Source organism: Actinophytocola oryzae, assembly GCF_004364325.1.
GTDB classification, from domain to species: Bacteria; Actinomycetota; Actinomycetes; order Mycobacteriales; family Pseudonocardiaceae; genus Actinophytocola; species Actinophytocola oryzae.
In genome coordinates, this window is the sequence record NZ_SOCP01000002.1 from 519045 (window position 1) to 631297 (window position 112253).

Below are 112253 nucleotides of genomic sequence, written 5' to 3' on the forward strand. Positions count from 1 at the left end.
AACCCGGTGCACTGAAGGACGCCTTCCTAACGCCCAGCGTTACGAAGGCGTCCTTCAGTGCACCGGGGTCGGGGGCCGAGCGCGTCTGCCGCACCCGATGACCGGGACTTCGTCACAGTGTGGGGCCCTTCTCCTGAAGCCTCTAAAGTTATAATATAGCGTCTACGATAGCCGCTGCGATGCCGTGGGTTCGAGTCGACGGCAGGCGTACGGGCGCATGGTGACAGGGAGGTCTGATGAGCGACGACGCGAACCCGGAGTACGGCAAGATCACTGATGAGGCGGTGGCCAGGCTCAGGGCGCGACTCGGCAAGCGGTACCCGATCCAGCAGCCATACCTGCGTTTCGTGAACCAGGACAGCATCACCCACGTGGCCCGCAGTGTCGGCGACGACAACCCGCTCTACGTGGACCCGAAGTACGCCACCACCACGCGGTTCGGCCGCCTCGTCGCACCGCCGGCGATCTACTACGCCGCCGCGTGGGGCAGCTGGGACCTCCGCCGAGGGCAGGGCCTGCCCGGCGTGCACGGCCTGCACTCCGGCGACCAGTGGCGTTACTTCCAGCCGCTGTACGAGGGCGACGAGATCCACGCCACCAAGGAGCTGGTCCGCGCCGACCCGATGGAAGGCCGCCTCGCGGGCAAGAAGATGTACATCCAGGCCGACGAGATCCGCTTCTACAACCAGAAGGACGAGCTGGTCGCCGTCCAGATCATGCCGGTCATCCGCGCCGAGCGCGAGGAATCCAAGAAGCGCGGCAAGTACACCAAGATCGAGCGGCCCACCTACTCCGACGAGGACATCGCCCAGATCGACGCCGAGCTGGAGGCCGAGGTACCGCGCGGCGGGACCCCGAGGTACTGGGAGGACACCGAGATCGGCGAGGACACGAGCCCGGTCGTGAAGGGCCCGCTGACCCTGCCCGACATGGTCACCTGGCTGCAGGCCATCGGCTCGCCGCACGTGCGCAGCGGCAAGTACTGGCAGCAGTACCGCAAGTCCTCGCCGAAGGTCGCCGTCAAGGACCCGGAGACCGGCGTGCCCCAGGCCGTCGAGCGCGTGCACTGGGACAACTTCATGGCCGCCGAGATCGGCATGCCCGCCGCCTACGACTACGGCTCCCAGCGCGGCGGCTACGCCACCTACTACGCCACCAACTGGGTCGGCGACGACGGCTGGGTGGCCGAGCTGGACTTCCAGTACCGGGGCATGTTCTTCAACGGCGACGTCTTCCGCATCAACGGCAAGGTCGTCGACAAGTGGCGGGGCGCCAAGACCGGCACCGGCTACGTGAAGGTCGAGTTCCACACCATCAACAACCGCGGCGACGACATCATGCCGGGCACGGGAACCTTCGCGCTGCCGTCGCAGAAGAACGGGCCCGTCGAGTTCCCCGTCGACGTCCGCGAGGACGGCCGGGCCGAGTAGGAGAAACCCTATGACACTGCACGTGTTCCGGCCGGTCCCGCCGGACGACCAGCAGCTGCTCCAGTTCGCACCCCGGCTGGACACGTTGCGTGGCAAGCGGATCGGGTTCATCGGCAACCTGAAGCCCAACTGCGACGTCCTGCTGCACACCACCGAGGACCTCCTCGGCGAGCGGCAGGCGATCGCGGGCACGGTCTACCGGGAGAAGGCGAGCTGCAGCAGCGGCGCGCCCGTGCCGATGCTCGACGAGATCGGGCGGACCTGCGACGCGGCCGTCGTCGCCCTGGGCGATTGAGGCTCCTGCACGTCGTGGAGTGTCCATGACGCCGTGGAGTTGGAGAAGCGCAACCTGCCGACGGTCACCATCGTCGGCGAGACGTTCCGGACGATCGCCGACTACGAGAGCGAAGGCCTCGGCCTGCCAGGACTGCCGCTCGCGATCGTCGAGTACCCGATGGGTGGCGTGCCCACCGAGGAGGCCGTCGCACGTGCTCACCGCGCGTTCGACCAGATCCTCGCCGGCCTGACCGTGCCCGTCGAGCGGAGGTCATGATGTCCTCGACGGACAAGGAGATCACCGGCGACCCCATCGCCTTCGACGACGTCGAGGCGATGGGGGAGTCGTTCTACGACGAGAAGTGGACCGACGGCCTGCCCGTCCTCGCACCGACCGCCGAGCGGGTCGAGGCCATGCTCGGCGGTCGCGACGGCGGCGAGCTGCTCGGCACCATGCCGCCGCGCTGGCGTCGGGCGCACGTGCACCACGTCGCGGTCAACGCCGTGCTCGCGGGCTGCCGACCGGAGTACTTCCCGGTGGTACTGGCGGGGGTTCGGGCGATCCTCGACCCCGCGCTGAACCTGTACGGGGTGCAGGGCACGACCAACCCGGCAGGCGTGATGCTCGTCGTCAACGGTCCGGCACGCACGGAGCTGGACGTCAACAGCGGGCACAACCTGTTCGGCCAGGGCTGGCGCGCCAACGCGACGATCGGGCGCGCCATCCGCCTGTGCATGATCAACATCGGCGGCGGCCTGCCGGTCTACGGCGACATGTCCACGTTGGGCAACCCCAACAAGTACGGGTCGTGCATCGCCGAGAACGAAGAGCTGAGCCCGTGGGAGCCCTTCCACGTCGAACGCGGGTTCGCCGCCGACCAGTCGGTGGTCACCGCGGCCGGTGTGACGGCGCCGCAGAACATCGCGATCCTGTCCCAGGACCCGATCGCGATCCTCGACGGCATCGCGGGCGCGTTGATGAGCAGCGGGTCCAACCTGGTGCTGTTCACCGCGCAGCCGCTCGTGGTGATCGGGCCCGTGCACGCGACCCACCTGGCACGCAACGGCTACGACAAGAAGTCGATCCGGGAGTACCTGTGGGAGAAGGGCACGATCGACATCACCGGTGTCGGCGGCACCGACGGCAAGGCGATGCGTGAGTGGAAGGCACGGTGCTACCACGTCGACGGTGACCGGGAGATCATGCGGCCCACCGTCACGCCCGAGGACATCGGGCTCGTGATCGCGGGCGGCAAGAGCGGCCCGCACAGTGCCGTGCTGCAACCGTTCAACATCACGCAGCTGGTGAGCAAACCGGTGGAGTGACAGGGAAAGGGCCGCGAGGGGCGGCCCTTTCTCATGTCCTGGAAGCCTCGGCCACCGACGCGAAGTGGCACGCCGAGGGATGCCCACCGTGATCGACCAGCTCCGGCACCTCCTCGGCGCACCTGTCCGCCGCCTTCCAGCACCGGGTGCGGAACGCACAGCCCGACGGCAGGTTGGACGGACTCGGCAGGTCCCCTTCGAGAAGGATGCGCCGCGACGCGTCCCGCTTGGTCGGGTCCGGGATCGGCACGGCCGAGAGCAGTGCCTGGGTGTACGGGTGGGTGGGGCGCTCGTAGATCTCCGACTCGTCGCCGATCTCCACCATCCGCCCCAGGTACATCACGGCGACGCGGTCGGAGATGTGGCGCACCACCGAGAGGTCGTGCGCGATGAACACGAACGCGAGCCCCAGGTCGGCCTGGATGTCGGCCAGCAGGTTGATGACCTGGGCCTGCACGGACACGTCCAGTGCCGACACCGGCTCGTCGCAGACGATCACCTCGGGGTCCAGCGCCAGTGCACGCGCGATGCCGATGCGTTGGCGCTGGCCGCCGGAGAACTGGTGCGGGTACCTGTCCACGAAGGACGGATCGAGACCGACGCGCTCCAGCAGCTCGCCCGCCTTCACCTTGTGCTTGGCACGCGGGACGATGCCGCGGTGGATGGCCCACCCCTCGGACACGAGGTCGCCGACGGTCATCCTCGGGTTCAGCGACGCGTACGGGTCCTGGAAGATGATCTGGATCTTCCTGCGGACCTCGCGCAGCTCGCGCCGCGACATCGTGAACACGTCCCTGCCGCGGTAGAACACCTCACCCGAGGTCGGCTCGTCGAGCCGCAGCAGCGTCCGGCCCAGGGTGGTCTTGCCGCAACCCGACTCACCGACCAGACCGAGCGTCTCACCCTCGTGCAGCTCGAAGCTGACCCCGTTGACCGCCTTCACGTGCCCGGTCGTCCGCCGCACGCCCTTCCCCTCGCGAACGGGAAACCACTTCACGACGTTCTCGACCCTCAAAATGGGCTCAGCGCTCATGGTTCGCTGCGCTCCTTCGCTACCTGCCGTCTTCCCTCGTCATGTGCTCGGCGTTGGCGCGCCTGCGTGCGCTCGTCAGTCCAGGCGGCGGATGCTTCGTCGTTCCGCTCTGTGTTCATGGTTCGCTGCGCTCCTCCGGCACCCGCCGTCTTCCCTCGTCACGTGCTCGGCGCTGGCGCGCCTGCGCGCGCTCGTCAGTCCAGGCGGCGGATGCTTCGTCGTTCCGCTCTGTGTTCATGGTTCGCTGCGCTCCTCCGCTACCCGCCGTCTTCCCTCGTCACGTGCTCGGCGCTGGCGCGCCTGCGCGCGCTCGTCAGTCCAGGCGGCGGATGCTTCGTCGTTCCGCTCTGTGTTCATGGTTCGCTGCGCTCCTCCGCTACCCGCCGTCTTCCCTCGTCACGTGCTCGGCGCTGGCGCGCCTGCGCGCGCTCCTCAGTCCAGACGGCGGACGCTCCGTCGCTCCGCTCAGCGCTCACCCTTGACCACCTCCTCGCCGTAGTGGCACGCCGTCCGGCGACCAGGGGCGACCTCGACGACCTCCGGCCGATCGGTCACGCACAGCTGTGTCGCGAGTGGACACCGCGGATGGAACTCGCACCCGGACGGGATGTTCGACAGGTTCGGCGGCGCACCGTCGATGGCCTCCAGGCGCCCGCCCTTCTGGTCCGCCCGGGGGATCGACCGCATCAGTGCCCGCGTGTAGGGGTGCGCCGGGCTCTCGAAGATCCTCTCGATCGACCCGTACTCGATGCCCCGCCCCGCGTACATCACGACCGCGTGGTCCGCGACCTCCGCCACGACTCCGAGGTCGTGGGTGATGAGCACCAACCCCATCCCGAGGTCGCGACGCAGCTCCGCCAAGAGCGCCATGATCTGCGCCTGCACGGTGACGTCGAGCGCGGTCGTCGGCTCGTCGGCGATCAGCAGGTCCGGCTCCAGCGCGATGGCCATCGCGATCATGACTCGCTGGCGCATCCCGCCGGAGAACTCGTGCGGGTAGTCGTGAACCCGGTTGCGTGCGTTGGGAATCCGCACCCGGTCGAGCAGCTCGACCGCCTTCGCGGTCGCGTCGGACTTGGACAGGCCCCGATGCACCCGGAACAGCTCCGCGATCTGGAACCCGACCGTGAACACCGGGTTCAGCGCGGTGAGCGCGTCCTGGAACACGATCGCCATCCGCTCGCCCCGCACCCGCCGCATCTGCTTGCGGGACAACCGGAGCAGGTCCACCTCGTCGAACAGCACCTCGCCGCCCGTGACGTACCCGGGCGGCGACTCGATGATGCCGAGCACCGCCCGCGCGGCCACCGACTTGCCCGACCCGGACTCGCCGAGGATCGCGAGCGTCTCGCCGCGGTCCACCGCGTAGGACAGGCCGTTGACCGCGTTCGTCAGGCCGTAGGAGGTCCGGTACTCGACCCGCAGGTCGCGGACCTCCAGCAGCGGCGCGGCCCGGCCCGTGTCGTCGGGGCTGCTCACGGCGTCGTCCCGGCGTGCGGTGCCCGCGGGGGAACTCGTCACTTCCAGCCGAGCCACTCGCGTACCCCGCGACCCATGATCCACTCCAGGTCTTCCTCGGCCAGGAAGTCCAGCTCCTCGGTGAACAGCCTGCGCACCTCGTCGTAGGTCCCGCGCAGCCGGGTGAGGTCGCTGCCCCAGAACACCCGTCGGGGCCCGAACGCGTCGACGACCCGGTGGATCCGGTCGTGCAGTGACGGATAGGGGAAGTCCTCGGTGACGTTGCTCGGCAGGCACGTCGCCTTCACCGCGACGTTGTCGTGCCTGGCGAGCTTCACGAGGTCGGCGATCACGGGGTCCATCGCGTCGTCGATCACGTTGGTGCGCATGCCGAGGTGGTCGACGACCAGCCGCAGCCCGGGGTGCCGCTCGGCGACCTCGTCGAGCAGGTGCAGCTTGTCCGGCGCGAACACCATGATCGGCACACCCGCCGCCTCGGCCTCGGGCCACGCCCAGTCGGCGGTGCCGTCGGACATCCAGTTGTCGGAAGGGCCGCGGCTGAAGGCCAGCCGGATGCCCAGCATCCCCGGCTGGTCCCGCCAGTTCGCGAGCAGGCCCCGGCTCTTGGGGTCGGTGAGCGTGATGCGGCCCATCACCCGGAACCTGTCGGGGTAGTCGCGGGCCGCGGCGAGGCACACGTCGTTGCGGTCGCCCTCGAACGACGGCGGCACGAGGACCGCCGCGTCCACCTGTGCCGCGTCCATCTCGGACAGCAGCGACTCGACGGTGTAGGAGTCGCCGTGGGCGAAGTCCCGGCCGCCGGGCAGCCACGGGCGCTCGGGTGTCTCGGGTGCCCAGACGTGGGCCTGGGCGTCGGTGATGGTCACGTGGTCACGCTCCCGTTCTGGTCTGTCATGGGACTTCCCTGTCGGACACCGGCTCCGCCCGCCTGCTCACCGGCACGCCCTGACCGTGGTTGCCGATGTAGGCGCGGGACTGGTTGCGGCCGGGGTTGCCCGCGACCACGACGTCCACCCACTCCGGACGCATCAGCCCGCGCACCGGCCTGCCCGTCTCCTCGGCGTCGGCGTACTCGGCGGGTGCCTTGCCGCGTGCGATGAGGTCGGGCCACTCGAACTTCTTGCCGCTCACCCCTCGGCCGTAGCGGGCGACCCACGTGCCGTCGAGCCACACGTTGTCGTAGAGGTAGCGGCGCACGTCGTCCTTGGTCAGGCCCTCCCGCGCGATGATCCGCGCGATGGCCGGGCCGAGCACGATGAGCGAGAACTGCTTCTCGTAGATGAAGTTGTGGTAGCACCACGGGCCGATGGTGTCGGTCAGCAGGCGCGCGATCGTCGCGAGGTGGTCGGTCGCCCTGGCCCCGCCCGAGTAGATCGGCGCGCTCGACGCGTAGACACTGCGGACCGTGACCACGGTGTCCTCGTCGGTGAAGCCGCGATCCACCCGGTAGGGGTCCCAGCCGAGGTCGGTGATCGTGTCCTCGTGCTCGGCGAGCGCCACGTTGAAGGTGCTGCCGATGGCGCCCTTGTCGGTCTCGTCCGGGACCGACCGCAGCCCGGCGACGTTGCGCATGTAGAGGCGCAGGAACCGGCCGACGGACGTGTTGGCTCTCGGCCCGACCCGCAGCGCGCCGACGCCGGAGTTGAAGTCCAGCTCCCGCGCGAGTGGGCCGCTGACGACGACCATCGGCTCCCAGCCCGGCGTGCTGCCCGCGTCCTCCAGCCGGAACACCGGATCGGCGATGGCCTCGACCGCCGCGACGAGCAGCGGCATGTACTCCGGGCGGCAGCCCGCCATCACACCGTTGACGGCGACGGAGTGCACCGTGGCTTCGCGGCTCGCGGGGAGCAACAGGCCGAGCACCTGGTCGGGGTCACGCGGCGTGTGGCGCAGGAACGCGGCCACCCGCTCGGGTGTCGGCGGGACGATGGGCAGGCCGTCGGTCCAGTGACGCTCGGTGAAGCCGTCGAGGATCTCGTCGTAGGTTCCGGTGAGGACGATCTCGTCCCGCGCGGGCTCACGCTCCTCGTCGTCGGCCTGCTGGGTCTGCCTGGGGACCACCAGGCCGTCGAACAGGGCGGGCACGACGTGCTCGTCCACCTTGGACTCGAAGGTCTCGGCCGAGTCGGTGAGCATCACCCCCGGATACACCGCGACCGGGATGTCGGCGACGCCGAGCGCGTCGGCGATCATGCCCGCCATGACCGCGAACTCGGTCGAGACGATCGCGACGGTCGGCACACCGGCACGCTCGATGGCAACGCAGGCCCGCAACACGGCGGGCGTGCAGCTGCCTCAAGCCCCGACACCGACGACCGCCGCGTCTATCTGGTGCCGCAGCAGGCGTTCCGGCAGTCGCTCGACGGCGTCGTGCTCCTCGGCGGTCGTGCCGTGAATGTTGCCGAACTCCGGGTGGTCGACGAAGTCCATGTCGGCGTACCGAGCCGCGGCGGCACCGGTGAAGCGGGCGAACATGAGGTCGCCTTTGAAGACGTGGTCCCACACGAAGGCGACCCGCTTGCCGGTGAGGTCGGTGAGGCGGGGCGCCAGCTCGGTCGGCGCGAGGCCACCACGCCGCCCGAGCGGCCAGAGGACCTCGAAACGGGGCTCGGTCATCGGTGACCTCACTTCAGTCGCGTTACAAAAATATATTCTAGCGAGGTGATGGTACGTCGCGGTTCGCGTGGACGCCACCTCGCCAGCTCGCGAGGACCTCGTCGGGGTCGGTCGAGGCGAACAGCGGGGCTGGGGTGCGCACGCCGACCGGCGAGCGGCGGAAGCGCCACGGGCTGCCGAAGGCCATGCGCTCGCCGAACTCGGGCGACCAGCCGCGCACCATGACCGACCGGTAGAGGTCGCCGAGCGGGCCGGGTGCGGTGCCCTGGAGGTGGGGGAGGGTCACCTCCGGTGGGTCGGGGAGCAGCGCCTGCGGCGGGTCCTCGCCCCGGTAGTGGCTCACGCACGTGTTGACCAGCGCCCGTAGCTGCGAGAGCAGCAGGTGGCTCCCGCCCGCGTCCGCGGCGAGGGCCGACACGACCGCGAACGTCGCCCACGCGCCGGCGTTCGGGTCGGCGACGCCCCAGTTGAGCAGTCCGAGCGGCTCGCCGGACGACGAGGTCACCGCCGCCTCGAGCCCGGCGAGGGCGGTGAGCATGGGGGCGTAGCTGCGGGCGAGGTAGTCCCCGTCGATCGTGCGGCCACCCATCGACAGGAGCACGAGTGCCGGATTGGCCTCGAACAGCCGTTCCGGGGCGAGGTCCAGCCGTTCGAGGACACCGGTCGCGAAGCTCTCGACGACGACGTCCGCGGAGGCGACCAGCTCGAGGAACCGCGCATGGTCGGCGGGGTCCTTCAGCTCGAGGCGGATGCCGCGCTTGTTGCGGTTGGCCGCGTTGTAGAGCCAGGCACGCTCGTAGCCGGGGAGCGTGGCCCGTGCGGACGGCAGACCCGCGGGGAAGTCGAGGCCGCGCCGCCGTCCGACGTCGAGGCGGTCGAGGCTCTCGACCTTGACGACGTCCGCCCCGAGGTCCGCGAGCCACGCGCTCGCGACCGGCGCCGCCCACACCCACCCGAGGTCGAGCACGCGGAGCCCGGCGAGCGGGCCACCGGGGTCCGGCCGCCAGCCGGTCTTCGTGGGCCGTGGCCGTTCGACGGTGACCGCGGGCACCGGGTCCGTGCCGTCGAGCAACTGGGGGTCGGCGAGCGCCTCGGCGGCCGTGCGCAGCGGGGCGATGGGCACGCGGAACTCCCGCCCTGCCGCGACGACGTCGTCGACGGTCCGCGTGGACAGGATGTCGGTGATCAGCGCCGAGACCTCGTCGGCGTGCTCGGCGGCGATCACGATCTGGTCGGCGAACTCGGGGCGCTTCGCCCAGGGCGGGTCGCCGAGCAGTGCGAGGAAGGCGTCCCACTCGATCCTGGCGCGGCAGATCACGGCGATCCAGCCGTCGGCGCAGCGGAACACGCGGAACGGGTAGGGGCCGCCCGATCCGGACGCGCTGGGGCCGGACCGGCGCCACGGCCTGCCGTAGTTGAGGAACTGGATGGCGTTGACGCCCGACATCCCGGCGAGACAGGCGACGGGATCGACGACGACGTGCTCGCCGAGGCCGTCGCGTCGCGCGGCGAGCCAGCCCGCGAGTGCGGCGGTGGCCGCCTGCAGTCCGGCGAGGGCCTCGAGCATCCGTCCGGGCGGGGCGATCCCGGGCCCGTCGGCCTCGCCGATCACCGCGCCGATGCCGGACAGCTCCGCGATGCGGGCGTTCGCGTCGGGGAGGGCCGCGGGCCAGGCCAGCTCGACGAGCGTGAGGCTCCGCAGGTCCGATGGCCACGGTTCGTCGCCACCGACCTGGTCGGCGATCGTGGCGAGGTCGTCGGTGAGGCAGATGTCGGCGTCGGCCGGGTCGCCGCCGTCGGTGACGGGGAAGCCGGCCCGCCGGAGGGTCTCCGCGGCGAAGCGGCAGGCGTATCCGTGGCCGAGCGAGATGATCCGAGGCTGCACGAAAATATACGATAGATTAGACCGCTGTGGACGTCGAGCGACTCGAGGAGGAGGCCGCGCGGATCCTGCCGGCCGAGGTCCGTGACTTCGTCGCGGGCGGCGCGGACGACGAGGTCTCGTTGGCCGCCAACGTCACCGCGTTCCGCCGCCGCACGCTGGCGCCCCGGGTGCTGACCGGCGCGTCGGTACCGTCGGCGGCGACGATGGTGCTGGGCTGCCCGCTGGCGGCGCCGGTCCTGGTCGCGCCGATGGGCATGCAGCGGCTGGTGCATCCCGACGGCGAGGCGGCGACGTCGGCCGCTGCGGCGGCGAATGGCCTGGGCTTCGTGCTGGCGACGGGCGCGAGCGTCCCGATCGAGGAAGTCGGCGGACCGGCGCGGTTGTTCCAGCTGTACCTGCTCGACGACCGAGGGGTGAGCGACGACCTCGTGCGCCGCGCGGTCGACGCGGGTTACCGGGCGATCGTGCTGACGGTGGACGCGCCGGTGATCGGCAACCGCCCTCGCGACCGCCGCACGCGGGGCGGCACGGCGTGGCGGAACGCGAACTTCGAGCCGTATCCCGGCATCGACGCAGAGCACCACGCGTACGTGTCGAGGATCCGCGCCGACATCACGTGGGCGGACGTGGACCACGTGGTCGCGACGGCGGGTGTTCCGGTGGTGGTGAAGGGAGTCCTGCGGCCCGACGACGCGGTGCGTGCGGCCGACCACGGTGCGGCGGGGGTGGTGGTGTCGAACCACGGCGGACGCCAGCTGGGTCGTGCGGCGGTGCCGATCGACGTGCTGGAGTCCGTCGTGGACGCCGTTGGCGGCCGGGTCGCGGTGTTGCTCGACGGCGGGGTCCGGCGGCCCGCGGACGTCCTCACGGCCGTCGCATTGGGCGCCGACGCGGTCCTGGTCGGACGGTTGGCGATGTGGGCGTTGGCCGCGGGCGGCGAGGCCGGGGTGACGGAGGTGCTCGGCGACCTCGTCACGGGCATCCACCGCACGATGACCCTGCTGGGCGCCCGCACGCTGAACGACCTGACAGGCGTGGTGACCCCGACCGAACGGTGACCGACCGACCCGCAGGCGCTCGAGTGGCACCTCCCAGCAGCCCACCCCCACCCCGCCCCTACCCCGCCTCCGCCCCCGCCCCTACCCCCACCCCACTTGACCCCCACTCCGCGCCGCACCCCCGCCTCACGCCCCACCCGCGCCCCACCCCAACGCACTGAAGGCGTCCTTCGTAACGCCCAGCGTTATGAAGGCGTCCTTCGTAACGGCCGGTGTTATGAAGGCGTCCTTCAGTACGCCCGGCGTTATGAAGGCGTCCTTCAGTGCAGTCGGCGGGGCGCGGGTCAGGGGAGCCGGGCGGTGACGGTGCGGCTCGTGGACCACGTGGGCATCAGGGTCGCCTTCGTGCCGGGGCCGCCCGCGACCAGGAGGGTGATGTCGTCGGCGGCGAGGGCGGCCGGGAGCATGTCGGTGGTCGTGCGCGAGCGGAGGCCGTAGGCCAGGTTCGCCGTCGGGACTCGGGCCTTCTCGAACAGGTGCTCACGCACGCGCCGCTTGTCCCACCCCGCGTCACGCAGGCGCCCCACCCACTCCGGCGGCACCACCACGACCGGCTCCCCCGAGCCGAGCGTGCGGCCGTCGTGACCCGCGGCCACGGGAAGCAGCAGCGCCGCGGCGAGGGTGTCCAGCAGGTCGGTCACGGCCTGGCTCGCCGCGTCGACGACCTCGACCGTCCCGCAGATGCCCATCACGGTCAGGTCGCCGCCGCGTTCCTCGCCCAGGTGCGGCCAGCCCGGCGACGCGGGTAGCTCACCGAAGCACAGGCCGAACTTCGCGGGCTGACCGGAGATCGCCACGTCGATCTTTCCCGGCACGGCCGCGCCGACCACCCGCACGACCGTTGCGAGCGCACGACCGATCGGTCCGTTCGCGAACGGACCCGGCCCCAGGTGGTTCTGGCCCGCGTTGACCCCGGCCGCCGCCACCGCGTCGCCGTGCAGCACGACCGCGATCGCCGCGTTACCGGTGGTCGTCGTGAGGCCCAGCAGGTTGAACCGGTCCTCCTGGACCGCCCGCACCGCCGCCACCAGCACGGGCATCGCGCTCGGACGGCAGCCCGCCAGCACCGCGCACACCGCGACGTCGCCGACCGTCACCGGCCTGCGCAGGGGCGCGAGGATCCCCAGCTGCTCGTCCGGGTCCCACGCCCCGAGCATCGACTCGACGCGGACGGTCGTCGGCGGGATCACCGGGTGTCCGTCGCCGACACCGAGGTCGGTCAGCCACGCGGAGACCGTCGCCACGTCCTCGTCGGGGTCGGACCGGATCGTGTGGGGCAGCGGCGGAAGCTCCATAAGAGGATATGATATAGCAAATTTGGAAAGGGGAACCCGATGGCGGCACCACTCCACCACGACGCGATCGTCGACCTCGTCAGGTGGGCCCGCGACCTGACCCTGGCCGACATCCCCGACGACGTCCTGGACGGCACCAAGCGACGGGTGCTCGACCTCGTCGCCGCCGCACTGGCCGGCACGCGGGCCGAGGGCGTCCCGCAACTGCTGCGTGCCGTCGACGGCTGGGGCGGCCGCCCGGTCGCGAGCGTCATCGGCAGCACCCTGCGCACGTCCGTGCCCCACGCCGTGCTGCTCAACGCGACGATCGCCCGCGCCCTGGAGCTGGACGACGTCCACGAGAAGGCGCTGCTGCACCCGACCGTCGCCACCGCCCCCATCGCACTCGCGCTGGCCGAACAGGACCCTGCGGTCGACGGCGCGCGCGTGGTCACCGCGCTCGTGGCCGCGCAGGAGGTGATGTGCAGGCTGGGGCTCGCACCCGAGTACCACGTGGCAGGCCCGAAGCACCGCCCGCGCGGCTGGTCGTTCACCTACCAGTGCGGCGCGCTCGGCGGGACGCTCGCGGCGGCGTTGGTGCGCGGGCTCGACGAGTCCCGCACGCTCGACGCGCTCGGCAACGCCTACACCGCGCTCGCGGGCAACCAGCAGGCGATCAAGGAGGCGACGCTCGCGATCCGCGTGCAGCAGGGCATCACCGCGCAGACCGCCGTGCAGTCGGCCGACCTCGCCGCGTCGGGGATCACCGGGCCGCACGAGGTGCTGGAGGGCGAGTACGGCTGGCTGTCCTACTGGCACGGCGGGTCCTACGACCGCGAGGTCGTCGTCGGCGACCTCGGCAAGCGGTGGGAGACGGCCGGGGTGAGCGTGAAGCCGTATCCGGTATGCAGGATCACCCACAACACGATCGGCGCCACGCTGGCCGCGGGGGTCGCCCCCGACGACGTGGAGCGGATCGTCGTGCACGTCAACAGCCAGGAGAGCTGGGACGAGGTCGTGCATCCGCTGGAGCGCAGGCGGCGGCCGACGTCGCCGATGGACGCGCAGTTCAGCCTGCCGTTCATCGTGGGAATCGTGGCCTCGCGCGGCGGGGTGACACTGGCGGACCTGTCCGAGGAGGCGATCAACGACCCGCGCGTGGTCGCGATGGCGGAGCGGGTGGAGCCGGTGCTGGACCCGGGGTTCGAGTCGATGGCGGGCCGGATGATCCCGATGCCGGTGACCGTGGACGTGCACCGTCGCGATGGGACGGTCGTGACCCGCGAGTCGGCGCATCCGTTGGGGCATCCGGGAAACCCGCTCGGCTGGGCCGAGGCGGAGGCGAAGGTGTGGGACGGCGCGGCGTGGGGGACCACCGCGGCGGACCGGTCGGTGGTGGAGTCGCTGGTGTCGGCGGTGCGTTCGCTGGAGACGCATTCCGCGCCCGGCGAGCTTGCGGGCCTGCTGGCGCGGGCGAAGGCGGTGCCGGCGTGAAGGCGGCACGGGTCCACGAGTTCGGCGCGCCGCTGCGGGTCGACGAGGTGGCGGAACCGGTCGCCGGCGACGGCGAGGTGTTGGTGCGCTTGACGTTCGCGGGCGTGAACCCGATCGACGTGCGGTTGCGCGACGGCGGCGCGGGGAGGGTGCCGCTGCCGTTCGTGCCGGGGTGTGACGGGGTGGGGGTCGTCGACTCGCGCCCGGTGGTCGTCTACGGCGAGGGGGTGGGCCTGCGTCGCCCGGGCACGTACGCGGAGTGGGTGGCGGCGCCGGTGTCCGCGGTGGTGCCGGTGCCGTCGGGAGTGGACCCGGCCGCCGCGGCGGGGTTGGGGCTGGCGGGGGTGACGGCGTGGGCGCTGGTCCGGGGGGTGACGGCAGCGGACCGGGTGCTCGTCCTGGGCGCGAGCGGGGGAGTGGGATCGCTGGCGGTGCGGCTCGCGGCGTCGGCGGGGGCGCGGGTGTGTGCGCAGACGACGTCACCGGGGCTCGCGGTCGACGGCGAGGTGGTGGTCTGTGCCGAGGACGGGCTGCGCGAGGCGGTGCGGTCGTTCGCGCCGACGGTGGTGCTGGACGGGCTCGGCGGGGCGTACACGGGCGAGGCGGTGCGCGCGGTCGCGGAGGGTGGGCGGATCACGGTGTTCGGGGTGAGCGCCGGGTCGCGCGGGGAGGTCGACTACGCGACGCTGTACCGGAAGGGCGTGACGATCACCGGGCATGCAAGCCTGTCGATGCCTGCCGCGGACGTGCGTGCGGCGTTGTCCGACTGCCTGGCCCTGGTCGCCGACGGGCGGGTGCGGGTGCTGGTGGACGAGGTGGTGCCGCTGGGCGAGGTGAACACCGCGCACCAGCGGCTCCTCGAACGACGGGCGACCGGGAAGCTGGTCCTGGCCCTCTAGTGGGCTTCGACGTTCTCGAAGCCGACCTTGTCGACGGTGATGGTGCCGACGTTGGGGTCCTGGTCGTGGATGGCCTTGTCCAGGATGGCGTGGAGCACCGGGTCGGGGACCAGGCAGTCCATGCACGCGTCGGGCTTCGCCTCGAGGATGACCCGCACGGAGTTGTCGGCCTCGATCGACCCGATGCGCAGGTCGAACCCGTCCGCGGCGAGCGCGGGACGCAGATTGGCCAATGCCGTCTCGACAGCCTGCTGCATGCTGACCACTCCTCTCGGGCCGATCCTCGGTGGTCGACCACATGCCATAGGATATATCAAATGGGCAGGAGGGGTGATGATGTGCGTGCTGGGAACCAGCCACGTCGGCCTGCCACCGCTCGGGCGGCCAGTTCCGCGACGTGGCCGTCGACCGTGTTCATGGGTGGCGGGTTCGCCCGTTCGTGTTCGACCTCGCCCTGAATGGATAGTCGGGTGACCGTGCATGCCTTCGTCGATGAGTCGGCCAGACCCCCGCAGTATCTGATCGCGGCAGCCATTGTGGAGCCGTCGCGGGTTCGTCTTCTCCGCCAGTCGATGCGCGCGTTGCTCATGCCCGGCCAGCGCGAACTGCATTTCAAGAAAGAGAAGCCGCTCCGTCGCCGCTCGCTGGCCGACGCGGTTGCCCGGCTGCCGGTCGAGGTGTGTGTCTACTCGCGGTCCTGGCGCCAACACGACGAACCGGCCAGACAGGATTGCACGGCTCACCTGGTGCACGACCTTCTCGCACGTCAGGCACAACGGCTGGTCATCGATACTCGCAATATTCGTGACACGCATGACGAGCGCACGCTGCGCGGTGCGCTCGGGCCTCTTCCCAGCGCGAGTCAGCTCGTGTACGAACACGTGGACAGCACGAGTGAGTCACTGTTGTGGATCGCCGACATCGTGGCCTGGAGTTACGGCGCCGGTCGCGAATGGCGCAAACGGATCGATCCGATTCTGCACTCGGTAGTCGACCTCGACTGACCCCAGGCAAGCGCAAAGCCCGCGAGACGACCGTCCGGACGCATCACGGGCTCACTTCCTCGGCCTACTGGGCCTCGGCACCAAAAGCCTAGCACCTCTCCGTACGACCGGCATTCTCTGCCCGTTCGCAGCCTGATAGTTCTCCTCGTCTTCGCGCTGGAGGAGGGCCCAGCGGTTGGACAGGACGTCCGGGTGGCCTACGAAGACCCACGGATGCGCTGGGTCCGGGCCGGCAACCTGGTCCGGCAGCTACACGACTGCACCCTCGTGGAGCTGTGCTCTCAGGGCGTGATCTCCGCCGATCTGGCCTGGCCGTAGTGGCCCGCGGGCAGGAAGCACGAATGGCCGCCGCCCATGCCGCCCGTCACGACCACCAGCAGGTTCGCCGGGTCGTTCGTCAACGGGATCCGGCCGTTGACCAGGTAGTTCTCCTCACCCTCCCCGCGACGCAGCAGGGCCCGCCGGTTCGACAGGGCGTCCGGCGGCAGGGTCGTGTTCGCCAGCAGGTGCTCGCGCAGCCCGGGTTTGTCGAAACCGCCCTCCGCGAGAATCCTCGCGTGCAGCGGGTTCAGTGCGAGCACGGGTGTCGAGAACGGGTCGACCACGTTCGGGGTGCCGATGCTCGGCAGGGCGCCGCACAGGGTGTGGACCACGTCCTTCCAGTCGGCGCTCGAGTCGTGGATGTTGATCGCCGCGTTGACGCCCACCACCGTGACCACGTCCTGGTCCGCCGTGAAGCCCCGGTCGGCCGGCAGTGACGGCCACGGCGAGTCCTCCTCGTTCTCGCCCACGCACAGCGTGTACTTGCCCACGAAGCCCTGCGTGCACTTGTCGACCTCGCCCGGCCTCGCCCCGCCCAGGTTGATCAGCGCCAGCCGCACCGCACGCCCGATCGTCGCGTTCGCCTGCCAGCCGGGGCCCATCACGCCCGTCGACGAGTTCAGGCCGATCCGCTCACGGATCGGTCCGTTCACGATCAGCAGCGGCGTCAAGGGGTTGGTCGTCGGCTGCATGCCCGCCAGCTGGAAGCCCGGCTCCAGCATCAGCTCGAACGCTGTCAGCAGCACCGGCAGGTACTCCGGGCGACACCCCGCCAGCACGGCGTTCACCGCGAGCTTCTCGACCGTCGCCGCGCCGTTGGTCGGTGGCACGGGGCCCAGCGACGACGCCGGGTCGCGGGTCGTGCCGGTCAGCATCCGCTCCACCCGCTCGCGTGTCGGCGGCACCACCGGCAGCCCGTCGGTGTGGCCGCGTTCGTGCAGCCACGCCGACACGACCTCCACGTCGTCCGGCAGGTCCGCCACGGTTGACGTCAGCATGTGAGCCCTTCGACGATCTCCCGGAGCCGTGCCCTTACCGCCGCCCGGATCTCCGGCTCGGGGCGGTCGTTCAGCGGGTGCGGGAACACCACCCTCGGCAGTTCGGCGGTCCCCGCCCCCGTGGCGACCGCCGTCGCCAGGGCCGCGAAGGCCTGCGTGAACAGCGTCACCGACGGCAGCCCACGATGTTCTAGCTCAACGGAATCGTGGATACACCACGATGTGCACGAGCCTCAATTGCCGATGCCGACGACGACCGCGTCGCACTCGGCCACCAGCGCGTCCAGCGCGTCGGGTGGGAGCGTCTGCGTGGCCGGGACGCGCCGCTCCACGACGTCGACCACGCCGAAGTCCGCGCGCAGCACCGTGGCCAGCTCGTCGGCGATCACGTCCATGCACCGCCAGCTGTTGTTCACGATGCCGATCGTGCGGCCGTGCAGCGTGGACAGGCGGGCGGCGCCGACGCCGGTCGCACCTGCCGGCGCCTCCGCGTACGGCATCAGGATGTCCACCATCGGCGCTCTCCGTTCTCCGGTGACAGCTTCGATCTATCGTATATCGTGGCGGTGGGCGCGGGGAACGGAGTTCGGATGGCACGGGAGTTCGGCGTCACCCTCCAGTCGGGGGCCGACCCGGCGTCCTTCGCGCGGCTCGCGGAGGACGCCGGGTTCGACTACCTGGCCTGCGGTGAGCACCTCGCCTTCCACGGTCCGACGACCAACGCGTTCGTCTCGCTCGCGTTCGCCGCCGCGGCCACCAGCCGGATCAAGCTGGTCAGCGCGGTCACGCTCCTGCCGCTCTACCAGCCGGTCGTCGCGGCCAAGCTCGCCGCCTCGCTCGACGTCGTCAGCGGTGAGCGGTTCACGCTCGGTGTCGGCGTCGGCGGGGAGTACCCGGGGGAGTTCGAGGCGGCAGGCGTGCCCGTCGGGCAGCGCGGAGCCCGCACCGACGAGGCACTCGACGTCGTCGACCGGTTGCTCACCGGCGCGGACTCCTACAGCGGGCCGTTCACCACGTTCTCCGGCGTGACGATCGCGCCGCGGCCCTCGCGGCGCACGCCGTTCTGGATCGCGGGGCGGCGGCCTGCCGCGTTGCGTCGCGCCGCGCGGTGGGGTGACGCGTGGCTGCCCTACCTGCGCACGCCGGAGCAGGTCGCCGCCGGCCGAGCGGAGATCGACGCCTACGCCAGGGCTGACGGTGGGCCCCGCTGGTCGGGGCGGACGGCGTTGTTCGCCTTCGCCACCGTCGACCGCGACGGGGACCGGGCCCGCGCCATGGCCGCCGAGCGGGTCGGGCGGACCTACCAGCAGGACTTCGCCGCCTTCGCCGACAAGTACCTCGTCGCGGGCACGCCGGGGGAGTGCGTGGCGCGGCTGCGCGAGTACCTGGCCGTCGGGGTCGACGTCGTCATCTTCCGCATCGCCTGCCCACGCCGCGAGGCCGACACGATGCTGCGCCTCATCGCCGACGAGGTGCTCCCGGAGTTGCGTTAGGACGGATGCCGGTCGGAGGCGGAGGCGCTACGCTTTTTCGTGCCGAGGCCCCGTAGGCCGGGCCCGTGGTGCGTCCGGACGGTCGTGTCACGGGCTTTGCGCTGTCTGGGGGCAGCCGAGGTTGACGACCGAGTTCACGTCGGGGCGCTCGGTGCTGCGCCTCATCGCTGACGAGGTGGTTCCTGAGCTGCGTTGGTCATTCTCGCGATCGTCGAGTTGACGAAGATCGGCGCGCCGTCGTCGGTGACGACGCCGGGTTGGCCGTGCGGCACGACGATGTCCACCCTGTCCGGTTCGAAGACCAGGCACACACTCGACCCGCCGTAGCTGAAGTGTCCGATCTCCTGGCCTCGTTGGACCCGCGTGCCTTTCTCGACCGTGATGGCGACCGACGAGATCTCGGTGATCCCGACGGGAACGACGCCGACCCTGCCGATGGCGGGGCCGGTGCTGTTGACGACCACGATGCCGCGTGTGTTCACGTTGGCCTGGTAGCCCTGTGACAGGGTGCCCGCGCTCGGGTCGACCTGGCTCGAGTACAGCTCGCTGAACATCAGCCCCTCGACGGTCTCGACGTACTCGATCTCACCGTCGACGGGAGCGTGCAGCCGGTGGTAGTTCGCGCCGGAGAGGAACGACTGGAGGACCTCGCCGCCCACGAAACCGGCGGTGCCGCCGTAGCCGCCGAGCAACATCCTCAGCGAGTACCTCTGGTCCTTGATGTCGAGGATGTCGTCGTCCAGCTGGACGTCGGGGTAGAAGTTGGCGACCGAGCCGTCGTTGACCGAGACGACCGCCCGCGGATCCGTCAGTGCGTCGTTGGGACGGAACTCCGGCTTGATCGGCCGGTGGAAGAAGTCGTTGTACGACGTGAACCCACCGTGCTCGTCGTCCCAGTCGACGTCGAACTCGTAGAGCTTGAAGTCCTCGCACGCGGGCCGGCTGAGCCAGCCGTCGCGGTTCCTGTGCAGGACGTGCCTGCTCTCGGGGCTGTCGAGGTACTGGCACCACGCCCTGAGAATGCCGCGCAGTGCGTTGTTGAACCGCTGGTCGCGGAAAAGCGTCCAGCCCTCCTCCACGGCCATCATGTAGCAGAACAGCGTCGACATCGGGAAGTAGATCCGCTGTTTGGGATTCCAGCGGTAGGAGGGCGCGGTCCGGGTGATCTCGTCGAGCGCGAACAGCAGTTGCTCGGTGTTCTCGATCCCGCGGGGGTTCAGCCGCAACGCCTCCTTGATCGTGCGCGTCACCCGGTCCCTGAGGGTCGGGTCGTTCTCGAGTAGGACCTGCAGCGCCCTGACGGACGGGACATGGTCCGCCCGGCCACGTTCGCCTGCCTTCTTGCGCATCATCGCCTGCCAGTCGTCGACCGTTCCGCGGTCGCGCGGCAGGTAGCCGGCGGCGTGACCGAACAGGCTCTGGTAGCGCGCCTCGATCTCCACCTCGGTCATGGGCGTGGTCACTGTGGTCACTGGGATGTCCTTTCGCGGCTACGCGGTCCGGCGGGTTCCGTCATCGGGTGAGCGCCACGCGACGCCATACCCGCGTCCACCGCCACAGGCAGCCAGGTGACCAGTGCTGCCCACAGCCGAGGGAGATCGAGTGCGCAGGCGTCGGCGGTCGCCGAGACCGCCGTGTGCAGGGCGACGCCGGTGGCGCACGTGTGCAGGAACGTGTGTTGCCAGCGGGTGACGACGTGGACCCGGACGCGGTAGTGAGTGCGGGCCACGGCGTAGTAGGTGTCCGCGGGGTCCGGGATGGACGGTCGGTCGCCGTGGTCGGCGGCGGTGAGGGTGTCGAGCAGCGGGAAGTCCAGGCGCAGCAGTCGCAGGGTGGGTGGGGTGCGGATGGTCATGTCCGGTGTGGTCATGACCTCCAGCGGGTCGACGGGCCGCGCGGGATCGGACTCCACGCCGCGTGCGCGTCGGCACTCGGCGCGTGCGCGTTCCAGACGAGCCAGTGCGGTGGGCAGCGCGTCGAGCGAACCGGGAGGCTCGCGGGGGTTGGGGCGGGTCTCGTCGAGGAAGTCGGCGAAGCGTGCGCCGAGGTCGAACATCGAGTGGGACCGTGGCGGGTGCGCCGCGACGTAGCCGTCGGCGAACAGGCCGAACACCTGCTCGCCGACCAGGGCGTGCAGTGCCGGGAACTCGGCCTTCAGGCACTCGCGCAGGCGTGCGCGGTAGCCGAGGGCGTAGATGGTGAGGCGTTCGTCCGCCGTCAGTCGGTCGGAACCTCTCACCACCTCCGAAGCCCGACAGGTGCCCGGGTTGCCGGCGCCCGTGCAGGCGTTCAGCAGCCACTCCTGAAGGGTGGCCAGGTCCGGCTGAACCATGGACTCAGCCTCCCGGCCGGCGCCCGGCCTCGGCCGGTAGCGGCTGCCCTGCGCGGAGGTCCCTTGCCTTGGCCAGCTCGGCGACCAGCTCGGGGAACGGCGGGATGTCGGCGTCCCATTCCAACAGGGTGGCCACCCCGCCGGTTCGTCGCTGTGCCAGCGCGTAGAGCGGCCAGACCTGTTCGGGTACGGGTCCGTCGTGTGTGTCCAGCAGGTAGGTGCCGTGGTCGCTGGGGCCCGCGAGGTGTAGCTGGACGATGTTGTCCTCGGGCAGGTTCTCGATGTAGTTCACGGCGTCGAACCCGTGGTTGGTCGCGCTGACGAAGACGTTGTTCACGTCCAGCAGCAGACCGCAGCCGGTGTCCTCGGCCAGCAGGGCGAGGAACTCCCACTCGGGCAGCTCCGACGCCTGGAACTCCAGGTAGCTGCTCGGGTTCTCCAGGACCAGCGGCCTGCCGAGGTAGTCCTGCACCGCCCGGACACGGCCTGCCACGTGGGCGAGGCTGCGTCTGGTCAGCGGCATCGGCAGCAGGTCGTGGCTGGTGACGCCGTTCACCCCGGTCCAGCACAGGTGATCGGAGATCCACGCCGGACGCACGCGTTCGGCCAGGGTGCTCAGCCTGCCGAGGTAGTCGGTGTCCAGCGGATCGGTGCTGCCGATGGACAGGGACACCCCGTGCATCACCACCGGGCGGTGGGCCACCACCCGGTCCAGCACGTGTGCGGCGTAGCCGTGGTCGTCGAGGAAGTTCTCGGTGATGATCTCGAACCAGTCCACACCCCACTCCTCCTGGGGAGTGTCCAGCAGGTAGGGGAAGTGAACGTCACGCAGCCCGACTCCATAACCCAGGTCCGGCAGTCCCAGACGGCGCTCTGTGCCGCTCACGTCGACGGCGGGAACGCCAGCCGCAGCGGGTTCGGCTCCGGTCGCGGGGGTGGGGTCTTTCCTCGGTGTTCCATCACCTTCTGGTAGGCGCGATAGGCTGCGTCGTAGACCTTCTCACCGCACGTGAACTGCATGGTGCCGATGCACTGGGGTTCGTTGTGCTCGCCCACGAAGTCGAACACCTCCATGGTTCCGGACCGCGGCAGGACCTGTGAGGCCGAGATCGGGACCGCGCAGCCACCGTAGGTCGCGCACCTGTTGTCACCCGGGGCGGAGAAGGGGCCGTCGTCTCTGGCGACGATCTTGGCCTTCACGAGACCGTGACCGCATATTCCCCCGCCGCTGGTCTTCTGCACGAAGCCGCAGCCGCCCTCGGCCTTGCAGGCGTTCGACCCACGGCACGAGTGGAACGTGTCCACCGCCGCACAGTCGTTGCTCGTCCCGGTTTCCCCGATGGTGAGGTCGAGGCCCTGGCAGGAGTGTCCCAGCGTGCTCTCACTGGTGGTGCCGGGGTCGCCGGCCAGGTCGGGTGCCCTGCGGAACAGTGCCCAGCAGATCGCCATCCGGTCACCCGAGCCTGCCATGGACGGATAGGGGAACGTCTTCGTCTTACCCGACCAGTAGTCGTCCAGGACCGTGGTGACACCGGCGATCGAGCCTCTCGCGGCCTGGCTTACCGTGCCGTACATCGAGGTCTGGGCGCCCAGTTCGTTCATGGCCTCGGCGATCGCCTCCGGGGCCGGCAGGCCGTACTTGTTGTGCGGCAGAGGCGCGGTGACCAGGTCCTCGGCCTTCCACGGCTTCGGCTCGCCTGCGCGCCAGTCTGGCCAGATTCGCACGTCGTCGAGCAGTTTCCGCAGGTCGTCGAAGCGTTCGTAGTGGTCGCGACCACCGTTCCTGAAGCGTGCGGCGGCGTCCGCCGAGTCCGCGGGTCTGCCCGTGTCGGTGAAGCTGGGATAGTCGTCCTTCAGCGCGGCTTCCGACGCCTGGTACTTGGGCATGACCGTCCTCGTGAGAGGGGGGAGTTCGCTGCCTTCACCCTGGTCGGTGATGGCGCTCATCATCTCCCACACCTGCTTGAGGGAATTGTCGGAGACAGTCGTCTCGAAGCGCTCGTACTCCCGCTTCGGGTGCCCCGGGTCCTTCACGTAGTTGAACAGGTCGCGCTGCACGGCCCCTGGATCGCAGACGTGCTCCCACAGCGTCGTCTCGACGTCGTTGATGGTGTAGCGCAGCTTCATGTACTCCATGTAGCAGCGGTACATCCAACCGATCGTGCCGAACATCGGCAGGTCCTTGCCGGGGGTCCAGCCCACGAAGGGCACGGTCGGGAAGTACTTCTTCTGCGCTTCCTGCTTGATGTTCTTCCTGGCGTCCGCCTCCGGCTGCTCGATCGCGTCGAACAGGCGCAGCTGTTGCGCGGTCACGGCACCGATGTCCACCTTGACGTTGTCCCAGTGGACGGTGTCCCGCAGGTCGACGATGTGCGGGATGACGGTCTTCTCCTGCCCGTAGCAGGTCCAGCCGTTGTTCTTCGTTTGCAACATCGTGAACTTCGGTGCCACGCCCGCGCAGCTGGCGATGTTCGCCGCCATCTGGAGATGCAGCATCTCCTCGACGAACACCGAGAAGATGATGTTGAAGGCCTTCTCGTTCGCCGTCGCCGGCGCGGCGGTGGTGCTCAGCCCCGGCCACAGCCGCCCCTGGTAGAAGTCCTCGTTCTGGCCGGTGATCTGGTGCATTCCCTGGATCGAGTACATCGCGGTCATGTAGAGCGGGATCGTGAACAGCTCGACGTTCACGGCAGCCTGCGCGATCGCCCGCAACGCGGCCTTGTCCGTCTCCAGGGACTCTTCCGGGCGGAGGGCCGAGTCCTCTGTGGTGACAGCCTGGTTCATGGTCAGCCTTCCCTGGTCGACGCCCGCTTCCCCGACGAGTGTGCGCGCCGGACGACGGGCGACGCGCGGGCTTCGCGCAACGCCACTCCATCAAGCAACCGTCCAGGTGACACGGAACACTCAGAGCGAACAGGACGCTGGGAAAGGGCGGGGAGTTCAGCCGCCGGACTGGACCGCGCCCGAGGAACGCAGGTTCGCTATTTCCTCGGTGGAGAAGCCGAAGTCGGTCAGTACGGACTCCGAGTCGTCGCCCGGGGCCGGGGGCGGACCGGCCACCGCGCCCGGGGTGCGGCTGAAACGGGGGGCCGGTGCCGGTGCCGGGACACCGGCGGTGTCGACGAACGCGGCGCGGGCCACGTGGTGCGGGTGCCCGGCCACCTCCCCGAGCCCGAGCACCGGCGCGAAGCACGAGTCCGTGCCGTCGAGCAGGTCCGTCCACTCCGCACGGGTGCGGGTGCGGAACAACGCGCTCAACCGGTCGCGCAGCACGGGCCAGTCCTCGGGCGTGATGGGGTCCGCCAGGCCCGAGAGGTCCACCCCGATCCGCCGGAACAGCGGGCGGTGGAACTTCGGCTCGATGGCCCCCACTGCCACCCAGCGCCCGTCCGAGGTCTCGTAGACGTCGTAGAACGGCGCCCCCGAGTCGAGGTAGTTCGTGCCGCGCTCGTCGGACCACGTCCCGTTCGCCCGCCTGCCGTGGAACTGCGTCATCAGCAGCGACGCCGCGTCGACCATGGCCGCGTCGACCACCTGGCCCCGTCCCGACACCCGTGCCTCCAGCAGCGCGCACACCACGCCGAACGCGAGCAGCATGCCGCCCGCGTTGTCGCCCACCAGGTTCAGCGGGATCGCGGGCGGGCCACCCGACCGGCCGATCGGCTCCAGGGCACCCGCCAGCGCGATGTAGTTGATGTCGTGGCCCGCCGTCGACGCCAGCGGGCCGTCCTGGCCCCAGCCCGTCGCCCGGCCGTACACCAGCCGGGGGTTGCGGGCCAGGCACACCTCCGGACCCAGGCCGAGGCGCTCCGCCACCCCGGGGCGGAACCCCTCGAAGAACGCGTCCGCCTGGTCGACCAGGCGCAGCACCACCTCGGCCGCCGCCGGTTTCTTCAGGTCCACCAGCACCGAGCGCCGGCCCCGCACCACCAGCTCCAGCCGGGGATCCGGCGCCTGGACCCGCCGGTCACCGCCGGGACGGTCCACGCGCACGACCTCCGCGCCCATGTCGGACAGCATCATCCCCGCGAACGGTCCCGGCCCCCGTCCGGCCAGCTCGACGATCCGCACCCCGCTCAGTGGTCCCACCCGGTACCTCCTGTCCGCCGCCCGCGAGGCGTCGCGAACGGGCGATCTTGTGCCATGGCCCGCTACAATATATTTTAGAGCCCCAATGATGGGAGGTCGTGACGTGGCGACTCAGGTGGTCGATCCCCGTATCCCGGCTCCGGCCAGGCCCGCGTCGCTCGCGCCACGGCGCGCCGACCTCACCGGCGCCCGGATCCTGTTGTTCGACAACGGGAAGCTCGCCCCCGACTACGGCCCCTACGGCGCGATCTTCGACGTCGTCGAGGCCGCCCTCGGCGGGGTCGAGGTCCGCCGCCACACCGACGACCTGCTGCGGGGGACCGGCGAGCGGCTCCGGGAGGTCGCCCGCTGGGTCAGGGACCAGGACGTCGCCGGGGTCGTGTTCGCCCTGGGTGACTGGGGCGTGAGCCAGCCGACCGCCATCGTCGCCAGCGAGCTGGAGCGGCTGGGCGTGCCCGCGTCGGTCGTCACCACCGAGATCGGTGGTCGGCAGGCACTCGCCGCCGCGAAACGACTGGCACCCGGCCTTCCCGTCACCACCCTCACCAGCCTGCGTTCGGCCACCTACGACGAGATCGCCGCCGAGACCAGGACCGTCCTCGACGACATCATCGGCGGCCTCACGGGCGACGCCGACGCGCTGCGCAAGCGGTTCGAGGCCAGGGCGATCGCCGCACCCGCGCCCGCCGACGCCAGCGGCCTGGTCGACCTCCGGGGCGCCGACCCGTCCGCCGAGTTCACCGACCTCATGCGTGAGAGCCTGCTCGGCGACGGCTTCCCGCTCGTGGCCCCCACGCGGGAGAAGGTCGACGCGTTCCTCGCCGCCGCGGGCAAGGGCGCCGACGACGCCGTCTGGCCGGCCATCGCGCCCCGCGACACCGAGGTGACCGCCCGCGAGGTCGCCGCGGTCGCCGTCGCCGCCGGCTGCAGGCCGCGGTGGGCGCCCGTGGTGTTCGCCGCCTACGAGGCCATGGCCGCCCCCGAGTTCCGGCTCTTCCAGGCCGCCATCACCACCCACCCCGGCGGCACGCTCGTGCTCGTCAGCGGCCCCGACCACGAGCGTTACGGGTTCGCCGCCGACCGCGGCTCGCTCGGGCCCGGCTTCGAGGCCAACGCCACCACCGGGCGTGCCGTCGCGCTCGGCTACTCGTTCCTGCTCGGCGCGATCCCGGGTGGCGCCGACCTCACCGCGCAGGGCTCGCCGGCCGAGTTCTCCTACTGCTGTGCGGAGAACCTCGCCGAGAGCCCGTGGCCCGGACTGCACGCCGACCTCGGCCACCCGGACGCCACCACCGTCACCGTCCTCAAGTGCGAGGGCCCCCACAACATCCTGGACCAGCAAAGCTCCGACCCCGGCCTGCTGCTCGGCACCGTCGCCAGCTCGATGGCGACACTGGGCTCCAACGCCGCCTACGTCGCGGGCGCCGAGACCGTCCTCATGCTCAACCCCGAGCACGCCCGCCTGCTCGCCTCGGCGGGCTGGTCGCGGCGCGACGTGCGGGAGTTCCTGTTCGACGCCGCCCGCAACCCGCGCGAGGACCTGCGCGGCCGTGGACTCGCCCCGATCTGGCCCGCGTGGTTCGACGCGGCCGACCGGGTGCCGGTGTTCCCCGACCCCGTGAGCCTGCTCGTGGCCGTGGTCGGCGGCTCCGGCCCGGCCTCGCAGGTCGCCATCCCGTGGGGCTACTCCCGGGCGATCACCCGCACGATCCCGTCCTGACCTGGAGGAGAACGATGAAGTTCGGCAAGGCCAGGCCGCTCGTCCTGCTCGTCGCGACCGCACTGGCGTCGGCCGCGTGCGGTGGCTCCTCGGGCGACGGCGGCCACATCAGGATCGCGATCAGCTCGGAGAGCCTCGCCACCCAGGTCGTGCGCATGGCCGACGACCTCGGCATGTTCAAGGCAGAGGGGCTCGAGGTCGAGCTGGTCACCAGCAACGGCGGCGCGCAGGCCGTCACCGCGATGCTGTCCGGCAACGTCCAGTTCGCGTCGGCGGGCGCGCCGGAGGTGATCACCAGCAACGCCGAGGGGCGCGACGTCAAGGCGATCGCGCGGCTGTACTCGGGGCTCTCCGGCTCGCTCGTGCTGTCGAAGAAGACCGCCGACAAGCTCGGCGTCGACACGAGCGCGTCGCTGGAGACGCGGCTGAAGTCGCCCGACACGCCGATCGAGGAACGGTTCAAGGACCTCGACGGGCTCAACGTGGCGTTCGCCAGCGCGACCTCGTCGCTCAAGTCGCCGGTCATGAGCTCCGCGGAGGCGGTCGGCGCCAAGGTCAACCCGGTCTACATGAAGCAGGAGAGCATGCCCGCCGCGCTCTCCGCGGGGGCGATCGACGCGTTCCAGGCGTCGCCGCCGGTGTCGGAGCTGGGTGTGTCGACCGCGGGCGGGGTCATGTGGGTCGAGGGGCCGACGGGGGAGTTCCCGGAGGACCACACGCCGGTGTCGTCCTCGACGCTCATGACGACCGGCAAGTTCATCGGCTCCGACCCCGACACCGTGAAGAAGGTCTCGCGGGCGATCGCCAGGACCGCGCAGTACGTCGTCGACAACCCGGACAAGGCCGAGGCGAACGTGCGCACGCGCTTCAAGGATGTCGACGAGAAGATCTTCGACGCCGCGTGGCAGGCGAACAAGGGCTCCTACATCCAGCCGAGGGTCACCGCCGACCAGTTCGAGCACGACATCTCCGTGCTGCCCGAGGAACTGCTGACCGACGACGTGAAGAAGCTCGACCCGAAGGACCTGATCGTGTCGGACGAGTTCAACCCGGCCGACCCGAAGACCTGACCTGGGCAAACAGGCCAGGGATAATATATGGTATTCCGGCACGCTCGGGCGGTACGCCACGGCGAACCGCCCGCAGGCCGGCGACGCACGAGGGAGGTGCTGCCGTGTCGATGACGGTGGAGGGCCAGGACGTGGCGCCCGCGGTGAGCGGGGGCGCGAGCGACGAGCTCGAGGACCGGGACACGGCCGGGCGCCGCTCGAGGTGGACGGTCGTGCTGCTGCGCGTCGCGGTGCTGGTCGTGGCGCTCGTGCTCTGGCAGCTCATCGCCGACGGGCTGGACATCGCGTTCTTCATCAGCAGGCCGACCGACGTGTGGGACCAGCTGGTGGACTGGGTCACCAGCGGCTACCTGTTCGGCAACCTCGGGGTGACGCTGCTGGCGACGTTGTACGGGTTCGTCCTCGGCGCCATCGCGGGCATCGTCATCGGGTTCGTGCTGGGGCTGATCACGATCCTCGGCAGGCTGCTCGACCCGTTCGTCACCGCGGTCTACAGCCTGCCCAAGCTCGCGCTCGCGCCGTTGTTCGTGCTGTGGTTCGGCATCGACCTGCAGATGAAGGTCGTGCTCACCGCGGTCATCGTGTTCTTCCTCGTCTTCTGGAACACCTACGCCGGGGTTCGCGAGACCGACAAGGAACTGGTCGACGTGCTGCGGGTGATGGGTGCCAAGCGCCGCGACATGATCCGCAAGGTCGTGCTGCCCGGCTCGCTCACCTACATCTACGTCGGGCTCAAGCTGGCCATCCCCTACGCGCTCACCGGCGCCGTGGTCGGCGAGCTGATCGCGTCGAACAGGGGCATCGGCTACATGCTCATGTCGGCCGCCGGTGCGTTCAACACCGCGGGTGTCATGGCCGCGCTCGTGGTGCTGATGGTGATCGCGACGTTGATGAACGCGCTGCTCAACATCACCGAGACCTATGTCATGCGCTGGAAGCGCGCGGGGAACTGAGCGACTCGGGGCGCCAGCGCAGCAGCCGGGCCTCCAGGCGGACCATCGCCTCGTTGAGCACGGTCGCGGTGGCGGCGAGCAGCACGACGATCGCGAACATCCGGTCGGTCTCGAACACCTGGGCCGCCTGGTTGAGCAGGTAGCCGACACCCGCGCCCGCGGAGAAGACCTCGCCGACCACCACGCCGGTGAGGCCGTGCGCGATCGACTGCCGCACGCCCGTGAGCGCGTGGGGGAGCGCGCCGGGCAGCACGACCGTCCGCAGGATCGTCCCGGGTGGCGCGCCGAACGACCGGGACATCCGCACCAGGCCTCGGTCGGCGGCGGCCACCCCGGCGAGCGTGTTCAGCACCACGGGGAACAGGGCCGCCAGGAACACGACGACGAGCTTGTACTCCAGCCCGAAACCGAACCACACCACGAAAAGCGGCACCAGGGCGATCCTCGGGGTGGCGTAGAAGGCCATCAGCAGCGGCTCGAACAGGTCGCGGACCGGCCCGTACCAGCCCATGAACAGGCCGAGCGGGAGACCTACGCCGACCGCGAGCCCCCAGCCCGCCAGGAACCCGGTGACGGTCGCCGAGACGTGCACCGACCAGAAGTCCGGTTCGGACACCAGGTCGCCCAGCGCGACGACCACCCCCGACGGCGAGCCGGTGAACACCGGGTTCACCCCGCCGGACCGGGCCAGCAGCTCCCACGCCACGAGGACGAGCACCAGGAACCCGCCGCCGCGCAGCACCCGTGTCACACCGGCTCCTTCCACCGGGTCAGTCGGCGTTCGAGCACGCCGAGCAGCTCGTTCAGCACCGCCCCGGCCACCGCGACGAGCACGACCGCCGCGATGATCCTTTCCACCTGGACGGTCTGCGCGGCGTCGGCGATCACCCAGCCGATCCCCGCCGCCGACGCCCAGATCTCCGCGCCGACCACCCCGGTGATCGCGTGGCTGAGCGCCTGCCGCACGCCTGCCATCACCAGCGGCACCGATCCCGGCAGCGCCACGGTCACCAGGACCTGGCCGGGTGAGGCACCGAACACGCGTGCCATCCGCACGAGTGACGCCTTCGCGTCCCGCACGCCCGCGATGGTGTCGAGCAGCACCGGGAACACGCTCCACAACGCCACGACCGTGACCTGGTAGGCGAACCCGTAGCCGAGCCACACCACCAGCAGCGGGATCAGCGCGACCCTCGGCACCGCGTTGAGCACGAACACGAACGGCTCCAACGTCTCGCGGATCGCACGGCTCCAGCCCATCAGCACCCCGAGGCCGATGCCCGCGACGACCGCGATGGCCCAGCCCGCCGCGAAGCCGCGCGCGGTCGTGAGCACGTGGAGCGACCAGAACGTCCCGTCCCCGGTGAGCGTCCCGAGCGTCGCGACGACGTCGGTCGGTGAGCTGAGGTAGAACCGCGTCCTGGGCGCCGCCAGTGCCGCGATCTCCCAGACCGCCAGCAGCGCGAGGATGAGGCCGCCGCCGAGTACCAGCCGGTGCCGCCGTCGCCTCGGCGCCGGCGGGACGGCGGGGTCCGCCTGGACGGGCCTGCGGAGGACGGCCGTCATCGCGTCGCCACGGGGGAGTGGAGCCGACCCCAGAGCCGTTCCTCCAGTGCGGTGAAGGCGGGGGACCGCTTCACCGACGGGTCACGTGGGCGCGGCAGGTCCACGTCGAACACCGAGGAGACCGTGCCGGGGCGGCCGGTCATCGTCACGACCCGGTCGGACAGGAACACCGCCTCCTCGATGTCGTGGGTGACGAACAGGACCGTCACCCGACCCGCCAGCCGGATCCGTTCCAGCTCCACCTGCAGCTGCTCGCGGGTCAGCGCGTCGAGCGCCCCGAACGGCTCGTCCATCAGCAGCAGCTCCGGCTCGGTGGCGAGCGCGCGGGCGAGGTTCACCCGCTGCCGCATGCCGCCGGACAGCTCGCCCGGGTAGTGCCGCTCGAAACCCGTGAGTCCCACCAGTTCGACCAGTTCCGCGGTCTTGCGCGCGCGGTCGGCGGCGGTTCCCTTGCGGCGCAGGGTCATCCCGTAGGCGATGTTGTCGGCGGTCGACCGCCACGGCAGCAGCGACGGGTCCTGGAACACGACCGCCGTCCTCGGGTCGGGCCCGGTGATCGGGCGGCCGTCCAGGAGCAGCTCGCCGGTGTCGTAGGGCTCCAGACCCGCGACACAGTCGAGGAACGTGGACTTCCCGCAGCCACTGGGCCCGACGAGCGAGACGAACGCACCGTCCTCGACGGACAGTGACAGGTCCGTGAGTGCCACGGTCGTCCCGCCACGCCCGGAGCGGTAGGACTTGCCGACGCCCCGGGCCTCCAGTCGGCCGGGGGTCATGACGTCTTGTATCCCTTCGCGCGCTCGGCGACCACCTGGTCGAGGAGGGAGAAGTCCCAGACGCGGTCCAGCGGGATGTCGTCCTTCTTGCCCTGCGCTGCCTTGGTCACGTCGAGCACGACCTGCAGCGACTTGTCGTCGGACTTGCCGCCCTTGATCATGTCGTGCTGGACCACGTCCCAGCAGCCCCTGGCCAGCTCGTCGTCGAAACCCCACTCGTCGTGGAAGAACGCCAGCACCTCGTCCTCGTGCGCCAGCATGTGGTCGAGGGTCTCGAGCGTGCCGGCGAGGAAACGCTTGACCAGCAACGGGTTGTCGGAGATCAGCTGGTCCGGGGTGCCCACGATGGACACCGGCGAGCCGGGGAACTTCGCAGACACCGACGTGATCTCACGCATCCCGGCGTCCTCGGCGAGGAGCTTGGCGGGCGGGTAGCCGGTGAAGCCGTCGGCCTGCCCGTTCTGCACCAGCTGGATGATCTGCTTGGTGTTGGCCTGGGTCTGCACCCACGTGACGCCCTTGTCGGGGTCGACCCCCGCCCGGCGCAGGATCTCCTTGATCATGTCGTTGGGGCCGAAGACACGCTTGCCCGCCAGGTCACGCAGCGAGGAGATGCCCTTGGTGGTGTAGAGGCCGAGGTTGTCGCGGAAGGTCAGCATGACCGCGCGGACCGGGGCGCCGCGCACGGCACCGCTGTGGGTCTGCACGCCCGCCGCGGAGAACTGCAGCTGCCCCGAGGCCATGGCGGCGACCGCGTCCGCGATGCCGTCGACGGCCTCGACGTCGAGGCCGAACTTCTTGTAGATGCCGTGGGTGATCCCCCAGCGGGCCCACATGTGGTTGACGCTCGTCGAACCTGCCGAGACGGTCGCCTTGGTCAGCGGCTCGCCCTTCGCGGCGAGCAGTGACGGGCTCGCGTCCCTGGTCGACGCGGCACCGGTGGGCTCGGTGCCGCCGCATGCGGACGCGACCGCGACGGTGGTGAGCGCGCCCGCGAGGCGAAGGATGTCGCGCCGCGAGAGACTCCCGCGGGGGTGGATAGTCATCTGTGTCCTCCTGTTGGTGCTGGGACGGGCACGACCTCGTAGGTGGTCGTGATGTCGGCGACGTGGGACAACGTCGCGTGGACCGAGCAGTCGCCGTGGCACGCCTGTGCCGCGGCGGTGAGCGACTCCTCGTCGAGGTCGTCGCCGGAGACCGACAGGTGCAGCGCGATCGCGCGGAACACCGCAGGACGCGTGGTCGCCAGCTCGCCGGTGACCGCGATGTCCAGGGAGTGCGGGACCTTGCCGCGTCGGTGCAGCTCGGCGAGGAAGCTCGACCCCGAGCAGCCCGCGAGTGCCATCAGCAGCAGGTCGCGGGCGGCGGTGGCTCGGCCGTTCTGCTTGCCGAGCTTGCCGCCGAGGTCCATGTGGACGTGGTGGCCGTGCTCGTCGGCGGCGTCGAACAACGCCTCGGCCGGGTCGACGGCCACGGTGACGGCACGCTGAACTGGTTGGGACATGGCGATGTCCTTTCCCACAGGGGTACTCAGGGGAGCGGCTCGATCCGGCACGGGTAGTCCTTGACCGGCACCGAGCCGGAGATCGGGTCGCGGACGGCGTTGGAGATGATCAGGTTGACGTTGGCGCCGTCGGCCGAGAACGGGTCGTGGCCGGGCAGGCCCAACTCCTCGCAGGCCTCCCACCACCCGGTCTGGGTGGCGACCACGCCCGCGGCGACCGACGTGGACACCTTGGCCCGCAACCGGATCGCGCCCGAGGCGGTGGCGAGGCGGACCATCGCGCCGTCGTGGACGCCATAGGTGTCGGCGTCGTCGGGGTGGACCTCGAGGAACGGCTCGGGTGCCTGCGTTCGCAGTGACGGGATGCTCCGGCCGGTGCTGTGGGTGTACTGGCGGAGCTTGGCCGAGGTGAGCGTCAGCGGGAACTCGGGGGTGAACGCGGCGGACCGGTCGTTGTGGACGGGCAACGGGTCGTGGCCGGCGTCGAGGAACGCCTCGGAGTACAGCTCCACCTTACGTGTCGGGGTCGCGAAGCCGGTGACCGTCCCGTCGCCGCGCACGCGGGTGTGGCGGTGGTAGGTGAGTGTCCTGCCGGGACGGCGCAGGCCGCCCGGACTGGCACGCAGCTCGTCGAGCGTGAGGCCGGTGCCTTCGAGCTGTGCGGCGTAGGCGGCGTGCACGTCGCCGTCCCAGAACTGGTCGCCGAGGCCCAACCGGACGGCCAGGTCGAAGAGGATCTCCACGTCCGGGCGCGACTCGTGCTGGGGTGGGACCACGGGCGCGCGGTACTGGGCCCACGTCTGCGTGTCCGGGCCGCCGCCGAAGCCGGTGACCAGGCCGGGTGACTCCCACGGCGTCGATGCGGGCAGCAGCAGGTCGGCGAAGCGGGCGGTCGGGTTCTCCCGCATGTCGACGTGGACGTGCAGGTCCAGTGACCGCAGCGCCTCGGCGCCCCGGCGGGTGTCGCCGTTCTGCAGCAGCGCGTTGCCCCCGAACGCGACCAGAGCGTGCACGGGGTAGGGGTGTCCGGTCAGGGCGGCGTCGTAGACGTCGTAGGCGGCGACCCCGTTCCTGGGCGCGCCCAGTGGGCGGTCCGCGAGCCCGAGCCGCCGCGACGAGTCGGTCCGCAGCTTCGGCAGGCCGCCCGGCGACGAGAACGTGACGTTGCCGCCGGGTGACTCCAGCCAGCCGGTCAACGCGTAGAGCACCCCGAGGGCCCGGCTGGTCTGGGCGGTGTCGGTGTGTTGCTCGACGCCGTTGTAGGTGTCGTAGCAGACGGGTCCGTTCGCGAGGAGGTCCGCGAGCCTGCCGAGGTCCACTTCGGACACGCCGGTGAGCCTCGCGACCGTCTCGGGGTCGTAGCGTGCCGCCCGCTCGGCCAGCAGGGAGAACGCGCTGCGTGCACCCGGCCGGTCGACCCGCAGCCGGGGTCGCACCCCCCACGTCGACGGGTCCGCCTCGACGTCGACCGCGTGCTCGTCGCTGCCGTCGGACACGACGAACCGCCCGTCGCGGCGCAGAAGGCGACCCGTCTCGGTGTCCACGAGGAACGGACCGTTCGTCCACCACGTGACGAACTCGGGGTCGTAGTAGCCGCGGGCGAGGAGAAGGTGCGTGACTCCGAGGGCGAGGGCCGCGTCGGTGCCGGGGCGGGGTCGCAGCCACAGGTCGGCCCGCCTGGTCGTCCCCGTGGCGCGTGGGTCGACGACCACGAGCCGCGCGCCGCGCCGGGTGGCCCGCTGGATCCGCCGCCACGTCTGGACGTTCGACACCGCGGGGTTGTGGCCCCACACCAGGATCGTGGCCGCGTCCTCGTAGTGCGCCGTGGGGAGCCCGCCGCCGAACGTGTGCGCGGCGCCACCGCTGCGGCCCCAGCTGCAGATGTGGCCGGTGGTCATGACGTTGGGGGTGCCGAACGCGGCGGCGAGGCGGTCGAGGAACGGCGACCAGTCACCGGCGTGGCTCCCGCCCGGTGCCGGCCGGGTGAACACGACCGACTCCGGTCCGTGCGCGGCGGCGATCTCCCGCATCCGCCGCGCCACGAACGTCAGCGCCTCGTCCCAGCCGATCCGTTCCCAGCCCGGGTCGGCGGCCGTCTTCGGGTTGGTGCGGCGCATCGGGTGCCGCAGCCGGGTCGGGTCGTGCACGAACCGTGGCGCCGCGGCACCCTTCACGCAGAACGAGTGGTTGGGGTGGTCCGGGTCGGCCCGGACGGACAGCAGGACGTCCTCTTCGGACACCACGGCCACCGAACCGCACCGGGCCTTGCACTGCGCGCAGTACCCGTGAACCGTCCGTCCGTTCATCCCCGCTCAGCCGATGGCCTGCTTGACGACGTCGGCCGCGACCGCCTTCGAGTAGTCGACGTCGACCGGCTTGCCGCTGGCCTTGGCGAAGTCCGTCAGGGCCTTGAACGCGTCCTCGGTGATGAGCGGCGACGCGGGCAGGCTCTTGACCGTGTACTCGTAGGACGCGTCGAAGGTCTTCTGGTCGACGTCGGGGAACTCCTTCTGCAGACAGGGCTTCGGCTTGTCCGGAGTGGTCCGCATCAGGTTCATCGCGTCGGCGAAACCCGCGACGAGCGCCTTGTACCGGTCCGGGTTCTCCTTGAGCTGGCGCGTGTTGGCGAGACCGATGAGGTACGGGTACTTCTTCAGCTCCTTGAACTCGTCGCCGGAGAACAGGATCTTGCCGATTCCCTGCGCCTCGGCCTGGTCGCCGTTGGGCGGTGAGCCCGCCAGCACGCCGATGCTGCCCTGCCGCATGGCGGAGAACATGTTGGCGTAGGTGTTGAGCGGCTGCATCTTGATGTCCTTGTCGGGGTCCAGCCCGTACTTCGGCATCACGAACCGCAGCAGCTGGTCGATCGAGTCGCCGGGGGTGAGGATGGCGACGGTCTCGCCCTTCAGGGCCTTCACGCGGTCCTCGAGCGAGGAGTTCGCCGTGAGGCCCTTGTCCTTCATCATCTTGTTGCTCGCCACCACCTGGACGCTGTAGCCGACGCTCGCGCCGAACAGCAGCTGGACGGGTGCGCCCTCACGGATGGGGCTGATGGCGGCGGGCGCGCCGGTCATGGCCGACAGCGCGTCGCCCGAGACCATCCCGGCGATGGCCGACGTGGTGCCCTGCTGCGACGCCGTCAGCGTCACGTCCAGGCCGTGCTTCTTGAAGTAGCCCTCGCACACCGCCACGTACGCGGGCGCCCAGGAGATGACCTTGCTGCCCAGCACGATCGTCGCCGAGCCGAGGTCCTTCGTGCCGCCCGAACTCGGGCTGCCGCCGCTGGCACCGCTGTCGTCACCGCAGGCGGTGAGTGAGAGGGAGAGAGTCAGAGCCGCGGCTGCCGCGACGATGCGGCGAGATGTGCGAGACATGTCACGACCTCCGTAGATGATATATCATCCTAGGAGGTATATTTGGCGGTGTCAACGAACCGGCATCACGTTGGGTGACCAAGCCCGCGGTTCGGAGGCCATTTCCCAACCACGCGGGTACTGGCTATATCGTTTAGTTCACCCTGCGTACACTGACGGGTACTGCGGCGCCAAGGAGAGGTGATGGCGGGTATATCGATCATGAGCAGTGAGGGCCGGCCGGACGGTCTGCAGGACTTCGTCGCGCGCCAGCTCGCCAAGGCGATCGCCTCCGGCGAACTGCCCCCCGGCACACGCCTGTCACCCGCGAAGCTCGCCGAGGAGCTCGGCGTCTCCCACATCCCGGTGCGCGAGGCACTCGCCGCCCTGGAGGCCGTCGGACAGGTCCGGCGCATCCCCAGGGTCGGGTTCTTCGTGGCGGAGCTGTCCACCGACGACATCGAGGACATCTACCACTGGCGGCAGGTGCTCGAGGACGAGGCGCACCGGCTCGGCGTGCCCAAGCTCGAGGAGGCCGACCTGGTGCGGATGCGCCAGCTCAACGCCGACATGCTGACCTCGATCCACAACCGCAACACGCCCTCGTTCGTCGAGCTGAACCGCACGTTCCACTTCGTGCCGTTCCAGCGGGCAGGCAGCGACCACCTGATCCGGTTCATCACGCACCTGTGGGACGCCGCGGCGCGCTACCAGAACACGATGGCCTACGTCCGCGTCCCCAAGGACCTGCTCCAGGAGCACCACGACGCGCTGATGACCGCGTTCGAGAACCGCGACGTCGGCGCCGTGAACGGCTGGATGGCCAAGCACCGGGGCGTCACGCTGGGCGCGATCCGCAAGATCCACGCCGCCGCGGCCGAGGCCGAGAAGGCGGAGAAGGCGGAAGTCGACGGCGTCGACGGCCAAACACCCGCGAGGGCCAGGGCGAAGGCACCCGCGAAGGCGTCCGGCGGCAAGGGAGCGTGAGAAAGCCCCGGCGTCGACGGCCACCGCGACACCTCACATCTCGCCACCCTCCATCATGTCGTCCTGGAGGATCGCCCACAGCTCCTGCTGGAGCTCGCGGAAACGGTCGTTGAAGCGCACGTCGAACACCGCACGCGGCCGCGGGATGTCGATCGTCTTGATCGTGCGCATCGTGCCCGGCCGCGACGAGACCACGACCACCCGGTCGGACAGCGTCACCGCCTCGGCCAGGTCGTGGGTGACGAACATGATCGTCGTGCCCGCCTCGGCCCACAGCCGCAGCAGCTCCTGCTGGAGCACGAGCTTGAGCTGGGCGTCCAGCGCCCCGAACGGCTCGTCCATCAGCAGCGTCTCCGGCTGGTAGATCAGCGTGCGGGCGAGCAGGACCCGCTTGCGCATGCCGCCCGACAGCTCGGCGGGGTAGTGGTTGCCGAACTCCTTCAACCCGACCTTCTCGACCATCTCGTCGATCCGGTCGCCCCGCTCCGCACGCGGGCTGTGCCGGATCTCCAGCGGCACGGCGATGTTCTGCCGGACCGTCCGCCACGGCAGCAGCGTGTCGGCCTGGGTCATGTAACCGACGTCGGTGTTCACCTCGGTGACCGGCTCGCCCTTGTACCGCACGTCACCGCTCGACGGCTTCATGAGCCCGGCGGTGATGTTGAGCAGGGTCGACTTCCCGCACCCGCTCGGCCCCACGATGCTCAGGAACTCGCCGGGCTGCACGTCGAAGTGCGCGTCGCCGAGCGCCTGGAACGGCTTGCCCTTCTTGAAGAACCGCTTGCCAACGTGGTTGAAGGAGATGTCCGGCGTCGTGCCGGCGCCCGTCTCCTCCGCCGCGGCACCGTCGTGCACCGTCGTCTCCTGCCGCATCGACATCCTCCTTCAGCTGCCGTTCTTCAGGGCCCTGCGCCGCAGCGACCACATCTGGGAGCCGCGTTCCAGCTCCAGGGCGGCGGGCCACGGCACGCCCGGCGGGTCCAGCTCGGACCGCATCGACTTCAGCACCCGCCGCGACAGCTCCGGGTCACGCGCGCAGGACGCGGCCAGCTCCCTGGCCCGCGCGTCGACGTCGGCGGCGTCGACCGCCTCCCACGCGAGACCCAGCGCCGCCGCCCGCTCACCGGTCACCTCGGCCCCGAACAGGCCGATCGCCGCGGCCGCCTCCCGCCCGACGAGCCGGCCGAGCAGCGTGAAGTGCCCGCCGCCGGGATGGATGCCGATGCGCGTGAACCCGGCGATGATGCGGGTGTCCTTCGCGACGATCCGCAGGTCGGTGGCCAGCAGCAGGTTCACCCCCGCGCCGACCGCGGCCCCCTGCACGGCGCCGATCGTGGGCACCGGCAGCGTGCCGACCCGCACGAACGCGTCGTAGACGGCGCCGAGGTCGTCGTACCGCTCCGGGTCCGCCGGATCCTCGCCCGCACGGGACAGGACATCACGCTCGGCGCCGGAGCAGAACGTCCCGCCGCCGCCCCTGACGATCACCGCGCCGACCGACCTGTCCGCCTCGACCTGGTCACACGCCTCGGCGAGCTGCCGGGACGACGCGGGGTTCAACGCGTTGCGGGTCTTCGGCGAGTCGATCGTGATCGTGGCGATCCCGTCGGCGATGTCGACATCGATGGTGGTCATCGGTTTGGTGGCGGCCTTCCTAGTAGCGGAACTCGTTGACGCTCTTGACCGGCGTCCCGTCCTTGAGCGTGATCTGGTTGACGGGCACCATGGTCGCCTCGCCGAAGCTCGGCGCGACCACGGAGTGCGGCCCGGCACCGCCCGCCACGACGAGGTTGATCTCCCCGGGGCTGTCGGCGAGCGGCACCGCCGAGTCGGGGTTCTCCGACCGGTAGCGCCGCGGCCTGCGGTGGCGGACCATGCCGTTGAGCGTCTCCGGCGGGAACTCGGAGATCTTGACTCGGCAGTTCTCGTAGAGGAACTCCCGCACGTCCTGCTTGGTGTAGCCGTCGTCGGCGAGGATCTGGGCGTGCTCGGGGCAGAAGATGATCAGTGGTCCGCCGCCGAGCTGCACGTTCTGGTGGCCGACAGTCGCGGCGGCGGAGCAGAACGTCCGCAGGATGCCCTCGGCGCTGCGGCTGGCGAGGTCGAGCACGTTCTGCGTGCCGGTCACGGAGAACACGGAAACGGCGCTGGTCTCGCGGTCGTAGCCGCGCTCGACGTGGAAGGGCTCCCAGGGCGACTCATCCTCGTTCTCGGCGATGCACATGCCGTACTTGCCGGGCTGGCCCTGGGTGGCCTTGTCCATGGTCTGGGGGGCGCCGCCGCCGATGTTCATCATGCAGAGCCGGACCGCGCGGCCGACGGTGGCGTTGGCGCGGAACCCCTGGCCGAGGCAGTTGCCCTTGCCGTTGAAGCCGAGTTCGTCGGCGATAGGGCCGTTGACCACGACGAGCACGGCCACGGGGTTGGTGGTGGCCTGGATGCCGTAGGTGTTGAATTCGGGGTGGGCGAGCCCGCGGATGGCGGAGATGACCACGGGCAGGTACTCGGGCTTGCAGCCGGCCATGACCGCGTTGACGGCCACGTTGTGCACGGTGGCCTCGGCACGGGTGGCCGGGATGCGCCCGAGGGAGGAGTGCGGATCGAGGTCGGTGTACTCGAGCGCGGCGGCGACCCGCTCCTCGGTGGGCAGGACGATCGGCAGCCCGTCGGTCCAGCCGTTGTCCTCGTAGTGGGCGACGACCTCGTCGATGTCGCCCTCGATGGTGAGCAGCTCAGGCATCAGATGACCCCGTCCTGGCGCAGTGCGGTGATCGTCGCGGCGGAGAGCCCGAACTCGGCGAAGACCGAGTCGTTGTCGGCGCCACGGGCGGGTCCGGCGCGGCGGACGGTGTGCTCGCGGCTGGGGAACTTGGGGACGACGCCCTGCATGAGCACCGGGCCGAGGACGTCGTCGGGCACCTCGATGAGGTCGCCTCGAGCCTGGAACTGCTCGTCGGCGACGATGTCGTCGGCGGAGAACACCTGCTGGTGCACGGCGTCGGCCTCGACGAGCCGCTTCTCGAGCGTGGCCCAGTCCCACTTGGCGGCCCAGACGTGCAGGAGGGCGTCGCACTCGTCGAGGAACTCGACCACCCCGGTCGGGTCGCTGGTCATCACGCCCTCGTCGATCCGGGCCATCTGCGCGTCACACTCGGCGGCGGCGAGAATGCGACGGATCGCGACGGGCCCGACCGCGCTGACGACGAACCACTTGCCGTCGGCGGAGCGGAACAGGTTACGCAGCACGCCGTGGCTCGTGAGCTTGTTGCCGGGCCGCAGCGGGGCGACGCCGAACTGCTGGTAGGCCGCGATCTGCGTGGGGATGATCCGGAACAGGCCCTCGAACAACGCCATGTCGACGACCTCGATGCCCGTGGGCGGCCCGTTGTTGGCGCGACCCCAGAGCGCGGCCATGATGCCGAACGCGCCGAAGGTGGCCGCCACGCCGTCGGCGAGGGTGCTCGACGGGAACGTCGGGGGACCGTCGGGCTCGCCGTTGAGGTGGGCGAACCCACTGATGGCCTCGGCGATCGTGCCGAAGCCGGGTCGGGTGCGCAGGGGCCCGGTCTGGCCGAACCCGGAGATCCGCAGCATGACCGCGTTGACCCCCGCCTCGGTCAGGTCGGCCGGCCCGAGGTGCCACCTCTCCAGCGTGCCGGGGCGGAAGTTCTCGCAGATGACGTCCGCCTCGCGGGCCATCTGGATCGCGATCTCCCGGCCGCGTTCGCTGTTGATGTCCAGCGTGACGACCCGCTTGCCGCGCTGGATGACCGACCACCACATCGACTGCTCGCCCTTGCGGGGGAGCATCGTGCGGATCGACGTCTTCGTGGGGTGCTCCACGGCGATGACGCTCGCCCCCAGGTCGGCCAGCAGGCTCGCCGACAGCGCCGCGGAGTACTGGTGCGACAGGTCGAGCACGCGCAGGCCCTCGAGGATGGGGCCCTGGCCGGTCACGCCTCGGTCGGTCACGCCCTGGTCGGTCACGCCTTGCTTGGTCACGCCCTGGTCGGTCACGCCCTGGTCGGTCACGCCTCGGTCGGTCACGACGCCCACCGCCCCGCCCTGCCCGACGCTACCTCACTGGCAACGAACGAATCGTCCACATTGCTCCCTGGACCTGCACGAAAGTCCCACTCGTGCACCCAGGTTCTGTGAACTCTCCATTCGTGCGTCCAGGTTTCGCGCGCTCTGCTCATCCTGCCGCCTCCACCCTGGCCTCGCGGCCGGCCCGTGCGACGACGCCGGCTTCCACCAGCGCGTCGATGCGTTCCTCGGCCAGCCCGAGCAGGCCGCCGAGCACCTCGTCGGTGTGCTCACCCATCACCGGGGGCACCGTCGCGGGGCCCGGCCGCCACCGGTCGGACTCCACGGGCAGCTTGATCACGTCCAGGTCGGCCCCGTCGATCTTCTGCACGATGCCGTTGTGCATGGCCTGCTCGGACACGATCGCGTCGTTCAGCTCGAGCACCGGGCTGTTGGGCACGTCCGCGAGCTCCAGCACGGCCAGCCACTCCTCCCGCGTCCGGCCGAGGAAGATCTGCTCCAGGGTGGACATCAGGACGTCGCGGTTGGCGAGCCGGTCCGCGTTGGACGTGAACCGGGGGTCGTCCTTCCACTCCGGACGCCCGACCGCGTCGCACAGCCGCCGCCAGAACCCGTTGGTGAACGCGCCGACCATCACGTACTGGCCGTCCGAGCACAGGAACGCCTGGTACGGCACGATCTGCGCGTGCCCGCGACCCAGGCGCGGGATGGTCTTGCCGAGCGTGGCCACCGACGGGATGTAGTTGGCCATCATCGCCATCGACGCGTCGAGCATGGCGATCTCGACGTGCTGGCCCTCGGGCTGCGCCTCCCGACTGTGCAGTGCGGCCAGGATGCCGGCGAGCGCGAACAGGCCGGTGGCGTAGTCGGAGATCGGCGCGCCGATGCGCACCGGCCCGCCGCCGACCTCCCCGGTGATGCCCATCAGGCCGGACACCGACTGCATGATGATGTCGTTGGCGGGCCGGTTGCGCCACGGCCCGCTCGACCCGAAAGCCGAGATCGAGCAGTAGACGAGCCCTTCCCGCACCTTGCGCAGGTCCTCGTAACCCAGGCCGTGGCGGTCGAGCACGCCGGGCCGGAAGTTCTGCACGACGACGTCGCACGTGCGGGCCAGGTCCTTCGCGAGCACCCGACCGTCCTCCGTGGACAGGTCGAGCAGCACGGACTTCTTGTTGCGGTTGAGCGCGAGGTAGTAGTCGGACTCGATGGGGCCGAGCATCGGTTCGCCCATGTACCGCGCGCCGTCGCCCCGTCCCGGCTTCTCGACCTTGATCACCTCGGCGCCGAGGTCGGCCATGAACATCGTCGCGAAGGGGCCGGCCGCCGCGTGCGAGAAGTCGAGTACCCGCAGGCCCGTCAGCGGTAGGGCGGCGGTCTGCGCGGATGTAGCTGCCACGGTGGTGTGGTTCCCTCTCTGGTCGGTCGGGCCCGTCAGCGCGAGTAGGACGAACGCGGTGTCGCCGACTCGTGGTACGCCTCCGCCACCTCCTGAGCGGAGTGGGTCAGTGCGAAGACGACCTCGTCGAAGGCCTCGTCGGTGACGGCACGCATCTCCGCGTCGGAGATCTGTCCGATGGGGTGCGGCAGGACCTGGATCGCCAGGTCACCGAGGCCGAGAGCGGTCACCTCCATCCTGGCCTTGAACCCGAACGGCTCGGTGATGACCGCGAGCGCCGGGATGCCGAGCTTCTCGAGCGTGACTCCGTCGTGGACACTCCACGAGCTGCAGGAGCCTCAATCGCCGAACGCGGTGACGACGAGATCGCACGTGCGCATCTCGTCGAGCACCTCGGGCTCCATCGGCTTGCTGGCCGTCGGCTTCGCGGCGTGGACGAACTCGAGTCCCCTGTACTGGGTCGAGAGCAGTTCCTCGAGGCGGTGAAGGTAGATGTCCGCGTTCACCTTCGCGTTCCAGAGCAGGCCGATGCGCTTGCCGTCGAGTGACTCCGGTCGCCTGGAGAGCCCGCCCTCGCCGCGTGGGGCGGCGTCCGGGTCGGGCGTGGGTCGGAAGACACGGAACGTGGTCACTTGAGCTGACCTCCCCACCATTGGGAAATACTATATATTCGATCCTAGGTCGTTGGCCGATCGGAGTCAATGCGCTCGCTGACGAGGAAAGCCCCTGGTCAGCGGATGCTTGACGGCTCGCAGGCCGCAGGACGGCCATGGGCACGAACGCGCAGTGACTGCATGACGATCAGCGGTGCGCGGGGGGCCCGCGCATGACGGCTCTGCCGTGCCCCACGGCAGGGCGCGGGTCCACGGTCGGAGCACGTTGGCCGGGTGGCATGCGGACGGCCGGTGGTGCGTTCGGGTCGGGTACGGCCCCGGAGGCGAGGTAGACGACGCGTGGGCTGGGACGCCCCGGCGGGCGGCGACGACACCACGGCTGCGACCGGTGGTGCACGGTGGCTGGGCCGCGGCACGGTGATCGGGCTCGTGCACGGTGGTGGGCCTGTGTGCTGATGGGCCGTGTGTGCGATGGCTGGGCGGGCGCGCGGTGATCCGCCGTGTGCTGTGGCCGACGCATGACCGTCGGCTGTGCGGTGTCGAGCCCGTGCGCCACGGTCAGCGGTGGACGATCGTCCAGCGTTCCGTGCGGCGGGGGCCGTCGGTGGCGCGGTACTCGGTGGCGGTCGTGACGAGGAGCATTGGGCCGTCGCGGCCCTGCTTCTCGACGACCGACTCGAACGTGGCTACCGCCTCGATGGTGTCGCCCGCCCGGATCGGTGCGTGGAAGTCCACCGAGCAGCCACCCATCAGCCTGCGGCGCAACGCCGGGTGGTCGATGACGACCTCGTCGGGTCGCCTGCGTCGCCCGTCGGCGCCGACCTCCCCGCCGACCGCGAACGGCGGTAGGAACAGCGGTGGCGCCACCGTCGGGTCGGCCGGCCTCGGCAGCCCGACGGCCTCGCAGTAGCGCAGGATGTCGGCCTCGTGGACCTCCACCACGACCGGTGCCCACGCCTGCCTGCCGATCAACGCCTCCACGGTCCTGCGTGCGTCCTCCCAGCCCGACATCAGCCGCCCACCTCCTGAAGCGCCTTCCGGTAGACCTCGATCACGCGGTCCTCGCGGTCGTAGTCGAAGCAGTGGTCGCCCAGGGACCGCTCCTCGGGTGACCCGCGGCCGATCGGGTGCTCCGCCATCCACCGCGCGGTGCGGCGGGTGGCCTCGCGGACGTCCACGACATCGCGGTAACCCAGCGCACGCAGGGCACCGAGGTCGAACATCGTGTGCTGGCGCAGCGCGAACGGGTTCCCGCACGGGCTCGCCGCCAGCGGCACCGGCACCACGTCGAACTCGTGGCCAAGCGCCTCGGCCACCGTCGCGGCGATCGCGGCCACGCTCAGTACGTGCTCGTCGCCCACGTTGAACGTGTGGCCCGCCGCGCCGGGATGGGTCAGCGTGAGCAGCACCGCCTCGGCCAGGTTCTCCGCGTACCCGCGCTGGGGCAGCATCAGCCCGTCGCCCTCCAGCGCCAGCTCGCGCCGCCCGTCCAGCACCCGGCGCACGAAGTACCACTCGAACGGCACGTACGCATACGGCCCGTAAACCATGGTGTAGCGCAGGATCGCCGCCGTGAACGCGCCGCGTGCCTCCGCCTCGGCCACCAGCGCCTCGCCGCGCTGCACCCCGGCCGAGAGCCTGTCGCCCGGCAGGTCGCCCAGTGGTCGTGGGGGTTTGGCGTCCTCCCTCAGCGGCATCGGCTGACCCGGGTCGCCCACCGGCACCTTCCACGCCGTGTAGCCGGGAAGCCCCGTGACCGCCACCAGGCGACCGATCCGTCCCGACAGGACGGTGACCACGTGCCGCAACCGTCCCGACGTCGACACCGCCGAATCGAAGGAACGGCCGTGCAGTGCGGACTTCAGCTCCGCGAGCGACGTCGGGTCGGTGTGGACGTGCTCCACGTCCTCGCCGCCCGTGCCGAAGTCGACCTCGTGGGCTCCCGTGTGGAGGATCGTGACCTTGTCGCCCTCGGCCACCAGCCGTCGCACGATCGCGTAGCCCGTGGGGCCGGTGCCGCCCACCACGAGCACGGTGCTCACGACCGCACCCGCGCCGAGCCCGTGACGACGGTCGTGCCATCGCCGTTGCGGATCCACACGTCCGCCGCGCCCGTCTCGGGGTCGACGGTGCCGCCGCACACCAGGTCCGTGCCGACCGGCACGACCGCGTGGTTGCGCCACTCCAGGTGCTCGACCTCCCCGGCGGGCGCGAGCACCCGCGCGAGGTAGGTGCCCAGCAGCGGGCCCTGCACGATCGAACGCTCCAGCCCTTCCACCCGGGCGCGTTCGTGGTCGAAGTGCAGCAGTTGGAACTCCCACATGGCCGCCGCGTACCGCACGGTGTCGAGCAGGTCCGGCCGCAGGCGCAGCTCCGGCAGGTTCTCCACGCGTTCTCCTTACTTGAGGTAGGGGTCCCAGTGGTCCTGCAGGCCGTCGCCGAGCATGTTGGCGCCCAGCACGAGCGCGACGAGCGCGATGCCGGGGAACGCCGGGTACCACCAGGCGAGGGCGAGGTAGTTGCGGGAATCCGACAGCATCTGGCCCCACGACGGGGTGTTCGGGTCGACCCCGAGTCCCAGGAAGGACAGGGACGCCTCGGCGATGATGAACCACGCGAAGTTGAACGTGGTGATCACGATGATCGACGAGCGCACGTTGGGCAGCACGTAGCGCAGGATGATCCGCGCGTGGCTCGCCCCCAGCGCCCGCGCGCCGTCGACGAACGGACGTCTGGACACCGACATCGCCTCGCCGCGGACCACCCTGGCGAACATGATCCAGCCGCCGATGACCAGCACCGCGACGATGTTGCCCACACCCCGCCCGATCGCGGCCACCACGACGATCGCGAGCGCGAGGAACGGGAACGACTGCTGGATCTCGGCGATCATCATGACGATCGCGTCGAACGCGCCGCGGAAGTACCCGGCCAGCAGACCGATGGCCACGCCGATGATCCCGGCGCCGAGCACGGCGAAACCGCCGACGAGCAGCGAGATGCGTGCGCCGTAGATGACCCTGCTGAGCATGTCCCGGCCCAGGTGGTCGGTGCCCAGCACGTGGTCGCTCGTCCCGCCCGACTGCCACGCGGGCGGCGTGAGGCGGTGGATCAGGTCGATGGCGTTCGGGTCGTGCGGTGCGAGCAGCGGCGCGAGGATCGCGACGAGCACGACCGGCACCACCAGCACCAGGCCGACGATGATCTGCGCACGCCCGGGTTTGCGGACCCGGTGGGCCCGCGTTGCCGACGCGGGCACCCGGATCGCGATCTCCGCCATCAGGACCTCCGCAGCCGTGGGTCGAGGAAGGTGTAGGCGAGGTCGAGCAGCAGGTAGGTGACGACCACGATCAGTGCCACCACGAACACCGCGCCCTGCACGACCGGGAAGTCGCGCTTCAGCACGCCGTCCACCATCAGCCTGCCCACGCCGGGCCACGCGAACACGACCTCGGTCACGAGCGCGCCGCCCATCAGCGTGGAGAAGGTGTAGGCGGTGAGCGTGAGGATCGAGATGCCGCTGTTCTTCAGCGCGTGCACGCCGACCACGCGCATCGTGCCCAGACCCTTGGCGTGCGCGGTCTGCGTGTACTCCGCGGACAGCGACTCGATCATGCTCGCCCGTGCGATGCGGGTCGTGTTGGCGAGTGAGAACGCGCCGAGCGTCACCGCGGGGAGCACCAGGTTGGACAGCCCGCCGCTGCCCGAGGACGGGAACCACCGCAGCGTCACCGAGAAGACCAGGATCGCGACGATGCCCAGCCAGAACGTCGGCACCGACTGGCCGATGAGCGCGCCGCCGACCACGGCCTTGTCGGGCCAGCGGCGGCGCATCCGCGCGGCGAACGCCCCGAGCAGGGTGCCGCCGACCGTCGCGATGAGGACGGCGGCACCGGCCAGCTCGAGGGTGTAGGGCAGGCGTTCGAACACGATGTCGGCCACGGGTCGGTGCTGCAGGTAGGACTGGCCGAAGTCCAGCCGGGCGAACCGGCCGATGAACAGCAGGTACTGCACCAGGACCGGCTTGTCGAGGCCGAGGTCGGCCCGCACCGCGTCCAGCTGGTCCTGAGAGGCGGTGTCCGGCAGCATGAGGTGCACCGGGTCGCCACTCAGGCGCTGCAGCAGGAAGATCACGGTCACCGCGCCCCAGACGACCACGATCACCCGGGGGATGCGGCGCAACAGGTAGCCGGCCATCGGGTCAGACCCGCTTCGCGTCGAACAGGTTGATGTAGGTCGACGGCAGGAACTGCACCCCCTGCACGCTCGGGTCCATCGCGTAGAGCCCCGGGTCGGCGTGGAACGGCACGAAGTAGGCCTGGTCCTGCGCGTACTTCGACAGCTGCGCCAGGTACTCGCCGCGCTGCTTGGTGTCGGTGATCGTGAAGCTCTTGTCGAGCATCTGGTCCAGCTTCGGGTCCGCGTCGATCTTGCGGATGTTGTTGCTGCGGAAGATCTCCAGCGTCCACGACACGTCGTAGGCCGGCGCGTCCTGGATGGACCAGTAGTTGATCGGACCCCAGCTGCCCGAGTAGAGCCGGTCGAGCCAGGCGCCACCCTCCATCGGGTTCTGCTTGACCGTGATGCCGACCGCCTGGAGGTAGCCAGAGACCGCCTGTCCGACCTCCTTGTCCCGGAAATACCGGCCGAGGGAGTAGTCGAAGGCCAGTGTCAGCCCGTTCCCGTAGCCGGCTTCCTTGAGCAGCTGCTTGGCCTTGTCCGGGTCGTAGGGCCGGTCCTTCAGGTCGGCGTTGTAGCCGACCGACTTCTTGCCGACGAGCTGGCCCGCGAGATCCGTGCCGTAGCTCTGCGTGATCGACTTGCGCAGGGCGTTCTTGTCGATGGCGTAGTCGATCGCCTGCCGCACCCGTTTGTCCTTGAGTGGGGTGTCGGTCGTCGTCTGGAAGAAGATGTTCGCGCTCTGTCCCGACGGGACGGAGACGAGCTTCTTCCCGCCGCTCTTCACCTGGTCGGCGAAGTCGGGCAGCACGCGGTAGGCCACGTCGACGTCACCGGCGAGCAGTGCCGAGATCCGGGTGGAGTCCTCGGGGATCGAGCGCAGCTCCACCGACGTCAGCTTGGGGACCGTGCCCCAGAAGTCCTTGTTGGGGGAGAGCTTGACGTCCTCGCCGGGGGAGAAGCTGTCGACCTTGAACGGACCGGTGCCGATGGGCTTCGTGACGAGGGCGTTCGCGTTCTCCTGGGTGTACTTCGGCGGCACGAGCCACACGACCGAGGTGCGGGTGGGCCAGTTGCCGACCGGGGTCGACAGGTAGAAGTCGATCGTCAGGGGGTCGACGATCTCCATCCGCTGCAGGGCCTCGATGCGCACCCGCCACGGCGTCTTCTTGTCGTCGAGCGCGCGCTGGAACGTGTAGCGCACGGCCTCGGCGTCGAGCGGCTCGCCGTTGGTGAACTTGATGCCCTTGCGCAGCTTGAAGCGCCAGTGCTGTGCGTCGATCGCCGTGAACGACTCGGCGGCCCACGGCTTGGGTGTGCCGTCGTCGGTGCTGACGAGCGTGTCGTAGACGAAACGCCAGTAGGTGTAGTCGGCGGTGGCCGTGGCGCTGATCGGGTCGTAGTTCTGGGTGACGTAGTCCATGCCGATGGTCAGCGACTGGTCCTTCGCGCTGCCGCCGCCACTGCCGCCACCTCCGCCCGAACTGTCGGGTCCCGCGCCACACGCGGCCGCGACAAGCGCGACAACGGTGGCGAGCACGGCCAGGACCGGACGGGTCTTCGGCCGCCGCACATGTGGAAGATGCACCGCTGCCTCCTTTGCCAGCGAAGGGTTCGGCATCGCGTGCCCCTGCGCGCTACCCGATGTCAGGAGACTATATATCGTCTATCATAGTGTCCAGTCCTCTCCTGGAAGGGAGACGCGCGTATGGCGCACACCGTGGTGCACGTTCCCGGCGACGGCATCGGTCCCGAGGTCACGTGGGCAGCCCGCAGGGTGATCGACGCGGCTGGTGTCGAGGTCGACTGGGTGCTCGCCGAGGCGGGCGAGGTCCCGTTCGAGCGGACCGGCGCGACCGTGCCACCCGAGACGGTCGCCGCGATCCGCGAGGTCGGCGTCGTGCTCAAGGGGCCGATGGCCAACCCCGTCGGGCACGGTTACAAGAGCCCCAACATCGCGCTGCGGCAGGCCGCGGGCGTCCACACCAACGTGCGGCTCGCGTGGGCGCTGCCCGGTGCGCGCACCCACTTCCCCGGCGCGGACCTCGTGGTCGTGCGGGAGGTGACCGAGGACGTGTTCACCGGGGCGACCCAGTACGTCGGCCCGGACGCCGCGATCACCGTGAAATGGGTGACCCGCGCGGCCACCCACCGCGTGGCGCGGTTCGCCCTCGAGTACGCGCGCACGCACGGGCGCAAGAAGGTCACGGTGGCGCACAAGGCGGCCACGCTCAAGGAGACCGACGGGCTGTTCCTCGCCGCGGCGCGGGAGGTCGCGCCCGAGTACCCCGACATCGAGCTGGACGACTGTCTCGTGGACGCGCTCACCATGCACCTGGTGCGTGACCCGTTCGCCTACGACGTGCTGCTCGCGCCCTTCCAGTACGGCGACATCCTGGCCGACCTGTCCGCCGGGCTGATCGGTGGGCTGGGGCTCGTGCCCGGGGCGTCCTTCGGTCCGGACGCCGCGTTGTTCGAGGCGGCGCACGGCAGCGCGCCCAGGTACGCGGGCCAGGACAAGGTGAACCCGACGGCGCTCGTGCTGTCGGGTGCGCTGCTGCTCGACCACCTCGGCGAGACCGAGGCGGCGACGCGGGTGCGCGCGGCCGTCGCGGCGACGGTTGCCGGCCCGATCACCACCTACGACCTGGGCGGCACGGCCACCACGACGGAGATGACGGACGCGATCATCGCGGCGTTGCCCGGTGGTGCGTGAGTGGACCGAAGTCCTGCGCGGCCACGTGCTTGTGGCTGGTTCACGTCACGGCGCAATCAACGCAGTGAATCTCGGAGAGGCGGAAGAGTATGACGAAGTTCGGTTTCGGCGTCAGTCTTGTCTGTGACGACCTCGAGGCGTTTCCCGGCTGGGTCCGGACGGTCGACGAGTGCGGGTTCGACGTCATCGGGCTCACCGACTCGCCCGCCCTGTACCCGGAGACGTACGTGACCGGGGTGATCGCCGCGCAGAACACCAGCAGGGTCCGCTTCGGACCGAGGGTGACCAACCCGCTGACCCGTCACCCGATCGTGGCGGCGCAGGCGATCGGCTCACTCGACGTGCTCTCCGGTGGGCGCGCGTTGTTCGGCATCGGTGCGGGGGACAGCGCCGCGCACACGGCAGCCGCGCGGCCCGCGAAGGTGGCCGACATCGAGGAGTACCTGCTTACGGTCCGTGGCCTGCTGCGTGGCGAGCCGGTGACCTACCGGGGGTCCGAGCTGCGGATGTTCTCCGAGCCGCGCAACGTGCCCATCTACGTGGCGGCCGCCGGGCCGAAGATGCTGCGGATGGCGGGCCGGGTCGCCGATGGCGTGATCATCGGGTCGGGGGTGATCCCGGAGGTCATCGAGCACACGCTCGGGTTCATCCGGGAGGGTGCCGAGTCGGTCGGCCGGTCACTCTCCGATCTGGACCTGTGGTGGCTGTGCGGGGCGCGGGTGGCCGACAGCCGGGCCGAGGCCGAGGAGCAGATGCTGAGCCTGTCGGCCGCGTTGATCAACGCGCACGGGCAGATCACGCTGGGTGGCAAGCTCATCCCGACGGACGTCCTGGAGGAGGCGCAGTACCTCGTCGACCACTACGACTTCGACGCGCACATCAAGCACGGGACCGCGCCGAACGTCGAGTTGTTGCGGTCGCTGCCGAAGCTGCGGGAACACGCGTCGCGGCGGTACGTTGTGGGTGGGACGCCCGACGAGTGTGTCGAGCAGCTGAAGACGGCCGCGGAGGCAGGCGCGAACCAGTTCTGGTGGACAGTGTCCTTTCCGGACAAGATGGAGTTCGTGAAGAAGTTCTCCTCGGAGGTGATCTCCCGCCTCAACCCCGTGGCCACGGGGAGTTGATGAAAGATGAGGACCACGCGTTCCTCGGCACGCAAGCCGTTGCGGAACGTCGGCGTCGTCGCGGCGGTCCTCGCCGCGGGCGTGCTGGCCGCCACCGGCATGGAGGCGTTGCTCTCCGTGCTGGGGCTGCGACGGGCGTTCAACAAGCGGACCCGGTTCGGGCAGCCCGCGCACTGAAGGACGCCTTCCTAACGCTGGGCGTACTGAAGGACGCCTTCGTTACGCTGGGCGTACTGAAGGACGCCTTCGTTACGCTGGGCGTACTGAAGGCGTCCTTCAGTGCGTCGGGAGTGGCGCGTGGTGGGGGCCGAGTGTACTGAAGGCGTCCTTCGTGTCGCTGGGCGTTAGGAAGGCGTCCTTCAGTACGGAGCCAGTACGGGGCCGGTACCGGGACCAGTACGGGGCGGCGGGCTTCAGCAGGCTGTGACCGCATCGACTATGCGGGTGTCGGCGGTCGGCGGGACCGCGAGCAGGTCCACTAGGCACGCGCCGTTCGTCACTCTCGTCATCACCGGGTGGGGTGCGTGGCGCAGGCGTTCGGCGTAGGACTCGGGGAGCCGGACCGCGGCGCTCGCGATCGGCACTCCCGGTGCACCCCCGCCACCCACCGTGGCCTCGCTGTCGACCGCCTGTGCCTCGACGCCCTGTGCACGCAGTGTCGCGGCGAGCGCCTCGGCGCGAGCACGCAGCTCCGCCCGGCCCGTCGCCAGTGCACGGGCGGTCGGGGTGGGCGGCACACGCAGGGTCGCCTCCAGCGCGGCGATCGTGAGCTTGCCGACCCGCAGCGCACGGGCCAGCGGGTGCCGCCGCAGCCGGTGCACGAGGTCCGCCCGCCCCGCGATGATGCCGCACTGCGGGCCCCCCAACAGCTTGTCGCCGCTCGCGATGACGAGGTCCGCGCCCGCGCGCAGCGTGCCGGCCGCGTCCGGTTCGTCCGGTAGGAGCGGGTGTGGGGTGAGCAGGCCGGAGCCGATGTCAGCCACCACCGGCGCCTGCAGCGTCGCCAGCTCCTCGATCGGCACGTCGGCCGTGAAGCCCGTGACCACGAAGTTCGACGGGTGCACCTTCAGCACGAAACCCGTCTCCGGCCCGACTGCCGCCGTGTAGTCCGCGAGCGCCGTCCGGTTGGTGGTGCCGACCTCACGCAGCGTGGCGCCGGTGCTCGTCAGCAGGTCCGGCAGGCGGAACCCGTCACCGATCTCCACCAGCTCGCCCCGGCTGATGACGATCTCCCTGCCCATCGCCAACGCGGTCGCGGCCAGGACCAGCGCCGCGGCGCCGTTGTTCACGACGTGCACCGCCTCGGCGTCCGGCACCGCCGCGGCCAGTGCCTCGACCATCCCCAGGCCTCGTCCCGTGCGCCTGCCCGACGTCAGGTCCAGCTCGACATCCGTGGGCCCCGCCGCCGCCACCACCGCCTCGACCGCCGCAGCCGACAGCGGCGCTCGGCCCAGGTTCGTGTGCAGGAGGACACCCGTGGCGTTGACTACCGGGTTCAGCGACGACCCGCGGGCCGGCAGTGCGGCTACGGCCGTGTCGGCCACCGCTTCCGGGGCGATCTCGCCTGCCCGCGCCCGCTGCTGGGCCGCCGCTACCGCCGCCTTGACCGCGGGCCGTCCCACCCGCGTGACCGCCTCGACGAGCCTGGGGTCGGCCAGCACCTCGTCGGTCCTGGGCACCAGCCGCCTGCGATCCACACTGGACGAACGACCGGACGCACTCACCACAGGAGCCTAACCCGCCGGGGACTCCAGCGTCGCCGCGGTGTTGGCGCACCACCGCAGCGTCCGCCGGTCCGACTCCTGGTACAGGCGCCCGATCGCGGAGAAGTCGAGGTCGCCGTAGCCGGCGTCGGCGGCGAAGTCCAGCAGGCGGCGGAAGACGCGGGTGCTCACCAGCGGGAAGTCGTGGCTGTCCGCCAGGCGGAGCACCATGTCCATCTCCTCCTTCATCCACTCGACCGGGAAGCCGCGCCAGTCGTTGCTCGCGGGGGAGTCCGGCACCACGCCCGTGACCGGCACCCGCTGGCGCACGGCGGTACAGTCGCCGGTCGAGCCGAGCACGACCTCGTGCAGTGCACGCGGATCGAGGCCGGCACGTGCCGCCAGGCCGAACGCCTCGGCGACGGCGAGGTTCTGCGCGGCGTGGACGAGGTTGTTGCACAGCCTCATCGTCTGCCCCGAACCCGTCGGTCCGGTGTGGACGACCCGGGCCGAGTACGCCGCGAGCACCTCGTGGACCGCCTCGATGTCGGCCACCTCGCCGCCCGCGTAGATCGCCAGTGCGCCTGCCCGCGCGGCGGCCGGCCCACCGGACACCGGGGCCTCCACGTACCGGCCGCCCGCGGCGACGACCAGGTCGCGGTGGCCCGGCTCGGCGGCCGCGTCGATGGTCGAGTGGTCGACGACCACGGTTCCGGACCGCAGACCGGGAGCGAGGTCGGTCAGCACCCGGGTCACGTCGGGGGTGAACGGCACACACAGCAGCACGATCTCGCTGTGTGCCGCCACGAACGCCGGGTCGCCGTCGTCGATCGCACCCGCGGCCAGGGCGGCGTCGATCGGGCCGCGTCCGCGGGAGCCGACGTGCAGCCGGTGCCCCGCGCTGATCAGGTGTCGTGTCATGGGCAGGCGGTGTCGGTGGTCGCCCGGTGTGGTGCGTCCGCACCGTCGACGTCGGCGAGCCACACCTCCGTGTCGAGGCGGTCGCCAGCCCGGCTGGTGGGCGCCAGTACGTAGCTGAGCAGCCGCCCGTTCGGGGCGAGGACCGGCGTCCGTGGTTCGCGGCCATCGACCACGAGTTCCGCGGTCAGACCCGTCGTCCGCCTGGTTCCCGAGCCGGTCGTGATCGTGCTCCACCACCCTTCCTGGTTGCGTGCCGTAGTACTGCGACTACTTCCAGTGTCCATCTTTATGTCAACTGGACGCCGTCGTGCACCGGTGTTCGCCTGCGGGACGCCACGGTGAACATGGCTCCGCCCAGTGCGGACACCACCGCGCAGAGGAGCAGCGTCGTGCCGTAGCCGAAGTGCTCGATCACGAGGCCGGACAGGATGCCGGACACCAACAGGCCCGCCGTGGTCGCGTTGGCGAAGAGGGTGGTGGCGCGGCCGGTCGCCGGGGCGAGGAGGTCCTGGAAGTACCGGATGCCGGCGCCCGCGACGATCGCGATCCCCACCCCGCGGAAGACCTGCCCGATCACCAGCATCAGCATGTCCGACGCCACGACCGTCAGGGCGTAGTACACGACGAAGGAGCCGAAGCCGCCGAGGATCAGGGCCCGCTGGCTGACCCGGGCCGGAACGGCGGCCAACCCGAGCGTGGCCACGACCTCGACCGCGGCGCAGACGCTGAAGAGCACGCCGACCGACGCGGGCTGCTGGTGCAGTGCGCGGGTGACGAACAGGGGCACCGCGAGGCTGCCCGCGAACATCGCGGCGAAGAACAGCGTGACGCTCACCGTCAGCAGTACAGGGGTGCCGCCGGGGGAGGCGTCCGCGACCTCGACGGCCCGTGGCGGGCGCGGCACGACGAGAACTGTCAGTGCGGACGCGAGGAAGACCCCGGCGGCCGTCCACATCAGCCAGGTGTAGCCGCCCCTGGACAGCACGAGCGCCCCCAGCAACGGCCCGACGGCCCACGCCAGTGACCACGCCGCACGCAGCAGCGGCGCGGACCGCTGCCCGGCGGCGCCCTCGCCGAGCACCGAGCGGGCCAGGGCGAACAGCTGCGGAAAGGCCGCTCCCATGGCCCCGAGCACCGTCGCCGCCATCAGCAGCAGCACCAGGAAGCTCGACACCCGGGGCAGCAGCACGTAACCCGCCGAGCCGAGGAGGATCACGACGATCGCGTACGTCCGCGTGGGCCTGCGGTCGAACCGTCGTCCCAGCCACCAGCCGATCGTGATCCCCGCGACGGCGAACACCGAGGACCACACGCCGATCTGCAGCGGCGTCAGCCCGACCGCGTCGGCGCCGAAGAGGACGATGTAGGAGTTGACCATCGAGTCCGCGATGCCGAGCAGCAGGACGGCAGCGAAGAGCACAAGGAACGGCACGTGATGTTAGTACCGGGCCGATCTCTCCGGCGACACCGATTAAAGTCGGCCCTGTGGGGCGGTGATCGCGATCCCGTGTTGGCTCGCGGTCGCGATGACGCTGGTGGCGACCGGTGGCAGGCAGAGCACGGCCGACGAGACCAGCCCCGGTGACAGCACGGTCGACTTCCAGCGCCCCCGACAACCGATCCGCCAGGGCACCTGGGCGTGCTCGCGGTGTTCACGCAGCGCCGTCCGCAGCATCCCGGTGACGAGGTCGCTGACGGCGTCCACGATGCGGGACGTGACCGCGCGGGTCGCGAAGCCCGCGCCGGGAATCGGTACCAGGCGGGCGATCTGGCCGGCGAGGTCCTCCGTCAGCGCGGCGGCGATCTCCCCGACCGGGCGCGTGTGGACCTCCGTCACCTGAGTCCACGGCACGGCGCGTGCGTTGTCGATGCCGATCGTCGACGGGGCCAGTCGGACGGCGCCGAAGCGGTCGAGCAGGCCCGGTAGTCTCCTGAGCTTCGCGGGTAGCAGCGGGTTGACCAGCGCGGCGGCGGAGAAGTCCCACGGCTCGGTGACCGGCGCACCCGGCATCCTCCGCTGCCACCACGGCAGTACCTCGTGCACCGGTTCACCACCGTCCGGCATGGGCCTGCCTTTCCCACAGCGGGTTCTTCACGGCCTCGTACCACTGCAGGGCGGCGAGGACTCCCGCGAGGACGTCGAGCGGCTCGAACGTCAGCGAGAGCCCGGAGAAGCCGATCGAGACCACGGCCTCCAGCAGACAGGCGATCCCCGCGACGGCGGCGAGCCAGCGACGCCTCACGACGAGAGCGACCAGGCACAGCAAGGCCACGATCGTGCTGTCGACGGCGAACATCGCCATCGCCGCCATCCACAGCCGGACCAGCAGCACGCGGTACATGGCGCACTGGTCTCGCACCTCGGCGGGCAGCGTCCGGTTCCTCGCGTCCGGTGGGTAGGCCGAGAGCTGGAACCGCTCGTCGAGCTTGTCCAGCATGGTCGGGTACGCGGTCACCCAGATCAGGAAGACCAGGAACCCGACCAGCACCAGGCCGCCGGGTGTCTCCTCCGACGCCTGGTAGCGGCCGAGGAAGAACGCGGGCACGAACGACATCACCGCGGCGAAGGCGAGCAGCAGCGGGTGGACCCTGCCGAGCCCTTGGTGGCGGGTCGCCGCGAGCAGCAGCAGCGGACCACCCATCACCAGCGTCCCGTAGACCAGGCCGCTCATGAGGAACCACAGGCTCAGCACACCGGTGACCGTCCAGAAGGTCACGTACAACGCGCCTCGCGAGAGCCTCTTCTCGATCACCGACGGCAGGACGTTCTCGATGATTTTGCGGAAGGTGTCCGACACTGAATTACCCCCCGAATGCGCTTGCCGCAGTATGCACGCACCGTACTTCAGGGTCGATGGCTCCGCAAATCATCAAGCGACGCAAGGGAAGTGCCGTTGCCGCGTAGTAGCGGGAGCCGGAATGTCCACCGATTTCGAACTGCGTCACCCTATTGAGTGATGCCGTATTGATGACGTGAACTGTGAAGGACCGGAATTCAGGCATCCGGGTCCGCGGGACCGAGTCGGGTGTCGGCCGACGTCGGGAGCGACGGGTGTGCTAATCACCTCACCGTGACCGCTCGCATCCTCGACCCCGCCGTCCTGGCCGAGTCGTTCCGCACGCAGATCCGTGCGGACGTGGCCGCCGTCCCGGAACCGCTGACGCTCGCCGGCTTCCTCGCCGAGGATGCCGACCGGGCTTCGCGGACCTACGCCGAGTACACGCGGCGCGCCTGCGACTCCGTCGGTGTCCACTTCGACCTGCGGGTCGTGCCGCCGGGCGACGTCGAGCGGGCGGTGCGCGACGCGGGTGGCGACGACCGCGTGCACGGCATGCTGGTCTACTACCCGGTGCGGGGCGGGGAGCCGGACCGGTGGCTGCGTGAGCTGGTCGACCCGCGCAAGGACGTCGAGGGGCTGCATTCGTTCTGGAGCCGCAGCCTCTACGAGAACCGGCGGTTCGTCGACGCCGCGCGGACGAAGCGGACCGTGCTGCCGTGCACGCCGCTCGCGATCCTGAAGCTACTGGACAGCGCGGGTGTCACCCGCCCCGGCACGCCGGCACCGCTCGCCGGTCTGCGGGCCTGTGTGTTCAACCGCAGCGAGATCGTCGGCAGACCGCTCGCCGCGATGATGGCCAACGACGGCGCGGAGGTGACCTCGTTCGACGTGGACGGGCCGCTGCGGTTCGTGCCGGACCCCGACAACGAGTCCTACCGCGTCCGGCCGGTGGCGGTCGACCGGGCCACCGCCCTTGCCGGCGCCGACGTCGTCGTCACCGGGGTGCCGACACGGGAGTTCGAACTGGTCCGCGCGGAGGAGGTCAGGCCGGGTGCCGTGTGCGTGAACTTCTCGATGCTGAGGAACTTCACCGACGACGTCGTCGACACAGCAGGGGTGTTCGTCCCCCGCATCGGCCCGATGACTGTCACCATGGCCCTGCGCAACGCCGTCCGCCTCTACCGGAACACGCACGCCTGACCGTGGCCCGTGCCGCACAGCAAGGAGAACCCCGTGTACTTCCGGATCACCGGTGACTCGGTCGACCTGGTCGACCCGCAGGACGTGACGGCCTTCCACGTGCTCTGCCCGCCCGGCCTCGACGGCGACGAGCTTGCCGGCCGCCTACGCGACGCTGGGCTCGGCGAGCTGCTGGCGGACGGCCACGTCATGGTGCCGGTGGACGCGGTGCGCCGCCACGCCGCCGGTCGCGTCGGCCCGACGTGGGAGCAGGATCTCGCGGGCATGATCGCCTACGCGACCCGCGAGGGCTGGACCGACGAGACCGGCACCCGGCTCCGCGCGCACCTCGAGCGTGCCACGGACTGAACGGCGTCGGCCTGCGGCAGAGCCGTGCGGACCAGTCGACACCGGCCCGCACGGCCCGCTGCTGCACGGTCGAGTCAGCCCGCGCCACAGCGTGCGCCACTCGCCGGGAGCTTCAGGTCGACGAGGTAGTCGGCGACGATGTCGTTGACACACGGTGACTTCCCGGACAGGGCCACGGTGTGCTGTTCACCCTCCACGGTGAGCAGCACACCCCCGAGGGTGTCGGCGAGGCTCTGTCCCGCCTCGAACGGGGTGCTGGGGTCGCCGGTGACGGAGATCGTCAGCGTCCCGGGCAGGTTCTCGACCCCGGTGGCGTAGGGGTAGTCGAGGGTCGGGCGGGCCGGCCAGAACTCGCAGCCGTCGCGGGCGCCCTTCAGCTCCTGCCCAGGGTCGCCGAACGGCGCGGTCTCGTGGAGACGGCGCTGCAGGTCGGCCTCCTGCCCCGGCGTGCGGCGCTGCTCGTCCATGCAGTTGATCGCGAAGTTGGCCTCGAGGTAGTTGCTCCACCGCCCGTCGGCCGCGCGCCCGCCGAAGCTGTCGTCGAGGGCGGTGAGGATGTCGCCGCGTCCTGCCAGCACCTCCGTGAGCCCCTGGGTGATCGTCTGCCACGCGCTCGAGTCGTAGAGGCCCGCGGTGACCGCGTTGATGGCGCCGCTGTAGGTGAGCTCCCTCCCGTCGCTCACCGGGACCGGCTTGTCGATCAGCGGCCGGACGATGCCCTGGAAGGTCCCGGTCGCGCCCGCCGGATCGGTGCCGAGTGGACAGCCGGGCCGGGTGGCGCAGTCGGCGGCCATCTTGTCGAAGGCACGCTGGAACCCCTCGAACTGGGTGAGCCGCCGCTCCACCGTCCCCAGCTTCGGGTCGACCGCGCCGTCGAGCACCATGGCACGCACCTTCTCCGGGAACTCCTCGGCGTAGACCGCGCCGAGGCGCGTGCCGTAGCTCTGGCCCAGGAAGGACACCTTCTCGTCACCGAGGACCGCACGCAGGACGTCCATGTCCCGCACGGCGTCGCGGGTACCGACATGGGCGAGCACGTCGGCGCCGCCGGAACGCTCGGCACACGTCCGCACCAGCTCGCGGCCGTCCTCCGCGCTCCACTCCCCGACAGCGGGGACGAGTGCGTCACCCCGGTCCCGTTCGTCGTCGGTGGCGCAGTCCAGCGCCGGGGTGGACGCCCCGACGCCCCGGGGGTCGAACCCGACCAGGTCGAACCGTTCGGTGACCGCGCTCGTCGCGAGCGTCCGGGACATCGCGACCGCCATGGCCAGCCCCGGCCCACCCGGCCCGCCGGGGTTGAGCAGCAGGGACCCGATCGGCTCGCCGCGTGCGGGCACCCGCAGCACGGCGATGCGTGCGGTCCTGCCGCCCGGGTCGTCGTAGTCCAGGGGAACTTCCAGCCGCGCGCACTGGAACGCGTCACTCGCGTACGCCTTCTCCTCGGCGACGTTGGTGGCGTAGTCCGCGCACGGCCCGAAGGACAGCTCCTGGTCGTAGAAGCGGGCCAGGTCGGCGCCGGGCTCCTCTCGCTGAGCCGGCTGGCCGCAGGCCCCGAGCACCGCCAGGGGCAGTATCGACGCCGTCATGCGGACGAGGGCGGAGCGGAACGGCATGGGTCTCCTCGGGTTGCCATCATGGGTGGGTGCTCGTGCAGCAGACACCCGGCCGTCGCGGCACACTCAAGTCACGACGCTGTGATCCACCGCATAGCCACCGAGGAGACGAGCATTGACGTGGAGTACTCGGGAGATCGCGGAGCTCGCGGGCACGAGCCTGCGGGCCGTGCGGTATTACCACGAGGTGGGGCTGCTCGACGAACCCGCGCGGGGAGCCAACGGCTACAAGCGGTACGGGGTGGCGCACCTGGTGCGGCTGCTGCGCATCACGCGGCTGACCGACCTCGGGCTCCCGGCGTCGCGGATCGCCGACCTGGGTGAGATCGGCGAGCGCCCCGAGGAGGCGCTGCGGATCGTCGACGCCGAGCTGGCCGCGACCATCGAACACCTCCAGCGGGCCCGGGCCGAGATCGCGCTGCGGCTGCGGCAGCGGTCGCCCATCGACCTGCCGCCCGAGATGGCGCCTGCCGTGACCGGCCTGTCGGACGCCGACCGCGCGTTCGTCGTCGTCCTGACCCGGATCCTCAACCCCACCGCGCTCGCCGCGTTCCGGGAGATGCTGCCGTCGCTGCACGACGACCCCGCGGTCGGCGAGTTCGACCGCCTGCCCGCGGACGCCGACGCCGAGGCCGTGCGGTCGCTGACCGAGCGCCTGCTCCCGCACGTGCGGGACATCCGCGACTCACACCCGGGGATGCGCGACACCGGCCCCGGCGCGCGGCACGGGGCCCGGTTCGTCAACCGAACGATGGGCCTGGCCATCGCCGACCTCTACAACCCCGCTCAGCGCGATGTCCTGGTCCACCTCGACAGGGCCCTGTCCCGGTCCTCCGCCCGGGGCGCCACCTCCTGACGCGTCGTCAGCCGGTCGGTGCGTCGGGGACGCTGACGGGCCTGCGGCGGTGCTGTTGCTGGTGGTCGGGGAACATCGCCACGAAGAACTCCGCCCAGCCGCCCATCCTGACGCGGAGGAGGTCGTACTTCTCCGGGTCCTCGCAGGCCCCGGAGAACGTGTCGGGGTCGGCGCAGGTGATCGTGAGGATGTTCGAGCCCCTGCCCGCCGCGAAGGCGCGGATCACCTCGACCAGTGCCGGGGCGGGGAAGTCCTCGCGGACGTTGTACTCGGTGGGGGCGGCGTTCCACATGGCCGCGCTGCCCGGACCCGAGAACCCGTCGAGCGTGGCCAGGAACGGGGTCGTCTCGTTCCCGACCGGCTGGTCGGCACAGCTCGGGCTCGGGCTCAGGTCCGAGGCCATGGGCTGGCCGCCCAGGCGCCCGTCCGCGGAGGCCCCGCACATCGCGCCGAACTCAAGGTAGTTCTCGAACGTGCCGACGCCCGGTTGGATCTGCAGGCCGAACGGGTGCTCGGCCGTGCCGCAGCGTTCGGCCAGCGCCACCATCTTCCGCGCGGTCGGTTCCGCGGGCTCCGTGTAGACCTCCACGGCCGTGCGTGCCACCCTGGCCACCAGCGCGTCGCCGAACTCGTCGATCTCCCGGTGACCGCGGCCGTACTTGGGCAGGTCCATGGCCACCTTGCGGAGCCTGCGGAAGCGGTCGGCGCGGGCCGCCGTCCTCGCCGGCCCGGCCAGTGTGGGGGCGAACGGCTCGCTCATCGACTCGCCCCAGTCGCAGATCAGGGCCTCCACCAGCTCCGGCAGCGAGGTCACCGCGGTCTCCCTGGTGAAGACCATGTGCCTGATCGCCCACAGCGAGTTGATCGTGTTGGCCAGCGCGGTGAAGCACGGGCCCGCCACGTTGTACCGGGCGCCACCCGCGTAGAAGTCCAGGCCCTTGTCGACGCAGTCGTCCACGAAGCACGACAGCAGCGGCGACGGGCACACGGCGCTCATCTGGCCGAACACGCCCAGCATCTGGTCGGTCTGCCTGGCGAACATCCATCGGAAGTGCTGGAAGAACAGCTCCTCGACGCGTTCGTAGGAGGTGATCTCCCTGGGCGCCTCGGACATGAACGAGACCTTCTGGCCGCGGAAGTACATCGGCCCCGCGGTCGCCCACGACTTGCCCCGGTTGAGCGCGGCCTCCAACGCCTGCAACGTGATCACCATGCCGAGGGTGAACCAGTTGCGGCCGGTGAACTGCGGCTCGTAGCAGCCGTCACAGGCGTAGTCGCGGGCCGCGACCAGGTCCACCGTGCTGTGCCACGCGGCACCCGCCTTGTCCGCCACGGGTGTGCTGGCGGTCGGCGAGGTGCCGGCACCGACGTTGTCGCCGCTGGCGAGCAGGCCCGGGATGATCTTCTCGTCGTTCACCAGGATCGGGTGCGCGCCGCCGGACAGCAGTGCGAGCGCGGCCTCCTCGGCGAACTCGGCGGGCATGTCCTGGCGGGTGCGCAGCGACAGGCACGGCGCGTTCAGCGGCAGCCTGCGCGCGGCCCGCAGGCACAGCATCGTGACCTCGTTGTACGCGGGCGTGCCGGCCCCCGGCCGGTCGTCCGCGACCGTGCCGCCGACCGTGACCTGCTGGACCCACTGGTTGTTCGAGCCGCCCTGCGGGTAGTTGCCCGCGATCCCGCCCATGGCCAGGTTGCCCCACGGCTGGTGGTCGTCGAGGAACATGCGGTTGGGCTGGACCTTCTCGCCGAGCTTGATCCAGAAGCAGTCGATGATCTCCTGCGCCCGGTCCCGGTCGAGCCTGCCCGCGTCCACGTCGGCGCGGTAGAACGGGTACAGCATCTGGTCGAGGCGGCCGACCGCGGTCGGTTCGCCGACCAGGTGCAGGCACGAGTGCAGGGTGAACAGCAGCTGCGCGGCCTCGAGCATCGTCGCGGGCGGTTCGGTGGCCAACCGGTCCATCCGGTCCGCGATGGCCAGCAGGTTCTCGCGGCCCGCGGGGTCTGGTCCGTCGAGCAGCTCGCGCGCCAGCTCGGCGTAGGAGCGGCAGTGCGCGGACACGCCATCCAGCGCGAGCAGCACCCCTCGGTAGAACGACGCCTTCTGCTCGTCGTCGCCGTGCTCGTCCAGCTTCGTCCGGACGTTGGCGACCAGCCCGCCGATCCCCACCTCCAGCGCCCGCTGGAAACCCGGCACGACGTGGCCGACGCCGGAGGCGGAGCTGAGACCGCTGAAGAAGTTCGGCAGCTGCTCGTCGTCACGCACGTAGTCGATGACGTAGCGGCCCTCGCCGAGGCTCAGGTTCGGCATGGCGCCGACGATCAGCTCCAGTGGGGCCATGCGGTAGGTGTCGGCGCCGGTGACCCAGTTGCCCGCGCAGTCACGGCGTCGGCCACGGAAGCCGTAGTCGTGTCCGGCGAACACGTCGCCGAGGCCGATCCTGACGGCCCAGCCCATGCGCTCGACCACCGGCAGCGCCATGATGCGGGCGGCCTCGGTCTCGCCGAACCGGTCGCGCAGGTAGTACTCGAGGTGGTGCAGCTCCTGCTGCGTGCGGTCGAGGTACCAGTTGTCCTCCCAGCGGGAGAACGCGGTGGCCAGCAGCCCGAGCACGCGACGCGACGGGGGCAGGTACTTCTCCCGGTCCTCGCCCGTCATCGTCGACATGCGGTACAGGTAGTCCCTGTGGTTGTAGTACATGTACCCGTTGGCCGACCGCTGGTCGAAGTGCCGGTCCAGCCTGGACCAGTCCACGCCGGGGAAGCGGCGCCAGTCGGTGTCGGCCAGCGCCCCGATCTCCAGCGGGTCCATGCCCAGCTCGTCCTGGCTGGGGATGTAGAAGAAGCCGCCGACGTCGGCGTGCACGTTCATGAGCAGGCGGTCGGCGATGAACCCCGGCTGTTCCCCGATCTGCCGGTCCATGATCTTCTCGAGCACGGGCGTGCTGCGGCTGTACGCGGCGAAGTAGAAGCCCTCCTCGTCACGCACGCTCGCGCCCTTCTCACGCAACACCTCGTCGTGCACTGCGGCCGACTGTCCGAAGGGGAGCGAGAGCCGCAGCACCGGCGTGGTGTTGCCGAGGTCGTCCTGCACGCGTGACCGCTTGATGTGGCTGCGGTCCTCTCGCGACGGGATCAGGACGTCCTCGTCGGTGCGGCCGACCATGTCCTCGATGCCCTGTGCCGACAGGTCGAGCACCCGCGCCCAGTTGATGACGAAACGCTGGGCGAGCACGAAGGAAGCGCCGAGGTGGTCGGGGTCCTCGCCGCCGACGACCGCGCTTCGCCGCACGGTCACCGGGTCCGTGGGGTTGTTGAGGTTCTCGGAGAACCGGCAGCCGAGGACCTTGCCGCCGCGCTTGTCCGGCCGCTCGGACCTGGTCGCCGCCTCCTGCGCCGCGGTGCGTGCCGGGTCGACGCACTCACCCAGCAGTTCCGCCAGGTACTCGAACACCGCGCGACAGTGCGTCGGGCAGTCGGACTTGATGTGGAACCACAGGTCACCCGCCGAGTCGGCGAACGTGCCCGCCGACCGCTCGAACACGTTCGACACCACCGGGTCGTCCTGCGACGCAGGGAACGACACCCGCATCCCCATGGGCAACGGGCGGTCCTCCTCGGCGCACCACTGTGCCCAGCGCCGGAACCCCACGCCTGCCACCGCCGTCGTGTGGCTGCTGCCGAACTCGTCGTGGATGCGGTGGCGCACCTGCGCGGTGACCCGCCGCAGCACGTCGAGCGTCAGCGGCGAGCCCTCCGGCGCGGCCCAGAAGGTGGCGAACAGCGCGTACGGCGCCGGATAGACCAGACCGCGCTGGACGTGAGACCAGATGTCGTGGTTGCGCTCGTCAGCCGCCGCGACGGTCGATGGCCCGCCGGCCGGTCCGGATTCGAGACCCTGCCGTACAAGTGAGTCCGTCATACCTCCATACGAACACCCGGGGCCGCGTGTTACGCCAAACACCACACCACCGGGCGACCCCCACCCGCCGAACGGGAACCGGGCCCGGAAGCGACTACCGCACGCTTTCAGAACACCGCGCAGGAAAGGTCGTCCTCGGGCAGTTTCCCGTCCACCAGGAAGCTCGTCGTGGTGTTCAGTGCGCACGCGTTGTCGCCGACGACGTAGACGCCGTGGCCGCTGCCGTCGACGCTCACCAGCCGCGACCTGTCGCCGAACTTCCCGTCGAGCAGTTCCCCGCCGAGGTGCGGGGTGACCGGGTCGTGCCGGTTCTGCACCACCAACACGTTCGCCGGGCCGTCGTCGTCGATCGCGACCGGCGGTTCCTCGGGCTCGTACGGCCAGTACGCGCACGGCAGGACGTTCGCGCTCGCCGCACCGTAGAGCGGGTACCGCTCGCGGTCCTCGGCCACGGCACGCCGGTAGGTCCGCACGTCCGAAGGCCAGTCGACGTCGTTGCACGTCACCGCGAGGAACACCGACCACGCGTTGTCCGTCGGCGCGGGTGTCGCCGCCGACAGCTCGGCCGTCGCCTCGCCGCCGTCGAGCAGCGACTGCCAACCCTGCGCGGTCAGCCCGTACTTCGTCCTCCCGAACAGCCCCGCGAACGTGGCCAACCGGAACACGCGCCCGTCGACGCCGTTCACCGGGGTCTCGTCGAGCCGCTCCGCGAGCGTGAAGTACGTCTGCCGCACCTCTTCCGGCGTGCGGCCGAGCCCGTAGGTCTCGTACCGTGCCGCGGCCCACCGCGCGAAGTCGGGGAACGTCTCCTCGGCGCCCAGGGCGTACCGGCGGATCCCGTCCTGGTCGAGGTGGGTGTCACCGACGTTGCTGTCGAGCACGATCCGGTCGGACCGCTCGGGGAACATCGACGCGTACGCCGCCCCGAGCGCCGACCCGTACGAGTACCCGAGGAAGCTCGCCTTCTCCTCACCGAGCGCGGCCCGGATCCGGTCGAGGTCCCGGGCCATGTTCGCCGTCGACACGTGCCGCAGCCGGCCGTCGTCGTCGTTGGCGGCACACCGCTCGGCCACGGCTTTCGCGTTCCTCGCCTGCTCGGCGACCGCCGCCTCGTCGACGGCGTAGGGCGGGATGTTGCCCAGGTAGCCATCGTCGGTGGTGAAGCCGCAGCTCACCGGTGCCGAATGCCCGATCCCACGGGTGTCCATGCCGATCACGTCGTAGCTGTCCAGGACACTCGCCGGAATGCCGAGCCACACCAGGTCGTCCGCGAACGACAGCCCGGAGCCACCCGGGCCGCCGGGGTTGAGCATCAGCACGCCCCGGCGCCGGTCCGGTTTCGTGCTGGCCAGCCGGGACACCATGATCCCGATCTGCTCGCCGTCGGGTTCGTCGTAGTCCAGCGGCACCGGCACCGTGGCACACTGCAGGACGGTCACCCTGGTCACCACGTCCTCGGGGCAGGCGCCCCACACCGGCCCGGCGGGGGGCACGTCGGCGGCCGCGACCGCCCCTCCCGCCAGACAGATCATCACCGCGAGAGCCGTTCCCCGGCCTGTGCGCCTCATCTTCTCCCCGATCTCCGACCGTCCACTGGCGTCATATGGCTTGGAGCACACGTGAACTGGCGGAGCTGGCAGGCACGACGCTGAAGACCGTCCGTCACTACCACCGGATCGGACTGCTCGACGTCCCCGAACGTGCCGCCAACGGGTACAAGCGGTACGGCGTCGGGCACCTGGTGCGGTTGCTGCGCATCCGCAGGCTCGTCGACCTGGGGGTGCCGCTGTCCGACATCCCGGCCATGGAGGGGTCGGACGAGAACGCGGAGCGGACGCTGCGTGCGCTGGACGCCGAACTGAAGGCGAGCATCGAACGGCAGCAGCGGATGCGGGAGGAGCTGGCGTCGATCCTTCGGCGCCGCAGCCTCGTCGACCTGCCCCCGGGCTTCGACGGGAACGCGACCGAACTGTCCGATGTGGAGCGTTCACTGCTGCTGATCTACTCGACCGTCCTGGACCCGGCGGCGATGACGACGCTGCTGGAGCTGCACTCGACGGACCCGCCCCCGGCGCGAGCGGAGTTCGACACACTGCCGCCGGACGCCGACGAGGTCACGAGACAGCGACTGGCAGAGCACTACGCACCTCTGGTGCGTCACCAGTACGAGCAACACCCGTCCCTGAAGGACATGGCGACGGGTGAGGCCCTCACGCGGCCCGTCGTCGCCGAGGGTCTGGCGGCGCTCTACAACCCGGCGCAACTGGACGTCCTGCGGCGCCTGAACATCCTCCTCGGGGAGGAGGAACCACGGTGACACCCGGCTGACGGGGACGCCCGTGTATCGCGAGCGTATGGAGAACCGCATACGCCGCCGCGACGGCTCGTCGTGTTCGATGGGCGGATGACCCAGAGTGCGTCCCTGTCCGCACCGCCTCGCCGTGTGCGCAGGGCGGTGCTCGTCACCCTGGCTGTCCTGGGGCTCGCGACCGTGGCGTACCTCGTGCGGCGGCCGCTCATGATGTCGGCTCCGGCCTGTGTGGCCGGGCGGTGGCGCTTCTGCCTCGGCACGGCGAACGGTGTGCTGTTCATGATGCTCGTCGGGCTGCCGCCTGCCGGGCTGGTGGTGTGGGCGTTGGCGCACCTCCGACGACGTGCCACGGACACCGCGTCGGCGTGGCGGCTGTCGTCGGCCGAGGTGGGCATGGTCTACGGGACGGTGCCGATCCTGTGGATGACCCTCATGCCGGGCTCGGGAGCAGGCGTCGTGCCCGGTCGGGTGAGCCTGGTCCCGCTGCGCGACCTGGTCACGATGGGCGCCCTGGGGATCGTCGCCAACCTGCTGGTCTTCGCGGCGCTCGGGTTCTTCGCCCCGATGCGGTTCGCGGCCCTGGCGTCCCTGCCGCGCGTCCTCGCGCTCGGGGCCGCCTGCTCGGTCCTGGTCGAGACGGCACAGTACGTCTTCCAGCTGGACCGGGTGTCCTCCGTGGACGACGTGCTGGTCAACGCCGTCGGTGCCATGCTCGCCGCCCTCGCGTCGCGCCGCTGGTGGCGCACCACGCGCGGTCGTGCGGGGCTCGTGCGGCAGTGAGGACCCCGGATCGGGGAGGATGAGGCCGTGCCACGATCACCGATCCAGGACGTTCCCGTCGCCGAGCTGCCGATCCGGCTGGGTCAGTTCCTCAAGCTGGCCGATCTCGCCGAACACGGGGCGCACGCACGCGAGCTGGTCGAGACCGAGCAGGTGGAGGTGAACGGCCGGGTCGAGGTGCGCAGGGGAGCGCAGCTGCGTCCCGGGGACGTGGTCACGGTCGCGGGTCGGCGGGCCCGCCCGGTGGAGCGGTAGCCCGGACGGCCAACGCGCGGGCGGTGAGCCGCAGGTCGCGGGCGGGTAGCCGCGCACTCAGCCGCACCCGCAACTCCTCCCGCTCCTCGGGCGGGCGGGACAGCAGGTACGCGGGTGCCGCGCCCTGACCGCCGAGGAACGGGCGCCAGTAGGCGTCGAAGTCCGCGAAGACGGTCGGGATCTCGATGCCCGTGACCTCGACGTCGGTCATGCCGGTGGCACGCCACAGCTCCGCGAGCGCCTCGGGGTGGCACAGCGGGAACCGCTCGCCCTCGTCCGGGGCCTCGGGGTTCACCTCGCGCGCCGCCTGCCAGAAGTGCCGCATCATCGCCATGCCGTCGGCGTAGTCCCAGACGTAGGCGGCGACCGTGCCCCCGGGCGTGACCACGCGCGCCATCTCGGCCAGCGCCCGGTCCGGTGCCGGCACGAAGTTCAGCGCCAGGCCGCTCACCACGATGTCGAACCGCCCCGCCGCGAAGGGGAGCGCCCGGGCGTCCCCGACGACCACGTCGGGCAGCCCCGCCACGAACCCGCGTGAGGGGTCCAGGCCGACCACCGCTCCTCCCGCGGCCCGCACGGCCGAGGTCAGCGCGCCGGTCCCGCAGCCGACGTCCAGCCAGCGCCGACCCGCCCGCACCCCCAGCCACGGCACGAACCGCGCCGCGACCTGCCTGCTCCACCGTCCCACGTACGCCTCGTACGCGTCGCCCGCCTGCCAGACCTCCTGAGCCACGCGACCACGGTAGCCGGGCCTCCCGCTACTCGGCTCCGCTCAGCATCGTGACCATGCTGTGGGGTGCCTCGTCGCCGAACATGATCGTGTAGATGTCGTCGTCCGCCTCGGCGGCCGCGCGGGTGAACATGGCCTGTTCGTACTCGGCGAGCGCGGCGTCGGGGTCCCCGGGGTGCGCGGCGATGGCCTGACCCAGCTCGGCGCCGTCCAGCATGGCCAGGTTCGCGCCCTCACCGTTCGGCGGCATGAGGTGGGCGGCGTCGCCGAGCAGCGTCACGCCCGCGACGCGGTCCCAGTGGTGTCCAGGCGGCAGCGTGAAGAGGCGGCGCAGGACCGGCGGGGTGTCGCTGTCGGTGATCAGGGCGGTCAACTCCGGGGCCCAGCCGTCGAACTCCTCGACCACCCGCGCGGTCATGGTCGCGGCGTCGGTGTCGGCGAGCCAGCTCCTCGGCTTCACCAGCTGCGCGTAGGTGTGCAGGGTGCCGCCGCTCTCGCGGTGGGCCAGAATGCCCTTGCCCGGCGCGAGTGCGAAGAGCGATCCGCCGCCGACGGCCTCCGTGGCGGCCGGGTGGCGGGTGTCGCCGTCGAACAGGAACGTCTCGACGACCGCGACGCCGACGTACTCGGGGATGGCGTCGGACAGCAGCGGGCGGACCCGCGACCAGGCGCCGTCCGCGCCGACCAGCAGGCTCGTGCCGACGGTGGTGCCGTCGGCGAAGCCCACCTCGTGGCGGCCCTCCCCGAGCGCCCGCACACCGGTGACCTTGTGCCCCCACTGGACGGTGCCGGCCGGGAGCGCGTCGAGCAGCAGCGCCCGCAGCTCGCCGCGCTGCACCTCGGGACGATCGCCCGTGCCGTCGTCGGGCCGGTCGAGCAGGACGGTCCCCGTCCGGTCGAGGACCCGGTAGGACTCGCGGCCCCGCAGGACCAGCCCGAGGAAGCCCTCGGTCAGGCCGGCCACCTCCAGCGCGAGCTGACCGTTCCACGGGTGGATGTCGAGCATCCCGCCCTGGTGGCGCGCGGCGGGGGAGGGCTCCGCCTCGTACACCGTGGCCGCGACGCCGTGTACGTGCAGGACGCGGGCCAGTACGAGACCGCCGAGGCCCGCTCCGATGATCGTGACCGGTGTCGTCATGGTGCTCCTCCCGGAGACTTGTTGGATCGCCGCTCCAAACAAGCTAGCACGACTTTGGATCGGCGATCCAAACGTGACACAATGGCGCCTGTGACGAAGAGGACCCAGCGGCGTACGGACGGGCTGTCCAAGGAGCTGATCGTCAGGGCCGCCGCCGACCTCCTCGACGCGGGTGGTGAGTCCGCGCTGACGCTCCGTGCTCTCGTCACCCGGCTGAGCACCGGCTACGGGGCGATCTACCACCATGTGGCGAACAAGGACGACCTGCTCGCGGCGGCCACCGACGACATCGTCGCCGGCGTGATGACCGGGGTGGTCGTCGAGGGGGACCCGGCGGAGGGTCTGCGTGCCGTCGCGCTGGGGCTGTTCGACGCGATCGACGCACACCCCTGGGTCGGCGCCCAGCTCTCCCGGGAGCCGTGGCGACCCGCGCTGCTCGACGTCTACGAGAGCGTCGGCAGCCTCCTCGACGCGCTCGGCGTGCCAGAGGGGGCGCTCTTCGACGCGGCGGGCGCGCTGGTGAACTACATCCTCGGCGTCGCGGGGCAGAACACGGCGAACACCCGCCACCTCGCCGAGGGCGACGCCGACCGCTCGGCCTTCCTCGGCGCCGTCGCGGCACGGTGGTCGCGACTGGACCCCGCCAGGTACCCGTTCGTGCACAGAGCGGCGACGCACCTGCGCGAGCACGACGACCGCGAGCAGTTCCTGTCCGGCATCGACATCTTCCTGGCCGGTATCGCCACGCTGCGGTAGCCGTCGCCGGGGCCCCCGTGCCCGCAGCAGCCTCGTATATGCGTGTATCGAGCACATGATTCAGTAGAGTTGTCGGCATGTTCGCTGTTGACAGCGGCAAAAACGCGGCCTTAATGTGTGCAATATGCACACAACTGGAGGGGCAATGGAGACTGCGGTGTTGGTCAGCGGGGCCGGTGCGGCCGGGTTGACGCTGGGGATCGACCTCGCGCGCCGGGGCGTGCCGTTCGTGTTGGTGGACAAGGCGGCGCACCCGTTCGCGGGGTCGCGGGGCAAGGGGATCCAGCCGAGGAGCCAGGAGGTGTTCGAGGACCTCGGTGTGATCGACCGGATCGTGGCGGCCGGTGGCGAGTACCCGCCGCAGCGCTACTACACCGAGGACGGCACGGTGGACCGCCCGACCGTGGAGCTGTCGGCGCCGACACCGGCCGAGCCGTTCATGATCCCGTTGCTGGTGCCGCAGTTCCTGACCGAGCGCGTCCTGCGTGACCGGCTCGCCGAGTTGGGTCACACCCCGCGCTACGCCCACGAGCTGGTGGGGTTCGAACAGGACGACGACGGGGTGACCGCGCGGGTCGCGACCCAGGACGGTGAACACGTCGTGCGGGCGGCGTACCTGGTCGGCACCGACGGCGGGTCGAGCTTCGTGCGCAAGAGCCTGGGGATCGGGTTCGAGGGCAGGACCCTCGGGGTGCGGGCGATCGTGGCCGACGTGTACGTCGACGGGGTCAGCGCGGACGTGTGGCACCGGTTCGCCGAGGACACGCCCACCCAGGTGTCGCTGTGCCCGCTCTACGGCACGCCGATGTTCCAGCTCCAGGCCCCGGTCCCGTTCGACGTGGAGATCGACCTGTCCTCGGCGGGGCTCACCGCGTTCCTGCGTGAGCGTGCCGGCCGCGACGACCTGACGATCACGTCCGTGTCGTGGGCGTCGGTGTTCTCCATGAACGCGCGGTTGGCCGACTCCTACCGGCAGGGTCGGGTCCTCCTGGCGGGCGACGCCGCGCACGTGCACCCGCCCACGGGCGGGCAGGGCCTGAACACCAGCCTGCAGGACACCTACAACCTGGGGTGGAAGCTCGCCGCCGTGCTCGGTGGCGCCGACGAGTCGCTGCTCGCCACCTACGAGGAGGAACGCCGTCCGGTCGCGGAGGAGGTGCTGGGCCTGTCGACCCGGCTGCTGGGCACCCGGCTGGTGCGGGGCCGGGAGGGCAGCCAGCTCGACCTCGGCTACGGGTACTCGTCGCTCGCGGCGGCCGACCCGGACCGCGACAAGGGCGTGCTGGCGGGCGACCGCGCCCCGGACGCTCCCGTCACCGGCGCTGGTGGCCTGCCGACCCGACTGTTCACCCTGTTCCAGGGCCCGCACTGGACCCTGCTCGGCTACGAGACCGACCGCGACGAGACACCCCCGGCGCGTGCCGGTCTGCACATCCACCTGATCGGTGCCCGCGGCGACCTCCGCGACACCGGCGGCCACGTCCGCGACACCTACGGACTCGAACCCGGCCACTGGGTGCTCGTCCGCCCGGACGGTTACGTCGCGGGCATCACGGACCGCCCTCGGGCGGTCGAGAACTACCTGCGGCGCGTCGGCGTTCGGACTTCCTGACCGCACCGCGGAATCGCCGTCGGCACGGCGGTGTTCGACAAACCGCCGAATTCCGGAATGCCGACCGCGTGGCCGACGGGTGCCAAATCCCGCACCACGCGGGTATACTTCCCGTGATGATCGAATAAAACCGGGATGTCGGCTTCCGTGCCGTCGGCCACAATGTGGTCGAGAATGTTCTGGCCCGCTGCTCCGAGGTATTGGTCGGGTGAAGCACGCGAGCCACTGGGGGTGACGACGACGACCTCGCCGCCGCGTGACCGACCCTATCTTCCCGGTCTGTCCATGATGGAGTATGCCGACCTGGCGCGGAACAGGTTTCCCTGGCTCGCGGAGACCCTCTGGCTGGACCGTCCCGGTGCCGAGGCGGCCTGGCGACTGCTCGCGGACGCGGTCAACGAGTTCGAGGACGACACCGACCTCGGCAGGGGTGCCTCCTACCGCCGCGCCCAGCGCAACGCCATGGTCCGGGCCAGGGGGATCCGGTCGCTGTTCACCCTCGCCGCGGGGGTCGCCACCCCCGCGCGCATCCCACGCGACTGGCGCCTGCTGGACGTGCTCGGCGGGGACGGCCTGCTCGCACGTGTGCTCAGAACCGTGGCGCCCCAGGTGGTTTCGCCGGCCGTCACCAGCGACATGGCCGGCCACATGGTGCTCGAGGCGTTGCGTGGCGGCCTGCCCGCCATCCGCCAGCTCGCCCAGTTCCTGTTCGTCCGCGACGAGACCATGGACGCGGTCATCATCGCCTACGGCACCCACCACATCGGACCGGAGGAGCGGGCGGCGGCCTGCCGGGAGGCGGCTCGGGTGCTGCGTCCCGGCGGCAGGCTCGTCCTGCACGACTTCGAGGAGGGCGCGCCGGTCGCCAGGTGGTTCACCGAGGTGGTGCACCGCCATTCCCGTTCCGGCCACCCCTACAAGCATTTCAGCGCCGCCGAGATGGAACGGCTCATCGCGGCGGCGGACCTGCGTCCCGTGGGGGTGCGTCCCGTCTACGACCCGCTCGTCGTCGAGGGCGACGACCCGCGCGAGGTGCGTGCGGCGCTGGCCGACTACCTGCTCGACATGTACGGCCTGGTCGGTCTGAACGGCCGGGCCCGCGCGGAGACCCGCGACGCCGTGTGGGCCCTGGCACGCAGGTACTTCACGTATCCGGACGGCGCAGGCCCGGACAGGCCGGTCGTCTACCGGCGACGTTCGACCTGGCTCGCCGAGGTGCCGAGGGTGGCCCTGGTCGCCGTCGGCGAGAAGTGACTGGGGGAGTGGTATGTGCGGTATCGCCGTCGAGCTGTCCGCCGACGCTGGGCGACCCGGCGCGGACCGGGTGTCCGCCATGCTGGCGGCCATCCGCCACCGGGGCGACTCTGTCCACTATGGACGGACGCGGTCGGTGCCCGGTGCCGTGCTCGGCAGCAACCGGCTGGCCATCGTGGCCAGGGACGAGGCGGACCAACCGATGCCGGACGCCGACGGTGGCCTCTGGGTGGTGTTCAACGGCGAGATCTACAACCACCCGGAGCTGCGGCGTGAGCTGACGGGGCTCGGCCACGGCTTTCGCACCGGGTCGGACACCGAGGTCCTGCTGCGTGGCTACCGCGAGTGGGGCGAGGACCTGCCGAGCCGTCTGGACGGCGTCTTCGCCTTCCTGATCTACGATCCGGCGACCAGGGACTACCTGTGCGCCCGCGACCGGTTCGGCGTCAAGCCGCTGTACCGGGCCGGGGACGGCGAGACGACGCTGTTCGCCTCGGAGCTCAAGGCCTTCGGCACGACGGGATGCCCGCCGCTGGAGTTCCCGCCGGGGCACACCGAGTCCCGTGCCGGGCGCCGCCGCTACGACGAGCGCCGAGCAGTGCCGGTGCCCGAGGAGGAGGACGAGGTCGTCGCGGAGCTGTTCGGCAGGCTCGACGACGCGGTCGCCAAGCGCGTCCGGACCGATCTGCCCGTCGGCGTGATCTACAGCGGGGGAGTGGACAGTGCCGCCGTGCTCGGCCTCGCGATCCGCCACCACCCGGACGTCACGGCGATCAGCGTCGGCTTTCCCGGTGCCCCCGACCTGGAGTTCGCCATCCGCTCGTGCGCCGACCTCGGTGTGCGGCACGTGGTCCACCACCTCGACCACGACGTGCTGGCCGCGCGCCTGCCCGAGACGGTCCGCCAGATCGAGACGTTCGAGGTCATCGACATCATGGACGCGAGCGTGATGACGCCCGCCTTCGCGGTCGCCCGCGAGCTGGGCCTCAAGGTGGTGCTGGTCGGCGACGGCAGCGACGAGCTCTTCGCGGGCTACGAGCTGTTCCGCGACCATCCCGACCCGGTGGCGATGTCGCGGTACCGGGTGATGAACCTGTACCGCACCGACCTGCAGCGGGTGGACCGCACCTCGATGCTGCACTCGGTGGAGGCCAGGGTCCCGTTCCTGGACCCCTCGGTGGTCGACCTCGCCTGGCACCTGCCGATGAGCTGGAAGTTCCGCGACGGCATCGAGAAATGGGTGCTGCGCAGGGCGATCGAGGGCGTCGTCCCGGACTACCTGGCCTGGCGGCCCAAGATCCGGATGCCGCAGGGCACCGGGCTGCTGTTCCAGCTCATCGAGTACGCCCGAGGACAGGCCGGACAGTCCGGCTCGGCCGGGTCGGAGCTCGCCGACCGGATCGGCCTCGACCGTCCCGAGGCGAGGTACTTCCTCCGGCAGTACCTGGACCACGGCTATCCGACCCCCACGGCCGCGTACCGCCGGGCCGGATGGGACTTCGCGCCGAACGGCTACTTCGTGTTCGGGGACCCGTCGAGCTAGTGCCGTGTCCAGGTGGGGAGGGTCGTTTATCCGTGGATCCAGGTGGTCGCTGGCAAGGCGCCGGGAAGCCGCTCGTACCGGGTTGTACTCGGGCTTTCCGGCAACGCCGCCAGCGGCCGCCTGGGCCGCGGAGAAACGTGCCCTCCTCGCCTGGACGCGGCACTAGGCCGACGAATCATCTCCTCCGGCGGCGTCGCGGGGTTGTTCCCGCCAACCGGGTCGGCACGTAATTCACTGCCATCTCGAAAGGATATCTTTCGGGTCGTTGTCCTGGTTGTGTCAACCGCGGACTGGTTGGACCACTGCTACAATGATCGTGAATTACGATCATTCGTTCACCGGCGGGAACCCAATGGCCGCGACTCTACCGCTTCTCGGGAGATCGAAACTCATCTCGCTCTTCGAGGAACTCCTGCGGACAAAAGACCAGGATCTCCCGCTGACCGTGCTGATCGGACCGCCCGGCAGTGGCAAAAGCTGGGTTCTGCAGTACATCGAGGGCGCCTGCCGCGGATCCGCCGCCATTCCCTACGCGCTTGTGGACTGTGCCGAACGGAACTACACCCCGTGGCAGTTGGTGTGCAGGCTGGCCGAGGAGCTGAGCGGTTCGTGGCCGGAGTTCGGCGCCATCAGGTTTCGCCGGGTCTGGCTCGCGCAGGTCGCGGCGAGCATCCACGACCTGTCCGACGACCCGGCCGACACCACGAGGAACTGCGCCAGGGTCCGCGACGAGCTCCGGCGGCTCGTCCGGGTCCGGGAACGGGTGGGCGCGGTCGCCAGGACGCTGGAGGACGTGGGCCTGACCCTGGACGCCCGCCAGGCCCTGGACATCTCCTCCGCGGAGGTGCGGTTGGTCGGCCAGCTGCTCCAGTCGGCCGTCAGCTCCCGCTACGCCGTCGACGCACTGTTCCGCACCGGCCTGAGCTGGTACGGCGCGCGTGGCAAGCGCAACGAGGACGGTGTGCACGAGCTGGTCCGGCTCAACCTGTCCTTCCACGACGCGGCCCGGCGCCGGGAGGCCGAGCGCACGCTCGTCGCCGCGTTCCTCGCCGACATCGAGGCCGCGTACACGCGCCGGAACCGGCCGTTCAACTGCGTGGTGCTGCTGGACAACTGCCACCGGGAGGCCGGGAGCACCGTCCTCGACCTCGTCGCGCAGGCGCGGGCCACGTCGGAGACCTGTGAACCGGTCGTCGTCGTGGCCGCCGCGGGCGCGCTGCCCGAACTGACCGGCCTGCGGACCCGGTGGCGGCTGCCCTGGGAGCCCGAGAGGGCCGGGTCGGCGCAGGAACCCACCAGGCGCGAGGTCCCGACGGCACGGTCGGTGACCCATGGGGCGTGGTCGGGAGCCCGCGACCGGGAGGCGACCGGTTCCTGGTGGCTGCCGGTGTGGCTGTGCGACCTGACCTCGACCGAGATCGGCGAGTCGGTTCCCGCCGAGCACGTCAGGTTCGTGGACGACCTGACGCACGGGCATCCGTGGAGTGTGCAGGAACTCGCGCCGACCCTGACCGAGCCGCGCTCCAGACGTGCCGTCCTCGACGGCTTCCGGTACGAGCACCTGCTCGCCGGTCTGCCGGACCGGTCCCGGGAGAAGCTGATCCTCTGGTCCGCCGCGCGCGACCTCGACGCGGCGCAGGGGGCACTCGGCGCACGACACTCCGACCTGCCGGACTGGTTGGAGAAGTCGCTGTGGTTGACCGCCGGACCGCGCAGGCTGCCCCGGCTCCACCCGTGGCTGCGCCGGGTTCTGTTGTGGCAGCTGGCAGGCATGGGGAAGAACCAGTGGAACGACGTGCACGGCACGTTGGAGACCTGGGCCCGTGCCGTCGGCAACCGCAAGAAGACCAACGACATCTGGTATCACAGCCTCGCCCGCGGCGAGCTCGGTCCGGTCGTCGACTACCTCATCGACCTGCAGCTGGACGCCGACGCGGAGAGCTGGATCGACGAGTTCGACGAGATCACCGAGGCGCCGGGACTGCACCGTTACGCGGAGAGCGCCGACGCGCGCTACGACGAGCTGTTGAGCCTCTGCCCCAACGAGACCGGCCCGCGACGGGTGGTGTGGTCGCTGGTGGCCGCCCGGTGGATCTGGCGTGATCCGCTCGGCGACCCCGAGTTCACGCTCACCGGTGCGATCGCCCACGAGTTCGACCTGCTCGCCGACGTCTTCCAGACCGGACGGAACAGGTTTCACCGGGAAGCCGAAGCATACCGAAAGAAGACATCGTGATGGCGGAGCGAACGCGGGGAGCCCGCAAGCTGTCCGAGCCGAAACCGTTCAACCCGCCGACCCCGTGGTACCGCCGAACCCACACCAGGATCATCGCGATCGTGGTGACGCTCGCCGTCATCGTCTGGATGGGATTCTGGCGGCCGTGGGAGACCGTGCGGGTCACCGACGGCTCCGACGACCTGTTCGGCGGCCTCGGCGAGGTCGAGCGGCTGATCCGCGCGGAGAACCGGGCGGTCGGGGAAAGCGGCCAGGACTACGCCACGATCGCGTTCATGATGCCGATCCGGACCGGCGACAAGGACCCGAACTCCCGGACGTCGATCCAGCACGAGCTGGAGGGCGCCTACCTGGCGCAGTGGTGGTCCAACCACGAGGAGGGGGACCCGGTTCGCTTCAGCAGCAGCAGGCCTCTGGTGCGTCTCCTGCTGGCGGACACCGGCGACGGGGGAGTGGACTGGAACGACACCGTCACCGACCTGGTGGCCCGCGCCGAGAGCGACGAGCACCTGGTCGCCGTGGCCGGTCTCGGGTCCAGTGTGGACACCACGCAGCGGGCCGTCAGCGCGTTGAACGACCACGGCATCCCGACGTTCGGGTCGGTGATCACCTCGTCTGCGCTGTCCGCGCCCAGGCTGGCGAGGGTCGCGCCGACGAACGCGGACGAGGCCGCCGCGGCCGTCGCGTACCTGACGACGACCCCCGAATGGCTGGCCGCGACGCCCGAGGCGCCGTACAAGATCCACATGGTCCGCGACACCGATCCCAACGACAGGTACGCGACCGACCTCGCCAACCGCTACCGCAACGCGTTCCCCCGTGACAACCCGGCGTACCCGCGACCGACCGAGGGCGGCTTCAACGCCGCGGTGGGCGCCGTCGGCAACGTGCTCGCCCTCGAGGCCCAGCGGATCTGCGGGATCGACCCGGACGTCGTGTTCTTCGCCGGTTTCAGCGCGGACCTGAGGACGTTCCTCGGCAAGCTGGCCGCGCGGGACTGCGCTGCCGACGGACCGATCACCGTCATCTGCGGCGACGACGTCAACCGGGTGACCGGCGTGCACGGCCTGTGGACCGGCGGCAGTGTGCGGGTCCTGTACACCACGTTGGCCACTCCCCAGGCGTGGGACTCACCGGTCGCGGAACGGGACAAGCTGTTCTCCCCGGTGCCGATCGCCCGGTTCAGGGACGGTCCCCACAGCTATCACGCGGTGTTCGGCGACGACCTCGAGGACGGCCACGCCATCATGAGCTACGACTCGGTGGTCACCGCGGTCGAGGCGACCCGCAGGGCACGCACCGAGAAGGCGAAGGTCCCCCAGCCGGTCGACCTGGTGAACGGGCTCAACCAGATCAACGGCACCGCCCGGGTGCCGGGCGCGAGCGGCTGGATCTACTTCCAGATCCCGAGGAACGCCTCGCAGCAGTGGCTGCCCTTCAACAAGCTGATCCCGGTGATGAGCCTCGACGCCAACGGCAAGGCGACACTCGAGGCACTGTCCTCGAACAACGGCCGGCCACCGGGACCACCACCACGCTGACGGTCCCAGGAGGTGGGGTCAGCGGCCTCGGCCGAGGCGCAGCGCCGAGACGAGGAAGAACACGCCGCCGAGCACCGCATACCCGGCGAGGGTGCCCAGTGACGCGCCTTCCCCGGCGGCCTGCAGGACGAACGACGTCCCCGCCGCGACGGAGATCGCGCCGCTGATGATCATCGGCCAGTGACCGTCCAGCCTGCGGCGGATCACGCCGACGGCGAGCTGCACGAGGCCGGCCCCGATGGCCCAGGCGCCCCAGACCCGCAGCACGGCCGGCACCCCGGACGACGCGGCGACGGCCAGGCCCACGGCGGCCGCCACGCTGATCACGATGTTCACGTACAGGCTCGGTGCCTTCGACGAGCGGAGGTCCGTGACCGCGGCGGCCGCGTCGAACAGGGCGTAGAGCACCAGCAGGGTGCCGCTCACCGGCCCGAGGTCCGAGCCGGTCGCGAACAGCAGACCCGCCCAGACGATCGCGAACCCGAACCGGACGAAGTACAGCCGTCGCAGGGAGGGGGCGATGGTGACGGGGGAGGCGGTGACGGTGGCCATGGCGACATCCTTCTGAAGGAGATAGAACGTTCGGTCTTGTCGAAGCGTGCCAGGTGCTGGACGGAAACGCAAGACCGAACGTTCTATCTGCTATTGTTCTGGCAACAGTGCGGCACACGGGAGGACAGGTGTCCGAAGCACGGTCACGGCTGCTCGGCACGGCCACCCGGCTCTTCTACGCAGAGGGGCTGCACTCCGTGGGGATCGACCGGATCGTCGCGGAGGCGAAGGTGACCCGCGCGACCCTGTACCGGCACTTCCCCGGCAAGGACGACCTCGTCGTCGCGTACCTGCGGGGAGCCGACCAGGCCATCCGCGACCGGGCCGGGGAGGCGCTCGGCAGCGGCCGACCGGCGGCGGAGGTCCTGCTCGCCATCGCCAGGTCGATCGCCGAGGACATCGCGTCGCGGGGGTTTCGCGGCTGCGCCTTCCTCAACGCCGCCGCGGAGTACCCGGACCCGGCGCATCCCGTGCACAAGGCGGTACTCGCGCACCGCGAGTGGTTCCTGCGCACCGTCACCGACCTGCTCGCGCAGACCGGCGAGTCGCCACCCGAGCCCGCGGGCAGGCACTTCGTCATGCTGCGTGACGGCGCGATGGCGGCGGGCTGCCTGACCGACCCGACGGCGGTCTGCGAGACGTTCCTCCAGGGAGTCGAGGGACTGCTGCGGTTCCGCGCCGCCCCGATGGTCCCCGGGGCCCGAGCGCGGTCAGGGTGACGCCCAGGGGTCGATCGGCACGACGCCGGTGATCCGGTCGTCGTCCAGCAGGCAACCCATGCGCTTCACCGCCCGCAGTGCCACGGCGCGGTCGGTGAGGGTCAGCGCGGGAAGTCGTCGGGCCAGCTCGGTCTCCAGGCGTTGGATGTCGCCGAGCGAGCGCAGCCAGAGGACCATCATCAGGTTGTCCGCTCCGGTGACGGCCGCGCACATCCGGACCTCGGGCAGTTCCGTCAACGCGGACGCCGTGCGGTCCAGCTCGTCCGGCGGGACCCGCGCCCAGAACGTCGCGGCGACCGGCCAGCCCGTGATCGACTGGGCGACCTCGCAGCGCAGGGACAGCAGTCCACCGTGGATCATCTCGTTGAGCCTGCGCCGGACGGTGGACCCGCTCCTCGCCGTCGAGGACGCGATCTCCGCCGCGGAGCTGCGCCCGTCGGTGAGCGCGCGCAGCACCTCCCGGTGGTGGCCCCGCCAGACGGGGCGGTGGTCGGGGAGCGGCGTCCGCCCGACGGTTCGGCCACCCCGTGGCGGTTCGAGCGCGTCGAGCCGCCAGTGGTTGCCCTCGCCGTAGACGGTGGTGACCACGTGCGTGCGGGTCCCGCGCAGGCCGGGGAGCTGGTGGAGCTGTTCGAGCACGACGCGGGACAGCGTCGCGAGGTCCGGGGCCAGCACGGTCAGGAACAGGTCCCGGCCGCTGCTGATGATCGAGATCGAGACGATCTGCGGGACGGTCGAGAGCACCCGCACCGCGTGGTCGCGGGCGGTCGGTTCGAGATCCAGCTCGATGAACGCGTTGCAGTGGTCGCGGGCCCACGGCCGAAGGGACGGATAGGCGGTGACGCGAGCGGCTCCCGTCTCGACGAGTGCCTGCCAGCGCCGCGCGGCGGTCGCGGGGTCGACGCCCAGCCGCCTGCCGACCTCGTGCCACGTCGCGCGGGGTGCCGTCTGCAACGCGTGCACGATTCTGAGGTCGGTCTCGTCTGGTGTGCGCGAATCCTGCACCACAGGCCGTTCTGCTGAGCGATACCGGGAGTTCCGGGACTCAGCGTGGCACCGGTCGCGATCCTTCGGCAAGGGTTCCACCGAAGACCGAGGAGACTTCCGATGTCCGTGCACGAGGACGCCAACGCATTGCGCGAGAACCTGGTCCGGCTGCGGCGAGCGCTGCATGCCGAGCCCGAGATCGGCCTGGACCTGCCACGCACGCAGGAGAAGGTGCTCGCCGCGCTCGACGGGCTGCCGCTGGAGGTGTCGGTCGGGCACGCGCTCACCTCCGTGACGGCCGTGCTGCGGGGCGCCAGGCCGGGTCCGGTCGTGCTGTTGCGTGCGGACATGGACGCATTGCCCGTGTCGGAACGCACCCGGCTCGACTACGCGTCCCGCGTCGACGGCGCCATGCACGCCTGCGGACACGACCTGCACACGGCCATGCTGGTCGGCGCAGCGCACCTGCTCGCGGCGCGGCGGGACTCGCTGGCGGGTGAGGTGATCTTCATGTTCCAGCCGGGCGAGGAGGGCTTCGACGGCGCCGCGGCCATGATCGCCGAGGGTGTGCTCGCCGCGGCGGGCAGAGCGCCGGAGGCGGCGTACGCACTGCACGTGTTCAGCGCCGCCGTGCCGCACGAGCTGTTCGCCGCCCGCCCCGGCACGACGATGGCGGCCTCCGACGGGCTCGAGGTCACCGTCCGGGGAGCCGGTGGGCACGGCGCCAGACCGCACCGCGCGAAGGACCCGATCCCCGTGGCGTGCGAGATCGTCACCGCGCTGCAGACCCTGGTCACCCGCCAGTCCGACATCTTCGACCCCGTCGTGCTGACCGTCGGGTCACTGCACGCGGGCACGCGACGCAACGTCATCCCCGACACGGCCAGGTTCGAGGCGACTGTGCGCACGTTCTCCGCGCCTGCCAAGGCCCGCATCAGAAAGGCGGCTACCACGCTCGTGGAGTCCGTCGCGGCGGCGCACGGGCTGCACGCCGAGGTGACCTATGTGGACGGATACCCCATGACCGTCAACGATACCGACGAGGTCGCGTTCGTGGCCGACACCGTGGCCGACGTGTTGGGCGAACACCGGTTCCGGCTCCTGGCCGACTCGCTGCCGGGTGGTGAGGACTTCTCCCGGGTCCTGGAACGGGTGCCCGGCGCCTTCGTGTTGCTGGGTGCGGGCGACGGCACCACCGACAACCACTCGCCGCTCGCCGAGTTCGACGACACCGTGCTGCCGGACGGCGCCGCCGTTCTCGCGGAACTCGCGCTGCGCAGGGGGCGGACGTCGCCGTGAACGCCGCTCACCCACTGGCCGTCGGTTTCGGAGGGCCGTCGTGGTCGTCATCGCTCGGATAGTGGCCGGTGCCGTCATCGTGTTGGTGCTGGCCGGATTCACCGCCATGTTCGTGACCGGTCTCGACCGGGGCGAGACCGGGAGGGCGGTCGCCGGTGCCGTGCTCCTCGCCGTGACCGTGTCGGCGCTCGTCAGCGGCTTCCTGCCGGAGCGGCGCGGCCGTGGCGGCCGGTGGAGCGTCGCTGTCGGCGGTGATGCGGAGGACGCCGACGACGGCGCCGACGACGGCGGGGACGGAGACGGCGGCGACGCCTGACCGCCGTGATGTCCTGTCCTGAAGCGAATGCCGAAGAGACCTGGTGCTCAGGCGCCTGGTGTCACGGCACGGGCACGCGGGAACTCCTGTCGAGACAAGGGGCGAATCCCGGTCAGGTCGGCGAACGGCCGAGTCACGGGAACGACGTCGGTGGAACCGAACCGGCTCCAGTGCGAAGTGGACCACCAAAAAGCCCGTATACCATGAAAGGCGCCCGAACGTGTCGAATCGCGGGGCAGTGGCCGCGCGACGGGCGCCGCCGGCACGCTCAGTCACGTCACCGCTGGCGGCGACGGGCGCCCTCTCCTGACCCGGATGGCCGATCCTGTTGCGCCACATGGCTTTTCGGGATTTGGGAACGGCGAAGCGGCACTGCGGGACAAAGCGGTCATTTTGATTATCTGTTTATACGTTGATGGACGACAGTCCTTGTGCGACGGCTGGGCCACGCAGATTCTTAATCCGGTTCACGCGAACCAGCTCACCTCTTGAAACGCACGTGACCCCCGATCGAGGGCTCGGGGGCGCTGCGCCCTGCGCAGAGGAGTTCAGTTCGATGTTACTGAGACGTGTTGTCGTGCTGGCCTCGGCCGGCGTGCTGGCCGCGGGTGTCGCGGTCGTCGCGACACCGACCGCACTGGCACAACCCACCCCGACCCCAGCGCCGAACGCGCAGTCGCTCGCCGCGAACGCCGCGTCGGACTTCCTCGCGTCGAGGCCCGCCGCGCTGCACGCGAGCGCGAGCGACGCGTTCACCCAGCACCCCGTGATCAGCTTCGACGGCACGCAGTTCGTGCCGTACGACCGTTCCTACAAGGGTCTTCCCGTGGTGGGCGGCGACTTCGTCGTCATGACCAACTCCTCGGGCCAGGTCATGGACACCTCGGTCGCCCAGGACCAGACCATCGACCTCGCCTCGACCACCCCGAAGGTCACCGTCAAGGAGGCGGAGGCGACCGCCGGTGCGGCGCTCCAGTCCGTTACCTCGGCGACCACCCCCCGGCTCGTCGTCTACGCGCACGGCTCGCCCGCGCTCGCGTACGAGTCCACGGTCACCGGCACCGGTGCCGAGGGCTCCAGCAAGCTGTCCGTCGTCGTCGACGCGCAGACCGGCAAGGTGCTCGAGACCACCGAGCACGTGATGCACGGCACCGGCACGAGTGCGTGGAACGCCAACCCGGTCACCATCAACACCACGCACTCCGGGTCCACCTACACCATGCGTGACCCGAGCATCACCAACCTCAGCTGCCAGAACCTGTCCGGCAACCAGGTCTTCTCCGGCCCCGACGACGTCTGGGGCAACGGCAACGCGACCGACCGGGAGACCGGCTGCGTCGACGCGCTCTTCGGTTCGCAGACCGAGAACAGGATGATCGCCGACTGGCTCGGCCGCAACGGCCCGAACGGCAGCGGTGGGGCGTGGCCGATCCGCGTCGGCCTCAACGACCTCAACGCGGGCTACGACGGCAGCCAGATCCAGATCGGCCACAACCAGGCGGGTGGCTGGATCGGCGCCATCGACGTGATCGCGCACGAGCAGGGTCACGGCATCGACGACTACACCCCCGGCAGCATCTCCCGCGGCGGCACCCAGGAGTTCGTCGCCGACACCTTCGGCGCGGCCAGCGAGTGGTACGCCAACGAGTCCACGAAGGACACCCCGGACTTCCTCGTCGGCGAGCAGATCAACCTGACCGGCAACGGCCCGATCCGCAACATGTACAACCCGTCGGCCGTCGGCCACGCGAACTGCTACTCGAGCTCGATCCCGAACACCGAGGTGCACGCGGCGGCCGGTCCCGGCAACCACTGGTTCTACCTGCTGGCCGAGGGCACCAGCCCCACCAACGGCCAGCCGACGAGCCCCACGTGCAACAGCAGCAGCGTCACGGGCGTCGGCATCCAGAACGCCATCAAGATCATGTACGGCGCGATGCTGATGAAGACGTCGAGCAGCTCGTACCTGAAGTACCGCACCTGGACGCTGACCGCGGCGAAGAACCTCGACGCGACCTGCGGCCTGTTCAACACCACGAAGAAGGCGTGGGACGCGGTGAGCGTGCCGGCGCAGTCCGCCGACCCGACCTGCTCGGCCAGCGGCGGCATCACCGTCGGCAACCCGGGCAACAGGAGCGGCACGGTCGGCACCGCGATCACGGCGTTCACCGTCACCGCGAGCGGCGGCACCTCGCCGTACCACTTCTCCGCGACCGGACTGCCCCCGGGCGTCTCGATCAACGCGACGAGCGGCCAGGTGTCGGGCACCCCGACCGCCGGTGGCACGTTCGCCGCCACGGTGACCGTGACCGACAGCTCGAGCCCGGCGAAGAGCGGCTCGGTCCAGTTCACGTTCACGGTCAGCGGCGGCGGTGGCGGCACCTGCGGCCAGAACCTGATCACCAACGGCACCTTCGAGAGCGGCACGACGGGCTGGACGGCGACCTCCGGCGTGCTCACCTCCGGCGCCAACGCACACGCGGGCACCCGCTTCGCGTGGCTGGACGGCTACGGCCGCACCCACACCGACACGCTGCAGCAGGTCCTCACGGTGCCCGCGGGCTGCAGCGCGACGCTGAGCTACTACCTGTGGATCGACACGGAGGACGAGCCGTCGTCGGCCTTCGACAGGTTGACCCTGACCGCCAACAACCAGACCCTGGCGACCTTCTCCAACCTGGACGCCGGTTCCGGGTACGTCCTGCGCACGGCCAGCCTGGCCGCCTTCGCGGGGCAGTCGGTCACGCTGAAGTGGACCGGCACCGAGGACGCCGGTCTCGCGACCAACTTCCTGATCGACGACGTCTCGACCAGCTGACCCCCTGAGTGAGAGCCGACGGTGGCCGGGTGCCTGCGCACCCGGCCACCGTCGTCCCGTCGAGGTCGTTTCCGCGGGATGCGGAGGTACAGTGTCGGCGGGGGACCCGGTCTCGCGCGCGTGGCGGGGTCGGCAGCGAGTTCCGGGAGGTCCTGGCCGGATGAGGCAGGTCGTGCGGTTCGCGGGCACACCGCGCGGGCGGGTGGCCTACTCCGTGACGGGTAGCGGGCCGCCGCTGGTGTGCATGTTCGGCTGGGTGTCGCACCTCGGTCTGATGTGGGAGACACCGGACCACCGCCGGTTCGTCGAGGCCCTGTCCAGGACCCACACCGTGATCCGGTACGACAAGGTCGGTTGTGGACTGTCCGACCGGGACCGGACGGACTTCTCGATGGAGTCCGAGCTCGCGGTGCTGGCGGCACTGGTCGGGCAGCTCGGGCTCGGGCGGTTCGCGTTGTTCGGCTCGTGCGAGAGCGGGCAGGTGGCCGCGGCGTACGCGGCGGCGCACCCGGACGAGTTGTCGTCGCTGATCGTCTACGGCTCCTGCGTCCGTGGCCGCGACCTCGCTCCCGACGACGTCCGGGAGTCCGTGCTCTCGCTGGTCCGGGCGCACTGGGGCCTCGGGTCGCGGGTGCTGGCCGACATGTGGCTCCCCGACGCGCCCCCCGAGGTGGCCGCGATCTTCGCCCGCCACCAGCGCGGCTCGGCGACCGCCGACATGGCCGCGTCCCTTCTGGACATGTTCTACCGGTTCGACGTCACCGACCTGCTGTCCGCGATCCGGGTGCCGACGCTCGTGGCGCACCGCCGGGGCAGCCGGGCGGTCCGGTTCGACCTCGGCAGGGAGCTGGCGGCACAGATCCCCGGTGCGCAGTTCGCGGAGCTGGCCGGTCGCATGCAGCCGATCTACGCCGAGGACGCGGACGCCGCCGCGGCGGTGCTCCTGTCGTTCCTGCGGGACCAGACCGCGCCGAAGGAGGCGACCGGCGGCCCGCTGACCTCCCGGGAGCTGCAGGTCGCCGACCTCATCGCCGACGGCCTGTCCAACCCCGAGATCGCGCGGACCCTCGGCGTGTCGGTCCGGACGGTCGACTCGCACGTCGAGCACGTCCGCACGAAGCTCGGCGTCCGCGCCAGGGCGCAGATCGCGGTGTGGGCCCGGCTCACCCCGAGCGGGCAGCCTAGGTAGTTCCACCGACGTCTGCCCGCCACGTCGCCGGTCTTCTCGGTGAGTCGACCGATTCGGGCGGGCGGTTCCCGTCGTTAGCGTCGGGGCATGTCGAAACAGAAGATCATCATCGACCCGGTGTTCGAGGGTCCGCCGGCGTGGGCCCACGGCGGCTACGCCTGCGGCGTCGTCGCGCGGCACGTGGCGGGCGACGCCGAGGTCACGCTGCGCAGACCGGTGCCGCTCGGGTCCGCCCTGCGCCTGTCGCCACAGGACGGGGGAGTGGCGCTCCACGACGGGAACACGCTCGTCGCCGAGGGCGCCACCACCACGCTGACCGACGACGTGCCGCCACCGCCGAGCTTCGCCGAGGCACTGGCGGCGACCGCGTCCTTCCCGGGACTGCGTGCGCACCCGTACCCGCGCTGCGTCGGGTGTGGCACCGACCGGACGGACGCGGTGGCGCTGCGGGTCTTCCCGGGTCCGCTGGTCGGGCGCGACCTCGTCGCCGCCGTCTGGTATCCGGGCGAGGACGCGACGGCGGACGGGCTGATCTCACGCGCGTTCGCCTGGGCCGCGCTGGACTGTCCGGGCGGCTGGGCCGCGACCCACTTCGGGAAGGTCGACCGGCCCGCCGTGCTCGGCCGGATGGCGGCCCGGCTGGCACCTGCGATCGAGGCCCGGGAGGCGCACCTCGTCGTGGGCTGGCTGGAAGGGGTGTCCGGGCGGAAACTGACCGCCGGATCGGCTCTCTTCAGCCGTGACGGGGTCGTACAGGGCGTCTCCCGGCAGACCTGGGTCGTGTCCCGATGAGGCGCGGCATCGCGCTGACCCCGCTGGAGACGCGGCGGGACGTCGTCCTCCGCGCGGCAGCGCTCGCCGACGAGCTGGGCTACGAGGTGTTCTCCGTCGCGGAGGGCTGGGGCCTCGACTCGACCGTCATGCTGGCCGAGCTGGCCGCCGCCACGCGCCGGATCACGCTCGTCGCCGGTGTCCTCTCGGTGTGGACCAGGACCCCGGCCGCCATCGCGATGACCGCGGCGACGCTGCACCAGCTCTCGGGCGGGCGGTTCGTCCTCGGACTCGGCGCGAGTTCGCGTCAGCTCGTCGAGGGCTGGCACGACGTCGGCTACGAGCATCCCGCGGCTCGCCTGCGGGAGGTCACGACCCGGGTGCGTGCGCTCCTGTCGGGTGAGCGGGCGACGCTCTCGGCCGCGCCGGGGGCCAGGGCGCTGCGCCTCGGCCAGCCGCCGGTGCCGGACCTGCCGATCTGGCTCGCCGCCACCGGCGAACGGACCATCGGCATCGCGGCGGACCTGGCCGACGGCTGGTTCCCGCTGTACCTGCGCCGCGAGCGGTTGAACGAGCTGGCAGCAGGTATCGCGGCGCGGCGCGGCAGCCCGATCACCGTGGCGGCCGGCCCGCTCACGGTGGTCGACGACGACCTCGCGGCAGCACGCGCGGCAGCGGCGGCCTGCACCACGGTGTACCTGGCGGCAATGGGCGACATCTACCCGCGCCTGGTCGCCGGTCAGGGCCTCGCCGAGGAGGTCGACCTCGTCGCGACCACCAGGACCGTCCCCGACGAGGCACAGGTCCTCCTCGACGAGTTCACCGCCTACGGCGACGCCGCCACGGTCCGGGACCGGCTCGAGAGCTGGGACTCCGCGACCGACCTCACCATGGTCGGCCTACCACCGGGCCTGCCGTGGCCCCAGCTCGAGGCGACCATCCGCGCCGCCGCGCCCGCCACCACCTGACCGCCACCACGGCGTTCGGCGTCGCGCCGACGCAACACGCGTGTGACGCTGACCTGGGCGGCTCGTGCCGGGGGACGGAGGTTCTGCCATGAGTTCGGTGGCTCGGACGAACGCGGGCGAGAACCGGCGCCCTAGTTTTGGCGGTATGCGGACACTTCTGCGTGGCGGCCGGGTCGTCGATCCGGCGGGCGGCTTCGACGGTGTCGCCGACGTCCTGGTGACCGGCGGCGAGGTCAGCGCGGTCGGCCCCGGGCTCACACCCGAGCCGGGAACCGTGGTCCTCGACGTCACCGGGCTCGTCGTCGGGCCGGGGTTCGTCGATCTGCACAGCCACGCGCAGTCGGTCGCCGGGCAGCGGCTGCAGGCTATGGACGGGGTCACCACGGCACTCGAGCTGGAGGCCGGGGCGATGCCGTTGGAGCGGGCGTATGCCGACGCGGCCGAGGCGGGGCGACCGTTGAACTACGGCTTCTCCGCGTCGTGGGGTGCGGCACGGGCCAAGGTGCTCGCCGGGATCGAGCCGGACTCGCGGATCGAGAGCGCTCTGGCCGTGCTGGGCAACCCGCAGTGGCAGCGGTCGTCCTCGCGCAAGGAGCTGGCCGCCTGGCTGTCCCTGCTGGACGGTGAGCTGGCCGAGGGAGCCCTGGGCATCGGGGTGCTGATGGGCTACGCGCCGTTCTCCGACCCCGCCGAGTTCCTCGCCGTCGCCCGGCTCGCCGCGAACGCCGGCGTGCCGACCTACACGCACGTGCGGGAGCTGGTCGAGGTCGATCCGGCCATCCCGGTCGACGGATCGGAGGAGATCGCGGTGGCCGCGGCCGAGACCGGGGCCGCGATGCACCACTGCCACGTCAACAGCACGTCCGGGCGGCACATCGAGCGGGTGCTCGGCACCCTGGACCGGTCGCGACGGGAAGGCTCGCGGGTGACCGTGGAGGCCTACCCCTACGGCGCGGGCAGCACCGCGGTCGGGGCCGCGTTCATCGAGCCGGAACGGTTGCGGATGAAGGGGCTCGGCCCGTCGAGCGTGGTGATGCTCGAGTCGGGTGAGCGCGTCGCGGACGAGGCCCGGCTGCGTGAGCTGCGGAGTGCCGACCCCGGCGCGCCGTGTGTCCTGGAGTTCTTCGACGAGCGGGTGCCCGCCGACCGCGCGATGTTGCTCGAGTCACTGGCCTACCCGGACGCGATCGTGGCCAGTGACGCCATGCCGGTGTTCTGGGCCGACGGCAGGCGTGAGAGCACGGAATGGCCGCTCCCGCCCGGTGGGTCGACCCATCCCCGTACGGCGGGGACGTTCGCCCGCGCGCTGCGGCTGATGGTGCGTGAGACGGGGACCTGGACCTGGCTGGAGGCGTTCCGCCGTTGTTCCTACCTGCCCGCGCGGGTACTGGACGACGTCGCCCCGGCCGCGCGGCGCAAGGGACGACTCGACGTCGGCGCGGACGCCGACCTCGTGGTGCTCGATCCCGCGACCATCACCGACACGGCCACCTACACCGATCCCACCCGGCCGTCGGTCGGGGTCCGGCACCTGTTCGTCGCCGGCGTTCCCGTGGTCGGGGACGGAGAACTGCGTGTGGACGCGTTTCCGGGGCGGCCGGTGCGCGGCGAGCCGCGGTGACGACCCTGGTAGGGCGCGCGTGCCGGTAAGGGGCCGGCACGCGCGCCGTGGTCAGGTGACGGTTGCGCCTACGGCTTCTCGAAGTGCTGGTAGTCGATCGGGGTGTCCCAGTAGCCGCCCCAGTCCCAGCCCCTGCTCTCGAACGCCCGCACGGTCGAGTCGTCCGCGTGGATCAGACCCGGGTCCGTCCGCGTGCGGTCGGTGTAGGGGGCGCCGTTGGACGGGTAGACGGTGCCGCTGCCCGAGATGTACGGGTTCTGCACCGGGTTGATGTCGATGGCCCGCCCGTAGGAGTGGTTGGACCACTCCGTGCCGCCGGTGATGGCGCGGCAGTTGAACGCCGACGTGTTGTTCGCCTCCATCGAACGGTCGTCGTCGGCGTCGTACTTCTCCACGGTCTCCATGCGCTCGATCGGGTACCGGTGGAAGTACAGCTCGGCGAACGTGGCCACGACGTCACGTGCGACGTCGGCGGCGACCACGAGCTCGCCCCGGTAGACCCTCCCGTCGAAGCCCAGAACACTCATGTTCACGAGACGCAGCTGGTCGGGACCGACAGGGCAGCCCTCCCGCCAGCTCTTCCCCAGGCGCTCGGCCGTGACCGGCCGGACGGTTGCCACGAACGGTGGCAGGCCGGTCGCCGACTCGGCGGCGGCGTGGCCGCCCGTGTCGGCACCGGCGGTGACCCCAGTCCCCAGTAGAGCGGAGATGCCGATGACCACAGTGGCTAGTAGTCGATTGATCGTTCTCACGTGTGTAACACGCCGCGGCCGGATGTCACGTTGCTTCCGAGTCATCGGAAACTTGTCGCGTACTGGATCAACAGCAGGTGAATCGCTCACCTAGTGGACGGTTGTGCCGGGCGGGACCGTCTGCTTGTGTCTTGCCATGAACCGCTTGATCATCTTGTTGGCGGCGCTCGTGCTCGCGGCGTGCTCCGGGCAGGCCCCTGACGCGGCGCCGCCGAGTGCCGCGACGACGAGCGCCGGTACGACGACGATCACCGTGCTCCAGCTGAACATCTGTCACGGCGGCATGGCCGGCTGCTACCGGGGTGACGCGGTGCTGGCGAAGGCGTCCGAGGTGATCAGGTCGAGCAGGCCGCAGGTGTTGTCGGTGAACGAGACGTGTGCTGCCGACGTCGAGCGGCTGCGGCCCGCCATGGGTGACGCGCGGGCGTTGTTCGTCGCGGCGCGCAACCTCGACGGCACGCCGACGCAGTGCCGCGACGGCGACCAGTACGGCAACATCCTGATGGTCGCGGACGGCTTCGCGGGCACGACGGAGGAGACCGGCACCTACGACGCCCAGTACCGGGCGCTGGACGGTCACCTGGAGCTGCGGTCGTGGGCGTGCCTGCCTGCGGGCGAGATCAGCGCCTGCACGACGCACCTGTCCTCGGACGACGCGCCGACCGCGCTCGCGCAGTGCCGGGACCTGATGCGCCGCGCGGCGGGCTATCCCCGGCCCGCCGTCGTGCTCGGCGACTTCAACCTGAAGGACCAGGGTTCCCCGAGCATGGCCGAGTGCGACCCGCCCGGGTTCTCCCGCCGGGGCGACGGCGGCGTCCAGCACATCTACGCGGGCGAGGACCTGTCGTTCGCCCGGACCACGGTGATCGACATGGCGGGCACCACGGACCACCCCGGACTGCTCGCCTCGCTGAGCACCGGCCACTGAACGTAGCCGAACCGTCAAAACGGGCGACTTCGTATACATTTTGCTGGACATCACTACTGTCGTGCGACAGGATCGGTGTTCAGGAGTCAAAAATGTATACCTTTTCTCGGCTCGCTGACCGGTTGGCCGGGTTTGGGCGGGAGGCCTGGGATGCACTACCTGAACACCACGCGGCACCTGATCACGCCGCCCACGGACGCCACCATCGACGAGCTGATGACGCTGCTGACCGAGCGCATCGCGCCGAGCGCCGCGACGCTGTCCGGCCTGCGGTCGATCTCGTGGATGCTGTCGCACGACCGCATGACCCTGCAGGCCTTCAGTGGCTGGGAGTCCGCGGAGGACCTGCCCAGGGCCGAGAACAGCGACCAGCACGTCAACAACGGCAAGATCATCAACGAGCTGCTCGGCGGTCTGGCCCAGCCGCAGGGCCACTCCTACTACCGGCTGCTCGGCGAGCGGTCCTTCTAGTCCCATGCGGCGTCGGGGTGGCGGATCAACGCAACGCGTACAGCTCGTACACGAGCACGTTGCCGTTCCGCTGCCCCCTGCCGACCGCCTGCACGGTGTTGAGCCAGGCGTAGCGCTCGTCGTCGGTCTCGAAGGTCGGCGCCGTCCACACGACACCGCCCTCGGCGGGCGGGCGGTCCGCCTTGCCGGTGTAGGTCATCGCGATGGTCGCGCCGTCGTCGGTCCGCAGCACCAGGCGAGCGTCCACAGTGACCGTCCCATCGGGATGGAGCCGGACCCAGTCGCCGGAGCTGGCCCCGAGCTGTGTCGCGTTGACACGCTCGCTCTTCCAGGTCAGCTCGCCGGCCTCGCCGATCAGCCTGCCGCCCCTGCCCGTCCCCGGCAGCAGGAACTGCCTGGCGATGATCACCGTGAGCGTGCCGAGGGACTCCAGTTCGATGCTCAACCCGACCTCCATGCGTGCTTTTCCTTGCGCGGAGTGCCACCGGGGTTGACACCGCGCTCAACAGAACATCATTCTGCATAGGAGAAGTCAACGAAGCGAGGTGGGCGATGCCGCTCGGACTCTCGGTGGCCAGTCGCAGCGGTCTGCCCGCGCGACGCTTCGCCGAGCTCGCCTCCGACGCCGAGCACGCGGGTTTCGACGTCTTCCTGGTGGCGGAACGGGTCGCGGACGCCTTCGCCCTGTGCCAGGCCGCACTCGCCGCCACCGAGCGCATCACCGTCGGCACCGCGATCGCCAACGCGCGCCTGCGCCACCCCGCGCTCACCGCGATGACCGCGGCCACGATGGACGAGCTGTACGGCGGCCGTGTCCTCCTTGGACTCGGCGTGGCCAACACGGTGCTCAACGAGGTGACCTTCGGCCTCCCGCCCGCCAACCCGGTGCCCTACGTCCGTGACTACGTCGACGTGGTGCGCCGGGTGCTCGCCGGCGAGCGCGACGCGGGCACCCAGGTCCGCGGCCTCCAGCTCGACCGCCCGCCTGCCCGGCAGGACATCCCGATCCTCGTCGCCGCCCTGCAGCCGAGGATGCTGCGCCTGGCGGGCGAGATCGGCGACGGCGTCCTGCTCAACCTCACCACCCCGGCGACGCTGCCCGGCGCGCTCGCCGAGGTCGCGAAGGCGGGCCGCGACGTGACCGTCGCCTGCGTACTGCCGTGCGCGCTCGGCGTGGACGACGAGGAGTCCCGCCAGGCGGGCCGCGAGCTGGTCGTCGGCTACGCACTGCACCCGGCCGCCACCCAGCTCTTCGGCGCGAGCGGTTACGTCGACGAACTGGCCGCGATCGCGGCGCTCCTGCGTGACGGGCACCGCGCCGAGGCGCTCGAGCTGGTGAGCGACGCGCTCGTGGACGAGTTCCTGCTGCGTGGCGACGAGCGCCAGGTCGTCGACCGCGTCAACGCCTACCAGGCCGCAGGGGTCGACCTGCCGGTCCTGTTCCCCGTGGCGGCGGAGGGCGGCTGGGACGCCGCCGTGCGCCGCACCATCGAGTTCACCGCAAACATCCGTCCGTCGATCACGAAAGAAGTCCCGGTATGACCCCACCCATGACGCGACCGAAGGGTCTCAACCACGTCGCGTACGTCACCCTGAACACCGGTGAGACCAAGCGCTTCTACACCGAGGTCCTCGGCATGAAGCTCGTCGGCCACGCGCAGGAGGACACCGTCGGCAGCACCGGCGAGTCGATGAAGTTCCTGCACACCTTCTTCGAGATGGACGACGGCAGCTGCATCGCCTTCTTCGAGATCGAGGGCCTCGACAAGGACCACCACGACACCCCGCTGCCGCGCTGGGCCGCGCACTTCGCCATGTCGGTGGAGAGCATGGAGGAGCTGGAGGCCGCCCACAAGCGGCTGCTCGACGAGGGTATCGAGGTGCGTGGCGTCATCGACCACGAGGGCACCTGGAACTCCATCTACTTCTTCGACCCCAACGGCGTGCGGCTCGAGCTGACCTACCAGAGCCGGGAGCTGGACGAGAACGACGCGAAGTCGGCCAGGGCCGCGGTCGACGAATGGGTGAAGGAGCACCCGAAGACGCGCCGATGACGGCCACCCTGTCCTCCGCCGCCGTCCCGGTCGCCGACGAGCAGGCCGTGCAGGACCTGTTCACCCAGCGCGGCTGGGGCGACGGCCTGCCGGTCGTGCCACCAACGCCCGACCGGGTGGCCGCGTTCGTCGAGGCGTCCGGGATCGCGCCGGACACCGTGATCGGCACGCTGCCCGAGCAGGGCCGCGAGCTGACGTGCGAGAAGATCGCGGTCAACGCCGTCGCGGCGGGCTGTCGCGAGGAGTACATGTCGGTGCTGGTGGCGATCGTGCGTGCGCTCACCAACCCGTCGTTCTGCCTGCACAGCACCACGATCAGCGGCGCGACCACGCCACTGGTGATCGTCAGCGGGTCGGTGGTCAACCAGATCGCGCTGAACTCCGGCTACAGCGTGTTCGGCCCAGGACACCAGGCCAACGCCACGATCGGCCGCGCGGTCCGGCTCATCCTGCAGAACCTGTGCGGCGGGATCCCCGGCGTGATCGACAAGTCCACGTTCGGCCACCCCGGCAAGTACAGCTACTGCATCGGCGAGAACGCGGCGGCGAACCCGTGGCCGCCGATCCACGCCGACCGAGGCGTGGCCGCCGACGACAGCGCGGTGACGGTGTTCGCGGGCGAGGCGCCGATCTACGCACGCAACGACTGGTCGAGCGAACCCGGCCCGATCCTCGCCACCATCGCCGACGCGATGCTGCCGTCGCACTACGCGGGCGGCTGTTTCGTGGTCGCGATCGGGCCGCTGCACGCGGCGATCCTGTCGGGGGCGGGCTACGACCGCGCTGCCGTCCAGGCCGAGCTCTTCCAGCGGGCCCGGCGCAGCGTCGCGAGCATGAAGGTCGCGGGCCGGATGCCCGGCGAGGTCGAGCCGGGCGACGACGACGAGTTCCGGACGGTCGTGAACCGCCCGGAGGACATCCTGATCACCGTCGCGGGCGGCGACCTGTACGGCTACTCGGCGGTGATCCCGTACTGGATCGGCGGCAGCGACTCGCAGCCGGTCACCGAGGCGCTCACCCCGGCGGAGGCGGAGCGCTGCCAGATCCCCTCGGAGGAGGAGAAATGACCGAACTACTGGTTCTCGATCCCACCAACGCGGTCAGCGAGAGCACGGCGGAGCTGGTCGCCCGGCCCGCGTCGTTCGAGGGCCTCGTGGTCGGCTACCTCGACAACACCAAACCCAACAGCGACCGCTTCCTCGACATCCTCACCTCGACGCTCGCGACCGAGGGTGTGCGGGAGTCGGTGCGGGCCCGCAAGAACTACGTCGGGCGCCTCGCCGACCCCGAGATGCTCGACGACCTCGCCGCCAGGTGCGACGTGGTGGTCACCGGCGTCGGCGACTGCGCGGGCTGCTGCTCGTGCAGCGTGCAGGACGCGATCGCCCTGGAACGCAGGGGAGTCCCGACGTTCATGGTGTGCACGTCCGAACTGCTGACGACGGCCACGATCGCCGCGTCGACCGTGGGCGTGCCGGACTACCCGTTCGTCGTGATCGACCACCCGTTCGGCGCGCTCGGCATACCGGAGCTGACCGAGCGGGCGGGTGAGGCGCACCGGCAGATCCTCGCGCAGCGGATGGATGTCCGGCGCGCAGGCTGACCGGCTCGCCGGTCGGGTCGTGATCGTCACCGGCGGGGCCCAGGGCCTCGGCCTCGCCTACGCGACCCGGCTGGCGGCGGCCGGTGCCGTGGTGTCCGTCGTGGACGTCGCGGCGGCACCCGAGGCGCTGGCCCCGGGCGCCCACCGCGCGGACGTCACCGACGAGGCGCAGGTGGGTGCGGCGGTCGCCGCCGTGCTGGCCGAGCACGGCCGCGTCGACGGGCTGGTCAACAATGCCGGGGGAGCGCTGCTGCCGAGCGCCCCGTTCGAGTCGTTCAGCCGCGCCGAGTGGACCCGCGTGCTGGACGTGAACCTCACCGGCCAGTGGGTGTGCGCGGCGGCCGTCGTGCCACACATGCGGGCGGCCGGCTACGGCAAGATCGTCAACGTCAGCTCGACGACCGTGTCCCGCGGCGGGCCGCCCGGTCTCGCGCCCTACATCGCGGCGAAGGCCGGGGTCGTCGGGCTCACCCGTGCGCTCGCGCGGGAGCTGGGTCCGGACGGCATCAGGGTCAACGCGATCGCGCCAGGCTACATCCCGGTCGCCACACCGAAGGCCGTGCACTCGGCCGACGCGGCCTCGGCCCTGCTGGCACGCATGGCGGCCGAGCAGTGCCTCCCGTCGGTCGGCACGCCCGAGGATCTCGCGCCGACGGTCGAGTTCCTGCTCTCCTCGGACTCCGACTTCGTCACCGGCCAGGTGTTCAACGTGGACGGTGGCTGGGCGCACGGCTGACCCGCCGACTCGAATGCACTGAAGGCGTCCTTCGGTGCGTCCAGCCGGCGGTGGTGCTCTGGCGTGGGTCCGGTGGTTGTTAGGAAGGCGTCCTTCGGTGCGCTGGGCGTTACGAAGGACGCCTTCGGTGCGTTCGGCGTTAGGAAGGCGTCCTTCAGTGCGTGGTTGGGCGGGGAGTCAGCCCGACCTGCTCGTAGTACTCGGGGCCTGCGGTGTGCGGGTCGCGGTAGATCGCCAGCTCGCACGGTGTGGCGGCGAGGCCAGCGCAGCGCATCGCTGGCCATGGCGCGCCGACTCGCTCGATCGGCACGATCGTGTGGGCCATCGCCACGTGTGCCTGGTACACCGTGATGTCCTCGCGCAGGAAGCCCACCGGGTGCCTGCCCCGCACCACGCCGAAGCGCCACGGGTCGCGGTAGCGGCCGTCGAGGATCTGCCGTCCGCACGAGCCGCACGGGTCCAGGGTGAACACCCAGCGGTCCGGCTCCTCGACGACGGTCACCCCGCCGTTGTGGCCGACCGACATCTTCTCCGCCCACGACCGCAGCCGGTCCTCCGGCGCACGCGCCAGGTCGGCGCCCATGCGCGGTGCCCAGATGACGTCCGTCGCGTACCGCAGGCAGTCCTCGAGACCCTCGGTGCCGTAGGTGTCGTTCACCAGCGTCAGCAACGCCGTCACGGTGTCGCGGCGCAGCGTCTCGGCCGTGTAGCTCGCGGCGTGGATCTCCTGCCAGCGCAGCACGATCGCGTCCTCGTCCCCGGTGTCGGCGAGCGTGGCGAAGTCGGCCGCCGTGGCACTGTCCGGGCCGCGCAACACGTCCCGCGCCATCACGGCCTCGGTACCGGTCAGGTGCGGCACACCGTCCGAGGGCCACAGCTCGTGCACGGGGAACGCGCGGGCGGCGCCGTCGTAGCCGTGCCGGTCGATCAGCCAGCCCACGGTGACCGCGGACCAGCGTGCGTACAGGTCGGTGATGTCGCGGATCAAGTTCTCCATGAGGCGGTAGACCGCCTTGACCTCCGCCGGGCCGCCCTCGCGCAACGCGTCGCTCAGGCGCTGCCCCGGCGGGCGGCACATCCGGTCCAGCTCTGCCTGCGAGAAGGTCGTCATCCCGCGATTATGTATCCAATCACGCCGCTTGGGTACGGTTCTTTGCTTGACAGCGCCGCGATCCTGCCGGGATTGTATTCAAATATGGAGAGTTCGACTTCTGGGTCCCCACGTGAGAGCGCCCCGCCACTGGCCGGCGTGAAGGTCATCGAGCTGGGGCAGCTGATCGCGGGGCCGTTCTGCGGGCAGCTGCTCGCCGACTTCGGCGCCGACGTGATCAAGGTCGAGCAGCCGGGAGAGGGCGACCCGATGCGTCGCTGGGGCTTCTCGCGCGACGGCAAGTCGCTCTCCTGGAGCGTGATCGCCCGGGGCAAGCGGTGCGTCACCGCGGACCTGCGCACGCCGGAGGGCGTCGAGCTGGTCACGGCGCTCGCCCGCGAGGCCGACGTGCTCGTCGAGAACTTCCGTCCGGGCACCCTGGAGCGCTTCGGGCTCGGCCCGGACACCCTCGCCGCGCTCAACCCCGGCCTGATCGTCGTCCGGGTCAGCGGCTACGGGCAGACCGGCCCGTACGCGCACCGCGCGGGCTACGGCTCCATCGGCGAGGCGATGGGCGGCCTGCGTTACCTGGTCGGCGAGCCGGACCGGCCGCCGAGCCGGATGGGCGTCTCCCTCGGGGACATGCTGGCAGGCATGCATGCCGCCATGGGCGCGCTCCTGGCCCTGCAGGCCCGGCACCGCGACGGTCTCGGCCAGCAGGTCGACGTCTCCATCTACGAGTCGGTGCTGGCGATGACCGAGGCGCTGGTGGCCGACCAGGCCATCGCCGGGGTGCGGCGGGAACGCAGCGGCGCGGTCCTGCCCGGCGTCGCGCCGAGCAACGTCTACCCGACGAGCGACGGCGAGTACGTCCTCGTCGCCGCCAACCAGGACACCGTCTTCCGCAGGCTCGCCGTCGCCATGGGCGCCCCGGAGCTGGGCACCTCGCCCGAGTACGGCACCCACCACGCACGCGGTGAGCGACAGGCCGAGCTGGACGACCTGATCGCCGGGTGGACCGTGCGGCACACCGCGGCCGACGTGCTGGAGATCCTCGAGGCCAACGGCGTCCCGGCGGGCCGGGTCTACACGGCGGCGGACATGCTCGCCGACCCGCACTTCGCGGCCCGCCAGAGCATCGTGCGCGTGCCGGACGAGAAGCTCGGCGAGGTGCCCATGCAGGGCGTCGCGCCGCGCCTGTCCGCCACGCCCGGCACGATCCGCTGGACCGGCGCCGAGCTGGGCAGGCACGACACCGAGGTGCGGGGCGAGATCGGCCAGCGGACGGGCTGACCCCGGGGTCGGCGTCCCCTTTCGCCGGGTTGCCGGTCCGGGCCGGAAGCGCTCCGTGGGAGAGTGGTCGCCGGCTGTGGTGCGGGGGCACCGGGGTGGACGAGGTGAGGGAAGAGGAGCGATGGCCAAGGCAGCGGAGACCGCCTACGACGTCATCCGCAGGGGAGTGCTGTCCGGGGAGTTCGCCCGGGGCCAGCGACTGCGCGAGGAGGAGCTGGCCGTCCGCGTCGGGGTCTCCAGGACACCGGTGCGCGAGGCCCTGCGCAGGCTCAACGCCGAGGGGCTCGTCAACTTCACGCCGAACCGCGGCGCGCGGGTCACCGCGTGGTCCGAACGGGAGCTGGAGGACCTCTACGAGGCCCGCGCCCTGCTCGAGGGCTTCGGCGCCCGGCTCGCGGCCAGCCGGATCACCGCGGACGAGCTTGCCGAGCTGCACGAGATCGCCGAGGAGATGGCCGAGGTCGCCGAGCGCGGCAAGGACGTGGCCGACCGGCTGACCGACCTCAATGGACGGTTCCACCGGGCGATCGTGCACGCCTCCCGCAACACCCAGCTCGACACCCTGGTACGCGGCGTGATGGACGTGCCCCTCATCTACCGCACGTTCCAGCGTTACTCACCGCATCGGTTGCAGGCGAGCCAGGCACACCACCGCGAGCTGGTCGAGGCGTTCCGCGCCGGTGACGGTGAGTGGGCCGAGTCGGTCATGCGGGCGCATATCCTGGCCGCCCGCACCACGGTGCTCCAGTCGCTGCGGCGCGATGTGGACGGACTGTTGCCGGCTGACCACAACGCGAAGTTGGATACAAACGACGCATAGCGCCACCCTCCGAAGAGAGTCTTTCTGTCCTGCGGAGTCGCCCCGCGTGCTGCTCCGCCAGGCTCCCAATCCGCTGTGGACCTGCTTGAACACTGCTTTCGGCGGCGTTGACCAGCTGCTTCCGGTCGGATAACGATGTGCGCAGGCCGCCGACCGATTGCCTGCCGAGGGGTTGATTTGCGCGCGAGATTGCGTACAAACTGAGTTCAACTGTCTCGGTTGGTGCGTCTACCGGAGGGAGTGGGACCATGCGTGTCGCGTCGTCGCCCCGTCGCCGGGCGTCCGCTGTCCCGTCCATTTCGGACAGCGCGCGAGTGCGGACCGTGGTCTTTGGTCCTCAGTACGCACAGGTTTCCCCCAGCTGTGCCAGAAGCCTTTACGGGGTCACAGTCGGTTGCTAGTGTCCAGATACTAATTCTGGAGAGAAGAGAACACTTCCGGGTCTGCGGCAGGCGCCGCGACCCATCCCCGGGCAGCACGGCACCAGCCCCTGCCCCAGTCTCCGGCGGCGTGGTCGGCGCACCGGTTGTCCCACAACGAGGTGGCGGGAATGCGGTTCGGACGGGTCAGCTCATGGCTGCCGCTCTGCGGCGGCGCGACCTGGTCGCCGACCACGCCGACCGGCCCTCGGATCTCCACAGTGGACAAGCCCGACGACTCCGTCGCGCCCTACTCGGCCGGGCGGCGTCGGACGGCTGTCAACGCCATCGGAACGTCCTCCTGAACCACCACCTGGCCGGTGTAGGACCCGGCCATGACGAAAGGGAGCCATCCATGAAACGAACCGGGTTCGCCGGTCTGGCGGTGGTCGGGGTGGCGGCCGCGTTGGTTCTCTCCGCCTGCGGCAGCTCCGACTCGAACGACAGCGGCGGCAGTGGTGGCGGCGGTGGAGGCAAGACGGGCGGGACCTTCAAGCTCGGTCTCGTCACCAGCTCCTCCGGTCCGTTCGCCAGCAACGCCAAGGTGATGCAGGATGGCGCCGAGTACGCCGTCAAGGTCTTCAACAAGGCGGCGGGTGCGAACGGCAACAAGGTCGAGCTGGTCACTGTGGACGGTCAGAACAACCCGACCACTCTTGCCACCCTGATCCCGCAGCTGGTCACGAAGGACCAGGTGTACGCGATCGTCGGCCCGGTCGACAGCGCGGGCTGCGACATCGCGTGTGCCGCGTCGAACAAGCTCAAGGTGCCGCTGGTGAGCCCGGGTGCGGGGCGGCCCGGCGTGCTCGCGAACGCCCGCCCCTACGCGTTCACCCTCGCCCAGCCGGACGCCGACAACAGCACGCCGGTGCTCACGAAGATCGTCAAGGACGAGAAGGTGAAGACGGCGGCGATCATCACCGACGACGCGAACTCCACCACCAAGGCGCAGGCGGACCTGTTCAGCAAGGTCTTCAGCTCGACCGGTGTGCGGGTGGTCAAGACGGTGACCTTCAAGACCGGTGACTCGAGCTTCGCCTCGCAGATCACCTCGGTGGCCGGTGACCACCCGGACATGCTGGCGCTCGCCGCCGGTCCGGACGACGCAGGCCGCATCGCCAAGGAGGTCAAGAGCCAGAACCTCGACGTCCTCCTGGCAGGCACGGGTTCGCTGCAGTCCGGTGGTGCCGCCTACGTCGCCGCGGGTGGCGAGGCGACCGAGGGCACAGTGGCCGCCGCGCAGTACGACCCGCACAGCACCAACGCCACCGCGGACAAGCTGTTGAAGGCGGCGCAGAAGGACTCCGGCCTGTCGGACATCCCGCTGAACTACGCCTACGCCTACGACGCGGTCAACATGATCATGCAGGTGATCAAGGACAAGGGCATCAGCGCGGGCGGGAACATCACCCAGGACCGGGTGACCATCCAGGAGGGGCTGAACGACCTCAAGGACTTCACCGGCATGGCCGACAAGACCACGTTCAGCTCCGACGGCACCGCCGTCCGGCCAGAGCTGCGTGCGGTGGTCAAGGGCGGCAAGTTCGTCATCGACCAGGGCACCAGCTGACCAGGCCAGGGCGATGCTGACCCAGCAGCTGTTCAACGGGTTGTTGCTCGGGGCCACCTACTGCCTGGTGGCCCTGGGCTTCAACCTCGTGGTCGGAGCGATGGACCGGCTCAACTTCGCGCTCGGCGAGACCGCCATGCTGAGCGCGGTCCTCGGTGCGGTCCTGATGGACGTGACCGGCTGGCCGTTCGTGCTGGCCTTCCTCGCGTCGTTGGTGATCGGCGGGGTGGTCGCGGTGGTCGTGTACTTCGCGTCCTTCCGCTTCGTGCCCCAGCAGTACCCGACGGCCTCGATCCTCTCCAGTCTCGGGTTCGGGCTGATGATCACCGCACTGGTGACCAAGTTCTTCGGGAGCAACCAGCGGTCGGTGCCGGACGTGCTGCCGAACGTCCGGCTGGACCTCGGCATCTTCGAGGTCTCCGGCGCACAGCTGGTGATCCTCGGGCTCGCCGTCGTGATGACCGTCGCGCTGTACGTGTTCCTGGAGAAGACCGTGTGGGGCACGGCGATCCGCGGGGTGTCCGACGACGCCACCGTGACCGGGCTCCTCGGTGTGCCGGTGCGGCGGGTGATCCTGCTGACCTTCGCGCTGTCCGGGGTGCTCGCCGGCGCCGCGGGGCTGCTCACCGGCATCGCCTACCACACGGTGAGCCCCTTCGACGGCTTCAACACCACCCTGACCGCACTCATGATCATCGTGATCGGCGGGCTGGGCAGCGTCACCGGTGGCGTGGTCGCGGCGGTGGCGATCGGCGTCATCCAGACGCTGACCGTCGCCTACCTGTCCGCGACGCTGCGCGACCTGATCGTGTTCATCCTGGTCGGTGTGGTGCTGCTGGTCCGGCCCCAGGGTTTGTTCGGGCGCAACGCAGGCGTACTGGAGCGGGTCTGATGTCCCCCTACATCGAGTCGGTCCTCCTGCAGGTCGGCATCAACGTGTTGCTGGCACTGGGTTACTGGATCGCCGTGTCCACCGGGAAGTACTCCTTCGGGCACGCCGCGTTCATGGCGATCGGCGCCTACTCGGCGTCCATCCTCACGCTGAACTTCGGCTGGCCGCTGCCGCTCGCGATGCTCGTCGCCGCGCTGGTGTCCGCCGTGGCCGGTGCGGTCATCGGCTGGATGGCGCTGCGGCTCTCGTTGCTGTACCTCGCGATCATCACCTTCGTCTTCGCGCAGCTGGTCGACATCCTCATCTCCGAGTGGGACTACGTCGGCGGCGCGGCGGGCATGCTCGGCATGAGCGGCACCACGCTCGGGCTGGTGTACGGCAGCATCGCGGTCGTCGTCGTGTTCCTGCTGCTGCTCACCAGGTCGCGGCTCGGCCTCGCCTACGCGGCGATCCGGGAGGACGAGCAGGCGGCGATGGCCTCGGGGCTGCGGATCACGCTGATCGCGGTCGGCGCGTTCGCCCTGTCCGCGGCGGTGACCGGGGTGGCGGGCGCGCTCGCCGCGCACCAGCTGCTGATCATCACCCCGGACCTGTTCGGGCCACAGCAGGCGCTGCTGATCATCCTGTACTGCGTCCTGGGTGGTGTGCAGTACTTCTGGGGTGCCGCGCTCGGCGCGATCGTGCTGTCGCTGGTGCCGATCTACCTCGACTGGCTCAGCGACTGGTACATGATCGTCTACGGCCTGCTGTTCGTGGCGCTCATGATCCTGCGCCCACAGGGCCTGATCGGCCGGGCCGCGGTCGGCTCGAACCGCCGCTGGCCGAGCTGGCACCGGGCGTCGACGCGGAACCGGGAGCGTGAGACCGTTGGCTGAGCCACTGCTGAAGGTTTCGGGGATCTGCAAGCGTTTCCAGGGCGTCGAGGCACTCGGCGACATCGACATCGAGCTGGCGGAGGGCACCATCCACGGGGTGGTCGGCCCGAACGGCGCGGGCAAGACCACGTTGCTCAACGTCATCTCCGGTTACGTGGCACCGAACTCGGGCAGCGTGACCCTCGGGGACCGGGAGATCACCAAGCTCACCCCGCAGCAGCGGGTGCCGCTCGGGGTGGTCCGCACCTTCCAGAACATCAGGCTCTTCGGTGGACTGTCCGTTGTGGACAACCTGCTGATCGGCCAGCACAGCCGCGCGCACACCGGGTTCTTCTCGCTGTGGCCGCTGCGCACCGGGTCGGAGAAGAGGCTGCGTGCGGAGGCGCGGGAGGCGTTGGAGCTGTTCGACCTCCTGCCCTACCGCAAGCGCCGCGCCGCCGAACTGCCCTACGGGCTGCAGAAACAGCTGGAGATGGCACGGGCGCTCGCCGCAAGGCCACGCGTGCTGCTGCTCGACGAGCCCGCCGCCGGCATGACGACCGACGGCAGGGCCGCGCTGGTGCCGAGGATCAGGGAGCTGCGCGACCGGGGGATGAGCGTGATCGTGGTGGAGCACGACATGGACGTGATCGCGAAGGTGTGCGACCACGTCACCGTGCTCAACTTCGGCCGCAAGCTCATCGACGGCGCGCCCGCGGAGGTGCTGGCGAGCGACGAGGTGAGGACGGCATACCTTGGTACCTGAAGCCCAGATCGTGGCAGGCCAGGGGTCGGCGCCCGTCGACTCCGAACACGACACCCTGCTCGAGGTCTCCGGCCTGCGCGCGGGTTACGGCCGCATCGTCGGCGTCGACGACGTCAGCATCGCCGTGCGGGCCGGTGAGCTGGTGGCGCTGCTCGGTGCGAACGGCGCGGGCAAGAGCACCATCCTGCGTGCGCTCTCGGGGATGATCACCCCGTGGTCGGGCTCGGTCGTCTTCGACGGCCGCGACGTCACCGGCATGCGCAGCGACACGCTGGTCCGCGCGGGTCTGGTCCACGTGCCGGAGGGCAGGCGCGTGCTCGCCAGGCTCACGGTCGAGGAGAACCTGCGGCTCGGCGCGTTCTCCCGGCGTGACCGGGCGGGCATCGCGGAGACCATGGACCAGGTGTTCACCCGGTTCGAACGCCTCGCGGAACGCAGGCACCAGAAGGCGGGCACGCTCTCCGGCGGTGAGCAGCAGATGCTGGTGATCGGCCGCGCGCTGATGTCGCGGCCGAAGCTGCTGCTGCTCGACGAACCGTCGCTGGGCCTGTCACCACGGCTCGTGCACGAGGTGTTCGAGCTGATCCGTTCGCTCGCGGCGGACGGCCAGACCGTGCTGCTCGTCGAGCAGAACGTGGTGCAGGGCCTCAAGGTCGCCGACCGGGGCTATGTGCTCACGACAGGCCGGGTCACCAGCGCGGGGGACTCGGCGAAGCTGCTCGCCGACCCGTCCCTGGTGCGCAGTTATCTCGGCGGACAGGAGGACCCAACATGACAGCCACACGTTTCGTGGACGCCTCGGTGATCGTCACCGGTGCCGCGTCCGGCATCGGCAGGCGGACCGCCGTGCGTTTCGCGGAGGAAGGCGCCAAGGTCACCGTCGCGGACATCAACGAGGCCGGTGCCAAGGCCACGGTCGAGGAGATCGAGGGCACGGGCGGCACCGCCCGGGTCGCCGTGACCGACGTGACCGACAAGGACGACATCGCGGCCATGGTGGCGGGCGCGGTCGAGGCGTACGGCAGGCTCGACGTGCTGCACAACAACGCGTACTGGGCGCCGATCAACCGCACGGTGACCGACACCAGCGACGACGAGTGGCACCGCACGATCGCCGCGACCCTGGGTAGCGTGTTCTACGGCTGCAAGTTCGGCATCGAGGCGATGCTGCGCAACGGCGGCGGCACCATCGTGAACACCGCGTCCACCGCGGGGCTGGTCGCCTCGCCGTCGTTCGCCGCGTACATGGCGGCCAAGGGCGGGGTGATCGCACTGACCCGCTCGGTCGCGTTCGACTACGGCAAGCAGGGCATCCGGTGCAACGCGGTCGCACCGGGGCTGACGAAGACCGCGGCGACGGTCCCGGTGTTCGCCGACCCGGACCGGCTGAACTTCCTCACCACCAAGCTGCTGCTGGACAGGGCGGGCGAGCCGGTCGACATCGCGAACGCGGTGCTGTTCCTGGCCAGTGACGAGTCCGGCTTCATGACCGGCCAGACCATGGTCGTCGACGGCGGCCGCCTCATCGCCTGACCTGCGACCCGAGACGAAGGAGAAGGCGTGACAGCGCCAGCACGAGAGATCGAGCTGCTCGGCATCCCGATGGCCGCGAGCAACGGCCGGATCGACATCTACTCCGGGGTGTCCCGGATGGCGGGCAAGGTGTGGGGGTCGCTGCACCGGGCGGCGACCCCGTCGAAGACCGTGGTCGCCGTGGTGCACCCGGCTTCGAACTTCCTCGGCCACTACCTGCTCGCCCCGCTCGCGCGACGGGGGGTGGACGCGGTCGGCCTCACCACGCGCTACATCGGCAACGACAGCACCCTGTTGATGGAGAACTGCGTGCTGGACATCGGCGCTGCCATCGCCTTCCTCCGCGACCGCGGGTACGAGCGGATCGTGCTGGTCGGCAACTCCGGCGGTGGCGGGCTGACCGCGTTGTACCAGAGCCAGGCCGAGTCGCCGTCGATCACGCACACCCCGGCCGGTGACCCGCCCGACCTGACCGGCGCGACGCTGCCGCCGGTCGACGCGCTCGTCGAGCTGATGGCCCACCCCGGCCGGGCGATCGTCTTCACCGAGTGGCTCGATCCGGCCATCGTGGACGAACACGACCCGACCAGGCGCGACCCCGACCTCGACATGTTCGACCCACGCAACGGGCCGCCGTACTCGCCGGAGTTCCTCGCCAGGTACCGGGCGGCGCAGGTGGCACGCAACCGGCGAATCACCGCGTGGGTGCGGGAGAAGCTCGCCGAGCTTGCGAAGGACCCGGACGGCGTGCAGGACCTGCCGTTCACCGTGCACGGCACGGGTGCCGACCCGCGGTTCACCGACCTCACGATCGAGCCGTCGGACCGCGAGGCCGGCACGATGTGGGGACCCGCGGCGCACGCGAACCTCATGCCCGCCTCGCTCGCGCACTTCAGCAGCCTGCGGTCGTGGCTGTCCCAGTGGAGCATCGACGAGTCCAACTGCGACGGTCCGCTGCACCTGGCCAGGACCAGCGTGCCGACACTGGTCATGTACGGGACGGCCGACCAGGTCTGCTTCCCGAGCCACGCGCAGTCGCTGTACGACGCGGTGCCGCACGACGACAAGAAGCTGCTCGGCGTGGAGCGCGGCACGCACTACCTGTCGGGGCAGCCGGAGCTGATGGACCAGGTCACCGACACGATCCTGTCCTGGCTGGAGTCGACTGGAGTGAGGGCATGAAGCTGCACGAGGACTTCGCCGACCTGGTGGTCAACCCCGGCGAGGCGCATTTCACCGACCACCAGAGCCTGTTCAACATGGTCAACCTGATCGAGTTCGGCGGCGCGGCGGACCGCCCGACACACGTGCCCGCCGACCTGGGCGGCACCGGGCAGATCGTGTTCTGGGAGTCGACCGGTGCCGCCGACCAGCTCCCGTTCTGGAACACCAACTTCGACGGCGACTGCTATCTGTACATCGTGCACGGCAGCGTCCGGGTGGAGTTCAAGGAGACCGAGGGAGACAAGCGGTTCGGGCACTACGTGGCGCGCACCGGGGACCTGTTCTGCCTGCCGAGGGACATCGCGCACCGCACGTTCTCCGGCGACGGGAAGCGACGGATCACGCTGGAGATCATGCCCCGCAACAGGTTCTGGGCAGGCATCGGCCAGAACCCGGTGGAGCCGGACCAGAGCGCCACGGTGGGCGGCTTCGGCTTCGCCTTCGACGGCGACGACGCCGTGGTCACGTGGCCGGACGGAACCCTCCGGACTCCCAAGGAGTTCTTCGTGCGGGGCGTCCGCGCGATGGTCGCCTACGAGATGCACATGGGCCTGAACGAGTTCGACAACGGCTTCGTGGTGCACGACCTGGGCGACCGGGTGGACCTGAAGGCACCGGGTTACGCGGAGACACTGCCCGGACGACAGGTCCTCGCGGTGTTCAAGGGCTTGCTGCAGAACGCCTGACCGGGTCTCGTCGTCAGACGGCGACGGCCCGGATCAGCACCGTTCCGGTCTCGTTCTCGGCAGGCGGGGGGATCAGCTCACAGTCGATCCGGCCGAACCCCGCCGCCGTGAGCACTGCCCTCCACCGGCTGACAGGCAGATGCTGCCGAGTGATCTGCTGGTGTGGCGGAGGCGGGGTGTCGTCGGCCGGCAGCTGGGAGAACGCGAGGATGCCGCCGGGAGTGAGTGCCTGGCGGACGAGCGGGAGCAGGACCTCGGGTTCGGTGAACCACACCGCACCGAAGATCGAGTACGCGATGTCGTAGCGCCCGGGATTGGCGGCCAGGTGGTCGACGGCGTCGACGGTGACGAACTCGAGGTTCGGCAGGTGTCCCCAGGCTGCGGTGGCGTTGACCGTGCGGACTGGGGCGAGGTCCACTCCGACGCAGCGCGCGCCGAGAGTCGCGAGGTGGGCGAGATTGGCGCCGGCCCCGGACCCGAGCTCGACGACGCGCTTGCCTTCGACCGGACCGAGGACGGTTTCGTCGGGACCGTGATCGGGGTACTGCGTCCAGTTCAACCAGGTAATGGCCCCAGCGGCGTTGACCGAACGCCGCGGCTCGGCCTTCTGTGCGAAGCCGTTCCACGCTCGGACGGCCGGCGTGTTCACGTTCATCGCGCCTTTCCACGCAGTACGTGCGCCTCGCACCTCGGAATGTGGGTGCGAGGCGCACGCAGGATGGCTACTTCTTCGGGCTGTCGCTGCAGCCGTTGTAGCACTGGTTGCAGTCTGCCCGCTGCGCGTTCCACAGCTCGGTGTCCACGGGGAACCCGGCGGTTCGGATCGCGGAGATGGTGCGCTCGACCAGACCGCCCTCACTGTCGCCCTCGCCGGGCAGATGCGGCACGTGATGGATGTAGTGGCCGGCGTGCTGGTGGCAGAAGGCGAAGTAGTTCGGGGAGTCCAGGACGAACGTGTGGACGCCCCTGTCCACAGCAGGGGTCGGGCCCAACGTCGTCTCCGGATTCTCCGCCGAGGTGACCAGGTAAGCCACGGTCTGCCCGGCGGTGCGCTCGGCCAGATCGCGACCGAGGCCGTGGTCACGCATGATCAGCCGGACCAGGCGTTCCCATCCCTGTTCGGGCACGCAGGTTCGAGGGTCTCGCAATACAACATCGATGACGGTCATGTTCGCTTCTCCATTCGGTCGAGCAACTGCGCGACGGTCCCCGTATCGGGTGTAAGCCGACGGATCAGTGCCGGTCCCGGCGGTATCCGTCGTTACGATGGGGGTCGCGCCACGTCGCAACCCGTACACAACCGGTAACGGCGGATCTGGACCACCGCCGGTATGCGGCAGTTATGAGGCATCCAGGCCGCACCGACCTCGGTGACCTGCGCGGCCGGCGTGGAAAGGCAGCGGAATCGACCGGCACCATCGGGAGGGCACCCTCGTGGCAGGCAGACGGTCCAACCTGGCACTCCGGCGCAAAACGCTGGGTTTCACTCAGGAGCGGTTGGCCGCCAAACTGGGAGTCGACCGAACCACGGTTCAGCGGTGGGAAAGCGGTGAGCGCGAGGCCCAGCCCTGGCTTCGACCCCGCCTGGCCGTCGCACTGCAGCAGACGCTCTCGCCACGACGCCGCGCCAGGGTGCTCGCATATCTCGCTGTGATCGGCATCGAACTCCGCGACCGGGACCGCGTCCTCAACTACGCACACGCCGCCCTCGACGAAGCCCGCGCCACTGGATCCGGCATGATCGGCCGGAAGCTCGACGACCTGCGCCGACGCCTCTCGCCGATGCGCGCCGACGCCCAGATCAGAGAGCTCGACGACGAGATCAGGACGTTGACCTCGACTACCCGAGGCTGAAGGGAACGATCTTGAACGACGACCACGGCCGCATCTTCCGCGAAGCGTGGATCATCGGAGTCACCACGCATTACCCTGGTGAACCCAAACCCGGCTATGTCACTCCCTGGGACGACACCCCCGACTGGGAACGCGCCGCCGCCGCCGTCTACGACCAAGTCCGGGCCTTCATCGACGTTACCGACGGCGCCACCGCCAAACTCACCCGAGAACAACGAGGCCGCTTCGTCGCGTTGTGCTGGACCGGTCAGATCCACAAGCACTTCACTGACCCGAAGCCGTCCTATGTAGCCGACTGGGACGAACTACCCGATTGGCAGAAGGAAACCGACGCCGACATCTTCGAACACATCGAACGCGGCTAGGCAGTCACGCCCGCGACGGCGAGCAGGCGGGCCAGCAGCTGGTAGTACCCGACCAGGATGGTCAGCTCCGCCACCACCGTCGTGCCCAGGCCGTCGGCGGCCACCGCCACCTCGGCCGGGTCCGGCGTGGGTGACAGCAGCACCTCGCACAACCCCAGTACCCGCCGCTCCCGCTCGTCACCGACCTCGGGCAGCTCACCGGCCCGCAGGGCGGTGATCGCGGCCTCGTCGACGCCCGCCGCGGCCGCGAGCCTGGTGTGCGCGGCCAGCTCGTACGAACTGCCCACTCGACCGGCCACCAGCAGCGTCGCCAGCTCCCGCTCGCGGTCGGTGAGCGACAGCCCGTACCGGATCCGCGCCCCGACCTCCTGCACCGCGTCGCCGAGCCTCGGCGCGAACAGCAACGCGTTGAACGGCCCGGTGAGGTGCCCGGCCTCGTCGGTCAGCGACACCGGCGACGCGGTGCGCGGGCCGCCGGTGATCCGGTCGTAGAGCGCGCGTTGCCCGGCGTCCAGCTCGCCGGGCGCCAGCAGGGGGAGCACCTCAGCCATCCCGCACCTTCGTCAGCTCGTCGATCACGCTGCGCGTGGCACGCTCGCGCAGCTCCAGCAACGACCCCTCCGAGTAGAACGCCACGTGCGGGCTCAGGATGACATCGTCGCGCGCCAGCAGCGGGTGGCCGGGCGGGATCGGCTCGGTCGGGTACACGTCCAGCCCGAGGCCGGCAAGGCGTCCGTCGTCGAGCGCGGTCAGCGCGGCGTCCAGGTCGAGCAGCCCGCCCCGGCCGCAGTTGACCACCAGGGCACCCGGCCGCACCGCGTCGAACACCCGGTCGTCGACGCTGTTCGCCGTGGTCGGGTCGAGCGGCAGGTGCACCATCACGACGTCCGCGCCTGCGACGCTGTCGGTGACCGTGACCCCGAGCGCCTGCCAGCGCCTGCCGACCTCGCGGCCGATCGCGCCACGCCCCAGCACGGCGACCCTGCTGCCCGCGAGCCTGCGCACCGGCAGCGCGGGCAGGATGCCCCAGGCACCCTGCCTGGTCGCGGCGTCGTAGCCGGGCAGCCGCCGCCACAGCGCCAGCGCCATCGCGAGGGCGTGCGTGGCCACCTCGTCGACGCAGTAGTCGGTCACCCGGGTCACCGGGATGCCGCGTGCGGTCGCGACCGCCACGTCGATGTTGTCCAGCCCCACGCCGAGCCGCGCGACCACCCGCAGGTTCGGCGCCGCCTCGATGACCGCCCTGGTGACCGGGGCGAAGCACGTCATGATCGCGTCGGCGTCCGGCACCGCGGCCGCGAGCGTGCGCTCGTCGTGGGAGCCCACCAGCCGCACGTCGATGCCCGCCGCCGCGCACAGCGCGCTCTCCACGGCCACGTCGCCCCAGGCCACGTCGGTGACCACCGCGAGCGTCATCCCGGCCAGACCGCGTACCGGATCCCGTCCAGCGCCTCCAGCCGCAGCAGCCGGTTGTACTTCGCGAGCCGCTCGGACCGGTGCACCGAGCCGACCTTGATCTGCCCGGCGTTCCAGCCGACGGCGAGGTCGGCGATCGCGTCGTCCTCGGTGTCGCCGGAGCGGGCCGACACCACGGTGCGGTAGTCCACGGCCCTGGCGGCGGTCAGGGCCTGGTGGGCGCCGCTCAGCGTGCCGACCTGGTTCGGCTTCACCAGCACGGCGTTGGCCGCGCCGTGCTGGGCGCCGGTGCGCACCCGGTCGGCGTCGGTCGCGAACAGGTCGTCGCCGATCACCTGCCGGGGTGACAGGCGCGCGGTGACCTTGGTCCAGCCGTCCCAGTCGGAGTCGCCGAGCGGGTCCTCTACCGACACGATCGGGTAGGTGGCACACCAGCGTGCGAGCGTGTCGACCAGCGCGTCCGGGTCGGGCACCTGCGTGGCCGCGACGTCGATGGCGATCCCCACCGGCAGCCCGGTCTCCGCGATGGCCTGCGCGAGCATCGCGAGAGGACGCTCGTCGTCACCGCCGGGGAGCGCGAGGCCGCCCTCGTCGGCGACCAGCCGCGACCACAGGGTGCCGTGCTCGGCCGCCACCAGCTCGGCGGCCCGCCTGCGGACCCGCCACACGTGTTCCATGGCCTCTGCGAAGCTCGTCGCGCCGGTCGGGACGGCCAGGTAGTCCTGGATGGTGCCGCCGCCCTCCGCGTGCCTGCCGCCGGAGAAGATGTTGACCATCGGGCAGGGCAGCGACACCGGCCCGTCGCCGGCGAGGTGGGCCCACAGCGGCACGCCCGCGGCTGCCGCGGCGGCCTTCGCGACGGCCGTGGACACGCCGAGGGTCACGTTGGACGGCCCGTCGAGCAGCTCGTCGACCTCGTCGGCGGGCCAGCCGACGATCCGGCCCGCGATCTCGCGCTCGATCATCGCGACGGCCGAGCGGACCCCGAGGCCCGCGTAGCGGTCGCCGCCGTCGCGCAGGTCGGCCACCTCGTACTGTCCGGTGGAGGCGCCGGTCGGCACCAGCGCGGTCGCGCTCGCCCCCGGCTCCAGTGCCACCTCGCAGCCGATGGTGGGATGTCCTCGGGAGTCGAGACACTCCCAGGCCCGTACCGAGGTTACCTTCGGTGCCACGGCA

111 protein-coding genes and 1 pseudogene (2 of these 112 cut by a window edge) are annotated in these 112253 nt (G+C 70.6%); 56 read left to right on the forward strand and 56 right to left on the reverse strand.

Features of this window, described 5'->3' with window-relative positions; translation table 11 throughout:
* From selB to CLV71_RS05995, 4 genes are all read left to right on the forward strand, one after another.
* Positions 1–15, forward strand: the 3' end of a protein-coding gene (selB, locus tag CLV71_RS05975) for a selenocysteine-specific translation elongation factor (RefSeq protein WP_133901582.1). Its footprint begins 1767 nt before the window's first position; the window shows 15 of its 1782 coding nt (coding positions 1768–1782); its start codon lies beyond the left edge, outside the window; it ends in the stop codon at positions 13–15.
* Between the two features lie 221 nt (positions 16–236).
* Entirely contained in the window at positions 237–1430 is a 1194-nt protein-coding gene (locus CLV71_RS05980; RefSeq protein ID WP_133901583.1) for an FAS1-like dehydratase domain-containing protein, read from the forward strand.
* A 10-nt stretch (positions 1431–1440) separates the two neighbouring features.
* On the forward strand, positions 1441–1983 hold the full coding sequence (locus CLV71_RS50590; protein ID WP_424923865.1) for a UGSC family (seleno)protein: 543 nt from the start codon (positions 1441–1443) through the stop codon (positions 1981–1983).
* Positions 1980–3032 (forward strand): hypothetical protein, encoded by a 1053-nt coding sequence (locus CLV71_RS05995; RefSeq protein ID WP_133901586.1) that lies wholly within the window; start codon positions 1980–1982, stop codon positions 3030–3032. Before CLV71_RS50590 ends, CLV71_RS05995 begins: the two co-directional genes overlap by 4 nt.
* A gap of 31 nt (positions 3033–3063) precedes the next feature.
* On the opposite strand, the gene CLV71_RS06000 is transcribed toward CLV71_RS05995, so the two are convergent.
* The 6 genes and pseudogenes from CLV71_RS06000 to CLV71_RS06025 form a co-directional block, all read right to left on the reverse strand.
* Positions 3064–4065, reverse strand: a complete 1002-nt coding sequence (locus CLV71_RS06000; protein ID WP_133901587.1) for an ABC transporter ATP-binding protein — start codon at positions 4063–4065, stop codon at positions 3064–3066.
* 465 nt (positions 4066–4530) lie between these two features.
* The gene (locus tag CLV71_RS06005; RefSeq protein ID WP_133901889.1) at positions 4531–5544 is read right to left on the reverse strand and encodes an ABC transporter ATP-binding protein; all 1014 of its coding nucleotides are present in this window, start codon (positions 5542–5544) and stop codon (positions 4531–4533) included.
* A gap of 38 nt (positions 5545–5582) precedes the next feature.
* On the reverse strand, positions 5583–6410 hold the full coding sequence (locus tag CLV71_RS06010; protein WP_133901588.1) for an amidohydrolase family protein: 828 nt from the start codon (positions 6408–6410) through the stop codon (positions 5583–5585).
* Between the two features lie 25 nt (positions 6411–6435).
* Positions 6436–7827, reverse strand: a pseudogene (locus CLV71_RS06015) (UGSC family (seleno)protein); the annotation flags it as partial.
* A 12-nt stretch (positions 7828–7839) separates the two neighbouring features.
* Entirely contained in the window at positions 7840–8160 is a 321-nt protein-coding gene (locus CLV71_RS06020; RefSeq protein ID WP_133901590.1) for a UGSC family (seleno)protein, read from the reverse strand.
* 37 nt (positions 8161–8197) lie between these two features.
* A complete protein-coding gene (locus CLV71_RS06025) occupies positions 8198–10045 on the reverse strand; it encodes a CoA transferase (RefSeq protein WP_133901591.1) in 1848 nt (615 codons plus the stop codon).
* A gap of 26 nt (positions 10046–10071) precedes the next feature.
* Here CLV71_RS06025 and CLV71_RS06030 point away from each other — a divergent pair, with 26 nt between their 5' ends.
* Positions 10072–11103, forward strand: a complete 1032-nt coding sequence (locus tag CLV71_RS06030; RefSeq protein ID WP_133901592.1) for an alpha-hydroxy acid oxidase — start codon at positions 10072–10074, stop codon at positions 11101–11103.
* A 284-nt stretch (positions 11104–11387) separates the two neighbouring features.
* Here the strand turns inward: CLV71_RS06030 and CLV71_RS06035 are convergent, their stop codons facing one another.
* Positions 11388–12398 carry a hypothetical protein gene (locus tag CLV71_RS06035; protein WP_133901593.1) on the reverse strand — a complete coding sequence of 337 codons (1011 nt, stop codon included), beginning with the start codon at positions 12396–12398 and terminating at the stop codon, positions 11388–11390.
* A gap of 39 nt (positions 12399–12437) precedes the next feature.
* Between CLV71_RS06035 and CLV71_RS06040 the strand changes: the two genes are divergently transcribed.
* Both CLV71_RS06040 and CLV71_RS06045 read left to right on the forward strand, forming a co-directional pair.
* Positions 12438–13871 (forward strand): MmgE/PrpD family protein, encoded by a 1434-nt coding sequence (locus CLV71_RS06040; protein ID WP_133901594.1) that lies wholly within the window; start codon positions 12438–12440, stop codon positions 13869–13871.
* On the forward strand, positions 13868–14770 hold the full coding sequence (locus CLV71_RS06045; protein ID WP_133901595.1) for a quinone oxidoreductase family protein: 903 nt from the start codon (positions 13868–13870) through the stop codon (positions 14768–14770). Before CLV71_RS06040 ends, CLV71_RS06045 begins: the two co-directional genes overlap by 4 nt.
* Here CLV71_RS06045 and CLV71_RS06050 read toward each other — a convergent pair.
* Complete coding sequence (locus CLV71_RS06050; protein ID WP_133901596.1) at positions 14767–15027, reverse strand: NifU family protein; 261 nt, start codon at positions 15025–15027, stop codon at positions 14767–14769. The genes CLV71_RS06045 and CLV71_RS06050 overlap by 4 nt on opposite strands.
* A 213-nt stretch (positions 15028–15240) precedes the next feature.
* Here CLV71_RS06050 and CLV71_RS06055 point away from each other — a divergent pair, with 213 nt between their 5' ends.
* Positions 15241–15774, forward strand: a complete 534-nt coding sequence (locus tag CLV71_RS06055) for a DUF3800 domain-containing protein (RefSeq protein WP_133901597.1) — start codon at positions 15241–15243, stop codon at positions 15772–15774.
* A gap of 281 nt (positions 15775–16055) precedes the next feature.
* On the opposite strand, the gene CLV71_RS06060 is transcribed toward CLV71_RS06055, so the two are convergent.
* Entirely contained in the window at positions 16056–17093 is a 1038-nt protein-coding gene (locus tag CLV71_RS06060) for a hypothetical protein (RefSeq protein WP_133901598.1), read from the reverse strand.
* Positions 17087–17608 (reverse strand): UGSC family (seleno)protein, encoded by a 522-nt coding sequence (locus CLV71_RS50080; RefSeq protein ID WP_273701416.1) that lies wholly within the window; start codon positions 17606–17608, stop codon positions 17087–17089. The genes CLV71_RS06060 and CLV71_RS50080 overlap by 7 nt, the downstream gene beginning before the upstream one ends.
* 75 nt (positions 17609–17683) lie before the next feature.
* On the opposite strand from CLV71_RS50080, the gene CLV71_RS06070 reads away from it, so the two are divergent.
* Positions 17684–18586: an LLM class flavin-dependent oxidoreductase gene (locus CLV71_RS06070; RefSeq protein ID WP_133901600.1), complete on the forward strand. Its 903-nt coding sequence runs from the start codon at positions 17684–17686 to the stop codon at positions 18584–18586.
* A gap of 161 nt (positions 18587–18747) precedes the next feature.
* Here CLV71_RS06070 and CLV71_RS06075 read toward each other — a convergent pair whose 3' ends face one another.
* The 5 genes from CLV71_RS06075 to CLV71_RS06095 form a co-directional block, all read right to left on the reverse strand.
* Positions 18748–20058 (reverse strand): phosphatidylserine decarboxylase family protein, encoded by a 1311-nt coding sequence (locus tag CLV71_RS06075; RefSeq protein WP_133901601.1) that lies wholly within the window; start codon positions 20056–20058, stop codon positions 18748–18750.
* Positions 20055–20918 (reverse strand): HvfC/BufC N-terminal domain-containing protein, encoded by an 864-nt coding sequence (locus tag CLV71_RS06080; RefSeq protein ID WP_133901602.1) that lies wholly within the window; start codon positions 20916–20918, stop codon positions 20055–20057. The genes CLV71_RS06075 and CLV71_RS06080 overlap by 4 nt, the downstream gene beginning before the upstream one ends.
* 4 nt (positions 20919–20922) lie before the next feature.
* Positions 20923–21804 (reverse strand): MNIO family bufferin maturase, encoded by an 882-nt coding sequence (gene bufB / locus CLV71_RS06085; RefSeq protein ID WP_133901603.1) that lies wholly within the window; start codon positions 21802–21804, stop codon positions 20923–20925.
* On the reverse strand, positions 21801–23702 hold the full coding sequence (locus tag CLV71_RS06090) for a ferritin-like domain-containing protein (RefSeq protein WP_133901604.1): 1902 nt from the start codon (positions 23700–23702) through the stop codon (positions 21801–21803). The genes bufB and CLV71_RS06090 overlap by 4 nt, the downstream gene beginning before the upstream one ends.
* A gap of 156 nt (positions 23703–23858) precedes the next feature.
* Positions 23859–25007, reverse strand: coding sequence for a CaiB/BaiF CoA transferase family protein (locus CLV71_RS06095; RefSeq protein ID WP_133901605.1), 1149 nt, complete (start codon positions 25005–25007; stop codon positions 23859–23861).
* 103 nt (positions 25008–25110) lie between these two features.
* Here CLV71_RS06095 and CLV71_RS06100 point away from each other — a divergent pair, with 103 nt between their 5' ends.
* From CLV71_RS06100 to CLV71_RS06110, 3 genes are all read left to right on the forward strand, one after another.
* Entirely contained in the window at positions 25111–26727 is a 1617-nt protein-coding gene (locus tag CLV71_RS06100; protein WP_133901606.1) for a UGSC family (seleno)protein, read from the forward strand.
* 14 nt (positions 26728–26741) lie between these two features.
* The gene (locus CLV71_RS06105) at positions 26742–27797 is read left to right on the forward strand and encodes an ABC transporter substrate-binding protein (RefSeq protein WP_133901607.1); all 1056 of its coding nucleotides are present in this window, start codon (positions 26742–26744) and stop codon (positions 27795–27797) included.
* Positions 27798–27907: 110 nt separating this feature from the next.
* Positions 27908–28750, forward strand: coding sequence for an ABC transporter permease (locus CLV71_RS06110; RefSeq protein WP_133901890.1), 843 nt, complete (start codon positions 27908–27910; stop codon positions 28748–28750).
* On the opposite strand, the gene CLV71_RS06115 is transcribed toward CLV71_RS06110, so the two are convergent.
* From CLV71_RS06115 to CLV71_RS06145, 7 genes are all read right to left on the reverse strand, one after another.
* On the reverse strand, positions 28722–29501 hold the full coding sequence (locus tag CLV71_RS06115; RefSeq protein ID WP_133901608.1) for an ABC transporter permease: 780 nt from the start codon (positions 29499–29501) through the stop codon (positions 28722–28724). The genes CLV71_RS06110 and CLV71_RS06115 overlap by 29 nt on opposite strands.
* The gene (locus CLV71_RS06120) at positions 29498–30316 is read right to left on the reverse strand and encodes an ABC transporter permease (RefSeq protein ID WP_133901609.1); all 819 of its coding nucleotides are present in this window, start codon (positions 30314–30316) and stop codon (positions 29498–29500) included. Before CLV71_RS06120 ends, CLV71_RS06115 begins: the two co-directional genes overlap by 4 nt.
* Positions 30313–31092: an ABC transporter ATP-binding protein gene (locus CLV71_RS06125; RefSeq protein ID WP_133901610.1), complete on the reverse strand. Its 780-nt coding sequence runs from the start codon at positions 31090–31092 to the stop codon at positions 30313–30315. The genes CLV71_RS06120 and CLV71_RS06125 overlap by 4 nt, the downstream gene beginning before the upstream one ends.
* Positions 31089–32138, reverse strand: a complete 1050-nt coding sequence (locus CLV71_RS06130; RefSeq protein ID WP_133901611.1) for an ABC transporter substrate-binding protein — start codon at positions 32136–32138, stop codon at positions 31089–31091. The genes CLV71_RS06125 and CLV71_RS06130 overlap by 4 nt, the downstream gene beginning before the upstream one ends.
* A complete protein-coding gene (locus CLV71_RS06135) occupies positions 32135–32596 on the reverse strand; it encodes an OsmC family protein (RefSeq protein WP_133901612.1) in 462 nt (153 codons plus the stop codon). Before CLV71_RS06135 ends, CLV71_RS06130 begins: the two co-directional genes overlap by 4 nt.
* A 26-nt stretch (positions 32597–32622) precedes the next feature.
* A complete protein-coding gene (locus CLV71_RS06140; protein ID WP_243866243.1) occupies positions 32623–34836 on the reverse strand; it encodes a molybdopterin-containing oxidoreductase family protein in 2214 nt (737 codons plus the stop codon).
* A gap of 72 nt (positions 34837–34908) precedes the next feature.
* Entirely contained in the window at positions 34909–35970 is a 1062-nt protein-coding gene (locus tag CLV71_RS06145) for an ABC transporter substrate-binding protein (RefSeq protein WP_133901614.1), read from the reverse strand.
* A gap of 183 nt (positions 35971–36153) precedes the next feature.
* Between CLV71_RS06145 and CLV71_RS06150 the strand changes: the two genes are divergently transcribed.
* Positions 36154–36936: a GntR family transcriptional regulator gene (locus tag CLV71_RS06150; protein ID WP_133901615.1), complete on the forward strand. Its 783-nt coding sequence runs from the start codon at positions 36154–36156 to the stop codon at positions 36934–36936.
* A gap of 33 nt (positions 36937–36969) precedes the next feature.
* On the opposite strand, the gene CLV71_RS06155 is transcribed toward CLV71_RS06150, so the two are convergent.
* The 12 genes from CLV71_RS06155 to CLV71_RS06215 form a co-directional block, all read right to left on the reverse strand.
* Positions 36970–37809, reverse strand: a complete 840-nt coding sequence (locus tag CLV71_RS06155; RefSeq protein ID WP_133901616.1) for an ABC transporter ATP-binding protein — start codon at positions 37807–37809, stop codon at positions 36970–36972.
* A gap of 12 nt (positions 37810–37821) precedes the next feature.
* The gene (locus tag CLV71_RS06160) at positions 37822–38571 is read right to left on the reverse strand and encodes an enoyl-CoA hydratase/isomerase family protein (RefSeq protein ID WP_133901617.1); all 750 of its coding nucleotides are present in this window, start codon (positions 38569–38571) and stop codon (positions 37822–37824) included.
* Positions 38572–38590: 19 nt separating this feature from the next.
* Positions 38591–39676, reverse strand: a complete 1086-nt coding sequence (locus tag CLV71_RS06165) for a hypothetical protein (RefSeq protein WP_133901618.1) — start codon at positions 39674–39676, stop codon at positions 38591–38593.
* A complete protein-coding gene (locus CLV71_RS06170; RefSeq protein WP_166663959.1) occupies positions 39676–40983 on the reverse strand; it encodes a CaiB/BaiF CoA transferase family protein in 1308 nt (435 codons plus the stop codon). The genes CLV71_RS06165 and CLV71_RS06170 overlap by 1 nt, the downstream gene beginning before the upstream one ends.
* Positions 40984–41131: 148 nt before the next feature.
* Positions 41132–42382 carry a CaiB/BaiF CoA transferase family protein gene (locus CLV71_RS06175; protein WP_166663960.1) on the reverse strand — a complete coding sequence of 417 codons (1251 nt, stop codon included), beginning with the start codon at positions 42380–42382 and terminating at the stop codon, positions 41132–41134.
* A 35-nt stretch (positions 42383–42417) separates the two neighbouring features.
* Positions 42418–43035, reverse strand: a complete 618-nt coding sequence (locus tag CLV71_RS50595) for a UGSC family (seleno)protein (RefSeq protein ID WP_424923866.1) — start codon at positions 43033–43035, stop codon at positions 42418–42420.
* A 519-nt stretch (positions 43036–43554) separates the two neighbouring features.
* On the reverse strand, positions 43555–44007 hold the full coding sequence (locus CLV71_RS06190; RefSeq protein WP_133901623.1) for an FAS1-like dehydratase domain-containing protein: 453 nt from the start codon (positions 44005–44007) through the stop codon (positions 43555–43557).
* Entirely contained in the window at positions 44007–45038 is a 1032-nt protein-coding gene (locus tag CLV71_RS06195; RefSeq protein WP_133901624.1) for an NAD-dependent epimerase/dehydratase family protein, read from the reverse strand. Before CLV71_RS06195 ends, CLV71_RS06190 begins: the two co-directional genes overlap by 1 nt.
* Entirely contained in the window at positions 45035–45385 is a 351-nt protein-coding gene (locus tag CLV71_RS06200) for a hotdog family protein (RefSeq protein ID WP_133901625.1), read from the reverse strand. Before CLV71_RS06200 ends, CLV71_RS06195 begins: the two co-directional genes overlap by 4 nt.
* Before the next feature lie 9 nt (positions 45386–45394).
* On the reverse strand, positions 45395–46276 hold the full coding sequence (locus CLV71_RS06205; RefSeq protein ID WP_133901626.1) for an ABC transporter permease: 882 nt from the start codon (positions 46274–46276) through the stop codon (positions 45395–45397).
* A complete protein-coding gene (locus tag CLV71_RS06210) occupies positions 46276–47193 on the reverse strand; it encodes an ABC transporter permease (RefSeq protein ID WP_133901627.1) in 918 nt (305 codons plus the stop codon). The genes CLV71_RS06205 and CLV71_RS06210 overlap by 1 nt, the downstream gene beginning before the upstream one ends.
* 4 nt (positions 47194–47197) lie before the next feature.
* Positions 47198–48763, reverse strand: a complete 1566-nt coding sequence (locus CLV71_RS06215) for an ABC transporter substrate-binding protein (RefSeq protein ID WP_166663961.1) — start codon at positions 48761–48763, stop codon at positions 47198–47200.
* Positions 48764–48883: 120 nt separating this feature from the next.
* Here CLV71_RS06215 and CLV71_RS06220 point away from each other — a divergent pair, with 120 nt between their 5' ends.
* The 3 genes from CLV71_RS06220 (at position 48884) to CLV71_RS47505 (ending at position 51192) form a co-directional block, all read left to right on the forward strand.
* Positions 48884–49891, forward strand: coding sequence for an isocitrate/isopropylmalate dehydrogenase family protein (locus CLV71_RS06220; protein WP_133901629.1), 1008 nt, complete (start codon positions 48884–48886; stop codon positions 49889–49891).
* Positions 49892–49980: 89 nt separating this feature from the next.
* Positions 49981–51015 (forward strand): LLM class flavin-dependent oxidoreductase, encoded by a 1035-nt coding sequence (locus tag CLV71_RS06225; protein WP_133901630.1) that lies wholly within the window; start codon positions 49981–49983, stop codon positions 51013–51015.
* A 6-nt stretch (positions 51016–51021) separates the two neighbouring features.
* Positions 51022–51192, forward strand: a complete 171-nt coding sequence (locus CLV71_RS47505; RefSeq protein ID WP_166663962.1) for a hypothetical protein — start codon at positions 51022–51024, stop codon at positions 51190–51192.
* A 236-nt stretch (positions 51193–51428) separates the two neighbouring features.
* On the opposite strand, the gene selA is transcribed toward CLV71_RS47505, so the two are convergent.
* Genes selA through CLV71_RS06255 form a run of 6 tightly spaced genes read right to left on the reverse strand, consistent with a single transcriptional unit; the run spans position 51429 to position 56437 of the window.
* Positions 51429–52739 (reverse strand): L-seryl-tRNA(Sec) selenium transferase, encoded by a 1311-nt coding sequence (selA, locus tag CLV71_RS06230; RefSeq protein WP_133901631.1) that lies wholly within the window; start codon positions 52737–52739, stop codon positions 51429–51431.
* A gap of 9 nt (positions 52740–52748) precedes the next feature.
* Complete coding sequence (locus CLV71_RS06235; protein ID WP_133901632.1) at positions 52749–53639, reverse strand: NAD(P)-dependent oxidoreductase; 891 nt, start codon at positions 53637–53639, stop codon at positions 52749–52751.
* Complete coding sequence (locus CLV71_RS06240; protein ID WP_208297409.1) at positions 53636–53923, reverse strand: hypothetical protein; 288 nt, start codon at positions 53921–53923, stop codon at positions 53636–53638. The genes CLV71_RS06235 and CLV71_RS06240 overlap by 4 nt, the downstream gene beginning before the upstream one ends.
* A gap of 2 nt (positions 53924–53925) precedes the next feature.
* A complete protein-coding gene (locus CLV71_RS06245; RefSeq protein ID WP_133901633.1) occupies positions 53926–55071 on the reverse strand; it encodes a sugar efflux transporter in 1146 nt (381 codons plus the stop codon).
* A gap of 39 nt (positions 55072–55110) precedes the next feature.
* Positions 55111–55683, reverse strand: coding sequence for a hypothetical protein (locus CLV71_RS06250; RefSeq protein ID WP_133901634.1), 573 nt, complete (start codon positions 55681–55683; stop codon positions 55111–55113).
* Between the two features lie 4 nt (positions 55684–55687).
* Positions 55688–56437: a hypothetical protein gene (locus CLV71_RS06255; protein ID WP_133901635.1), complete on the reverse strand. Its 750-nt coding sequence runs from the start codon at positions 56435–56437 to the stop codon at positions 55688–55690.
* 273 nt (positions 56438–56710) lie between these two features.
* Between CLV71_RS06255 and CLV71_RS06260 the strand changes: the two genes are divergently transcribed.
* Complete coding sequence (locus CLV71_RS06260) at positions 56711–57619, forward strand: bifunctional methylenetetrahydrofolate dehydrogenase/methenyltetrahydrofolate cyclohydrolase (protein ID WP_208297410.1); 909 nt, start codon at positions 56711–56713, stop codon at positions 57617–57619.
* Positions 57620–57652: 33 nt separating this feature from the next.
* The gene (locus CLV71_RS06265) at positions 57653–57967 is read left to right on the forward strand and encodes a hypothetical protein (protein ID WP_133901637.1); all 315 of its coding nucleotides are present in this window, start codon (positions 57653–57655) and stop codon (positions 57965–57967) included.
* A gap of 74 nt (positions 57968–58041) precedes the next feature.
* On the opposite strand, the gene CLV71_RS06270 is transcribed toward CLV71_RS06265, so the two are convergent.
* Positions 58042–59580, reverse strand: coding sequence for an alpha/beta hydrolase (locus tag CLV71_RS06270; RefSeq protein WP_133901638.1), 1539 nt, complete (start codon positions 59578–59580; stop codon positions 58042–58044).
* A gap of 115 nt (positions 59581–59695) precedes the next feature.
* Here CLV71_RS06270 and CLV71_RS06275 point away from each other — a divergent pair, with 115 nt between their 5' ends.
* A complete protein-coding gene (locus CLV71_RS06275; protein WP_133901639.1) occupies positions 59696–60436 on the forward strand; it encodes a MerR family transcriptional regulator in 741 nt (246 codons plus the stop codon).
* Positions 60437–60443: 7 nt separating this feature from the next.
* Here the strand turns inward: CLV71_RS06275 and CLV71_RS06280 are convergent, their stop codons facing one another.
* On the reverse strand, positions 60444–64355 hold the full coding sequence (locus tag CLV71_RS06280) for a Dyp-type peroxidase (protein WP_133901640.1): 3912 nt from the start codon (positions 64353–64355) through the stop codon (positions 60444–60446).
* A gap of 107 nt (positions 64356–64462) precedes the next feature.
* On the reverse strand, positions 64463–65923 hold the full coding sequence (locus tag CLV71_RS06285) for an alpha/beta hydrolase (RefSeq protein WP_133901641.1): 1461 nt from the start codon (positions 65921–65923) through the stop codon (positions 64463–64465).
* Between the two features lie 35 nt (positions 65924–65958).
* On the opposite strand from CLV71_RS06285, the gene CLV71_RS06290 reads away from it, so the two are divergent.
* The 3 genes from CLV71_RS06290 to CLV71_RS06300 all read left to right on the forward strand — a co-directional run bounded on the left by CLV71_RS06290 (position 65959) and on the right by CLV71_RS06300 (position 67701).
* Positions 65959–66672, forward strand: coding sequence for a MerR family transcriptional regulator (locus tag CLV71_RS06290; protein WP_133901642.1), 714 nt, complete (start codon positions 65959–65961; stop codon positions 66670–66672).
* An 87-nt stretch (positions 66673–66759) separates the two neighbouring features.
* Complete coding sequence (locus CLV71_RS06295; RefSeq protein WP_133901643.1) at positions 66760–67446, forward strand: VanZ family protein; 687 nt, start codon at positions 66760–66762, stop codon at positions 67444–67446.
* Positions 67447–67473: 27 nt separating this feature from the next.
* Positions 67474–67701, forward strand: a complete 228-nt coding sequence (locus CLV71_RS06300) for an RNA-binding S4 domain-containing protein (protein ID WP_133901644.1) — start codon at positions 67474–67476, stop codon at positions 67699–67701.
* Here the strand turns inward: CLV71_RS06300 and CLV71_RS06305 are convergent.
* Together CLV71_RS06305 and CLV71_RS06310 are read right to left on the reverse strand one after the other, a co-directional pair.
* On the reverse strand, positions 67661–68434 hold the full coding sequence (locus CLV71_RS06305) for a class I SAM-dependent methyltransferase (protein ID WP_133901645.1): 774 nt from the start codon (positions 68432–68434) through the stop codon (positions 67661–67663). The genes CLV71_RS06300 and CLV71_RS06305 overlap by 41 nt on opposite strands.
* 25 nt (positions 68435–68459) lie before the next feature.
* Positions 68460–69569 carry an FAD-dependent oxidoreductase gene (locus tag CLV71_RS06310; RefSeq protein ID WP_133901646.1) on the reverse strand — a complete coding sequence of 370 codons (1110 nt, stop codon included), beginning with the start codon at positions 69567–69569 and terminating at the stop codon, positions 68460–68462.
* Positions 69570–69659: 90 nt separating this feature from the next.
* Between CLV71_RS06310 and CLV71_RS06315 the strand changes: the two genes are divergently transcribed.
* From CLV71_RS06315 to CLV71_RS06340, 6 genes are all read left to right on the forward strand, one after another.
* Positions 69660–70325 (forward strand): TetR/AcrR family transcriptional regulator, encoded by a 666-nt coding sequence (locus CLV71_RS06315; RefSeq protein ID WP_166663963.1) that lies wholly within the window; start codon positions 69660–69662, stop codon positions 70323–70325.
* Positions 70326–70470: 145 nt separating this feature from the next.
* Complete coding sequence (locus CLV71_RS06320) at positions 70471–71937, forward strand: FAD-dependent oxidoreductase (RefSeq protein ID WP_133901648.1); 1467 nt, start codon at positions 70471–70473, stop codon at positions 71935–71937.
* 285 nt (positions 71938–72222) lie between these two features.
* Entirely contained in the window at positions 72223–73191 is a 969-nt protein-coding gene (locus CLV71_RS06325; protein ID WP_166663964.1) for a methyltransferase domain-containing protein, read from the forward strand.
* Positions 73192–73204: 13 nt separating this feature from the next.
* Complete coding sequence (locus tag CLV71_RS06330) at positions 73205–74734, forward strand: asparagine synthetase B family protein (protein WP_133901650.1); 1530 nt, start codon at positions 73205–73207, stop codon at positions 74732–74734.
* Positions 74735–75272: 538 nt separating this feature from the next.
* Complete coding sequence (locus tag CLV71_RS06335) at positions 75273–76970, forward strand: hypothetical protein (RefSeq protein ID WP_166663965.1); 1698 nt, start codon at positions 75273–75275, stop codon at positions 76968–76970.
* Complete coding sequence (locus CLV71_RS06340; protein WP_133901652.1) at positions 76970–78511, forward strand: type 1 periplasmic-binding domain-containing protein; 1542 nt, start codon at positions 76970–76972, stop codon at positions 78509–78511. Before CLV71_RS06335 ends, CLV71_RS06340 begins: the two co-directional genes overlap by 1 nt.
* A gap of 18 nt (positions 78512–78529) precedes the next feature.
* Here CLV71_RS06340 and CLV71_RS06345 read toward each other — a convergent pair whose 3' ends face one another.
* On the reverse strand, positions 78530–79063 hold the full coding sequence (locus CLV71_RS06345; RefSeq protein ID WP_133901653.1) for a hypothetical protein: 534 nt from the start codon (positions 79061–79063) through the stop codon (positions 78530–78532).
* 128 nt (positions 79064–79191) lie between these two features.
* Between CLV71_RS06345 and CLV71_RS06350 the strand changes: the two genes are divergently transcribed.
* The gene (locus CLV71_RS06350) at positions 79192–79782 is read left to right on the forward strand and encodes a TetR/AcrR family transcriptional regulator (protein ID WP_133901654.1); all 591 of its coding nucleotides are present in this window, start codon (positions 79192–79194) and stop codon (positions 79780–79782) included.
* Here the strand turns inward: CLV71_RS06350 and CLV71_RS06355 are convergent.
* Positions 79774–80790 (reverse strand): Lrp/AsnC family transcriptional regulator, encoded by a 1017-nt coding sequence (locus tag CLV71_RS06355; RefSeq protein WP_341771450.1) that lies wholly within the window; start codon positions 80788–80790, stop codon positions 79774–79776. The genes CLV71_RS06350 and CLV71_RS06355 overlap by 9 nt on opposite strands.
* 99 nt (positions 80791–80889) lie before the next feature.
* On the opposite strand from CLV71_RS06355, the gene CLV71_RS06360 reads away from it, so the two are divergent.
* From CLV71_RS06360 to CLV71_RS06390, 7 genes are all read left to right on the forward strand, one after another.
* Complete coding sequence (locus CLV71_RS06360; protein ID WP_133901655.1) at positions 80890–82068, forward strand: M20 metallopeptidase family protein; 1179 nt, start codon at positions 80890–80892, stop codon at positions 82066–82068.
* Between the two features lie 40 nt (positions 82069–82108).
* Entirely contained in the window at positions 82109–82384 is a 276-nt protein-coding gene (locus tag CLV71_RS06365) for a hypothetical protein (RefSeq protein WP_133901656.1), read from the forward strand.
* Between the two features lie 556 nt (positions 82385–82940).
* Positions 82941–85202: a M4 family metallopeptidase gene (locus CLV71_RS06370; RefSeq protein WP_133901657.1), complete on the forward strand. Its 2262-nt coding sequence runs from the start codon at positions 82941–82943 to the stop codon at positions 85200–85202.
* Between the two features lie 160 nt (positions 85203–85362).
* The gene (locus CLV71_RS06375) at positions 85363–86391 is read left to right on the forward strand and encodes an alpha/beta fold hydrolase (RefSeq protein WP_133901658.1); all 1029 of its coding nucleotides are present in this window, start codon (positions 85363–85365) and stop codon (positions 86389–86391) included.
* Between the two features lie 87 nt (positions 86392–86478).
* A complete protein-coding gene (locus CLV71_RS06380) occupies positions 86479–87183 on the forward strand; it encodes a hypothetical protein (RefSeq protein ID WP_133901659.1) in 705 nt (234 codons plus the stop codon).
* The gene (locus CLV71_RS06385; protein ID WP_133901660.1) at positions 87180–88130 is read left to right on the forward strand and encodes an LLM class flavin-dependent oxidoreductase; all 951 of its coding nucleotides are present in this window, start codon (positions 87180–87182) and stop codon (positions 88128–88130) included. Before CLV71_RS06380 ends, CLV71_RS06385 begins: the two co-directional genes overlap by 4 nt.
* Before the next feature lie 145 nt (positions 88131–88275).
* Entirely contained in the window at positions 88276–89751 is a 1476-nt protein-coding gene (locus tag CLV71_RS06390) for an amidohydrolase family protein (RefSeq protein ID WP_133901661.1), read from the forward strand.
* 68 nt (positions 89752–89819) lie between these two features.
* Here the strand turns inward: CLV71_RS06390 and CLV71_RS06395 are convergent, their stop codons facing one another.
* Complete coding sequence (locus tag CLV71_RS06395) at positions 89820–90503, reverse strand: M15 family metallopeptidase (protein WP_243866245.1); 684 nt, start codon at positions 90501–90503, stop codon at positions 89820–89822.
* 145 nt (positions 90504–90648) lie between these two features.
* On the opposite strand from CLV71_RS06395, the gene CLV71_RS06400 reads away from it, so the two are divergent.
* Positions 90649–91431, forward strand: a complete 783-nt coding sequence (locus tag CLV71_RS06400; RefSeq protein WP_133901663.1) for an endonuclease/exonuclease/phosphatase family protein — start codon at positions 90649–90651, stop codon at positions 91429–91431.
* A gap of 150 nt (positions 91432–91581) precedes the next feature.
* Positions 91582–91902 carry a hypothetical protein gene (locus CLV71_RS06405; protein WP_133901664.1) on the forward strand — a complete coding sequence of 107 codons (321 nt, stop codon included), beginning with the start codon at positions 91582–91584 and terminating at the stop codon, positions 91900–91902.
* Positions 91903–91927: 25 nt separating this feature from the next.
* On the opposite strand, the gene CLV71_RS06410 is transcribed toward CLV71_RS06405, so the two are convergent.
* Positions 91928–92347, reverse strand: a complete 420-nt coding sequence (locus CLV71_RS06410; RefSeq protein WP_166663967.1) for a DUF3237 domain-containing protein — start codon at positions 92345–92347, stop codon at positions 91928–91930.
* Between the two features lie 107 nt (positions 92348–92454).
* Between CLV71_RS06410 and CLV71_RS06415 the strand changes: the two genes are divergently transcribed.
* From CLV71_RS06415 to CLV71_RS06435, 5 genes are read left to right on the forward strand one after another with little or no spacing between them, the layout of a single operon-like run.
* Positions 92455–93444 (forward strand): LLM class flavin-dependent oxidoreductase, encoded by a 990-nt coding sequence (locus CLV71_RS06415; RefSeq protein WP_133901666.1) that lies wholly within the window; start codon positions 92455–92457, stop codon positions 93442–93444.
* A gap of 8 nt (positions 93445–93452) precedes the next feature.
* Positions 93453–93956, forward strand: a complete 504-nt coding sequence (locus CLV71_RS06420) for a VOC family protein (protein WP_166663968.1) — start codon at positions 93453–93455, stop codon at positions 93954–93956.
* Positions 93953–95023 (forward strand): hypothetical protein, encoded by a 1071-nt coding sequence (locus CLV71_RS06425; protein ID WP_133901668.1) that lies wholly within the window; start codon positions 93953–93955, stop codon positions 95021–95023. Before CLV71_RS06420 ends, CLV71_RS06425 begins: the two co-directional genes overlap by 4 nt.
* Positions 95020–95559 carry a UGSC family (seleno)protein gene (locus CLV71_RS06430; protein WP_133901669.1) on the forward strand — a complete coding sequence of 180 codons (540 nt, stop codon included), beginning with the start codon at positions 95020–95022 and terminating at the stop codon, positions 95557–95559. Before CLV71_RS06425 ends, CLV71_RS06430 begins: the two co-directional genes overlap by 4 nt.
* Complete coding sequence (locus CLV71_RS06435; protein WP_133901670.1) at positions 95540–96295, forward strand: SDR family NAD(P)-dependent oxidoreductase; 756 nt, start codon at positions 95540–95542, stop codon at positions 96293–96295. The genes CLV71_RS06430 and CLV71_RS06435 overlap by 20 nt, the downstream gene beginning before the upstream one ends.
* A 154-nt stretch (positions 96296–96449) precedes the next feature.
* Here CLV71_RS06435 and CLV71_RS06440 read toward each other — a convergent pair whose 3' ends face one another.
* Positions 96450–97406, reverse strand: a complete 957-nt coding sequence (locus CLV71_RS06440; protein ID WP_133901671.1) for a hypothetical protein — start codon at positions 97404–97406, stop codon at positions 96450–96452.
* A gap of 138 nt (positions 97407–97544) precedes the next feature.
* On the opposite strand from CLV71_RS06440, the gene CLV71_RS06445 reads away from it, so the two are divergent.
* From CLV71_RS06445 to CLV71_RS06490, 11 genes are all read left to right on the forward strand, one after another.
* Entirely contained in the window at positions 97545–98678 is a 1134-nt protein-coding gene (locus CLV71_RS06445) for a CaiB/BaiF CoA transferase family protein (RefSeq protein ID WP_243866246.1), read from the forward strand.
* Positions 98679–98799: 121 nt separating this feature from the next.
* On the forward strand, positions 98800–99498 hold the full coding sequence (locus CLV71_RS06450; protein WP_133901673.1) for a GntR family transcriptional regulator: 699 nt from the start codon (positions 98800–98802) through the stop codon (positions 99496–99498).
* 550 nt (positions 99499–100048) lie between these two features.
* The gene (locus tag CLV71_RS47510) at positions 100049–100222 is read left to right on the forward strand and encodes a hypothetical protein (protein WP_166663969.1); all 174 of its coding nucleotides are present in this window, start codon (positions 100049–100051) and stop codon (positions 100220–100222) included.
* 50 nt (positions 100223–100272) lie between these two features.
* Complete coding sequence (locus CLV71_RS06455) at positions 100273–101487, forward strand: ABC transporter substrate-binding protein (protein ID WP_166663970.1); 1215 nt, start codon at positions 100273–100275, stop codon at positions 101485–101487.
* 13 nt (positions 101488–101500) lie between these two features.
* The gene (locus CLV71_RS06460; RefSeq protein WP_133901675.1) at positions 101501–102379 is read left to right on the forward strand and encodes a branched-chain amino acid ABC transporter permease; all 879 of its coding nucleotides are present in this window, start codon (positions 101501–101503) and stop codon (positions 102377–102379) included.
* Positions 102379–103254 carry a branched-chain amino acid ABC transporter permease gene (locus CLV71_RS06465; RefSeq protein WP_133901676.1) on the forward strand — a complete coding sequence of 292 codons (876 nt, stop codon included), beginning with the start codon at positions 102379–102381 and terminating at the stop codon, positions 103252–103254. Before CLV71_RS06460 ends, CLV71_RS06465 begins: the two co-directional genes overlap by 1 nt.
* Positions 103238–103999 carry an ABC transporter ATP-binding protein gene (locus CLV71_RS06470; protein WP_133901677.1) on the forward strand — a complete coding sequence of 254 codons (762 nt, stop codon included), beginning with the start codon at positions 103238–103240 and terminating at the stop codon, positions 103997–103999. The genes CLV71_RS06465 and CLV71_RS06470 overlap by 17 nt, the downstream gene beginning before the upstream one ends.
* Positions 103989–104774, forward strand: a complete 786-nt coding sequence (locus CLV71_RS06475; RefSeq protein ID WP_424923867.1) for an ABC transporter ATP-binding protein — start codon at positions 103989–103991, stop codon at positions 104772–104774. Before CLV71_RS06470 ends, CLV71_RS06475 begins: the two co-directional genes overlap by 11 nt.
* Entirely contained in the window at positions 104771–105532 is a 762-nt protein-coding gene (locus tag CLV71_RS06480; protein WP_133901678.1) for an SDR family NAD(P)-dependent oxidoreductase, read from the forward strand. Before CLV71_RS06475 ends, CLV71_RS06480 begins: the two co-directional genes overlap by 4 nt.
* A 27-nt stretch (positions 105533–105559) precedes the next feature.
* A complete protein-coding gene (locus CLV71_RS06485; protein WP_208297411.1) occupies positions 105560–106714 on the forward strand; it encodes an alpha/beta hydrolase family protein in 1155 nt (384 codons plus the stop codon).
* Complete coding sequence (locus CLV71_RS06490) at positions 106711–107442, forward strand: cupin domain-containing protein (RefSeq protein WP_133901679.1); 732 nt, start codon at positions 106711–106713, stop codon at positions 107440–107442. Before CLV71_RS06485 ends, CLV71_RS06490 begins: the two co-directional genes overlap by 4 nt.
* A 13-nt stretch (positions 107443–107455) precedes the next feature.
* Here the strand turns inward: CLV71_RS06490 and CLV71_RS06495 are convergent, their stop codons facing one another.
* Together CLV71_RS06495 and CLV71_RS06500 are read right to left on the reverse strand one after the other, a co-directional pair.
* Positions 107456–108097, reverse strand: a complete 642-nt coding sequence (locus CLV71_RS06495; RefSeq protein WP_166663972.1) for a class I SAM-dependent methyltransferase — start codon at positions 108095–108097, stop codon at positions 107456–107458.
* A gap of 67 nt (positions 108098–108164) precedes the next feature.
* On the reverse strand, positions 108165–108569 hold the full coding sequence (locus CLV71_RS06500; RefSeq protein ID WP_243866247.1) for a glycine-rich domain-containing protein: 405 nt from the start codon (positions 108567–108569) through the stop codon (positions 108165–108167).
* A 307-nt stretch (positions 108570–108876) separates the two neighbouring features.
* Between CLV71_RS06500 and CLV71_RS06505 the strand changes: the two genes are divergently transcribed.
* Positions 108877–109296, forward strand: coding sequence for a helix-turn-helix transcriptional regulator (locus CLV71_RS06505; RefSeq protein WP_208297412.1), 420 nt, complete (start codon positions 108877–108879; stop codon positions 109294–109296).
* 11 nt (positions 109297–109307) lie between these two features.
* Positions 109308–109661: a hypothetical protein gene (locus tag CLV71_RS06510; RefSeq protein WP_133901682.1), complete on the forward strand. Its 354-nt coding sequence runs from the start codon at positions 109308–109310 to the stop codon at positions 109659–109661.
* Here CLV71_RS06510 and CLV71_RS06515 read toward each other — a convergent pair.
* The 4 genes in view from CLV71_RS06515 to CLV71_RS06530 are tightly spaced (each overlapping or abutting the next) and all read right to left on the reverse strand, a layout consistent with a single transcriptional unit that may run on beyond the window.
* On the reverse strand, positions 109658–110212 hold the full coding sequence (locus tag CLV71_RS06515) for a carboxymuconolactone decarboxylase family protein (RefSeq protein ID WP_133901683.1): 555 nt from the start codon (positions 110210–110212) through the stop codon (positions 109658–109660). The two genes, CLV71_RS06510 and CLV71_RS06515, sit on opposite strands and share 4 nt — an antisense overlap.
* Positions 110205–111077, reverse strand: a complete 873-nt coding sequence (locus CLV71_RS06520) for a C-terminal binding protein (RefSeq protein ID WP_133901684.1) — start codon at positions 111075–111077, stop codon at positions 110205–110207. Before CLV71_RS06520 ends, CLV71_RS06515 begins: the two co-directional genes overlap by 8 nt.
* Entirely contained in the window at positions 111074–112249 is a 1176-nt protein-coding gene (gene eno / locus CLV71_RS06525) for a phosphopyruvate hydratase (RefSeq protein WP_133901685.1), read from the reverse strand. Before eno ends, CLV71_RS06520 begins: the two co-directional genes overlap by 4 nt.
* On the reverse strand, positions 112234–112253 hold the 3' portion of the coding sequence (locus CLV71_RS06530; RefSeq protein WP_133901686.1) for a polysaccharide deacetylase family protein. Its footprint extends 1639 nt past the window's final position; only the last 20 of its 1659 coding nucleotides appear in the window; its start codon lies off the right edge, out of view — the gene reads right to left on this strand; its stop codon occupies positions 112234–112236. Before CLV71_RS06530 ends, eno begins: the two co-directional genes overlap by 16 nt.

What these genes read in the sequence shown, in the direction of transcription:
- CLV71_RS05980 (WP_133901583.1), top strand. Translation starts at nt 237, where the DNA reads ATGAGCGACGACGCGAACCCGGAGTACGGCAAGATCACTGATGAGGCG.
- CLV71_RS05995 (WP_133901586.1), top strand. Translation starts at nt 1,980, where the DNA reads ATGATGTCCTCGACGGACAAGGAGATCACCGGCGACCCCATCGCCTTC.
- CLV71_RS06000 (WP_133901587.1), bottom strand. Translation starts at nt 4,065, where the DNA reads ATGAGCGCTGAGCCCATTTTGAGGGTCGAGAACGTCGTGAAGTGGTTT.
- CLV71_RS06020 (WP_133901590.1), bottom strand. Translation starts at nt 8,160, where the DNA reads ATGACCGAGCCCCGTTTCGAGGTCCTCTGGCCGCTCGGGCGGCGTGGT.
- CLV71_RS06035 (WP_133901593.1), bottom strand. Translation starts at nt 12,398, where the DNA reads ATGGAGCTTCCGCCGCTGCCCCACACGATCCGGTCCGACCCCGACGAG.
- CLV71_RS06040 (WP_133901594.1), top strand. Translation starts at nt 12,438, where the DNA reads ATGGCGGCACCACTCCACCACGACGCGATCGTCGACCTCGTCAGGTGG.
- CLV71_RS06050 (WP_133901596.1), bottom strand. Translation starts at nt 15,027, where the DNA reads ATGCAGCAGGCTGTCGAGACGGCATTGGCCAATCTGCGTCCCGCGCTC.
- CLV71_RS06060 (WP_133901598.1), bottom strand. Translation starts at nt 17,093, where the DNA reads ATGCTGACGTCAACCGTGGCGGACCTGCCGGACGACGTGGAGGTCGTG.
- CLV71_RS06070 (WP_133901600.1), top strand. Translation starts at nt 17,684, where the DNA reads ATGGCACGGGAGTTCGGCGTCACCCTCCAGTCGGGGGCCGACCCGGCG.
- CLV71_RS06080 (WP_133901602.1), bottom strand. Translation starts at nt 20,918, where the DNA reads ATGGTTCAGCCGGACCTGGCCACCCTTCAGGAGTGGCTGCTGAACGCC.
- CLV71_RS06090 (WP_133901604.1), bottom strand. Translation starts at nt 23,702, where the DNA reads ATGAACCAGGCTGTCACCACAGAGGACTCGGCCCTCCGCCCGGAAGAG.
- CLV71_RS06105 (WP_133901607.1), top strand. Translation starts at nt 26,742, where the DNA reads ATGAAGTTCGGCAAGGCCAGGCCGCTCGTCCTGCTCGTCGCGACCGCA.
- CLV71_RS06110 (WP_133901890.1), top strand. Translation starts at nt 27,908, where the DNA reads ATGACGGTGGAGGGCCAGGACGTGGCGCCCGCGGTGAGCGGGGGCGCG.
- CLV71_RS06120 (WP_133901609.1), bottom strand. Translation starts at nt 30,316, where the DNA reads ATGACGGCCGTCCTCCGCAGGCCCGTCCAGGCGGACCCCGCCGTCCCG.
- CLV71_RS06125 (WP_133901610.1), bottom strand. Translation starts at nt 31,092, where the DNA reads ATGACCCCCGGCCGACTGGAGGCCCGGGGCGTCGGCAAGTCCTACCGC.
- CLV71_RS06130 (WP_133901611.1), bottom strand. Translation starts at nt 32,138, where the DNA reads ATGACTATCCACCCCCGCGGGAGTCTCTCGCGGCGCGACATCCTTCGC.
- CLV71_RS06135 (WP_133901612.1), bottom strand. Translation starts at nt 32,596, where the DNA reads ATGTCCCAACCAGTTCAGCGTGCCGTCACCGTGGCCGTCGACCCGGCC.
- CLV71_RS06145 (WP_133901614.1), bottom strand. Translation starts at nt 35,970, where the DNA reads ATGTCTCGCACATCTCGCCGCATCGTCGCGGCAGCCGCGGCTCTGACT.
- CLV71_RS06150 (WP_133901615.1), top strand. Translation starts at nt 36,154, where the DNA reads ATGGCGGGTATATCGATCATGAGCAGTGAGGGCCGGCCGGACGGTCTG.
- CLV71_RS06155 (WP_133901616.1), bottom strand. Translation starts at nt 37,809, where the DNA reads ATGCGGCAGGAGACGACGGTGCACGACGGTGCCGCGGCGGAGGAGACG.
- CLV71_RS06160 (WP_133901617.1), bottom strand. Translation starts at nt 38,571, where the DNA reads ATGACCACCATCGATGTCGACATCGCCGACGGGATCGCCACGATCACG.
- CLV71_RS06165 (WP_133901618.1), bottom strand. Translation starts at nt 39,676, where the DNA reads ATGCCTGAGCTGCTCACCATCGAGGGCGACATCGACGAGGTCGTCGCC.
- CLV71_RS06190 (WP_133901623.1), bottom strand. Translation starts at nt 44,007, where the DNA reads ATGTCGGGCTGGGAGGACGCACGCAGGACCGTGGAGGCGTTGATCGGC.
- CLV71_RS06205 (WP_133901626.1), bottom strand. Translation starts at nt 46,276, where the DNA reads ATGGCGGAGATCGCGATCCGGGTGCCCGCGTCGGCAACGCGGGCCCAC.
- CLV71_RS06210 (WP_133901627.1), bottom strand. Translation starts at nt 47,193, where the DNA reads ATGGCCGGCTACCTGTTGCGCCGCATCCCCCGGGTGATCGTGGTCGTC.
- CLV71_RS06220 (WP_133901629.1), top strand. Translation starts at nt 48,884, where the DNA reads ATGGCGCACACCGTGGTGCACGTTCCCGGCGACGGCATCGGTCCCGAG.
- CLV71_RS06225 (WP_133901630.1), top strand. Translation starts at nt 49,981, where the DNA reads ATGACGAAGTTCGGTTTCGGCGTCAGTCTTGTCTGTGACGACCTCGAG.
- CLV71_RS47505 (WP_166663962.1), top strand. Translation starts at nt 51,022, where the DNA reads ATGAGGACCACGCGTTCCTCGGCACGCAAGCCGTTGCGGAACGTCGGC.
- CLV71_RS06235 (WP_133901632.1), bottom strand. Translation starts at nt 53,639, where the DNA reads ATGACACGACACCTGATCAGCGCGGGGCACCGGCTGCACGTCGGCTCC.
- CLV71_RS06240 (WP_208297409.1), bottom strand. Translation starts at nt 53,923, where the DNA reads ATGGACACTGGAAGTAGTCGCAGTACTACGGCACGCAACCAGGAAGGG.
- CLV71_RS06270 (WP_133901638.1), bottom strand. Translation starts at nt 59,580, where the DNA reads ATGCCGTTCCGCTCCGCCCTCGTCCGCATGACGGCGTCGATACTGCCC.
- CLV71_RS06280 (WP_133901640.1), bottom strand. Translation starts at nt 64,355, where the DNA reads ATGACGGACTCACTTGTACGGCAGGGTCTCGAATCCGGACCGGCCGGC.
- CLV71_RS06285 (WP_133901641.1), bottom strand. Translation starts at nt 65,923, where the DNA reads ATGAGGCGCACAGGCCGGGGAACGGCTCTCGCGGTGATGATCTGTCTG.
- CLV71_RS06290 (WP_133901642.1), top strand. Translation starts at nt 65,959, where the DNA reads ATGGCTTGGAGCACACGTGAACTGGCGGAGCTGGCAGGCACGACGCTG.
- CLV71_RS06295 (WP_133901643.1), top strand. Translation starts at nt 66,760, where the DNA reads ATGACCCAGAGTGCGTCCCTGTCCGCACCGCCTCGCCGTGTGCGCAGG.
- CLV71_RS06310 (WP_133901646.1), bottom strand. Translation starts at nt 69,569, where the DNA reads ATGACGACACCGGTCACGATCATCGGAGCGGGCCTCGGCGGTCTCGTA.
- CLV71_RS06320 (WP_133901648.1), top strand. Translation starts at nt 70,471, where the DNA reads ATGGAGACTGCGGTGTTGGTCAGCGGGGCCGGTGCGGCCGGGTTGACG.
- CLV71_RS06325 (WP_166663964.1), top strand. Translation starts at nt 72,223, where the DNA reads ATGATGGAGTATGCCGACCTGGCGCGGAACAGGTTTCCCTGGCTCGCG.
- CLV71_RS06330 (WP_133901650.1), top strand. Translation starts at nt 73,205, where the DNA reads ATGTGCGGTATCGCCGTCGAGCTGTCCGCCGACGCTGGGCGACCCGGC.
- CLV71_RS06340 (WP_133901652.1), top strand. Translation starts at nt 76,970, where the DNA reads ATGGCGGAGCGAACGCGGGGAGCCCGCAAGCTGTCCGAGCCGAAACCG.
- CLV71_RS06345 (WP_133901653.1), bottom strand. Translation starts at nt 79,063, where the DNA reads ATGGCCACCGTCACCGCCTCCCCCGTCACCATCGCCCCCTCCCTGCGA.
- CLV71_RS06360 (WP_133901655.1), top strand. Translation starts at nt 80,890, where the DNA reads ATGTCCGTGCACGAGGACGCCAACGCATTGCGCGAGAACCTGGTCCGG.
- CLV71_RS06370 (WP_133901657.1), top strand. Translation starts at nt 82,941, where the DNA reads ATGTTACTGAGACGTGTTGTCGTGCTGGCCTCGGCCGGCGTGCTGGCC.
- CLV71_RS06375 (WP_133901658.1), top strand. Translation starts at nt 85,363, where the DNA reads ATGAGGCAGGTCGTGCGGTTCGCGGGCACACCGCGCGGGCGGGTGGCC.
- CLV71_RS06380 (WP_133901659.1), top strand. Translation starts at nt 86,479, where the DNA reads ATGTCGAAACAGAAGATCATCATCGACCCGGTGTTCGAGGGTCCGCCG.
- CLV71_RS06385 (WP_133901660.1), top strand. Translation starts at nt 87,180, where the DNA reads ATGAGGCGCGGCATCGCGCTGACCCCGCTGGAGACGCGGCGGGACGTC.
- CLV71_RS06390 (WP_133901661.1), top strand. Translation starts at nt 88,276, where the DNA reads ATGCGGACACTTCTGCGTGGCGGCCGGGTCGTCGATCCGGCGGGCGGC.
- CLV71_RS06405 (WP_133901664.1), top strand. Translation starts at nt 91,582, where the DNA reads ATGCACTACCTGAACACCACGCGGCACCTGATCACGCCGCCCACGGAC.
- CLV71_RS06415 (WP_133901666.1), top strand. Translation starts at nt 92,455, where the DNA reads ATGCCGCTCGGACTCTCGGTGGCCAGTCGCAGCGGTCTGCCCGCGCGA.
- CLV71_RS06420 (WP_166663968.1), top strand. Translation starts at nt 93,453, where the DNA reads ATGACGCGACCGAAGGGTCTCAACCACGTCGCGTACGTCACCCTGAAC.
- CLV71_RS06425 (WP_133901668.1), top strand. Translation starts at nt 93,953, where the DNA reads ATGACGGCCACCCTGTCCTCCGCCGCCGTCCCGGTCGCCGACGAGCAG.
- CLV71_RS06430 (WP_133901669.1), top strand. Translation starts at nt 95,020, where the DNA reads ATGACCGAACTACTGGTTCTCGATCCCACCAACGCGGTCAGCGAGAGC.
- CLV71_RS06435 (WP_133901670.1), top strand. Translation starts at nt 95,540, where the DNA reads ATGTCCGGCGCGCAGGCTGACCGGCTCGCCGGTCGGGTCGTGATCGTC.
- CLV71_RS06440 (WP_133901671.1), bottom strand. Translation starts at nt 97,406, where the DNA reads ATGACGACCTTCTCGCAGGCAGAGCTGGACCGGATGTGCCGCCCGCCG.
- CLV71_RS06450 (WP_133901673.1), top strand. Translation starts at nt 98,800, where the DNA reads ATGGCCAAGGCAGCGGAGACCGCCTACGACGTCATCCGCAGGGGAGTG.
- CLV71_RS47510 (WP_166663969.1), top strand. Translation starts at nt 100,049, where the DNA reads ATGCGGTTCGGACGGGTCAGCTCATGGCTGCCGCTCTGCGGCGGCGCG.
- CLV71_RS06455 (WP_166663970.1), top strand. Translation starts at nt 100,273, where the DNA reads ATGAAACGAACCGGGTTCGCCGGTCTGGCGGTGGTCGGGGTGGCGGCC.
- CLV71_RS06460 (WP_133901675.1), top strand. Translation starts at nt 101,501, where the DNA reads ATGCTGACCCAGCAGCTGTTCAACGGGTTGTTGCTCGGGGCCACCTAC.
- CLV71_RS06465 (WP_133901676.1), top strand. Translation starts at nt 102,379, where the DNA reads ATGTCCCCCTACATCGAGTCGGTCCTCCTGCAGGTCGGCATCAACGTG.
- CLV71_RS06480 (WP_133901678.1), top strand. Translation starts at nt 104,771, where the DNA reads ATGACAGCCACACGTTTCGTGGACGCCTCGGTGATCGTCACCGGTGCC.
- CLV71_RS06490 (WP_133901679.1), top strand. Translation starts at nt 106,711, where the DNA reads ATGAAGCTGCACGAGGACTTCGCCGACCTGGTGGTCAACCCCGGCGAG.
- CLV71_RS06495 (WP_166663972.1), bottom strand. Translation starts at nt 108,097, where the DNA reads ATGAACGTGAACACGCCGGCCGTCCGAGCGTGGAACGGCTTCGCACAG.
- CLV71_RS06515 (WP_133901683.1), bottom strand. Translation starts at nt 110,212, where the DNA reads ATGGCTGAGGTGCTCCCCCTGCTGGCGCCCGGCGAGCTGGACGCCGGG.
- CLV71_RS06520 (WP_133901684.1), bottom strand. Translation starts at nt 111,077, where the DNA reads ATGACGCTCGCGGTGGTCACCGACGTGGCCTGGGGCGACGTGGCCGTG.